This is a genomic window from Nocardia sp. NPDC052112 (assembly GCF_040680135.1).
Taxonomy (GTDB): Bacteria; Actinomycetota; Actinomycetes; order Mycobacteriales; family Mycobacteriaceae; genus Nocardia.
The window spans coordinates 86522-175283 of record NZ_JBFAWD010000009.1; the positions used below are offsets into that span (position 1 = coordinate 86522).

Here is an 88762-nt window from a genome sequence, read left to right on the forward strand (position 1 = left end):
ACACAGCAAAATCCATGTTGAGAATGCACTGAGTGTTTAGTTAGCGCAGGGGTTTCCGCGAATTAGCGACAATCCGACCGGCCGGAATCTTTCAGTTCCGGCCGGTCGACTCGAGCACAACTCAGGCAGGGGTCAAGGTCACCGGAACGCCATTGAAGACCGCATTTCCGGACGGTACATCCACCACCGAATCATCGGTCAACACATTGGCATTCACCCCGGCGTGGGCCCGAGCCACCGTCTGCGTGCTGTCGGTATGTCCCCAGCCGTGCGGCAGGCTGACCACCCCGGGCATGATCGCCTCGGTCGGCTCCAGCGGTACCGTCAGCGTTCCGGCGGCAGACTTCACCACGGCGGTATCGCCGAGGCCTAATCGCGCCACATCCGCCGGATTGATATGCAGCGTGCAGGTATTCGACCCGCTGACCAGCGTCGCGATATTGTGCATCCAACTGTTGTTGGATCGCAGTTGCCGCCGCCCGATCAACACCACATCCGGAGCGGCATCGGCGAGCCGGGCCCGCATGCGCGCGACATCGTCGAGCAGCGGCTGCGGCGCCAGCTCCACCCGCTTGGATGCCGTGCGCAGCACGCCGGGCAGGCGCGGCCGCAGCGGTCCGAGATCGACACCATGCGGATTGTCCAGCAGCACCTGCAGATTCAGCGTGCCATATTGATCACGGCGCTCCCGGGGGCCTTCGTGGTCACGCAAGCTACCGTCTCCAGACCCGTCGCTCGCGCCGGCGTTCCACTCGCCATACGGTCCGAGCCGCAACATCAGGTCGATGCGCTGTTCGGTGCTGTTCGAGCCGATGAGTTCGGGTCGCCGCTGCGGTATGCCCGCCTTGTGCAGCAGGCCCGCGATGATCAGTTCATCGACGCCGCTGAGTGCGTCCGGTCCGGCGGGCTGTCCGGTGAGCGCCGCCCCGAGTCTGGCCAGGATCTCCGACTCCGAAGGCCGATCGCCGAGCGGGACCAGCGGTCGCGAGTACCGCGCGTAATTGCGCACCGCGAACTGCAGCAACGCGAAATCGTAATGCGGTGACTGGGTCGACCGCGGCGGCGGCAGGATCACATCCGCATGCCGGGTGGTCTCGTTGAGGTACCGGTCCACACTGACCATGAAGTCCAACTGCGCGAAGGCCGTATCCAACCGCGGCCCGCTCGGTGCGGACAGCACCGGATTGCCCGCGACGGTCACCAGCGCGCGCACCTGCCCCGAGCCCGGCGTGGTGATCTCATCGGCCAGGGTGGCCACCGGCAGTTCCCCCATCGCCTCGGGCAGCCCGCGTACCCGGCTGGTCCAGCGCCCGGTGCGGAATGGCTTGGTGCGTGGGATGCCACCGGCCGCCGCATCGGCGAACATGGCACCGCCGGGCGAGTCGAGGTTGCCGGTGAGCACATTGACGACCTCGACCAACCACTGTGTCAGCGTGCCGAATTCGGCCGTGCAGGTGCCGATGCGCGCGTATACCGCCGCGGTCGGCGCCGCCGCCAACTCCTGCGCGATCCGGATAACTGTCGCAGCGGGAATTCCGGTCCGAGCCGAAACCACCTCCGGCGGGAAATCCGCGGCGGCCGCCCGTACTTCGTCCAGGCCCGCGACATCCACGCGAATATCGGTCAGCCCCTGTTCGAACAGTGTGTGCACGATCCCGAACAACAGATAGGCATCACTACCCGGCCGGATGAACAGATGCTCATCGGCCGACCTCGCGGTCCGGGTTTCCCGCGGGTCGACCACGACGAATTTGCCGCCGCGCTTGCGCAATGCCTTCAACCGGCCCGGGAAATCCGGTGCGGTGCACAGCGATCCGTTCGACTCCAGCGGATTGGCGCCCAACATCAGCAGATAATCGGTGCGATCCAGATCCGGCACCGGCACGGTCAGCGGATCACCGAACATCAACCCGCTCGCCACCTGTTTGGGCATTTGATCGGCGGTACTCGCCGAAAACAGATTTCTCGTGCCGAGCGCCCGGATCAGCACCGGTACATACAGCGCCCCGGCCACGGTATGCGCGTTCGGATTGCCGAGGTACAGCGCCGCCGACTGATTTCCATGCTCGGCCACGATCGCCGGAAAACGTGCGGCGATGAGATCGAATGCCTCGGTCCAAGATGCGGTACGCCAGGTATCGGTGGCCCGGTCCCGGATCATCGGTTCGGTCAGCCGGTCCGGATCCTCGTCGAGATGTCCGAAGCTGGCCCCCTTCGGGCAGATGAACCCCTTGCTGAAGGGATCGTCTCGATCCCCGCGAACCGAGGTCACATGGTCGTTCGAGTCGAGTGTGATCTCGAGTCCGCAGACCGCCTCGCACAGCGGGCAGGTCCGCAACAGCGTCCGGGAGTCATCAGTGAGCTGGGCCATAACCCTCATCATTGCGCGCGATGGATCTCCGCGCATGAGGAAACAAGAATGACCGGTATCCACGGATAGCGGATACCGGTCATCGGTGGGTCAGGGCAGTGCGGACCCCGCCCAGTAGATGCGTCAGCAGGCGACGACGGTGTTGTTGTCGACGGTCGCGCGACGCGAGAGCGCCGAGCGAACCGCCGCGCCGATCGCGACGACCGGCGGGATCCAGCGAGCCTCGCCCGGTGCCACGCCCCAGCAGGCCTCGCCGGTGGTGAGCTGGGTGGGGGGCAGCGGGATGCCGTCACCGTCGGTGTAGATGGTGGCGCCTGCCTCGCGCAGTGCCTCCAGTGCCCTCGCGGCCTTGCGCAGGCCGGTGACCAAGTGGACCTCGCGACGCTCGACGCCCGGAATCTCGATAACCGGACCGGTCAGGTTGTTCGCGCGCAGGAACCGGCGAACCTCGCCGGCCAGCTCACCGCTGATCTCGATACCCGACAGATCCTCATCCGTGATCAGGCAGATTCCGTTGGTCGTTTCAGCGATCGTCCACCCGCGCTGGATGTAGTCCTGCGCCGCGGCAGTCATATCTGCCGCCGATGCGGAAGTCGGAAACGTGGTGCGCACTGTCTTTCTCCATTCCCCGATAGATCTGGGTCCTGCATACGTGGGTGGTATCGGGGCGGGGTGGGGTGGGCGTTACGGGTTGTACAAAAGATCTTGGTGACTGTCGGATTCATCTCACCCGGTAGTAATCGGCTATCACTGAGACACATCCTTTTTAATGGGCCGCACGGCTGCTCCGAGGCGCGTCTGGACCCGCATCGTGGCGGCCCGCGCCGGTCGGTGTGAATCCACTCCTATTGGCGGGGCATCGGATTGGGGGAAGGATCGCCATATGAGTGAACACCGCGGTCGGGCGACAGGCGGATCCGATGCGTCCAATAGTGTCGGAGCACCGGATTCGACGGAATTCGAAACCGAATCACGCTGGATCGCCTGGAAAGAGACCGCGTCCAAGCGGTTCTCGCGCACCGCGGAGCCCGAACCGGCCGAACCATTCGAAAGTCCGCGGGCCTGGAGCGCCGATGCCGCCCGCGGCCTGCTCGACGTGCAATTCCACCGCCCGGCGACCAGGACGCTGCTGCCCCTCGCCTACATGCTCGGTCTGGCCTTCGCGATCGGCGTCCCGATCGCGCTGACGGTGCTGATGTGGCAGGTCTCCGCGGTCCTCGGGGTGCTCGCCGCCTTGATCGCGATACCGCTCGGCCTGACCATCGCGGCCGTCGTGCGCCTGCTGCTCGAGTTCCTGGAGAACGCGTCCAAGCTGGCGACAAAGGTCGAGCACATCGCCGATCTCGCCGACGATCTGTTCCAGGCGCTGTCCGATGTGGCCGAGCCGGTCAACCAGCTCTCCGAAGATGTTCGCGCCGTGCAGTTCTGGCGCTTCCGCAAGCGCGGCGCACGCAAGTAGAACTCGGTTGAATTGCCCGATCATCGCCCCCAGGAACCTGTTCGTCGTAGTTGCGCCTGTGGCGTACCTGGGACACCCATCGTGACCTGTGTCAGATTTACTGTGAAACAATGCTGTTCGGATATCCGGATACCGCTACGGACGTCTGAGATGAGGAGTGCCGGACCGGCGGACACGGGTGGTCATCCGGATGGATTCGGCGCATGGCGCGAGGGGGAAGCATGGCTTTACCGCAGGGCACGACCGGATCGACCATGCCGCGCCGGCAACTCGGCCGACATCTGCGTGATCTGCGCAATCGGGCCAGGATGACCACTCGGATGGCGGCCCAGCAGCTCGAATGGTCCGAGGCCAAGATCTGGCGAATCGAAACCGGCCAGACCTCACTGCGCAGCCTGGACGTCGAGGCCATGTGCAAGATCTACGGTGCGCCAACCGATCTCGTCGAACCGCTGACCGCACTGGCCAAGGAGACCAAGGCCAGGGGTTGGTGGACCGGCTACGGCGATGTGATCGCCGAGGGTTTCGAGGTATACATCGGTCTCGAGGAGGCCGCGCGTGCCCTGGCCACCTATGAGAACGAGCTGATTCCGGGACTGCTGCAGACCGAGGCGTATGCCCGCGCGCTGCTGCGGTCCGGGCGCCCGGAGGCCTCGGAGACCGAAATCGAACGTCGAGTGCAGCTGCGCACGGCCAGGCAGGCGTTGCTCACGCGCAAGGATTCGCCGCTGTCTCTGGATGTGGTGATCAGCGAGTCGGTGCTGTGGCGGCGGGTCGGCGGTGCCGAGGTGACCATCGAACAACTCGCGCACCTGCGGCGCATGTGTGACCTGCCGAATGTGCGAATCCAGCTGGTGCCCTCGGATTCCGGCTATCACGACGGCATGGATTCGGGTCCGTTCGTCCTTCTCGAATTCGCCGATACGACGCAGGTGGAGCTGCGGGAGCCGCCGGTGGTCTACGTCGAGGCGTTCACCGGTCCGGTGTACCTGGACAAGGAACACGAAATCGAGCGCTACCGAAAGGCTTTCGCGAACATCAAGGCAGTCGCCGTGGACGCGCGACCAGGCATAGCGGAAGCGCGCGATAGTGTTTGATTTGCTGTGTTGAATGGCGGCGGCGCCTTCGGCGCCGCGAACGGTCGCTCCGCAGTGCTCGGCAGGGTGGATCTGTTCGGCGCCTTATGTGTTCGGCCTACTTCAGCACTTCTGGCGACTACCCCAGGTCCGCTCGAGCACCTCGCGGTGCGTCGGCCGTGCCGACTCGTAGACCTCGCGACCCTTCTCGGTCAGGCATACGAAGATCGCGCGGCGATCCTCGGCGCACATACTGCGCGAAACCAGTCCGTCGCGCTCCAGCCGCGCTACCGCGCGCGAGAGTGCGCTCTGGCTCAGGTAGATGTCGTTGGCCAGATCGCTCATCCGATAGTCGCCACAAGCCGCGTCGACCAGCCGGTCCAGCGTCTCGAATTCGCTGAGGCCGATATCGTGCTTGCCCTGCAGTTCCTTCTCGAGCGCACAGCTCACGGCGGCGTGCCGGTCGAGCAGCTCACGCCACTCGGCGACCAACCCGGTGGGCGCCACATCGCGCCCCGGTAATTGTGTTGTCGACGGCTTCGACATGGCCCCATCCTAGTGCTCCTCGGGAGCCGATGCAAGTGCATTAAATGTGTTGGCATTTAATGTCGGCGCATGTAATGCTCTCACCCATGACTTCTGCAGCAACCCTTTCGGCCGCTACGGCGACCGATCCGATCAGATGGTCCCCCCGTCTCTGGGGCATGCTGATCACCCTCTGCATTGTGTTGTTCCTCGATGGTCTCGACGTCTCGATGATCGGTGTGGCGCTGCCATCCATCGGCGCCGAATTGGATCTGTCAACCTCGACCCTGCAGTGGCTGGTCAGCGGCTATGTGCTCGGCTACGGCGGGCTGTTGCTGCTGGGCGGCCGCACCGCCGATCTGCTCGGTCGGCGCAAGGTCTTCCTGATCGCACTGGCCGTCTTCGCGCTGGCCTCGCTGGCGGGCGGACTGGTGACCTCCGGCCCGCTGCTGATCCTGACCCGCTTCATCAAGGGCCTGGCCGCAGCGTTCACCGCCCCGACCGGTCTGTCGATCATTACAACCAACTTCGCCGAAGGCCCGGCCCGCAATAAGGCGCTGTCCATCTACACCGTGTTCGGCGCGGGCGGCTACTCCATGGGTCTGCTATTCGGCGGTCTGATGACCGGCATCGGCTGGCGCTGGACCTTCCTGCTTCCGGTGCCGATCGCGCTGGCCGCGCTGGCCGCGGCCTGGACACTGGTCCCCAAGGACGAGGCCGCGGAGGAGGGCGGACACGACATCCTCGGTGCCCTGCTGTCCACCGCGGGCATGCTGCTGCTGGTCTACACCGTGGTCTCCGCACCCGAGGCGGGCTGGGGTTCGGCGCGCACCATCGGTTCGTTCGTCGGCGCGGCGGTGCTGTTCGCCGGATTCGTCGCGGTGGAGAAGAAGGTGAGGTACCCGCTGATTCGCCTGGGCATCCTGCGCAAGGTGACGCTGGTCCGGGCCAGCCTCGCGATCATCGCGGTGGCGGGTTCGTATTTCAGCTGGCAGTTCATCGTGACCCTGTACCTGCAGGATGCACTCGGTTGGTCGCCGCTGAAGCTGGCCATGGCGCTGCTTCCGGTCGGTCTGCTGGTCGTCGCGTCGGCGTTCTTCTCCGATAAGCTCGTCGACCGGTTCGGCACCGGGCCGATCATCGCGATCACCATGGTCGTGATGGCCATCGGCTACCTGCTGTTCCTGCGGCTGGACACCACACCGTCGTATCCGACGATGATCCTGCCCGCGGTACTGCTGATCGGCATCGGCTGGGTCGGCTTCCCCGCCATCAATATTCAGGCGACCAACGGCATCGATGACGATGAGCAGGGTCTGGCGGCCGGGGTGCTGCAGACTTCCATGCAGGTCGGCGCGGCCATCGTGCTCGCGGTGAATACCGCGATCATCTCCTCCGGCAACCACGGCGCAAACACGCCGGCCGCGGTGCTCGACAACTTCCGGCCGGGACTGGAATTCGCCGCGGGCGTCGCCATAGTCGGCGCGCTGATCGCGCTCACCGCCTACCTGCCCAGACGTGCGAAGGCGCGGGCGCAGGAGCCGGAATTGGAGCTCGTCGGCTGAATCCCCTCCGCCGACGGTAAGCCGAACGTCACCGCTTCCTTCGCTCATCGGAGGCGGTGACGTTCGGTGTTTTACGAGAAAGGGGGAGCGGCAGCGTCTTTCGGGGATCGGATATACGTCAGCGGCTGACCGTCCAGACCGACCTGCGGCCATTCGATGCCGAGCTGCGGATCGAAGGCATCTATATCCCGGTCGAACTCGGGCGTGTACTCGATCGAACAGAGATAGGTGACCGTGGAGTGATCCGCCAGCGACAGGATCGCATGGCCGAGGCCTTCGGACAGGAACATCGAGCGCCGATCGACGTCATCGAGCACCACGCTGTCCCAGCGTCCGTAGGTGGGCGATCCGGGCCGCAGATCGACAACGACATCGAGGAACGCGCCGCGCACGCAGGTCACATACTTGGCCTGCCCCGGCGGATCCTCGGTGTAGTGGATGCCGCGCAGCACCCCGGCCGCCGAGACCGAGCAGTTGACCTGGCGCAGATCGAACGGTCGACCGGTCACCTTCTCGAATTCCGAGGCCTTGAACGATTCGCAGAACATGCCGCGCTCATCGCCGAATTGGCGTGGTGTGATCACCCATGCCCCCGGCACGGCGAGTTCACGGAACTCCATCGCTCACCAATCCCGTCCGCGCTCGAGCAGATCGAGCAGGTAAGTCCCGTAGCCGGAGCGAATCATCGGTTCGGCCAGTGTGCACAGCTGTTCGTCGTCGATGAAGCCCTGTCGCCACGCGACCTCTTCCGGCACACCGATTTTCAGGCCCTGCCGCTGTTCGATGGTGCGCACGTAGTTGGCGGCGTCCAGCAACGAATCGAAGGTTCCGGTATCCAGCCATGCGGTGCCGCGCGCGAGCACATCGACGCGCAGCCGATCCTGTTCCAGATAGGCGCGATTGATATCGGTGATCTCGTATTCGCCGCGCGCCGACGGTCGCAGCCCGCGCGCGATCTCCACGACATCGTTGTCATAGAAGTACAGCCCGGGGATAGCGTAGTTGGACCGCGGCACCTTGGGCTTCTCCTCGATCGAAACCGCTCGGCCTTCGGTGAATTCGACGACACCGTAGGCGGTCGGATCCGAGACCCAGTACGCGAAGACCGCGCCGCCGTCGATCCGGGCGAAGCGTTCGAGGCTGGTGCCGAGTCCCGGTCCGTGGAAAATATTGTCGCCGAGTACCAATGCGGCGGTCTCGCCGCCGATATGGTCGGCGCCGAGGACGAATGCCCTGGCGAGTCCGTCCGGTTCCGGTTGCACCACATAGGTGATGGAAATGCCGAACTGTGCGCCGTCGCCGAGCAGCCGGGCGAACGCGCCGGCGTCCTCCGGGGTGGTGATCACCAGGATGTCTTTGATACCCGCCAGCATGAGCGTCGACAGCGGGTAGTAGACCATCGGTTTGTCGTAGACCGGGACCAGCTGTTTGCTCACCCCGCGCGTGATCGGGTGCAACCGGGATCCGGTGCCACCGGCCAAGATGATTCCGCGCATGGTCCCCGAGTCTGCCAGGCGCATCGCACTCGGCTTCGGCGAGGTTCCGACTCGCCTACAAATTGATCACGAACGTTTGGTAACCCGGCGCGGCGGGCGATATGTGTTGCGTAGGTCACGTGCACATGGTGTTCTGAAACGCCTATGTGTGAGATGTCAGCGTCGACTCTCGCCTGGAGAACCGTTCGGTCGGATTCGGCGCGCCAGTTGTGAGGTAGGTGCGCGATGATGGCGATCGGCGGGAGTGAATTCGACGCGGGTGATCCGGGTCTGTTGATGAATCCGGATGGCCCGAGCGCATCGGCCCGATTGCTGCTGGCGACCTGCCTCGGTGCGGTGCGGCCGGTGCTGCGGATGTTTCCGGTGAGCCGGACAACCATTCCGATCGGTGCCGTGGCGATCGATGGGCTGGCCCGACTGCGGCCACAGCCGCGCGGTGTCGATCGGGAACAGGTGGTGCTGAACGGTTTTCGGATGGAGATCCTGCGTCCGTCGGGTGGCTCCCGCGCCCTGCGGCACGGCGCGGTGCTGTATATGCACGGCGGCGGTTTCGCCGTCTGCGGGCTCGGCACCCATCGCCCGATCGCGGCCAGCCTGGCCCGGCGCACCGGACTGCCGGTGGTGAATGTCGACTACCGTCAATTGCCCGGGAGCAATGTCGCCGCGGCTATCCAGGACTGCCTGACCGCCTACCGCTGGCTGCTGCGGCACGGTGCGGATCCGGCCAGGATCATGTTCGCGGGCGATTCGGCGGGCGGCTTTCTCGCCTTCGCCACCGCACTGCGCGCGATCGAGATCGGGCTGCCGTCGCCAGGTGGGCTGATCGGGCTGAGTCCACTGCTCGATCTGGACTACGCAGCCAAGCGGGACTACATGAATGTCGCGCGAGATCCCTATCTGCCGCTGTCCGCGCTGGAGGCGGTGGTGCGGATCGGCGCCGAGGTGGACGGGGTGCTGGATCCGCTGGCGTCGCCGGTCAACGGTGCCCTGGCGAGTCTGCCGCCGGTACTGCTGATTGCCGCCGAGGACGAAATGCTGCGCTATGACTGCGAACTCATGGCCCGCCGGCTGACCGCGGCCGGTGTGCCGAACGCGCTGGAGATCTGGCGCGGTCAGGTGCACGCCTTCATGGCGATCGCCCCGAATCTGCCCGAGAGCAGGATGGCACTGGCCCGGGTCTCCCGGTTCGTGCGCGCCCGCCTCGAGCAGTCCCAAAAGGCTCGGACGGCTTGACCTGGATCGGCCGGACGAGTCGCGAACCCCGCATCCGGACCTCGCCTTTCGGCGGTGGTCCGGGGCGGGGTTCTTTTTAAGGAAGCCGCGCTGAAAACTCCCCTCTGGAATTTGGAGAATTACATTCTGGATCCGTCTGAGGTCGCTATTCAGTTCAATTCGATTTACTTTCTGTTTACCTGGCGGATGGTTGAAATTACCGCACGCCGGTGCAGATCACGGCACTATCTCATGCCTGAATGCCGCAGGGTCGATCAGCCGAGCGGCAACTAGCAGCGGAAACCCCGCCCGATCGATGACCGGGCGGGGTTTCCTGGGCTCGTTTAGTTGTGCCGAGCCGTCGTTCGACTTACTTCGGTGCGACGAACGGCGCGTTCGTGGTGGCGAAGTACTGGATCGCCGCACCGATCGCGACCGGAGCCGTGATCAGGATCTGGCCGGCCAGGGTGCCGAGCGCGCCGATGGCGATGATGCCGCCGAGGCAGCCGATGGCCGCGGCCGGGATGAACGCACCGAACAGACCGACGATGGTGGCCGAGGCGACCGTGGCGCCGGCGATACCGCCGAGCACGCAGCCGATGGCGCCGCCGCCGAGGCCGCCGACCAGGGTGCCGATGGTGGCGCCCATGGCGATGGTGTCCTTCATACGGTTGAAGGCGGCCACCTCACGGTCGTATTCGGTCTTGAAGGGGGCCTTGTCCTCGAAAGGCAGTGCGACCGGCTTGTAGGTGGCCTTCGCCATGTCGAGCTGCGGGGTGAGGGTGGCGGTGTGGTCGGCGATGTCCGCGGCGATCGGGAATTCGAACTCGTCGACGCGGAAGGTGAGCGGAGTGCCCGCCACGGTGGTGCCGTTGGCGGCCTTGATCTTGAGCGCGTTGTCCTCGACGACCAGCGAGCCGGAGTCGATCGAGATGATCGACTGGGTGTCGGTGGAGTTGGCGGTGAAGTTGATCGGGGCGTCGGCGGACTCCGCCGGTGCCGCGTTGACGGTTCCCGCGGTGACGCCCATGGCGGCGATCAGCAGGGCCGAAGTCGCGGCGAATTTCCTCATCAGCATTTTGTTTTGGACCTCGATGTGAAGCGTTCGGAGGGGACTAGACGATGGAAATCTAGACCAGCTAACGAGTGGTGAACCCGTTGTGACCGTTAATTCAAATTTTGTTCACCATCGCGACTCGCGGCTTGGTGGGGTCTTTGAAATGTGCACGCTGACCGGGGCTTTTCACAAAGAACTGAACCATGCGCCTTTCCCTACGCTCGCTCAGCGTGATGAACATCACAGATTGGAACTCTGGTTGCGCAGGTGAATACAGCCGAACGGATCCGGCGGCAGCGGACCGCGCGGGCGACGTAAGGTCATGGGGTGCGACTGCTCGTAACCGGCGGGGCCGGGTTCATCGGTGCGAATTTCGTCCAACAGACCGTGGCCGAGCGTCCCGGCGCCACCGTAACCGTCCTTGACGCTTTGACCTACGCGGGTAACCGGGCCTCGCTCGAGCCGGTGGCCGACCGCGTCGACTTCGTGCACGGCGATATCGCCGATCTGGATCTGGTCGACGAGCTCGTCAGCGGTGTCGACGCCGTGGTCCACTTCGCCGCCGAATCGCACAACGACAACTCCCTCGCCGAACCGTGGCCGTTCGTGCAGACCAATATCGTCGGTACCTACTCGCTGCTGCAGGCGGTACGCCGCCACGACGTGCGCTACCACCATGTCTCCACCGACGAGGTCTACGGCGATCTCGCGCCGGACGGGGCCGCGTTCGACGAGAACACCCCCTACAACCCGTCCAGCCCCTACTCGGCCACGAAGGCCTCGAGTGATCTGCTGGTGCGTGCCTGGACCCGCTCGTTCGGCGTGCGCGCGACAATCTCCAACTGCAGCAACAACTATGGGCCGTATCAGCATGTGGAGAAGTTCATCCCGCGCCAGATCACCAACCTCATCGACGGTGTTCGGCCACGGCTCTACGGCGCCGGACATCAGGTGCGCGACTGGATCCACGTCGACGATCACAACCGCGCGGTGTGGGACGTCCTGGAGCGCGGGCGAATCGGCCAGACCTATCTGATCGGCGCGGACGGCGAACTCGACAACAAGTCCGTGGTGCGGATGATCCTCGCGGCCTTCGACCGCGATCCGGACGATTTCGATCACGTCACCGATCGCGCGGGTCACGATCAGCGCTACGCGATCGATGCGACGCTGCTGCGCACCGAACTCGGTTGGACGCCGACGTATTCGGATTTTCGTGCCGGGCTGGCCGCCACCATCCAGTGGTACCGCGATAACGAAAGCTGGTGGCGTCCGGCCAAAGCCAGCACCGAACGCGCGTATGCCGATGCGGGCGAGCGGACCATCAACGCCTGAGCTCCCCCGCCTTTGGCCGGCGGGGTTTGTCAGCCCCAGACGATCGAGTAGTACTTCCAGAGCGCGGCGATCAGGGCCACCAGCGTGGCCGCGATGATGGTGATCGCCGGACCCTTGGCCGGGGTCCGACCGCGGACGTCGGTGAGCCGCAATGGCATCCAGCGCAGCAGCACCGCCAGCGCCAGGATTGCCAGCGGCACGAAGTACCGGCCCTGGACGCCGTCGATGATGTAGTAGCCGACCGGCGTGAAGGACATGTACAGCGTCACGTAGATCATCGCGACGCTCGCGAGCATCGTCAGCGCGACGATCAGCGTGCGCCGGAAGCTGGCCGTCGCGGTATTCATCCGATCCGCGATGCCGATGCCGACCGCGAAGGCGAGCAGGCAGGCCAGCACCGTCAGCGCGGGGACGTCGATGTAGGCGAAGCCGAGTTCACCGAAGAACTGGGTGAACCACCGCTGGTCGCGCAGTGCGATGCTCTCGCCGAAGGTGTTCACGAAATTCACCGGGTCGGTGACGATGCCGTGCAGCTGATCGCTCGGCCGCACCGAATTCCATTGGTGCTGTGGGCGCATCAGGCCCATACCCTCGGTGGTGGGTCCCGCGATCTTCATCCAGACCGCGAATGCCAGCGCGCCCAACGCCGCGAAACCCCAGGGGATGAAGCGCTTCCAGCGGGACTCGCCGCCGAGGGCGAACCGGTTTGTCGGCACCAGCACCACGAGCATGGCGAGCAGCACATAGGTCGGCTTGCTGACCGGCAGCAGCACGGTCGCGGCCAGTAGCGCGGCCGTCTCGGTGCGGCCGAGACCGTCACCCAGGAACAGTGCCTTGACCAGCAGGGTCGAAACCAGAATGGCCAGTGCGTTGGTCAGCGTGTCGGCGGTGATGGTGCCCGCCTGGAAGACCGCGATCGGCAGCACGGCGACGGTGAAGGCCAGCCACTGCACCCGGTGCGCGCGCAGGGCCCACAGGCCGAATCCCACCAGCGCGAGATAGGTGGCCAGGCCCGCGAGGCGGGTCAGCAGCAGCATGGCGCCGACATTCAGTCCGAACAGCTCCGCGACCCGAATACCGATGGCCGCGGGGATATACGGCACCGGCGAGTAGGCGGCGGTGTTGGTGAACCAGACCGGTTCCTCGGCCTTGGACACCGCGGCGCCCTCCATCCGGGCATAGCTGCCGGGATCGGCGACCATCGGATCCGGTTCTTCCGGATTGGTGGTGTAGTCGTGCAGCGCGTAGCCCATCAGCCGGGTAATGCTGATCGGTACATCGCCGCCGTAGGCGATGCCGCGATCGTCATGGATCCGCTGCGGCTGGAAGCCACCGTGTGCGACCTGGTAGGCGCGGCCGAACTGGGTGATTTCATCGTGGCCCCAGAACGGCGGGGTGATCCAGGCGAACAGTGCGCCGAAGACCGTGGCGACGATGGCGAAGGCGACCGTCGCTGCGCCGAAGCGGGCCACGATCCGGCGTCCCGGATCGCGCGGCTTGCCGGCGCCCTTGTTCGCGGCCGGGTCGTCGCTGTCCGTGCTGCTCGAATCTCGTTCGGTGGCACCGGATTCGGCTGCATTCGCGGACAGTGCCGTCGAATTCCCAACGGCGACATCGTTATCCGTGGTCAGCGCCGGTTCCGGGTTCGATTCGGTCGCGGCCGTTGCGGTTCGATCCGCCGAGGTGGTCAACGTTCGGCTCCACCGGTCCGTGCGTCACCACCACGCGCGTCATCCGCGCCGACGGCCGAGTAGCGCAGATAGACCAGTCGGGCGGCCTCGTGCCGGGAACGCCGGATGCCGTCCAGGATCAGACCAGCGGTCCACGCCAGGCTGCCGAGCAGCAGCAGCGTGAAACCGAGGAACAGCGTCGGGAACCGGGGCACCTCATGGGTGTTGTAGAACTCGACGACGATCGGAATGGTCAGGATGATCGAGACCAGCCAGCTCAGCGTGCCGAACAATCCATAGAACGCGACCGGCCGCTCATGTCTGGCCAAGCCGATGATCAGCGCGAGGATCTTGAATCCGTCGTGGTAGGTGCGCAGCTTGCTCTCACTACCCGCGGGCCGATCGCGGAAGCCGACCGGAACCGCGGTCCGCGGCACCCGCAGATGCAGGGAATGCACGGTCAGCTCGGTTTCGATCTCGAATTCGCGCGAGACGGCCGGGAAGCTCTTCACGAATCGGCGCGAGAACACCCGGAATCCGCTGAGCATATCTTCGACGTTCTCGCCGAACACCTTTCCGACCACGCCGTTGAGCACCTTGTTACCGGTCTCGTGGCCCGAGCGGTAGGCCGACGCGCCCTCGTCCTGTTTGCGGACGCCGAGCACATGGTCATACGGACCATCGAGGAGCGTCTTGATCATCAGCGGTGCGGCCGACGCCTCGTAGGTGTCGTCGCCGTCGATCATCAGATAGATATCGGCCTCGATATCGGCGAAGGCGCGGCGCACCACATTGCCCTTGCCCTTGGTGTGTTCGTGGCGCACGATCGCACCGGCCGCGCGGGCCCGCTCGGCGGTCGCGTCGGTGCTGAGGTTGTCGTAGACGTAGATGACGATTCCCGGCACGGCGGCCTGCAGGTCGGCGACGACCTTGGCGACCGAAGCCTCCTCGTTGTGGCATGGCACCACTGCGGCAATTCGGAGCTCGGTGGAGTCCACCCGGTCAATCCTCGATGTCGGCGGTGAATGGGGAACACGGGGAGGGTACAGGGCTGCACCACTTGGTGCGCACTCGGTTCCGAGCCTACTGGGGTACCGTCGCCGGGTGTCTTATCCGGAGCAGCCCGTGTCATTCTCTGAACGATCCGGCTCACCGCAACTGACGCCCAGCCTTGACCAGGAACAACCGGTGGACGAACCGTTGACCGCGAAGGTGATCGCCGCACTGCGCCGCGGCGGCGCCTTCCTGGTGGTCGGCGCGATCGGCTTCCTCGTCGACGCGGGCACCTACAACCTGTTGGTGTTCTGGGGTGGCGAGGGCGTGCTGTACCACGCGCCGCTACCCGCCAAGATCATCGCGATCGCGGTGGCCACGGTGGTGACCTACTTCGGCAACAAGTGGTGGACCTTCGGACACAAGAAATCCGACAATCCGGGCCGCGAGTACCTGTTGTATGCCGTATTCAATGTGGTCGCTATCGGGCTGCAACTGGGTTGCCTCGGGTTCTCCCGCTATGTGCTCGACCTATCCTCACCGCTGTCGGACAACATTTCCGGCACGCTCATCGGCCAGATCATCGCGGTGGTATTCCGCTACTGGGCCTACGACAAATTCGTATTCGTCGGTTCTTCGGACATTTCGGCTAATAGCAAGCAATCATAACTAGCGGGACCGCCCCGGTTCCTGGACGGGCAGTTGCCGTGCCCGATTGGTATCCTCGCACCCGCCGCGAAGGCATCCAGGGGCGTGTCTGTCCCGTCGGCACCAAAACGATTTAGAGGACTTCATGGATCAGTCGGCTACCCAGGCCGTTACCGAGACAAATGACCGACCCTCGACGGCGCCCGCCTCGCTGCGCGTCGATCATCAGGCGCCCGATCGGTTGGTGCTGCAGCGCGGCATCTTCACCGGTCCGTCGGCAAAGGTGAGCGACGAGCTGTATGCCGTCGTCAAGGGTCGCGCCCATCGGGAACGCCTGGAGCTGAGACTGGAGAAGGGCGCGTCCGCGCATACCAACACCTACTTCGGGCGGTTCGCGGCCAGTTACTGGCAGCGCTGGACCACGGTCACCGAGGTGCGCGCGACCATGGTGCTCGATGTGACCGAGAAGGCCCGCGTCCGGGTGGTCGCCTCCGATATCGCCGGGCACCGCCGGATCATCGACACCGCCGAACTCACCGCGAGCGGCCCGCTGACCCTGACCGCACCGCTGGACCAATACGTCGACGGCGGCGCGCTGTGGCTCGAATTCGATGCCATCGGTGGTGAACTCGGCATCTCCGCGCTGACCTGGACCGCCACCGCACCCGATCGGATGCGCCCCGTCGCCATTGCGATCTGCACCTTCAACCGGGCGGCCGACTGCGCCGAGACGGTGGCCGCGCTGGCCTCCGACGCGCCGATTCTCGAGGCCATCGACGCGGTCTATGTGGTGGATCAGGGCACTGATCTGGTCGAGAACCAGGCGCGCTTCCAGGAGACGCTGCCGATCTTCGGCGGCAAGCTGCGCTACATCCGGCAGCCGAATCTCGGTGGTGCGGGTGGCTTCACCCGTGGCCTCTACGAGGTGTCCGCGGTCAACGAGCACGCCGACGTCATCCTGATGGACGACGACATCCTCTGCGAACCGGAAACGGTACTGCGGCTCAATGCCTTCGCCAATATGACCGTGACACCGACCCTGGTCGGCGCGCAGATGTTGTTCCTGCTCAATCCGGATTACCTGAATGTCGGCGCCGAGGAAGTGCATCTGCACGAACTCAAGCACGGCCAGAAGGCGCCGAAGGCGTTGCGCAATACCAGCATGCTGAAGAAGAACCAGGAGCGCCGCGTCGATGCCGGCTACAACGCCTGGTGGACCTGCCTGATCCCGGCCGAGGTGGTCGCCGAGATCGGGCTGCCGGTGCCGATCTTCTTCCAGTGGGACGATGTCGAATACGGCGTCCGGGCCCGCGAGCACGGGTTCGTCACGGTGACGCTGCCGAATGCCGCGGTGTGGCACGCGGACTTCTACTGGAAGGACTACGACGACTGGGCGCGCTACTTCAGCACGCGCAACTCGTTGATCGTCGGTTCGCTGCACACCGATCTCGATGGCAAGGCCATTACCCGCCAGCTGTTCCGGAATCTGGCCGAACATCTGGTCGCCATGCAGTACGGCCTCGTGCACACCACGCTGCAGGGCATCGAGGACTTCCTGCAGGGGCCGAAGGTGCTGCGCGACGGTGGAATTGCCGCGCTGGCCGCCGCTCGCACCAGCCGCGCCGATTACGCCGAGACCATCAAGCATCCCGCCGCGACCCCGTCGGTGCGCTCGGCCGATATCCAATTGCGCCGTGCCGGTGGCGAACCGAGCCGGGTCACGGCGGTGCTGATCAAGCGGGCCATCGCCCAGTGGACCGGGCGCACCCAGCACGGCCTGATCGGCGTCACCCGCGAGGACGCGCACTGGTGGCACGTTGCGCTCTTCGACCACGTCGTGGTCACCGACGCCTCACAGTCCGGTGTCCGGGTCCGCCAGCGCGACAAGCCCCGCGCTCGCGCCCTGCTCATCCGCACCATCCGCGTCCTGCGCCGCCTGCGCCGTGAACTCCCCACCCTCACCCGCCAATACCGCGCCGCAATGCCCGAGCTGACCAGCCGCGAAAACTGGGAGCGCCTCTACGGCATCACCCCCGAGTAGGTTCCCGCGCACCGATGCGAGCGCCGCGCCCGGCTATTTCGTGCGCGGCGCGCAAAAGCCTGCGCGAGGTCGGGGGCGTGCTCAGTGGAGGGCGGTTTCGAAGGCGGTGTGGGCGCGGGCGTCGAAGAGGACGAAGCGAGCTTCTTGTACGGATGTCTTTGTGTGGCGCACCGTTTCGGTAGCGATGCGGGCGCCGTCATCCATGGGCCAGCCGTAGATGCCGGTCGAGATGGCGGGAAAGGCGATTGTTCGCGCACCCAATTCGTCTGCTACCCGGAGGGATTCGCGGTAGCAGGAGGCGAGGAGGGCGGAGCGGTCTTCGGTCGCGGACCATACGGGTCCGACGGTGTGGATCACCCATCGGGCCCACAGGTCGCCCCCGGTGGTGGCCACCGCCTGACCGGTGGGCAGCCCTTTGCCGTAGTGCGATGCGCGCAGATCGCGGCAGGCGTCCAGAATCGCTGGCCCACCGGCGCGATGGATTGCGCCGTCGACGCCGCCACCGCCGAGCAGAGAAGAGTTGGCCGCATTGACGATCGCGTCGACCCGCTGCTCCGTGATATCACCCCGGCGAAGGGTGATCGTGGCGGTGCCGGGCGCGCCCGAGATCAGGTGCCTGGCGCGCCCTTCCAGTAACGGCATCAACGCCTGCCGCCAGGCATCGAGACTGACCATCCCGCTCGACATGCCGCCGTGCGCGAACTCCGGTCGGTGCACGCTGTCGGGTGCGCCTTTCGCGCCGAGACGCAACCCGACCACCTGCTCGAAGGTGTCGTGCAGCAGTGCGATCAACTCGGTCGAAGTCGAGGGCGGGTCGAGATCTGTGAGCCGACTCCGCATTTCCTGCCAGACATAGGGATCGCCGCGCAGCCCCCATCCTTCGGGCTCTGGTTCAAAGATCGCGGCCAAGGTTGGTTTACCGGTCACGATGGCGACGGTAGCGGGCTGACGGTCCGAAGGTGGCCGAGGGGCCACCTTCGGACCGGCGTCAGAGGAACAGGTCGGTGGTGAGTTCGGCGTCGCCGGGGACGACGCGGTATTTGTCCAGGTCGGTGATGCCGTGTGCGGCGAGGACTTCGTCATCGAGGAAGAAGTTGCCGGTGGTCTCCTTCGACGGTGAGGTGAGGACGAGGTAGGCGGCGTCGGCGTAGATATCGGGGGTGCGGGAGGTGGCGATCATTTCCTCGCCGCCGAGCAGGTTCTTGACCGCGGCGGTGGCGATGGTGGTGCGCGGCCACAGCGAGTTGACGGCGATACCGTCGCTCTTCAGCTCCTCGGCCAAACCCAGTGTGGTGAGCGACATTCCGTACTTGGCGATGGTGTAACCAAGTGCCATGCCCGCCCATTTCGGGTCCAGGTTGAGCGGCGGGGACAGGGTCAGGACATGCGGGTTGCGGCCCGCCGCGGCCGATTCGCGGAGCGCGGGAATGCTGAGCTTGGACAGCAGGAAGCTGCCGCGGCAGTTGATGTCCTGCATCAGGTCGTACTTCTTCATGGAGATGGCGTCGGTGGGCGAGAGGTCGATCGCCGATGCGTTGTTGACGACGATATCGATGCCGCCGAATCGCTCGACGGTCTGGCGCACGGCCTCGGCGACCGACTCATCGATGCGCACATCGCCGACGAAGGGCAGTACGGTACCGCCCGCCGCCTCGAGTTCCGCCGCGGCGGTATGGATGGTGCCGGGTAGCTTCGGATGCGGCTGGTCGGTCTTCGCGATCAGGGTGATATTCGCGCCGTCGGCGGCGGCTCGCCTGGCGATCTCCAGACCGATGCCACGGCTGCCGCCCGACATGATCATCGTCGCGCCCGCGAGCGGCTTCGAACCCGGTTCCGTCATGACCTGCTCCTGTCGTCTTGGCCGCGGGTGGGTGCGCCCGCGACCGCGCCTACCCGTTCGGGCGACCGGCGAGCGGGCGCCGACGGGTGTTGTGCACGTCAAGCGTAACTCAGCTTCCTATGCAACCAGTTGCATAGGGTGGCCGAAGAGAGGGCGCCGGAAACTCCGACGCCCTTTCGACGCTGTCAGATGCTGGCGGCTCCAGCGATCAACACGATGTTCAGCAGGATCATCAATGCCACGATGGCCCAGCTGATGTAGATGAAGATGGCGCCGGGCGTCTTCTGCGGCACCGGGCCGATCGCGCCGTTGAGGAAGATGACCGCGGGCGGCTTGTAGTAGAACCGCGCGCCCTGACCTTCCTGGATCGACGCGGTCGCATTCGCCGGGCCCATATCGAACAGCCAGGGCGTGACCACCTTTACGTGGTACTGCCCGGGACCGACCGGAATGTGGTTCTGACCCCACCGCGTATTCGGCACCCGCTGACCGTTGATCAGGATCTTCGGCTTGGTGATCGCCAACAGGAAGGCGAACCACTCGTAAGAGGCGTCGACGGTGATGCCCGGCGGGGCCGGTGCCTGCTGCGGACCCGGTTGCCCATAGGGCGCGGGTGGCTGTCCATACGGCTGCTGCCCATAGGGCTGGGCGGGCTGACCGTACGGCTGCGGTTGCGGCTGGCCGTACTGCGGTTGCGGAATATGCGGCTGACTGCCGTACGGCGGTTGCGGCACCTGCGGTTGGCTGACCGGTGGCTGCCCCGGGGGCGGCGCGTATTGCGGTGGCGCACCATAGGGATTCGGCGCGCCCTGCGGCACCGGCTGACCGTATGCGGGCTGTCCGGGCCATTGCCCTGGCTGGCCCTGTGGCGGATACCCGCCGGGGTAACTCATCGGAACCCTCCCGTTTATCGATTTGTGCGTGCCGACCCTACCGTGCTGGTGCGACGTACGCTTGCCCCTGATGGTTAGGCCTGCCGCATCCTGCCGAGGGGATGGGCCACATCAGCGCCGCGAACCTCGCTCCCGGTAGAACTGCCGCTGCTGCTTGTGGATATCGCGCCAGGCCTTGGCGCGTTCGGCCTGCAGTCGCTTATCCGATCGCGCTGCCATCCAGGCGTTTTCGCGCTCGAGTTTGCGGTAGCTGTCGAAACGGCGCTGGGTGAGTGCGCCGCTGTCGATGGCTTCCCGCACCGCGCAGCCGGGTTCGCCGTTGTGCGCGCAGTCGTCGAATCGGCAGTGTGCCGAGATGGATTCGATATCGCTGAAGGTTTTCTCGATGCCTTCGGCGGCATCCCAGAGTCCGATACCGCGCAGTCCGGGCGTATCGATCAGCGTGCCGCCACCGGGCAGCGGCCGCAGCTCCCGGTGCACGGTGGTATGCCTGCCTTTCTTGTCCACCGCGCGAACGCCGTTGGTGGCGAATACCTCCTGGCCCAGCAGGGCATTGGCGAGTGTCGATTTCCCGACGCCGGACGGACCGATCAGCGCTACGGTGCCATCGAGCATCGCGGTGAGCACATCGAGTCCGAATCCGGTATCCGCACTGACCGCGAGTGTGACCGCGCCGGGTGCGACGGCCCGCACCTCGTCGAGCGGAATATCCGATGCCGCATCGGCTTTGGTGAGTACCACGATCGGCCGTGCGCTGCTCTCCCAGGCCAGTGCGAGCATGCGCTCGATACGCCCGAGGCCGATATCGCCGTCGGCCGCGCTGCAGATCAGCACGGTATCGACATTCGCGGCGAGCACCTGACCCTGTGCGCGCCGGTCGGCGGCCGAGCGCGTGATCGCGCCGCGGCGCGGCAACAGCTGCCGCACATTCAGTTCGGCATCGATGCTCACCCAGTCGCCGGTGCACAGGCCGCTGATCTCGGAGGAGGCAGCTTGCGTAACCGCGGACGGCCCCCGCTCAGACCAATTCAAACGCGGGCAACGGGCGCGGGATAGTCCAGTGGGTGTCGCGATATCGCATTCGCTGCGGTCCATGCGGATCACCCTGGCGGGAACGCACCCATCGTCGATGAGCGAGTCGTATTCGTTGGCAACGGCTTCGGTCCAGCCGTAAGGGACGAGAAGGTCGTAGTCGACCATGTTGGAAGGAATCCTTCGTCGGGCGCCGAGCCCGAACCGGACTCAGCGAGAGGTATCTGAGGCGGAAATTCGTGCGACCGCGTGCGTTTGCACAGCTGATCCGGGCACGACAATCCGAACGGTCCGTGTCACGATCTCCACCTCCTCACTCTCGTCTCGACGTTGCCCGCCCACTTTGGCATGGCGGGAAGACCCGCGCAATCTATTTTTCGCCGGGAGCCTTCTCGCCCGGTGTCGGCTTGCCGAATTGTTCGTTGCGGCCCAGACTGCGCAGGTGGAACCATTCGCGCAGACCGGCCGGATCGCGGCGGGTGACGAGGAAGAACCAGGAAAAGCGGATCCACTCCTGGGGCAGCAGTTTGCGCATTCCCGGCTGGGACATGAGATAGCCGCGGTTGCGGTAGGTGAAGTAGCGCTTGACCGGGTCGTCCGGATACTGGGTGTGCATCCGGCCGCCGAGGATCGGCTTGAATTCGGCGGCGCCGTTGGGGTGCAGGTAGGCCGTCTGTAGGCAGGTGCCGAAGGGCAGACCGGAGCGGACCAGCCTGCGGTGCACCTCGACCTCGTCGCCGCGCACGAATAGCCGCAGGTCCGGAACTCCGATCAGATCGACCGCCTTGGCGGAGATCAGCGCGCCGTTGAAGAGCGAGGCGATGCCCGGCAGGAAGTCCTCATCGCCGAGTTCGGAACGCAGCCGCCGCCAGACCACGCCGCGGCGCAGCGGGAAGGCGAGACGATCGGGTTCGTCGATATCGCAGACCACCGGCGACACCTCGACCAAACCGTGTCGGTTCGCGCAATCGAGCAGGGTGGCAAGCACTTCCGAGCCGTCGGGGCGTCCGTCGTCGTCGGCCAGCCACACCCAGTCCGCGCCGAGGGTCAGCGCGTGCAACATGCCGAGGGCGAAACCGCCAGCGCCGCCGAGATTGTGCGCCGAACCGAGGTAGGTGGCCTCGACTGGTTGCTGGGCGACCAACTCCGCAACCTCGGGTTCATCGGCATTGTCGACCACGATCAGGTGATCGACCGGGCGGGTCTGGGAGACAAGGACTTTCAGCGATTCGGCGAGCAGTTCGCGGCGCTTGTGGGTGACGACCACGGCGACGATTTTGGCCTCGGGGCCAGTGCCCGCCGGGGTGCGGGCGGCCTCGATCTGTGCCGGTGAGGGGTCGACGGAGTCGTCGACCGGGTCGTCCGGGGTCGCCTGGGCGGCCGCGGGCGCAGGGCTCGCGTCCGGTGGTGCGGTGTCGTCCGCGGGCGCAGGGCTCGCGGCTTGCGGCGCTGTGTTGTCGGCGGGCCGCGGTGCTGCGTCGTCTGGCGTGGGATGGTTCGCCGGGGCGCTCGAGTTCGGTGCTTCGGAATCCGGCACAGAGTCGATCGGGGTCTCGCGCCCCGCGGCGATCGGGGCGTTCTGCCCGGTCGGCTCACTCATGCCTGATTCCGCTCCAATTCTCGCTCGGTACCCATTTTGCGTTCCGCTTCCATTTCGCGCAGCACGGTGGCGACGTGATTGCCCGCATCCGGGCCCTCATAGGCACGCACCACTTCTTCGATACCACCGCGCAAACGGATCTGCCCGTGGTCGACCCACATGGCGGTATCACAGAGCTGGGCGAGAAATTCGTTGGAATGGCTGGCGAACACCAGGATGCCCGAGCGGGCCACCAGTGATTGCAACCGGATCCGAGCCTTTTTCATGAATTCGGCATCCACCGCGCCGATACCCTCGTCGAGCAGCAGGATCTCCGGGTCGATGGAGGTCACCACGCCCATCGCGAGGCGCACCCGCATGCCGGTGGAATAGGTGCGCAGCGGCATCGACAGATATTCGCCGAGTTCGGTGAATTCGGCGATCTCATCGATCTTCGACAGCATCTGCTTGCGCGTCTGTCCGAGGAAAAGCCCGCGAATGATGATGTTTTCGAAGCCGGAGATCTCCGGATCCATACCGACGCCGAGGTCGAATACCGGTGCGACTCGGCCGCGGATGCGGGCACTGCCGCGCGAGGGTTCGTAGATTCCCGAAAGCAGGCGCAGCAGTGTCGATTTGCCCGCGCCGTTATGCCCGACCAGGCCGACCCGGTCGCCCTCTTTCAGCGAGAGGGTGATGTCGCGCAGCGCCTCGACTACCACCACATCGGACTGATTGCGGCCGATCGCACCGCCTGCCTTGCCGAGGAATGCCTTTTTCAGTGACCGCGATTTGGCGTCGAAGATCGGGAACTCGACCCACGCCTGGCGGGTTTCGATACTCACATGGTCGGTCATCGGCCCGATCTCCTATACCCAGTACGGCACGCGCGAACGGTACTGCTTCATGGCGAAGATCGCCACGATCCAGCCGACCACGGTGATGGCACCGACGATCACCCAGTGATACAGGTGCTGGTCATCGCCGAGCAGCGGCGCGCGGACGATCTCCAGATAGTGGAAGGTCGGCACGATTTCGGCCAGCTTCGCGCGCTCGCTCACCTGACCACCCTGGGATTCCAGGCTTTTCGTATTCCACATGACCGGCGTGAGCACGAACAGCATCAGCGTGAGGCTGCCGAGGATCGGCGCGATATCACGGTAGCGGGTGCTGAAGATGCCGAAAACGATCGAGACCCACATCGAGTTGAGGAACACCAGCCCGAGTGCCGGAATCGCGAGAATAGCGGTCCAGTGCAGTTTTTCCCAGACGCCGAATGCGACCAGCACCACCAGATAGATCAGCATGTTGTGCGCGAAGAACAGCAGCTGCCGCCAGACCAGGCGATAGACATGCACGCTCAGTGCCGACGGCAGCTGTTTGATCAGCCCCTCATTGGCGATGAACACATCCGAGCCCTCGAGGATGCTGGCCTGGATCACATTCCAGACGATGATGCCGACGGCCACATACGGCAGATAGGACTTGATCGATTGGCCGAGCAGCGCGGAGTACAGAATGCCGATCGCGGCGGCCTGCACACCGGTCGCGATGGTGATCCAGAACGGGCCGAGCACCGAGCGTCGATAGCGCTGCTTGATGTCCTGCCAGCCCAGCGACAGCCACAGCTCGCGCTGTGCGAAGCCGACGCGGAAATCCTTGAACGCGCGGCCGAAGGTCTGCGAATCCGAGATGAGCGGGGTCACCGACGCGGCAGCCTCGTCCGACGAGGGCTTTTCCGGGTCGGCGCTCACCGAATTCTCCGGGGTGATGTCTTCTTCGGGAGGAACGGAGGTCTCATCGGAACTCTCGTCAATACGCGCTTGGCTGGTATCTGAACGCACTGAACCCTCTTCAGGACGATCGGAGCTCTCATCGGGACGCGCCGTATTCACATCGGAGACCGAGTCGGGGCGGGCGGCGGCGGACGGCACGGTGCACGACACTACCCTCGCGAATCGCCGCGGCGTGAGCGGCAGGGCCCGGAGGCGGTAGCGGGGCGTGCCGGCGTAGGGCTCGCGATCGCCGCAAATCGGACACCGCCGCCCCGGCTGGTACTCGACTCGGATCTATTCAGAGATATTGTCCGGATCCGCCGGTCGCCGGATTCGACTGGATCCCGTGCGGGTCGGTCGCGTGGATGCCGGGCGGCAGCGCCCCCTGCCGCATCTGTTCCAGCTGCGCCCGTGCCGCCATCTGCTGGGCGAACAGTGCCGTCTGGATGCCGTGGAAAAGGCCTTCCAACCAGCCGACGAGCTGGGCCTGAGCAATGCGGAGTTCGGCATCGGACGGCACCGCGTCATCGGTGAACGGCAGCGTGAGCCGCTCCAGTTCCTCGCGCAATTCCGGTGCCAGACCCTGTTCGAGTTCGCGTACCGAGGATTTGTGGATCTCGCGCAGCCGGGTCCGGCTCGCATCATCCAACGGGGCCGCGCGAACCTCCTCGAGCAATTGTTTGATCATGGTCCCGATGCGCATGACCTTCGCGGGCTGCTCGACCATATCGGCGAGCGATTCCTCGGCGTCGTCCTTATTGTCCGCATTGTCGGATTTTTCATTGCCGTCGGAAACGACCTGCGCGGTGAAGGGCGTGTCCGAGCCGGACTCGACGGGAATGGCCAGCGGCCTACCGTCGGGCCCGATCACGACAATGGATTCGGGTGCTCCATCCGATTGCGTCATGGTCCCCATCATGTCGTGTCCGCCGCGAACGCGCTAAGTCGGTCGCCCTCGATCAGGTCACCGGGTCGGTGCCGCGGCGCAGAGGTGGCGTCTATTCTGTTCGGGTCGTGTGGTTCGGATTTGTTGAAAGTCGGTTGCCATGCTGAGTCCCAGTTCACTGCACCCCCGCCTGCCGGTGAGGGGGAACGCGGTTACCCAGGCTCGCCCGCTGCCCTTAGAGTGGCCAACATGACTTACGACGTCGCGAGGGTTCGGGGCCTGATACCGTCCCTCGGCGACGGTTGGATCCATCTCGACCCCCAGGGCGGGATGCTGGTTCCGGATTCGGTATCTCGTGCCGTATCAACAGGTTTCCGAACCTCTTCGTTTTCCCATATCGGCCGCAATGGTGCCGCCGTTCGCAGTGCCGCGATTCTGGACGCGGCGCGCGAGGCCGTCGCGGATCTCGTCGGCGGTGATCCGGCGGGCGTGGTCCTCGGACCGGACCGTGCGGTGCTGTTGGCCTGGTTGGCGGAGTCGCTGAGTTCGCGGCTCGGCCTCGGCACCGGGATAGTGCTGTCGCGATTGGATGATGAGGCGAATGTCGCGCCGTGGTTGCGGATCGCGAATCGCTACGGTGCCCATGTGCGCTGGGCCGAGGTCGAGATCGAGACCTGCGAGATGCCGTCGTGGCAGTTCGAGGAATTGATCGGCCCGACCGCCCGCTTGGTCGCGCTGACCGCCGCATCGCCGATCGTCGGTTCGGCGCCCGCGGTGCGGGTCGCGGCGGATCGGGTGCACGAGGTGGGTGGTCTGCTGGTCGCCGATTGCTTCGGTGCCGCGCCCTATGCCCTCATCGATATCGACGAATTGAATGCGGATGTGGTCGCATTGAGCGCGCCCGCGTGGGGTGGCCCGCAGATCGGCGCGCTGGTTTTCCGCGATCCGGCCTTCCTGGATCGGATCCCGTCGATGTCGTTGAACCCCTATGCCAAGGGCGCCGAACGGCTCGAGGTCGGTGGTCATCAATACGCCCTGCTCGCCGGGCTGACCACCTCCATCGACTTCCTCGCGGGCCTGGACGAGCGTGCCCGCGGCACCCGCCGCGAGCGCTTGGAAATCTCCATCACCTCGCTGCAGGACTACCACGATCAACTCTTCGAGCACCTGATGGATGTCCTCGACAAGATCTCCAACCTGACCGTCATCGGCCGCGCTTCCACCCGCATCCCCACCGTCAGCTTCACCATGGCGGGCATGCAGGCCGAAAAGGTAGCCGCCAAACTCGCCGACGCTCGCATCGGCACCATCAGCGGCGTCCACGGCGGCAGCCGTCTCTTGGACGCCCTCGGCGTCAACGACGAAGGCGGGGCCGTCACCGTCGGTTTGGCCCCGTACACAACGAAATTCGAGATCGATCAACTCGGTCGGGCGCTGGTCGCACTGGAGTGACTGCCGCGCCGAGGTGGGTGCGCCCCTGGTCAGTAACGCTTCGGCTGACCCCACTGATTGCTCGGCCGCTCCGGCATCGTGTCGGCGACCTCTCGGGGCGCGACCGCGTCGGCCGGTGCGATGAAGTCCAGGTAGATCCACTGCCCATTGGTCTCGACCGGCACCTCGATACTGGCAACCCAACGCCCGTCCACGAGTCGATGCCACGCCCGCTGCCTGGCCGCCATCCGACCGGACAAGACCAGACCGTACTTCTTGACCCGTGCGGACACCTCGCGCGTCGGCGATCCATCCGGCGGAAGCACACGATCGATGTCGACATAGATCGGCCGAAGCGGTGAATACGGCCGCCAAATATCCCGACGTCGATTATCGAACATACATTCGAGTATGACATCGATGATATGTCACGCAACAACCGCTTCGTGGGCCGCCCTGCGATTCCAGTGTTGCCTCAGCGCCGTTGAGATAGCCGGGCACCCTTCGTCGCGGCTGGGCACCCGCTACAAGGGGTGCCCGGCTGTGACGAGGGGTGCCCGGTGGTTTTCGAACCGATTGCGTCCGGGCAGCTGATATGAAGGACCGGAGGGGTGAACTGGCGGAGGGGAGTAGATGGCTTTCGAATCTTTCCGCTGAGACCAAGCGACTGCTAGGTCTCCAGCGCCCGGAGCACCGAGTCGCAGACGAAGATTCGGTCGTACCGGCCCTCGACCCGCTGACGCAGGATACCCAGTTCGACCAGCTTCTTGATGCCCTCATTTGCCGCCTGGTAGGACACACCGTGAAGCTCTGCCGCGAGGGTGGCGGTCAGCATCGGATAACCGATCAGTTCCTGCGCGATGGCCACCCCGACGCTGTCTCGGCGGAGGTGGGCGACTTTCGCCCGAAACTCCTCACGAAGTTCCGCCAACCGCAGCGCACGCGCCGCAGTCTCGAGTGATTCTGCATGTACGGCAGCGGAGATGAAAGCGACCCAGTCATCCCACCGACCAGTCAACGATACGTTGAGCAGTCCGTTCTGATACTCCTCGCGATTCGTCTCCAACCAGGACGAGATGTTGAGGATTGGGAATCGCAACTCGCCCCTCACGACGAGTTGCAGGAGAGCGATCAGACGCCCTAGGCGACCGTTGCCATCTGTGAACGGATGAAGTGCCTCGAACTGGTAGTGCGCAAGAGCCACCCCCACCAGAGAGGGTATCTCCGACGGCTCCCGTACCCATCGTTCCCACTCGATGAGCCCATCTCGAAGCAGATCACCAGCTGGAGGCGGCACAAACCGGGCATGCTCGACCCGCCCACGCCCTACTCCGATGAAGACCTGAGTCTTGCGAACGCTTCCCGCGTCCGGTCCGTCGCTCCGCGTTCCGCGTACAAGGATCGCCTGCAGGTCCTCGAGAAGGCGCACCGTGATCGGCCGCCCTTCCGCTACCCATTGATACGCGCTCTCGGCAGCGCGCACGTAGTTCTGAACTTCGCTGACACTGCCCGACAGTTGGTTGGCCTCCAAGAAGTCGGCTTCCAGCACATCTGTGAGCGCCGCGTAGGTTCCTTCTATTGCGGACGTGCTGACAGCTTCTTGCCGCGTCGTCGGTCGCACCAGCAGCGACGGATTCGGTAGCTTGGCCGCTGCCTCATCCGCACGGGCCATTGCCGCTGTTGCGTCGACAACGAGCGACCACGTTTGCATCGTCAACTGCAACGACGACGGCAGCGGGTCGGGCACGTAGGCCGAGCATGAGAACTCCTCGTCGAACCGTCGATCGAAGCCGGTCGTAGGCACAAGCCGTCCGATCGGACTTCTTCGCATGGCGTCGGCGTCCACAAGGCTTAAGGATACAGGGTTAAGCTTGAGTTCGAGCCAGGTCTTTTCAAGCTAGTTTAGATAACCTTGAGAATGGGGGAGGGATTTTCAAGGTTAGACCCGAACCTGCAGCAGTCGACAACCCGGTCCAGCGGACGCTTGGCGGAGGGGAGCCGCTAGCTTCCGGAGAACTCCCCATCAGGGACCACGCGATTGCTGGATGCCGCTTGACCTCGACATCTAGATCAGCAGTTATCGTCTGGATCGTTCAGATCGACATTACTCTCGAACGCGCTGTCAATGAGATCGCAGAGATCGTCTTCGGCCTTGTCTGCCACGCGCTGCATCAGACATCGGGCCGCCATCTCCTTCGCCCTGGTATGCAGTTCGGCCTCGGTATAGCAGCCGAGGCGGATCATGTGGCCGAGCTCGACAAGATCGTGAACGAAAATGTTGTACCCGTGCGACCTGACCCATCTCAATGCGTCGAGTTCATCCACGCCGCCTCCTCGTCTGGTCCGCCCAGCCTGATGGCCAGTGCTGACCAGATCATCTGCCGTTGACAGGGCCATCGATCCCGCTCGAAACGTCGAAGTGGCGCGCTTCAGCAAACGACCACAGGCGGGGTCCGGGGGCGGGGTCCGGGCGTTGCACCCCACAAGAAATGGCGAAACGAGGCCCGGTTCACGTTTTTTGTGAGCATGGGTAGGAGACGAGTGCAGCGGAGACGGAGGGATTTGAACCCCCGGTCGCTCTCGCGACGCTCGCTTTCAAGGCGAGTGCATTCGGCCACTCTGCCACGTCTCCAGGCCAACGAGAGTACCCGGCGCCGTGCGCCCGCTGCCGAGGGGTCAGTCGGTATTGCCTATCTCATCGTCGACTCGGGCGAAGACATCGCCGACGATCTCGAGTTGTTCTGGGGCAAGCAGGTCGATGAAGTTGCGGCGGACCGCCTCGACGTGGCCGGGGGCGGCGGCCTCCAGCCGACGCATACCTTCATCGGTGAGTTCGGCGAGGACGCCGCGGCCGTCCTCGAGGCAGGTATTGCGGCGGACCATCCGCTGGGTCTCCAGGCGGCGGATCTGATGGGTGAGCCGACTGCGGGAGGACAGCACGCCGTCGGCCAACTCGCTCATGCGCAGTGAGCGGTCGGGGGCCTCGGAGAGCAGGACGAGGATCCGGTATTCGGCGAGGGTGAGGTCGGAATCGCGTTGCAGTTGGCGGTTGAGCGCCGTCGCCAAGCGCTGGTTACCGTCCATATAGGCCCGCCAGGCACGCTGCTCCGACGAAGAAAGCCATCTCGGCTCGACGGGCGCGTAACTGTTCGGTTCGGGTTGCACAGCTCTATTCTAAGCGCGCCTGAACAGGGCAAACGCAAACCCTAGCGGTCCGCGAAAGACCTGGACAGACGATCAATCAACCGGGAACCGATGCCGAGCGACCGCCGCGATCGTCGCAATGCCAACCCGTGCAAGTTCCGACACCGGTACCCGAGATTCAGTGGGTTGTCGCGGTTGGTGACCAGAGCGGTGCTGGATTCGGCGCGGCCAGATGCGCGTGCGGATCGGCGCCGTGGTGTAGTGCGGATTCGTGCGGGTTGAGGTCGGTACGTGGGATTCAGTGGGTTGTCGCGGTTGGTGACCAGAGCTGTCTCGCACCGGATTCGGCATACTCCGCGCACTGGATTCGGCGTGCGGCCAGACGGCGCGGCCGGGATGCAGCCCCGACGTCCGAGCCCGTTGTAGCGCGGACGTGTGCAAGTTCCGAGGCCGGTAGGCAAGACTCAGCGGGTGGTCGCGATCAGTGAGCGGTCGAGCTCGGCCGGGTTCGCGCATCCGGACAGTCCCATGACGGAGTCGAAGTCCGCGAGCAGGACGCGTAGTGCGTGGCGCGTGCCCGCTCGGCCTGCGATGCCGAGACCGTAGGCCCACGGGCGGCCGTAGAGCACCGCCTTCGCGCCGAGTGCCAGTGCGGTGAGCATGTCCGAGCCGGTGCGGATGCCGGAGTCGAACAGTACGTCCGCGCGGTCGCCGATGGTGGCGACCACGGCGGGGAGGGCGTCGAGTGCGGCGATGGCGCCGTCCACCTGGCGACCGCCGTGGTTGCTGACGACCACCGCGTCGGCGCCCGCGTCGACCATGTTGCGCGCGTCGTCCGGATGCAGAACCCCCTTGACCGCGATCGGCAGATCGGTCCACTCCCGAAGGTGGGCGAGGTCCGCGGGGCGCAGGGCATGGTTGCCGAACAGGCCGCTCCAGGTGAGGATCGCGGCCCGCAACGCATCCTCGCTCTCTTCGGGTGGCGTCGAAAGCTTCGCGCGGAACACCGGATCCGACAGGTAGTTGGCAATGCCCTTGCCCCGCAGGAACGGCAGATGCGCGAGCTCCAGATCACGGGGTCGCCAGCCGAGGCTCGGAGTGTCGACGGTGACGACGATCGCCGACGCCCCCGCCCGTTCCGCGCGCCCGACGAACGATCTGGCCAGCTCGTTATCGGCGGGCCAGTACAGCTGATACCACCAGCTACCGGCCACCGCCCCGACATCCTCGATGGTCGACGATGCCGCCGTCGAGAGCACGGTACCGATGCCGAGTTCCTTCGCAACCTCCGCGACGATCACCTCGCCGCCCTCGTGCAGCAACTCCAGTACCCCGATCGGCGCGGTCAGCACCGGCGCGGCCAGCCGCGTCCCGAGCACCTCCACCGACAGATCGCGCGCTCCCGGCCCGGAAGTCCCGCGCAGCATGCGCGGCACAATCCGGTACCGGTCGAATGCGGATCGATTGGCCGCCGCAGTCCGTTCCCCCGAAGCACTCCCCGCCACATACGCGAAGGCTGCACTATCCAGCACCTCGCGCGCCCGCTCTTCCAAACCCGCAGCCGTCAATGGCAATTCGGGCACCGCACCACCCAGTCCACCCAGGTAGATCTCGTTCTGGAAGTCGACAAAGCTGCTCACGCCCGGAACGCTAGTCCCAGACCCCCATCTCCGCAGGCAGCTCGCCATATTGCCGCCGCCGAGGCAGGATGGGGCGGTGCGCGCTATCGAGCTGAACGGGTTCGGGGGACCCGAGGTGATGGAGTGGGGCGAGGCGACGGATCCGGTGCCGGGGCACGGGGAAGTGCTGATCGAGGTCGCCGCGGCGGGGGTGAATCGCGCGGATCTGCTCCAGCGGCGGGGGTTCTATCCGCCGCCGCCAGGGGCCAGTGCGGTCATGGGGCTGGAGTGTTCGGGGGTCATCGCCGAGGTCGGTGCCGGGGTGCGGGATTGGCACGTCGGCGATCGGGTGTGTGCGCTGCTATCGGGGGGTGGGTATGCGGAGAAGGTTGTGGTCGCGGCGACCCAGGTGCTGCCGGTGCCCGACGGGCTGGACCTGGGTGCGGCGGCCGCGCTGCCCGAGGCGGCCGCGACGGTCTGGTCGAATCTCGCGATGACCGCCGGACTGGACGCGGGCCAGTTGGTGCTGATCCATGGCGGTGGCAGCGGAATCGGTACGCACGCCATTCAGGTCGCGGTGAGCCAGGGCGCGCGTGTGGCGGTGACGGCGGGCTCGGCGCAGAAGCTGAAGCGGTGCCGCGAGCTGGGCGCGAGCGTGCTGATCAACTACCGCGAGGACGACTTCGTTGCCGCGATCCGCGCCGAGGACGGCGCGGGCGGTCCCGGCGCCGACATCATTCTCGACATCATGGGCGCCGCCTACCTGTCGCGAAACGTCGAGGCGCTGGCGCCGCACGGCCGCCTCGTGGTGATCGGCATGCAGGGCGGTGTCAGCGCCGAACTGAATCTCGGTGCACTGCTGTCCAAATGGGGCACGGTCCACGCCAATAACGTCCGCAACCGCCCCGCCACCGGCCCCAACAGCAAGGCCACCATCATCGCCGAACTGAACCGTCACATCTGGCCGCTGATCGCCGACGGCACCATCGCCCCGATCGTCCACGCCGAACTCCCCATCACCGAAGCCGCCGAGGCCCACCGCCTCCTGGACTCCTCCGAAACCTTCGGCAAGCTAGTCCTCAACATTCACGACGCCTGACGCGAGTAGCTGGCGCCGTTGAGTGTTGCGGCCATTGTCGCCGCGCTTCGCGACAAGTGGTCGCCGATGAAGGGCGCTGTACCGGACGCGGGCCGCAGAGCGTGGCCGTTGAGCCGATCGACATCCGCCGAAACGGCACGGCGGAACTGTTCACGAATCGGGCTGTGGCAGCTCAGAATCGAGGCATGACCGAGCTTGCGCTGTCGACGGGCCGCAAAGACGAACTGGCTGCGTTGCTCGGTGATGAGCAGCGGCTTCGGGCCGATTATCCGAAGGTGTCCGAGTATCTGGACACGGCTTCGATGCTGGCGGGAACGGGGGACGATCGGGCCGACGCGGCGTTCGATCTGCGGTTCGTGCATTACCTGACCGGCGGCCGGTCGGTGAGCGCGAATCCGTACTGGGCGATCGTTGCGCCATCGGTGTCCGAGCACGAAGGGCGTCGCGTGGTGAACGGCGGACGGGCGAAGGGCAGTGCGCGTCTGGGGTTCGCGCAGACAATTTTGCAGGCCGCCTATGCGTACGCCATCCCGTCAACCGAGACGATCGAGTGGCTGACTCGGTTCGCCGACGGCCGCAAGGTGGTCGAACCGGGAGCCGGTCGCGGGTATTGGGCGGCGCAGCTGGCCGGGGCGGGAGTGGGCGTCGACGCGTATGACTCCGAACCCCCGGACAAGACGGAGAATATGTCGTTCCTCCGAGCAGCCGGGCTACCGGATGTGTGGCACGCGGTTGGGAACCTCGACGAGTTGACAGCGCGTCCCAGTGGCGGCCCGAATGATGTGCTGCTCCTCTGCTGGCCACCCGGCTGGGGCAGCACAATGGCGTCCGACGCCCTTGCGGCATTCGAGGCCGGAGGTGGCGAACGACTGGTCTACATCGGAGAGCCGAAGGGCGGAAAAACCGGTGATGACGCGTTCTTCGACGCGCTCGCCAACCGCTGGAAGCTGAAATCCGAAGATGCGCAGTTTGTTTCGTGGTGGAATCTGCCCGACCGCGCTCAGGGTTGGGTCCGGCGCTGACGTCTGCCTGACCTGACCGGATGAAGTTGCGGGATTCGGGGCCGTGCATTGCCGCCGAGCGTGGCTGTCGTCCTGGGGCGATAAGCGGATTGCCCGAATCTGTTGCGGTTCAGAGCATGTTGTCGGCGGGATCGCGTAGGGCGGGAGCATCTCCGGCCGAGGGGTGCCGGACTTGGTCGCCCAGGAGGGAGGTGGGCATAATAGGGACGCTCGCGCACCTGAAGGGCTGCTTGCTGCTGCCCCTGCGTGCGGGAGCTTTCTTTATTGCACATCTCGAGGGGAAACCATGACCAAGTCGTTGTCCTTCGCCGCGGCGCTCGCTGTGGCTGCTGCCGCTCCGCTCTTGCTTCCAGCCACGCCCGCGTACGCCCAATCCCCCAGTTGCGCCAAGGCCATCGAGCTGATCAACATCGCAATCGACAACGGCGGCGGCACCATGGACCAGGCGACGGCGACAGCCCTTTCCGAGAGGTTGACCGGTCTGGGCGATTTCGCCCAAGGGGCCGAAAAGGATGCCATCACGGCCTACGCTCGAGCGCTGATCGATGATGGCGTCGCAGAGCTCGACCCCTACACCGACGAACTGAATCGCGTCTGCGCCTGACCCGTGCTCAGCAGCAGAGGCCGCACACTTTTCGGCGGCCGCTCGGTGCCACGGCGTGCCTGCTGCGATATCCATCAGTTGTGGTTCGAACTACAGCCGGACTACCGCGATCGTCTTGTCGTCGTGGCATTTGGTCGTGGGCTGCTGCTGTTCGTTGGGGTCGGTGTCCGACTCCCAGCGGCAGCAGCGGGTCAGCAGGTTGGCAAGTTCGTCGACACCAAGGCATGCGACCTCGGGCCATGAGACTTCATGGCGGAACAAGAAGGGGCGGCTGCTCCATCCGTGGCGAGCACCGCCCAATGCACGGCACGGTGGGCATATCGGGTGACGACAGCGTGATCGGCGGCGTCGGGGTCGGTCTCGGCAATCCCGTAGCCGCCGTGGATGTTTCGGCACGAGTGTTCGCGCCGCTGTAGCTCGTCGAGTCGGGCATGGTGCTCGCCGTCGTAGCCAGTAGCCGAGTGCGGTCGCGGGCGGAAGAGCATTGACTCGGGCAGACCGAGTCGGCTCGGCCGGTCATCGGTGATCGCGTCGTCCGAACATTCCGGAGGCGAACACGCTCGGGTTCACCTCCCGTCGAGGGACTCCGCTGGAACCGCGCAACCGCACCCGGGCATTCGAGGCTCTGGTGAACAAGGCGGGTGTCCCGCTGATCCGGCTGCGTGACCTCCGGCACTCGTGCGCGCCGCTGTTGTTCACAATGGGCGTGGACGGTGCAGCGGATCTTGCGCCACAGCTCGATCAACGTGACCACGGGCATCTACGTCGACGAGGTGCAGCGGGATGCGGTCAACGGCATGGACAGCCTCTTCGAGTGACCATTGTCGTCAAAGATGCCAGAAGGCCCCGTCCGATGTCCTGGAAGGGGCCTTCTACCTGTGTGCGCCCGAAGGGATTCGAACCCCTAACCTTCTGATCCGTAGTCAGATGCGGAGGGCCGAACAAGCGTGATGCTCAGCGGTTTTCGTCCGTCTTGGGCGGCGTAGATGTCGTCGGTGTCGTCGCCGTTGTCGTCAGGTCTGTCGTCTGCTCTGGAGGCAGATCTGTACCGGACTTCTGGGTATCACGTGGCTGCGGACGAGTGGAGTGCCCGGAGTAACGTCATAGCGTTCTGAAGTGGGTGAGGGGAGTGCCATGCAGTTGTCGGAGTTGAGCCGCCCTTGGGTCGTCCAGGCCATCGAGTTGTGCAGGGAGACTGGGAGAACGAGATTTCTTGAGGATCACGGTTTCGAGCCTGCTCGCGAGTACTTCGTCCTATATGAAGGTTCCGCCTACGACTCGAAAGCTGTCGTCGGGGTCGCCTACGGGCTGATGAGTGGCGAGCGCTACTCGTCCGGGCACTTCACCGGGGGTCGGGGGGTAACGCGGCGTCTTGAGCAGCTGGGATTTGAGGTCACGGGGAAGTTGTCTTGGAAGCTCGAAGAACAGATCCTCGCCGCTGACCTCCTGGATCGCAACGATTGGCAACGCATCCCGGAACGGGATCAAAGAACTGTCGACCTCTCCGCACTACTGCGAGCACAGTGGGTGTACGCGCCCAGCATCCCCGAGTACCGGAGCACGGACAGCGTTCTCCACAAGTTCGAGGATCTTCGTACCGCGCACCCGAACTACCGCGGCAAGCGGACCCGCGGCGGCAATCTCTCCCTGAAGGTGGCAGCTGCGTTCGCCCAGGACCGGGAACGGATGCGTGAGCTCGCGGCGCAGCTCCGGGAACGGGGCCAACTAGACTTGGTGCTCGACCTCGGTGAGGATGACGACGTCGAAGCAGATGTCAGTACGTCCGCGGTCGAGTTCGTTGCCGCGATTGAGGGCAGAACTCGGGAACGGCTGAGCAGGGTCTACGAGCGAGACCCGAAGCTTCGCAGAGACAAGATCAGGCAGTCCCGAAAAGAACGAGACTGCATCGCCTGCGAAGTGTGCGGATTCGATTTCGAGTCGAGCTATCCCGGCGTCGGCGAAGGCTACGTCCAAGTCCATCATGTCGTCCCGTTGCACGTGAGCGGGCCGGTCAGGAACTCGCTGGGCGACTTGATACTGCTCTGTGCGAACTGCCACCAGATGATTCATCGGCCGAGGCAGTGGCTGACGCCGGATGAGCTGCGAGCAGTACTTGGATCAGCAGCCTCCTTATTGGTGTAGCGGTCGGAAGTGTCGTCAGCTGGTTGCGGTTCCACAAACTTGACCCCCAGGTCGGGTCGAGTGATGAAGATGCAGGTCAGGACGGTATTTTCATCATGCCTACACGCTCTAGATGTGCTGGTCGGCCACCAGCGTTTATAGCGTGTGGTCCCGTTCTGGTCCCGCCCAAACGGTGCGTCTACACCTCCGTGATCCGATTGCTCAACGTGACGTGATGCGTGGGTCGTCGCGTCATGGGCTTGCCGTCGGGATTTGGGCCGCTACGGGTGATGACGAGAGTATGACCTTTATCCCGTGGTGGACCATCGTCTCTACAGTTCAACGTGAACTCGGCCGACGATACTCGCACCTCCCCGTCCTCCGGGAAGATCGAGATCAGTAGGTCGGTGCCCTCGACTGTGAGGCGGATGCTGTTCCTCATTGAACCAGTATCCTGCCGATTCATCCGGCCATCTGCCAATGTCCACGACCGTCCGTCGATCACACTGTGCCACAACATATCTCAGCATTGCTTGTCGGTGGAACTACGTGGTTGTCTCGCAAGAACGGTAACCGGCGGGTCGACCAACACCTCAGTCCAGCGGAAAAGGTCGTGCAATGTGTCGGGGCCTGCATGTACCGTCCTCGCCAGCAGATCGGGCCGAACTGGTTTCGCACGGGCAGGACCACAGATGGGACGTAACAGATCGAGGCAGACACAATTGTCTGATCAAGAGACAGTGGAGATGTTCGTCTTGCGAGCCCGCCGTATCACTGAGCACTCGCTATTCAAGGACCGCGAGCTGTTCAGAAATACGCGTCGTGGGAACGTCCACATCAAGCCAAACCCTGATACCGATCCCGACGCGGCGCCGCATCTATTCGTGCAGGAGTTACCGGCCGAGGAGCTATTGGAGTCTCTCGCTGCGCGCATCCGGCCGTTGCTTCTTGATAGTGAAAGTCTCTTCTACGCCAAAGTTCTGAACGCGCTTGGCAGGCTGGTAGCCGCGAGCGACATCGCGGAGGTGGCCGAGCCGATTTCATGGTGGAAAAAGGAGTGGCGCAAGCACTACTCACCCAACGGCGAATCGGGGATGGCGTACTCGGTCATCACCGAGCAAGGGCCAGTCACGGATCGGAAACTGATGGAGCTGTGGCTCTATGGAGACCTGATCCACAGCGATGACATTGCAGGGGATGCGCTCGGTTTGGGGATTGAGTTGCGCTACCAGGCAGCGGCGGGCATCGTTGTGCGGATCGCGGAACTTGTGGAGCGAACACTGCATTTGATTCTGATCCTGGTTGACGACGGCGCTCTGACGGTGAATCCAGAAGTGTTCACTCAGCGGGTGCATGTCGGCACGACGGTTATCGAGAGGCCGATTTTAGCCCGGTTCGCCGAGACAGGAACGGTGGCGCCGATGTCATTGGAGAACCTGGACCCAGCCGTGTGGCGTGAAGTCTCAGAACTCCCGGAGGCGCTGGCAGGAGACTCGCCCTCCACCAGTTGAGCGGAGGGGTCGCAGGATCAAATCCTGTCGCCCTGACACAGATTCGATTCTGATCAGAGGCCCGTGTGGAAACATCCACAAATCGGTCGCATCGCTTCTCGGTGCCGGGATTACCGCCTTCCGCCGCTTTGACTTGTCCAGGTGACTTCCCGCCCCCTGCTTCCTCATACTGGCCATCCTGAGCTGAGGGAGGTCGTGTCAAGGGCGCTCTTTCCCTTGACACGACCGAGTGAGGTCAGACAATCGGGCCATGAGGAGGCAGGGGTTACGCAATTGTGCGGTCCGCCCCCACCACCCACCAAGGCCACGCGACCGAAGGCTATTTGCGTATCCGGCTGATCTATTCGCGGCCCTGCTGATCATTCATGATTTTGAAGCCTTCCGCCGCGTTCCACTGATCCTGATGCAGTTCGGGAAATGGCAGATGACGGCGATCGAACAGCGGAACCACAGGCTTGTTCCAGAAGTTGGCCCCGAGATCCGCCGCGTTGACAAACCATCCGAACAACACCCCGACGGGGCCGTCCTGAACTTCGGCGGTGAAGTACAGCAAACTTCCGTCGTTCGGGTTCTCAGGCCTGAAATCCTTATTCGCCACCGGAAAGTGCGGCTCGATCCCGGCGCGTGTGAACTGGTCGTGCACCGAGTAGTCATGGAACAGCGTCATGTTCACGTGGGGCATTGTGGGTGCCCCGTCCATGAAGTCGATCAACTCTGCGGGCACCTCGAACCCAACTTCCGCTATCCGGCACCCGATGTTCTTCACGTAGTAACGAGCGAGCTTTTCCGGGCCGTCGGGATCGGTCGGGAAGATCTCCCTCATGTCAACCTGAACCTTGTTCCGAAAGTACTCAGGGTCGTCCCAAGCGACTTGAACGAAAGTGTCATACGCCCTATCGAAAGACTGACTTCTGTTGTTGTTGCAATTCCTACAGAGGTTCGGGGGAAATAGGGCTGCCTTAGACCCGACTCCGTTGAGGCGAGTTGGCCTTCCTCTTCCTGTCAACATGAGATGGTCATTGCCAGCAAACGACCGCTTGAGCTGCGACGCTTTGACACGGTGCTCCCGCGAGTCGGCTAGATTGCCGCACCACCAGCATGGCGGCAACGGAGCGGACGGGCTCATGCCTTGAAGGATATGCGTGCGTTGGTGTGTCGAGAAGGTGCCGGACGATGCGCAGCTGTTGTCGATGACGGAACCACAGCCAGGCCCCACGAACGGATGCCGGCCGATTCGTCGGCGGGTTGCGGGAGAGCAAGTCGGGGACGGCTGGCGTCGTGCCCAGCACTGCCCGGTGAACGAGAAAGCGGTCAGAGTCGAACAGTCCGCGTGCTACCCCGTCGCCAAAGCGGATGCCAGAACATGCGAACAGGACCAGAATGCGCCCCGGCGGCCGGTGTGCCGCCGACGCGCCGACGCGCCGCGGTGACCGCCGTTCAGGGAACCGCGCTGCGCGTCGCCGCGCGGCGGCGGCGCGCAGCGCCGCCGGGGCGCCTTGATTCTGTATGGCGGAATTCGGCAATGACTTTGGTACGTGCCGCGCGTCGGAAGCCAGCCTCGGGCGTATTTCACGGAGCCGGTTGCGAAGTGCCTGGTGATCTTGCCCTGGTCGCGCAAATCGATGGTTGCGTTCCAACGATTCGGCTGAAGTGTTCGCGAATCGAGCTGTGCCCGGCCAGAATCGACGACATGGCTGAGCTTGCGCTGACGGCGGACCGTCGTGATGAACTAGCCGCGTTGCTGGGTGATGAGCAGCGTCTTCGTGCCGAGTATCCGCAGGTGGCGGAGTACCTGGATACTGCGCCGATGTTGCCGGGGACCGGGAACGATCAGGCGGACGCCGCGTTCGATCTGCGGTTCGTGCACTACATGACCGGAGGTCGTTCGGACAGCTCGAATCCGTACTGGGACATCGTTGCGCCGTCGGTAGGCGAGCACGAAGGTCGTCGGGTAGTGAACGGTGGCCGTGCCAACGGTAGTGCGCGACTTGGCTTTGCACAGACAATCTTGCAGGCGGCCTACGCGTATGCGATTCCGTCGCCGGAGACGATCGACTGGATGTCTCGGTTCTGCGATGGCCGCACGGTGGTCGAACTAGGAGCCGGTCGGGGATATTGGGCGGCGCAACTGGTGAGTGCGGGTCTGAATGTCGAGGCGTACGACTCGGAGCCTCCGGACCGGACCGAGAACGTCTCGTTCGTGCGGGCAGCGGGGCAAACCAATGTGTGGCACGGCGTCGGTGATCTTGATGAATTCACCGCCCGATCGAGTAGCGGGGCGGGTGATGTGCTGTTCCTCTGCTGGCCGCCGGGGTGGGGCAACACGATGGCGTCGGAGGCACTTGCCGCGTTCGAGGCCGCGGGTGGTGAACGGGTGGTCTACATCGGGGAGCCGAAAGGCGGGAAGACCGGTGATGACGCGTTCTTCGATGCGCTGCTGGCTGGCTGGGAGCTGAAATCTGAAGACGGGCAGTATGTTTCGTGGTGGAATCTTGCGGATCGGGCGGAGGGCTGGGTTCGGCGCTGATGTTTGCCAACCTGACCGGGTGGCGAGGGGTCAGGTTGGCGGCCCACGGGATTGTCTTCTATGCCTCGGTGCTGGTGCCTGTTGCCGGATTCAACGCCATCCGAAAGACGAACGCGTCATAGCGGTCTCGCGGATAGGAAACATCCGACACCATGATCACGCGACCTTCCGTAGTGATAAACCGCTGGTGAACGGTCTTCACGAGATCTCCAGGGGTTGTTCGCAACCAGACGGCATGAGATTGCGTCGGGAGCTGATCCGAGACGGTCTCCTCGAGCACAGACGCGCTGGATGCGTCGATGACATCAATAGGCTGAAAGGTGTCGGATACGGAGATCGGCCGACCGTCGTCACTGGCGCGGGTGAAGATGTGGGTGACCTCTTGACCGGCGGAGATGCCGAAGGTTTCGGCAAGTTCTTCGGTGGCAGGGACACGTTCGGTTGTCCGAGTGATTCGGATGTCGCTGTCGGACTCGTTTCCGAAGGTCACTTCGGGATCCTCCATCTGCCGTTCCGGCGATATCCGGATGAGGTTCGGGCGGTCGGCTACGAAGACGCCGCGCCGCCGAACAGATCGAACGAGGCCCTGGCTCTGAAGCAACTCGAGCGCCTTTCGAACGACAATGTCCGAGACGTTGTTGAGTGCGGCAATTTCGGCATAGCTAGGAAGTTGCGTTTTGGGGGGTAGCTCGCCGCTGCGGATTCGCCGCGCGTATTCGCCCGCGATGGAGACATAGGCAGGTTCCGCCATTGAGCACAATCCCTTCGATCCGTGTCACCTGACCAGTGACCAGCACATTTCCAGTATACCGAGCTTCGTATACGTAAAGCTGGATCTGTCCAGGTCAGACGCAATCTACCGACCTTGATCAATCGTCGTTCGGTTCATCCCTTTGCGGCCGGCGGAGGCTTACTTCGCATCGTGCTCGTCGTCTTCGGTCTGCTTGCGAGTTGACTGCTCTGTTCGATCTTTCGGTGTCCGTTGTGGCCAGTACGCCACGGTGGGGTACACGATCACCGAAAGGATGATGGCCGCGAGGAGGAGACGAAGCGTCTCCCAGCCACTCATACGAGCCTCGTCGCGGGGTGCACGGTAGCCCAGCGGGCGAACGACATTCGCGGAACGATGCTTTCCACGTCGGTGATGCCCATGAGGGTGTGCAGTACGAGCGGGTCCAGATAGCCCAGCGATGGCACGATCACCGCGTCCACGTCCGCCGCGCGCACCTGGTCGACCAGCGGCACTAGCGATATGTCCGGCGGCCAGATGAGGGCGTACCCCAATCGTCTTGCCATTCGGCAAGTCTGGGCGCGGTCCCACTCTGGTGCGGGGCTGACACCGAGGTCTATCCATGCGAATGCGGTTGGACGGAATCTCATCGCGTACTCCTGATCCGTGCTCCGGTCGCCCCGCCGCTCGGACTCCTTGAGACGTACCGCATAAGCCTGGCGGCTGGCCGTGGTTTACGTCACATCGTATACGTAGGTGCGTATACGTACAACACGGTCAGATCTGTTGGCGTCGAGCGATCCGACATGGCCTCCAACCTGGCATTTCGCCGCTCTCTCAATCTTTCGTATACGTAAATCCTTGTGCGTATACGATGCTACGTATACGGTGAGATTGTCGCCGCACCGGACGGTCGGCGAGATCAGAAACATCGACGGAGAGACAAGGGAGTTCAAGCACATGGCGATTAAGAGGGGTTATCAGTTCCCGATCCAGTTGGCTGCGGCGTTTCCGCAGAAGCTGCTGCTGCTGGGCGATATCGCGCGGATGACGAAGTACAACCCGGACCCGCGCGCGACTGCCGAGCCGATGTTCGACATCGACCCGAAGACGGGGGAGGGGACCGGCAAGGCGTTGTGGAAGGCCACGGTCACCGACCCACACGAGGGTCAGGACGGCAAGGCCAAGCGGGCCTCGTTCGAGGTCATCTTCATCTCGGACGTGCAGCCGATCCCAGTGGGCGACGAGATCGTTCCTGGCACCGGGATGCGGATGATCGAGCTGGAGGGCCTGACCGCTGAGCCAAAGGTGATGGGGCAGGGCGAGTTCAAGTACCTGGGTTACCAGTACCGGGCTACCGGCATCGTGGGGGACACCTCGGGAGCCAAACTCCCCGCGGCTGATCCGGGTGCGGCCCGTCCTTCCGGCGCTAAGGCGGCGTGATGGCTACGGCGGACCAGTCGGCGGGGACCTCCGGCACTCGTGCGCGACGCTGTTGTTCACGATGGGTGTGGACGCGGCGACGGTGCAGCGGATCTTGCGCCATAGCTCGATCACCGTGACCACGGGCATCTACATCGACGTGATCGACGAGGTGCAGCAGGACGCGGTCAATGGCATGGACAGCCTTTTCGAGTGACCATTGTCGTCAAATGGTGTCGTCAAAGATGCCAGAAAACCCCTTCCGATACCGTGGAAGGGGCCTTCTACCTGTGTGCGCCCGAAGGGATTCGAACCCCTAACCTTCTGATCCGTAGTCAGATGCTCTATCCGTTGAGCTACGGGCGCATGCCTGTGTTCAGTTATCACCCCGGTGAACCGGGGTGTGGCGGAGGCGAGAGGATTTGAACCTCCGGTCCCCGTGAAGGGACAACTCATTAGCAGTGAGTCCCATTCGGCCGCTCTGGCACGCCTCCTGGAGCCTTCTCTTCGAGGGCACCGGTCCTTTCGAACCGCCGAACAGGAAGGTTACAGTAGCCTACGTCCAGATCGCAAAACGCCAGGTAATCACCGAAGATTGCTGTCGAACCAGTCGAAAATCCGGCTCTGGGAATCGATGAGATCGAAGTCTTCGTCGCCGCCGGATCGGTCGGCGCGGTGGTGCAGGCCGGGATAGGTCACCACGAGGCTGGCGACCGCGGCGCGGGCGGTGGCGTCGCGGAGTTGGTCCACCTGGGCGGGCGGGGTGTCCGGGTCGTCGGCGCCGAAGAGCCCGAGCCATGGTGCCTGCAGATTCGGGGCCGCGCGAATGAGGGCGTCGGCTTCGTCGGTGAGTGGTTCGACGATGCCGGATGCGGCGACACTGACCGCGGCGCCGACGGGGCGATTGGTCGCCACCAGGAAGGCGGCGGTGCCCGCATGGTCGAAGCCGAGCACGCCGATGCAGTCCGGGAAGACACCGCGGCGGGTGAGCCAGTCGAAGCAGGCGTCGAAATCGTCGAAGAGCTCGTCGCCGAATACCTCGCGCGCGGGCTCGCCGTTGATGCGATGGAACAGATTGGGCGCGACCACCGTCCAGCCCTCGGTCGCCAGGGCTTTCATGAGTTCCAGCAATGACCCGGTGAACTCCCGGGCTTCGTGCAGCATCACAATGCCGCCGCGCGCATTGCCCTCCGGCTCGGCCACCGTGATGGGCACCTGAATATCGGCGGTCCGAGTCCGATCGTCGGTCGATGATTGTGGGTCCGAACCGGAAATGATGTCGTCGCGACTACGTAGCGGCGCAATATCGTCGTAAATGCCCGACATGGAACCAGGGTAGGTGGATCTGCTGATCTTCGCGAGAAATTGCACGTGAGCGGCCCTGACGGCCAGTTTTTCCGGCACCCGGCATATGGTTGAACTGTGACAGCGCATATCCGGCCGGACCTCGATTCGATCCCGGCGTACGTCCCCGGCCGCAACCATCCTGGCGCGGTCAAGCTCGCCAGCAACGAGACCACCTTCGGTCCGCTCCCGGCCGCCGCCAAGGCCATTGCCGAGGCCGCGGAACTGGCGAACCGCTACCCGGACAATCAGGTCACCGAGTTGCGCGCGGCCATTGCGGACTTCCTCGGCGTCTCCTCGGCGAACGTCGCGGTCGGCTGTGGTAGCGTCGCGCTGTGTCAGGAACTGGTGCAGATCACCTGTGACGCACCGACCGATGAGGTGCTGTTCGCCTGGCGCTCTTTCGAGGCGTATCCGATCGTCACCCAGGTCGGCAATGCCACCGCCGTGCGGGTGCCGCTCACCTCCGACCATGTGCACGATCTGGCTGCTATGGCCGCCGCGGTCACCGAGCGCACCAAGCTGATCTTCGTCTGCAATCCGAACAACCCGACCGGCACCGCGGTCGGTGCGGCCGAACTGGTCCGCTTCCTGGACGCGATTCCGGAGCATGTGCTGATCGTGCTGGACGAGGCCTATTTCGAATATCTGCGGCTCACCCCCGAGCAGCGTCCGAACGGTGTCGAGCTGGGGCGCAATCGGCCCAATGTCGTAGTGCTGCGTACCTTCTCCAAGGCGTACGGTCTGGCGGGACTGCGCGCCGGTTATGCGGTCGGGGATCCGGCGGTGATCACCGCGCTGATGAAGGTGCACATTCCGTTCAGCGTGAACCGGGTCGCCCAGGCCGCCGCGATCGCCTCGCTGGAGGCGCGGCACGAACTGTTGGATCGCACCGACACCCTCGTCGTCGAGCGCGATCGGGTGCGCGAGGCACTGCTCGTCGCGGGCTACCGGGTGCCGCCGAGCGAGTCGAACTTCCTGTGGCTGCCGCTGGGCGAGCGCAGCGCCGAATACGGCGAGGCGAGCGCGGAGGCCGGGGTGCTGCTGCGACCGTACGGTACCGACGGTGTGCGGGTGACCATCGGTGATCCGCACGAGAACGACCAGTTCTTGCGGTTCGCGACCGATCCGGATGTGTTGGCGCGCTTCGGAATCGGCTAGACGCCCAGCGCCCGCGAGATTGTCGGCCAGGACAGACCCAACTCATCGGCCCAGTACGGCCATGAATGGGTACCGGTCGCCCGGAAATTCGCGGTCACCGGAATCCCGAGTGCGGTGAGCCGATCGGCCAGCCTGCGGGTGCAGAGATTGGTCGCGGCCTCGAGCGGACCGCCGAATCCGATGGCGCTGACCAGATCCGGGTTGTTCGGGGTGTCGTATTTGCCGGGCAGTCCGCTGCCGACCGACAGATAGATCGCCTTGCCGCGCAACGCTTCCGCGTGCAGCAGCACGTCATGGTCCAGCCAGGCGGGATCGTGTTGATCGCCGAACATATTGTCCGGTCCGCCGCGGTAGGTCGCGATCACCGCGCGGGCCTGCGCCTGCCCGAGATCGGTTCCCATGGAGAAGCATCCGCTGTGCGCGGCGATCGCCGCGTACAGCTTCGGCTGCCGGAAGGCCAGCATCATCGCGGCCTCGGCGCCCATGGAGACGCCCATGACGGCATTGCGTCCGTTGCCGTTGAATTTCGCGTCGATGAGTGGCGGCAGTTCCTTCGTCAGGAAGGTCTCCCACATATTGGTGCCGAGTACCGGATCCGGGTGCTGCCAGTCGGTGTAGAAGCTGGCCGGTCCGCCGACCGTCAGCACCACGTTGACGTCCTTATCTTCGAAGAACTTGTCCGCGTGGCCGAGCTCGGTCCAGTTATTGCTGTCCGACTCGGCACTGCGCCCGTCGAGCATGTAGACGGTCGGTCGCGGATGGTCCTGTACCCGCGGCAGCAACACCTGCACCTCGACGGCGCGACTCATCGCGGGTGAATTCACCCACACCCGCAGCCACCGGTCGTTGACGGGCACGATCCGATCGATCGAAGCGCGCGTCACGTAGGGGACGGTCGGCTCCGCGGGCGAGGGACCATCCGCCGAGCCGGTATTCGGGCGGGGCAGATCGCCCGGCGCGGCTAGCACCCGGGGTGGGCCGAACACCGCCGCACCGGCAATCAGTGCGACGCTAACCAGGACGCTGGACACCCAGCGCCGCACCTCGCGCCGAGACAGCATGCCGCCCATCCTGCCAGAAATGCGAAGGCGGGCACGCCAGCGATGAACACGCTGGTCGGCATCTGATGTGCGGCACTTTGTCTGGCTATTTCGCGGCAAGATCACCTTGCCGGCGGCGTTGCACTCCACGCAGTGCCGAATCGCCGCCGCGATGAACCACGTTGCCGCGAACGGACACACCACGATGTCGGCGAGATCGCCAGGTTCGGGTTCGACGATCCAGGCGACGATCCCGGCTTCGATGTCGAGCCGTCGGCGCGGATCCTGTCCGCCGACGAGTAGCGCCACCGCCGCCGGTGATCACCGGCCGCATCCGGCGGAAGATGCGCCAAATGCCGAGCAGCGAGGCCGGATTCAGCGGTCCGCAGATTCCGAACAGGCATTATGTCGAATTCAGGCACACGGCCAGCACACCGGTCTTACCCTTCTATGCGGGCGTTTTCAGGCGTCGATTGGGACGAGCATGATCGTGGACAGCAAACGGCAGCGGCCAGGTCATGCTGCTGTGTGCGCGCTCGGCAACTCGACAGCCTGCACGATTTCGCTGCCGAAACGGTCTGCCGCATCCGGGGTTCCCGCAATGCGAGGGCTATCGCGCGGACCTCCGATGTAGCCCGGTGTCAGCCGCGCGCCGCGCGCGAATTTCTCTGCTCGATCAATGCCTGTCTGTTTAGCCGCAGTACCTGATGCCCGACCGGAGAACACCGTGAATCAAGCGTTACCCGTCATGTCGCTCGAAAGCACCGCTGACACAAACCCTTTCGGCCTCGATCTGAAAAGGCGGATGCGGGAGTGCGATGAGTTCTTCCGATTGCCCGAACTCGCGCATCTGTCCGCGCACCGCCGCCGCACCGCATTGGAGCAACTACAGCAAACCGGCAGCTACGTGCAGACCGCCGAGGAAATCCTCATCGGCGCCAAGCTCGCCTGGCGCAACCACGCCCGCTGCGTCGGGCGAAAACACTGGCGATCACTGAAATTGCTCGACGCACGGCGGGTGCGCTCGGCCCGCGATCTGGCCGAGGTCTGCTGGCAGCACCTGCATATGGCGACCAACGGCGGCGCCATCCAATCGATGATCACCGTCGGCCCACCGCGCCAGGCCGACGGCCGCGAATTCCGGATCGTCAGTCCGCAGCTCATCCGGTATGCCGGTTATCGCAATGGCGACGGCACCGTCACCGGCGACCCGTCCAACATCGCGATCACCGAATTCGCCATGAAGCTCGGGTGGCGCGGCGCGCGCACGCCCTTCGACATCCTGCCGGTGCTCATCAGCACCCCGGACGAGCCGATCCGCTGGTTCGACGTCCCGCCCGAACTGGCCCGGGAGGTCGAACTCGAACATCCCGAATTCGACTGGTTCGCCGGACTCGGCCTGAGATGGCATGCGCTGCCCGCCGTTTCGAATATGAACCTGGAGGTCGGCGGTATCACCTACCCGTTCGCGCCGTTCAACGGCTGGTATATGGGCGCCGAAATCGGCGCACGCAATCTCAGCGATACCACCCGGTACAACATGTTGCCGCTCATCGCCGAAATGATGTGCCTGGATACCAGGCACGAACGTTCGCTGTGGCGCGATCAGGCCCTGGTCGAATTGAATCGTGCTGTGCTGCACAGCTTTCGAAAGGCCGGGGTGTACATCGTCGACCATCACACGGTCGCCAAACAGTTCTGCGACCACGTCAATCGGGAGCAGGCCGCGGGCCGCAAATGCCCGACCGACTGGAGCTGGGTCAACCCGCCGATCTCGTCGGGCGTGACCCCGACCTTCCACCGCTACTACGACGATCCCGAACCAGACCTGCGCCCGAATTTCGTGCGGCGGGACTTCGGCGACGAGGGTGAAATCTGATCTTCGTTCGGCAGCGGTAGTGCGGTCGATGGACAAGAATGAGTCCATGGCACGGCGCTCCATGGACTCGAAATGGGAAGAATTCGGCGCGCATCTCGAAGGTGCGCCGGGGCGGCTGCCGGTGGAGGTGCGGCGGTCGATCCGGGCACGTGCCTCGGGTGTGGAAGATGCGGCCGGGGTCCCCGACGATCTCGCCGATTTTGTCGAGCTGGTCGCCGAGCGCTCGTATCGGATCACCGAAAAGAACATCACGACACTGGCCGAGGCCGGCCGCAGCGACGACGAAATCTTCGAGGCCGCCGCCATCGCGGCCTACGGCGCCGCCGACCGACGGCTGCGTGCCGCCCGCCGCTCCTGGGAGGGGCGATAGAAAATGTGGCTCGACGCAATGGAATCCGGGCAAGAACTCCCGGCCCGCATCATGTTCGCGACCATGCAACGGTTGGGCGGCACCGAGGTGCCCGCGGTTATGAAGGTCATCTGCTACCGGCACCGCTACTTCGGCACTCCGCTGTCCGACCTCATCCAGGACGCTATGCGAGGGCCGTCCTTCTGGACCGTCGCCGAACGCGAAATCTTCGCGACCAGGGCCTCCCAGTCCAATGAATGCCCGTTCTGTCAGTCCGCCCACCGCGGCATCGCGGGTGCGTATATCGCCGTCGATCTGGTCGACGAGGCCCTGGCCGACGGCGATAGCTCACCTCTGCGCACCGAAGCCCGCGCCATGCTCGAATTCGTCGGCAAAATGGTCCGCGACCCCGACGGTCTGACGCCCGGCGACGCCGACCAGGTACGTCAGGCCGGTGTCACCGCCGAGGCCTTCGATGAAGCCGTCTGGGTGGCAACCCTCTTCAACGTCATCAACCGAGTAATGAATACCGTGGGCGCCGAAGCCCTCGAAGCCGGCCAGGCCCGAGTCGGCGCTCGCTTCATCAAGGCCTTCGGTTACCGAACACCGCCTCCGGTGCGTTTCCTTTCCCGCGGCGCTCGAGTCGCTCGATAAAGGCGAATCCCGGCACACTTGGGCCTGACCTGCACGAAGGCATGATCCGGGCCAGCCGCCACCACATCGGCCTTGGCGGCGGGTAATTCACCTGGGCTGCAGCGTATTACGGGTTTGCGTGCGGAGCGGATGCGCCGCTGCGGGCGGCGCATCGACGACGACGTGTCGGCGCAAATCCGGCGGGCCGGCGTCAGAGTCGGGTGCCGTTGACCATCAGTGCCACGTCGATATTGCCTCGCGTGGCGTTGGAGTACGGGCAGACCTGGTGGGCCGTTTCGACAAGCTCGATCGCCTGTTCGTCGGTGACCGAGGGCAGCGTGATGCGCAGTTCGACACCGAGCGCGAAGCGACCGCCGTCGATCGGGACCAGTGCTACCGACGAGTCGATGCGCGCGTCGCTGGCCTCGAGCTCGGCTCGCCGCCCGATCAGAGCGAGTGTCGTGCCGAAACAAGCGGCGTACCCGATCGCGAAGAGCTGCTCAGGATTTGCGCCCTCCCCATCTCCGCCCAGTTCTTTGGGCTGGCGCAGATCCAGATCCAATCGCCCATCGGATGTGCGCCCGTGACCGTCCCTGCCTCCGGTGACGTGCGCCTCGGCCGTGTACAGCGCGGTGGTCATCCTCGAACTCCCTTCGTAGGTAACGGAATAGAACATTTGCACTTCAAAAACAGGAAGTCAATAGTTTAGTATCTGGTACCGCCACGAACTGCGATATCGGTCCAGCGGAATCTGCTGATCGGGTTCTGCCATGCTGCGCAAGGAGATTCACCAATGACCACGTTCGTTCTCGTGCACGGCGCCTGGCACGGCCCCTGGGCCTGGGACCGCGTCGTCCCGCTACTGCGCGCCGATGGGGCGCGCACGCTCACCCCGGACCTCGACACCGGTGGCGACCAGGGACTCCACGACCATGCGGCCGCGGTGATCGCGGCACTCGACACCCTTCCCCGGGACGATGAGCTGATCCTGGTCGGGCACAGTTACGCGGGCCTGGTGGTCCGGGAGGCGGCGGACGCGCGACCCGACATCGTCGACCACATCGTTCTCGTGAACGGATGGTTCGGGGGCGACGGTGCCAGCATGTTCAGTTTGGCTCCCGACTCCTTCGTCGAAGCGATGCGCAAGGCGGCCGAGACGACCGGTGACGGATTGCAGATTCCGGCGCCGCCCGCCAGTGCCTTCGGCATCACCGACACCGATACCGCGGCCTGGCTCACCGCACGTCTGCTCCCACACCCGCTGCGCACGTTCACCGAGCCCACGCGTTTGACCGGAGCCGTCGACCGGATTGCCGGAACCGCTATCTGCTCCCGACCCCAGACCTACCCCTTCGACCGGTTCGCCGCGGCTGCGGGGTACCGGACCAACGCATTGAACGGCTCGCACGATGTCATGCTGTCCGAACCAGAGGCACTCGCCGAAATGCTCCTGACCTCGTGCTCGTTCAAAAATGAGAAGCGCAAAGTCTAAAGTGATGAAGTGGAACAGCGATCGTACAACCAGTACTGCGCGACCGCGCGCACCCTCGATCTCGTCGGTGAGCGCTGGACGCTGCTGCTGATCCGCGAACTGCTGACCGGCCCCAAACGGTTCAGCGACCTGCAGGCCAGCCTTCGTGGTCTCGGCACCGGTCTGCTCGCGACACGCCTGAAACATCTGGAACGCGAGGGACTGGCAGAAAAGATCACGCTCCCGCCACCCGCCCGTACCCCCGCATACGCCCTCACCGAGGCCGGTGCGGAACTCGAGACCGCGATCCTCGCATTGGCCCGATGGGGTCTGAAGTGGGCGATGAGCGAACCGCGTCCCACCGAGACATTCCACCCCGGCTGGGCTGTCCTCGGCCTACGAGCCTGCTTCAATGCCGAGGCCGCCGCCGGACTCCGCGCGGTGTACGAGTTCCGCATCGACGACGAGGTCTTCCACGCCCGCATCGATGACGCGACGATCGAGACGCTGCACGGACCCGCTCAACACCCCGACGCGATCATCGCTATCAGTGAGTCGGAGTTCCGCCGCCTGACCAGTCAAGGCCAAACGTTCGCCGAGGCGATTGAAACCGGCGTCGCATCCGCGACCGGTGACGACCAAGCCCTGCGCCGGATCAAAGGCCTGTTCAGCCTGCCGCCACCATCGGCCCGAAAGTCGGATCGGCCGTAGCGTGTTCGGGGATCGTGACGAAAGTCTGACGGTGTGGCCCGGTTGCGGCAATTGTCGCCGCGTTGGCAGCAGAATCGGGGCATGACCTCGGATAACGATGGAGTGTGCAGCGGACACCGGCACCTGGGGTGGTGGTGATATGCGGGTGCTGCTGACCGGGGCGGCCGGATTTATCGGCGCACGGGTGCATCAGGAGTTGATCGGTGCCGGACATGAGGTGGTGGCGATCGATGTGATGTTGCCTGCGGCGCATGGGGTAGGCGCGGCTGTTCCGGAGCACGTGCGGCTGGTTGATGTGCGGGATGTGGCTGCGCTGGATTCGGTATTGCCGGGAATCGATGTGGTTTGTCATCAGGCCGCGGTCGTGGGTGCGGGGGTGAGTGCGCAGGATGCGCCCGCTTATGCGAGTCATAACGACTTGGGGACCGCGATCCTATTGGCGGCGATGGACCGGGCGGGGTGTCGACGGTTGGTATTGGCTTCCTCGATGGTGGTTTATGGGGAGGGGCGGTATCGCGGGGTTCGGGCCGGGGCGGTCGAGGTCGGGGTGCGCCGGCGCGGGGATCTCGAGCATGGGATGTTCGAGCATCGCGATCCGGATTCGGATGAGGTCTTGAGTTGGGCGGCGGTGCCGGAGAATGCGCCGTTGCGGCCGCGGAGTCTTTATGCGGCGGCGAAGGTGGCGCAGGAGCACTATGCGGCCGCGTGGGCGGCGGTAACCGAATCCGGGGTCACCGCATTGCGCTATCACAATGTCTATGGCCCCGATATGCCAAGGGATACACCGTATTCCGGCGTCGCCGCGATCTTCCGATCGGCGCTGGAGGCGGGTAACCCGCCGCAGGTTTTCGAAGATGGCGGGCAGGCGCGGGATTTCGTGCACGTCAGCGATATCGCGGCGGCGAATCTCGCGGCGGTCGAACACGCGCACACCGGTTTCGTGCCGCTGAATATCGCCTCGGGACATCCGATCACCATCGGCGCGGTTGCCGGCACCCTGGCCGCGGCGCGGGGTGGTCCCGAACCGGTGATCACCGGACGCTATCGCCCCGGCGATGTGCGCCATATCGTTGCGAGCCCAGAACAGGCGCAGCGCATGCTGGGATTCACCGCGCGGGTGGATCCGCTCGACGGCCTGGCCGAATTCGCCTTCGCACCGTTGCGCGCGGTCGCGGGGGCGGGTGCACCGGTGGCTTAACTCAATTGCCGTTGAGGGGTAGTCGAACTTCGAAGCGGCAGCCCTGCTCTCGATTCTCGGCGGTGATATCGCCGTGGTGGGCTTCGACCAGACCGGCCGCTATCGCGAGACCCATACCGCTCCCGGAGGACACGCCATCGGAGGCGACGGGGGAGCGGGCGGCGGTGCCGCGATAGGCGACCTCGAATATGCGTGGCAGATCGGCCTCGCAGATGCCCGGACCGGTGTCGTCGACGCGCGCCCAAGCCTGCCCGTCGGAGGTGCCCGCGGATATCGCGACCTGGCCGCCGGGCGGAGTGTGGGCGATCGCATTGGAGACCAGATTGGTCAGCACCCGGCCGAGGGCACGATCGCTCGCCGCGACCACGATTTCGGAGTCGGGTTGTTCCGCGCGCAGCAGAACCTTCGCGCGCTCGGCATTCGGGCGGTTGGCGGCCAGCACCTCATCGATCAACTCACGCAGATCGACCGGCTCCAGTTCCAAACGCAATGCACCCGCGTTGATCTTCGACATCTCGAACAGGTCGTCGACCATGACCGACAGCCGATCCGTTTCGCGCACAATCTGTTCCGCGTAGCGCGCCACGTCGGCGGTACCGGTCACCACGCCGTCGGAAAGTCCCTCGGCCATCGCGCGGATACCGGCCAACGGGGTCCGCAGGTCGTGGCTGACCCAGGCGACCAGCTCACGGCGGGAGCGCTCCGCCATTCGCTCCTGTTCGCGGATCTGCTTCTCCCAGACCGTCTTTCGGGCCTGTTCGCGCCCGAGCAGCAGCGCGGCGGGTACGGTGACCGCCGCGACCACCGCCAGCACCACCGCCGTGCGCTCGAGTTCATCGGTGAACATCAACCCGCTGACCCCGATAATGCCCGCGAGCGTGGACAGCGTCGGGATCAGCACCAGCACCGCCATGCTCGCGGTCATGGAGCGATTGCTGGTAGCGCGCAGAATCGCGGCGCCGATGGCGACGATCGGAAGCGAACAGGCCAGCGCGTAGCCGATCAATTGGAGGGTGTTCTCAGGCACTGGATTCTCCATTCCGGCCCCAGATATAGCCGCGGCCCCACACCGTCTCGATCCGGTGCCGGTCCCCGAGTTTCGCCCGCAGCCGCTTGATATGGACGGTGACGGTGGACAAGTCGCCGAAATCCCAACCCCACACCTTGGCCAGCAGTTCCTCCCGGCTGAACACCTGGTGCGGGTGACGCAGCAGGAAGACGAGCAGATCGTATTCGCGCGCGGTCAGATCGACCGGCCTGCCATCCACCAGCGCCGACTGCGAATCCGGCCGCACCTCGACCGCACCGTCGCGCAGCACCTCCGTGCTCGGCTGCCGGGTCGCCTGCGAACGCCGCAGCACCGAGGCGACACGCAATGCGAGCTCGCGGGCGCTGAACGGCTTGGTGACGTAGTCGTCGGCGCCGGCCTCCAGACCGAGTACGCGATCGTCCTCGTCGCCGAGCGCGGTGAGCAGGATGATCGGGGTGTCCGGGCGCGGGCCGGAACGAACCGCACGGCAGATTTCGATACCGTCAGGCGCGGGCATCATCACGTCGAGGACGGCCAGCTCCACCGGGTCGCCGGTGGGTTCGGTGAGTTGGGCCAGGGTCGATGCGCCGTCCGCGGTTTCCACGACGGTCAGCCCGTCGCGTTCGAGGTAGCGCCGCACCACGTCACGGACCAGCGGGTCGTCGTCGGCGATCAGAATGCACATGGATTACCAATTCGTCAGGATCGTGTGGGCGAGTACGAGGGTGCCGAGCGCTTGTAGGAAGAGCCAGGCTCGGGCGGTGGACCGCGGCAGAAACGCGGTCGCGGCGAGCAGCCAGACGTCGAACGGCAGCCAGATGCGCTCGGTCTCCGCCTTGCTCAGGCCACTGAGGTCTGCCACCAATATCGCGCACATTGCCGCCGCTACCAAGAGCGCGGTCGCATCGAATGGTCGGCGCAGGTGCGCGAGTGCGCCCGGTAAGCCGGCGGCCGTGGCCAGGCCGACGGCGCAGACGGTGGCGGCGAGATTCGCCCACACCCAGTACGCGTAGGGGCGCTCGGCGGCGATGCCCTGGTAGTAGCGCTCGACCACCAGGTGGTAGCCGTCCAGCCACCAGAAACCGGCCAGCGTAACGGCCGCCACGACCAGCAGCGCGCCGAATACGGCAGGCAGCAGCGGCCGGACGGTTCGGCCCGCGATCAGGACCGCGACGGCGGGGACGGCCATGACCACGAGACCGTAGCTGAGGTACATGCCGAGCCCGAACAGCACACCGGCGGCGATCGCGACTCGTGGCCGCCGGATCGCGATCGCGAGCAGCGCCACCGCCCATGCCGTGACACCCGCGAAGATGGCGTCCGCCGAAACCGCGATCCACACGGCGGCGGGCGCCATCGTCAAGAATGGCAATGCTTTTCGGGCTCGATCCGCGGCATCGAGTGCGCGCAGTGCGACCGCGACCGCGACGATGGCACTCGATCCGATCAGCAGACATGCAAGTCCCGCCCAACCTCCGCCGCGCAGGCCGATGCGATCGAGCAGGACGAAGAACAGCAGTGCGCCGGGTGGATGTCCGGAGACGTGGGTCGTCCAGGAATCCGGTTGGAAATCCAGGATGCGGCCGGAGAATCCGCGCAGCATGGCCGCGATATCGCGGACGCCGGGGACTTCGTGCAGATATTCGTGGGAGTCGGTGAGTCGTCCGGCGAATCCGCGCTGCCAGCCGTCGATCATGGCCAAGGCGAAAGCCCAGGCCAGAGCGGTCACCCAGGAGACGACGAGCAGCCGTCGCCAGGGCAATAGCTCGGCCGCCGTTGGGCCGTATCGGATGACCAGCACCGCGACCGTGATGGCCGGTACCGAACCCCAGCCGACGTGCGGCAACCAGTTGCCGAAGATCGGGGCGGCACCCGCGTAGAGCTTGCTGCGCCACTGTTCGCTGGCAATTCGCGGAACCAGGAATGCTGCCAGCGTGAGTGCGGCGGCGATACCTACGCCCGGAAACTCGCGGGGTATCGGGGCGCGCGGCCGTGTCACGGCCTCCGTCACGTCATGCACGAACCTCACGATAGGGCCGCGGTGCGTGGAAATCCGTGCTCGAGCGGTTGTGAATGCGGATGTCACTGTTTCGTCACCAGTTTCGCGGCGGTGATTCGGCCGGGCTGGCCTAGCGTCGACAAGGTGACCGAGACCCTCCACAATTCGGGCGGCGTGACCGTGATCATCCCGTGCCGAGACGAAGCTGAGGCGTTGCCAGATGTACTCGCGGCCATCCCGGCCGGTTTCGATGCGCTGGTCGTGGACAATGGCTCGACCGATGCGACGGCCGAGGTGGCCCGCCGGTGCGGTGCCGCGGTCGTATCCGAGGCGCGGCCCGGGTACGGGGCCGCGGTGCAAGCCGGGATTGCTTCGGCCAGTACCGATTTGGTCGCCTTTCTCGATGGTGACGGATCGATGGATCCGGCGGAATTGCCGCCGCTGGTCGAATTGGTGCGTGCGGGTGCCGATTTGGCGGTCGGTCGGCGCAAGCCGGTGCATCGGGGTGTGTGGCCGTGGCATGCGCGGGTCGGCAACCTGGTCGTTGCCGGGCGACTGCGTCGCCGATACGGGCTGCCGGTGCACGATATCGGTGCCATGCGGGTGGCCCGCCGCGCCGCGCTGCTCTCCCTCGGACCGCTGCACACCCGCTCCGGCTATCCACTGCAACTGTTGATCGGTGCGGCGGGGGCGGGGTGGCGCGTGGTCGAGCGGGATATCGCGTATCGGCCACGGGCGGGCGGTGTTTCGAAGGTGTCGGGATCTTGGCTCGGCACCCTGCGCGCCACCCGCGACTTCCTGGCGGTACTGCGATGAACTACTTTCGCCCCTCGCCGGTGGCCGCGACACTGCTTGTGCTGGCCAAGGCTCCGATTGCCGGACTCGCCAAAACACGTCTGACACCGCCGCTTTCGCCGACGGAAGCGGCTCAGGTCGCGGCGGCGTCGCTGCTGGATACCTTGGCATCGATGTCGCGCAGTCCGGTTGCGCACCACATCGTGGCATTCACCGGGGAGCTCGCCGACGCGGAGTGCGCGGATGAAGTAGCGAGGGCGCTGACTGGTTTCGAAGTCATACCGCAGCGTGGCGCATCGTTCGGTGAGCGTCTGGCCAATGCGCACGCCGATGCCGCGCGGCACGGGTTGCCGGTATTACAGATCGGCATGGATACTCCGCAGATCGGCCCGGAGGTGCTGACCTGGGCCGCCCGTGAGCTCGTACTGCGCGCGGATACACTGCTCGGCCCCGCCGACGACGGCGGGTGGTGGGCGCTCGGGCTGCCGACACCGCAGGCCGCGCGCACACTCGTCGACGTTCCCATGTCGACCGATCGAACCGGCGAACTCACCCGAGATGCCATGCAGTGCTGCGGCCTTCGCGTGCGCTCGCTACCGCGCTACAACGATGTCGACACCTTCGCCGACGCACTCGAGGTCGCGCGTGATTCCGACGGTCGGTTCGCGCGCTTGATCCACCAGTTGCACGACACCCTGCTGGCACACCGATGAGCGATATCGACATCTTCGACCTCGCGCTGGCGGGGCAGGACTGCTGGGTGCGTGATGCGGACGGACGGCGTCATCCCCTGCGCACCCGGCGCTGGTTGGGTTTCGACGCCGCCGACCGTCCGGCCGATGCGGCGCTGACCTGCTGTTGCGATGGACCGACGCTCGATCTGGGATGTGGGCCGGGACGGCTGGTCGAGGCACTGCTGCGGCGCGGGATCATCGCATTGGGTGTCGACATCTCGCCGATGGCCGTGGCCACCACCAGATTTCGTGGTGCACCCGCATTGCGTCGGGACCTGTTCGGGCCGCTGCCGGGTTCGGGTCGTTGGTCCTACGCGATCCTGGCGGACGGCAATATCGGGATCGGTGGCGATCCGGTCCGCCTGCTGACCCGTGCGGGTGAACTCCTGGCCCGCAATGGCATCGCGGTGGTCGAATTCGCTCATCCCGGTGTGGGGGTGGTGTCGAATCCGATTCGGCTGGAGACCAGACACCGGACAGGGGAATGGTTTCCGTGGGCGCGGGTGGGGATCGATCGCGCGGAAGAGCTTGCCGCGGCGGCCGGGTTCCGCATGCTGACGGCCGTAGAGGTGTCCGGTCGGCATATCGCCTGGTTGCGATGGGACGGGCCCGCATCGAGCAGTCGGTGGTCGTCGTGATGCGGGTGACAACCGCACGCGGACCCGCGGTCGCGAGTCGCGTGGGAATCGCGCTGGGCAGCGCGATATTGCTCTGCTTCAGCACCGGTCTGCTCAGCCACTGGATTCAGCATCCACCGAGCTGGTTCTGGTGGCCCGCCCATCCCGTGTGGCTGTATCGGATAACCCAAGGCACCCATGTGATCTCGGGTGTCGTCGCGATCCCGCTGCTGCTGGTGAAGCTCTGGGCGGTGTACCCCAGACTATTTCAGCGCCCGATCATCGGTTCGGCACTGCGAATCATCGAACGCGGTTTTATCGCGATCCTGGTCGGTGCGACGATCTTCCAGCTCTCGACCGGGCTCCTCAATATCGCCCAGTACTACCCATGGAAGTTCTTCTTCCCCACCGCGCACTACGCCATGGCCTACGTCGCTGTCGGCGCGCTGGCGGTGCATTTGGCCGTCAAATTGCCCGTCATCCGTGACGCGCTGCGACGCCCGCTGGCCGAAACCGAATCGCGGCCGCATATTTCGCGGCGTGCGGTGCTGACGGGTACCGGTGTCGCGGCGGCCGCGGCGGGCTTGGCCGTCGCCGGGCAGACGATTCCGTTCCTGCGCTGGGCTGCGGTGCTCGCGCCGCGCAGTGGGCACGGGCCGCAAGGGGTTCCGGTCAATCGATCGGCCGCGGCGGCGGGGGTCGGTGCGCGTGCGAGTGACCCCGGGTACCGGCTGACGGTCACGCTAGGTGCTCGGATGCGCCGATTCACCAGAGACGAACTGCTGTCCCTGCCGCAGACTCGGGCCAGTTTGCCGATCGCCTGCGTCGAGGGATGGAGCGCGGGAGCCGACTGGTCCGGGGTGCGCCTGCTGGATCTGCTGGCGGCGGTCGGGGACTATTCCGGTGGCGATATCCGATTCCGGTCGCTGGAGCAAAGCGGCATCTACGGGAGTTCGATTCTCCCGCAACGTCATGCGGTCGACGACTGCACACTGGTCGCCCTGACCGTCAATGGCGAAATCCTCGACCTCGACCACGGCTACCCGTGCCGCCTCATCGCACCCGACCGGCCCGGCGTCCTGCAAACGAAATGGCTGTCCGAAATCGAGGTGCTGCCATGACCGCGGCTCGCATGCTGCTGCTCCTCGTCGGCGGCTGGCTCGGCTGGTACGGCATCAGCGCGTTATTCGATTTGCCGCCAACCGATCTCGACTCCGTAGCGATCTGGTTCGCGGGCGGGATCCTGCTGCACGATGCGCTCTTCGCTCCGATCTGCGCCGCACTCGGACTCACCGCCCGCCACCTCCTGCCACCCACCTGGTGGGCCGTCACCGCCTGCGGTGCTGTCTGCTCGGTCGCACTGGCGCTGATCGCGCTCCCGGTCCTCGGCCGGCACAATGCCATGCCGAGCAACCCGACGGTCCTGGACCGCAACTATCCCCTCGGGCTGGCAATCGCCCTGATCCTCATATGGTCGCTGGTCTTCATCGCCCACGCCGTCACGATTCGACGGCACGCGCGCGACCGGAAACCGCCGGCTCGTCAGGCGGAGGTCGGACGTCGCACCACACCGTAGCCAGCTACTCCGGTGGTCCCTGAAATGTCACTTCCACGCGGGCAGAGTGGGCAGCTGGCCACTCAGCTGTGTGCCTTCGCTACGACCGAGCAGCCACGCGAGCAGCGCGGATGCGGGCCCGCTGATGACATGGTCGGCAGATCGGGTCCCGACCGTCGCGGTGAAGCCGGTGTCAGTGGTCCGCACCTCGAACGCGGCCGCGGGATCGGCCGCAGCGGCATAAGCCTTCGTCAAATCAGCGGCAGCCCGTGGAAGCAGCCGAGTAACGAACTCCATCGGCCAGTCGCCGGGCTGGTATCCGGCCGCCAAATCGACATGATGGATCTCCACTTCCTGCAGCCGCATCCAGATGACCTCGGTCGCCGGAATGGGCCTGCCCTGCCTGGTCCGGACGGTCGCCGTCCAGGCCTCCTCGGGAGCGGTCCGCGCAAGCGCAAGCCAGCGATCCGCCGCGGCTTCGTTATCGGCCAACTGCTCGGCGAGCGGTCGCGGGGCACCGGCCTCGATATCGGCATCCCGGATGAACATGCTCGCGTACTGCGGTGTTTCGATCCCGGTCCGCGCCCAGAGCAACAAATTGACCAGGCTGTCGGCATTGCGTGCGAGGTGCGCGAGCAGATGCCCCCGCGTCCACCCCGGCAGCAGCGACGGGACGGTCACATCGTCGTCGAGCCCACGAATGGTGTCGAGCAGACGGTTCGTCGCCTCGGCGACGGTTTCGAGCTGAACGGTGGTCTCCGGTGCCTCGCTGGTCACAGCACCGAGACTAGCGATCCGGGCGCGGCACTGTCGCGCAAACTCCTATCCGTCGATGATCGCGTCGGCCTCGATCTCGACCAGCAGCGCGGGCGTGATCAGCGCCTTGATCTCGTACATCGACGCGGCCGGGCGGATATCGCCGAATACCTCGGCGTGCGCCTTCGCGATCTCGGGCCAGCGCGCGATATCGGTGACGAAGATGCGCGTCCGAACGACATCGCCCAGGCCCGCACCCGCCTCGGTGAGCGCGGTGCCGATGCGGCGCAGCACTTCTCGGGTCTGCTCGCCGATATCGTCACCGCCGACCGCGTCGCCGCCGGGCAGCGCGGCCGTGGTGCCGCTGACGGCGACGGTATTGCCGACGCGAACGGCCCGCGAGTAGCCGACGATATCCTCGAACTCCGAACCCGACGCGATATTCATCCGATCACCCATGGCGACAGCATGACACCAACTGGTCATGTGGCCGTAGGGCTTTTGTCGGGTGTCTGCGGTAAGCAGACACGGTGAAAGCGCACCCTCGTATCACCGCGGTCGCCGTCCTCTGCGTGGGCGTGTTGGCGGCAGGCTGCTCGTCCTCGGACCACAAGACCGACTTCACCGTAGCCAAGGACCAGCCGCTGGTGATCTCCCTGGACGAGCTGCTGGCCGCCACCGGTGGCACCGCAGCCGTGACGATCGCCGATCCGGAGCACGGCGCGCTGACCCGCCGCCTCGACGGCGCACTGGTCTACCAGCCGAAGCCGGGCTACACCGGCACCGACGAGCTGAAGGTCACCACCACCGACGCGGTTCGCCTGTACACCACCGATATTCCGCCGCTCGGCGAATTCGGCGGCACCACCGTGCAGGCCAGCGGCTACGGCTCCGCATGGACTCCGGTGCCGGGCGCACCGGGCGAGTTCTACGGACTCACCGATCGCGGCCCCAATGTGGACGGCCCCGGCAAGAACGAGAAGCTCACCCCGACACCGGGTTTCGTGCCCGAGATCGGTCGATTCAAGCTGGTCGGCAATCGTGCGGTCCTGCAATCCACCATCGAACTGCACACCGCGAACGGCACTGCGTTCAACGGTCAGGTCGACATCGCCGCGAGCACCGGCGAGACCATCAAGGATCTCGCCGGAAATGTGCTGCCGCCCACCGATCACGGTCTCGATCCGGAGGGTCTGGTCGCCCTGCCGGACGGCACCTTCTGGGTCTCCGACGAATACGGCCCGTTCCTGGTCCATTTCGACGCCAAGGGCACCGAACTGGAGCGATTCGGCCCGGGATCCGGTCTGCCCAGGGAACTCGCGCTGCGCACCCCGAACCAGGGCATGGAGGGGCTGACCAGCACACCCGACGGCGCCACTCTCGTCGGTGTCGTACAGAGCGGCCTGAATACCCCCGGCCTCGGCGGTTCGGCCAAGGACGTGCCGATGACCCGCATCGTCACCATCGACCTGAAAACCAAGACGGTCAAGGAATTCGTACTCCCGCTGCAGGATCCGAAGACCACCAAGGTCGCCGACTCCGAGATCACCGCGCTGAGCGCCACCACTTTCCTGGTCGACGAACGCGACGGCAGCCTGCCTCCGAAGGCCGATAAGAAACTGTGGACCATCGATATCTCCGGTGCCACCGACATCGGCCCGGACTCGAAGGTCCCCGGCGCGCAATACGATCCGGAACGCGGTGGCCTCCAGCTCGCGGGTAAGCCGCTGGAAACCCTGGTCGGCACCGTCTCGACGAATGACGCGATCGCGACACTGAAGAACGCGGGTATCACCCCCGCCGCCAAGACCGCGAACCTGGATTTCGCCGCTCTGATCACCAGCCTGAACGTCGACGGAAAATTCTTCGGTCACGACAAGATCGAGGGTGTCGCCACGCCGGACGGCGGAAAGACCCTCTACATCGCCAACGACAGCGATTTCGGCCTCGCCGCCAGCAGGGGCGACCAGCCGCCCTTCGGCCTGAAGCCCAAGACGCTGCCCAACGGCTTGCAGGACACCGGGGAAATCCTCGAGGTCGACACCACCAAATTGCCCGCGAAACTCGAGACCCACACGGTCGAGCTCGAGGTCGGCTAACCCGAATCACTCTCGACCCACTCGCGGCCTTCCAGAATCACCGCGGCCGCCAAGGTGATCAGCCACAGCGACATCGATCCGACCTGGATCCGCTGGGCGATCCCGAGCGCGTAGTTGCCGGTCAGGTTGTCGGCGACCAACATCCACACGGTCGCCGCCGATCCGATCACCAGCACCACCACACCGGCCTCGCGCAGGATCCGCCAGCGGTGATAGCGGAAGGCGGCCACGCTGAAGGCGAAGGTCGCGATGGCGATCGCGGTGACCGCGATGGTGCTGGTCAGCGCGTGCGGCTGATGCAATTGCGGAAACAGTTCGCTGCCACCACCACCGCATTCGGCGTTGTCCTGCGGAGTGCAATCACGCAGTGGGAGCAGTACGTCACCGATGGTCGCGGCGCCGAAGCAGAACAGCGCGACCCAGCCGATGGTGGTGAATCTGCGGCGCGGAAACAGCAGCAGCCCGGCGAGCGCGGCGGGCATCAGTAAGGCACCGACGATCTTGTCGGCGGTCGCGAACAACTCGCGATGCGGTTTGCCCTCGGCATCGAGTTCACTGAGGAACGAATTGACCGGATCGACGTCGATCTTCAGCACGAACTCCAGCAACCACGACGAATAGCAGAGTCCGGCGATCGCGATCGCCGCCGCGATGAGCCCGCAGGCCACCCGGATGTGTCGTTCGGCGATCCTCGGACGATCAATCACTGGACCATTCTCCGCCTCCTCGTTGGTCCGGTGATCAACAGTAGGTCCGTGTGTCCGGACCGACAGGTCTTTCACACACCTCATTACCAACCCGAACACAGGGTTCTGCCAGATCCGTCGGCGATGGTTGGTACAACTGAGGAGGTCCCATGATCGCAATCACAACGGCCATCGCCGGCATGCTGGTGCTGACGGTAATGGCGGTGTCGGGTTATCTGGCCGCGCACGCGCCGCGCTCGCTGGTTCGGGTGCGGGAACGACGCTGACTGCTGGCGGGTCGCTCGAACGGGTCGGCTAGCGACGTTCGGCCAATACGGCCTGGATACGGTCTGCCGCCACCACGGCGTCCTCGTGTTCCCACACCCGGATCACCAGCCACCCCGCAGCCGCCAGCGCCGCATCGGTGGCCCGGTCACGGGCCACATTTCCGGTCAGCTTGTCCGCCCACCACTGCGCATTATTCTTCGGATCGGTCGCGTGCTGCGGGCATCGATGCCAGAAGCATCCGTCCACATACACCGCGACGTGCAGCCGAGGAAACACCAGATCCGCCCGCCGACGCTGCCCGCGCAAGGGCGCGCGATCGACGAAATAGCGTAGGCCGCGCCGATGCAATTCCCGGCGCAGCGCGAGTTCGGGCCGGGTTCCGGTCCGCCGCTGGCGGGCCATCCGCGCGCTGGTCGCGGCGTCGGTGCGCGGACGCGGAGCCGGGTTCATGTCGCACCGAACCTCATGCCGCCCAGCCGCCCATGCGGTCGAGATGACTCTCCACGTCGGCCAGAAATCCGGGCGGGAACCGTAGATTGCCCTTTCCGGTGCGCCGCAGGAACCCGGCGGTCGCACGGGCCGAGAGCAGTCGCGAACCGGTGAGGAAATGCTGCAGATCCTCATACGGTTCGTGCACCGGCCAGGTCGAAACCGGCACCCGGTAGGCGCTGCCCGTGCGGCCCCAGGCGGCGACCGGCCATGGCCGTCCCGGCGGCAACGGTGCATCGCCCGGAATCGGGTCCAGCGGTTCGGCCAGTCGGGAGCCGACCCAGGACGCCATCCGCACACTCACCGCATTCCCGATCAGCTTCCACCGGTGCCCGTGCCGAATTCCGGGCACCGTGGTCGCCGGTTCGGTCCAGTCGGCGTCGAAGCCCTGTAGCCGCTCGCCGTCGATGATGCCCGGCGTGACGATCTCGCCCGATGGCAACCGCACCGCGGGTGGACTCGCGATGCCGAGCGCCGAACCGCCTTTGAGTGTCGGGATGGCATTGACCGCCCAGCCGAGCCCGCGCACACCCTCGGTCCAGTAGAAGCCGCACGGATCCTGTTCCGGGTCACCGAGATCGAGCGATCCGGCATCGTCGGCGAACAGCACCCGGCGCGGATCCTCGGTGCGCGAGGCCAGCATCAGCACCCGCTGGCGGCGCTGTGGCAGCCCGAACGCGCGCGCATCCACCACCCGGTATGCCCAGGTGTAGCCGAGCTCCTCCAGCGCGCCGGTGATATGCCGCATGGCGGCCCCGCGACCCAACTGCAGCATGAACGGCACATTCTCGATCAGCAGCCAGCGCGGTCCACGCTGACGGCGCACCAGCCGGAACACCTCGTCCACCAGACCGGAGCGCTTACCGGTGATGCCCGCGGTGCGTCCGGCCTGTGACAGGTCCTGGCACGGAAATCCGGCGGCGACGAGTTCGGTACCGGCCGGCAGGGCTCGTAGCCGAGTGATGTCCCCTTGCAACGGAATACCGGGAAAGCGCGCGGCGAGCACCGCCTGCGCACCGGGATCGATCTCGCACAGCAGCTCGGTATGCCAGCCGTGGTGGCCAAGGCCGAGCTCCAGTCCGCCGATACCGGCGAACAGCCCGACCATCCGCCCGCCCGTCACAGTCATCCCTTCTCGCGGTTGCTCGCGGATCGCTCGGAACCACCAGCGCTGCGTATCCGTTCAGCAGGTTACTCGAGCATTGGATGCGACGACCAGCGACGGCCACGGTAGTGTGTCGAGCACCAGATCCGACCGTATGCCTCCAATAATGGCCGCGGTCGAATAGCGGTTTGCTCGATTTGCTCGGTCGTTCGAAGACCTTCCGGCGCTGCAGCGTCGACGCGCAGTTCCCGGTTTATCCCAAGAGTGACGCCAGGAAAGTGAGCGAAATGCAGATTCCGTTTACCGAGAACGGGAACTATCCCGACGTTGTCGTGACCAGTCTGGCGGCGACCACTTCGATCGCCGGTGATGTCGACTCCACTTGGAAGGGCCTGCTCAACGGGGATAGCGGTATCGATGTCCTCGAGGACAGCTTTGTCGAGAAGTTCGAGCTACCGGTGCGCATCGGCGGACATCTGAAGGTCAAGCCGTCGGATTGCCTCACCAGGCCGGAGGCGCACCACCTGTCCTATGTGGAGCAGATGGCCGTCGTGCTGGCCCGCGAGGTCTGGCGCAATGCGGGCAGTCCGGAGGTGGACAAGAACCGCCTCGCCGTCTCCGTCGGCACCGGTCTCGGTGGCGGCGAATACATCACGGCCGCTCGCGACCGGCTGCAGAACGGCGGCTACCGCAAGGTGTCGCCGCTGACCGTGCAGCGCATCATGCCCAATGGCTCGGCCGCCTGCGTCGGCATGGAGCTCGGTGCGAAAGCCGGTGTGGTGACGCCGGTTTCGGCGTGCTCTTCGGGCTCGGAGGCGATTGCCAATGCGTGGCAGATGATCGTGATGGGCGATGCCGACATGGTGGTCACCGGCGGTGTCGAGGGTTCTATCCAGGCCTTGCCGATCGCGGCGTTCACCATGATGCGCGCGATGAGCACCCGCAACGAGGATCCGAGGGCCGCCTCGCGACCGTTCGACTCCGATCGCGACGGATTCGTCTTCGGTGAGGCGGGCGCGATGATGGTCATCGAAACCGAGGAGCACGCCAAGGCGCGCGGTGCGACGATTCACGCGCGGCTGATGGGTGCCGGGATCACCTCCGACGCCTTCCATTTGGTCGCACCCGATATCGAGGGCAAGGGCGCCGCGCGCGCAATGACCAGGGCCATCCAGAAGGCCGGTATCACCAAAAGCGATGTCAGCCACGTCAATGCGCACGCGACCGCGACCCCGATCGGCGATACCGCGGAGGCGCAGGCCATCAATGCCGCGGTGGGCGATCATGTTTCGGTCTACGCGCCGAAATCCGCACTGGGGCATTCGATCGGCGCGGTCGGCGCCCTCGAATCGGTACTGACGGTGCTCTCGGTGCGTGACGCCATCATTCCGCCGACGCTGAATCTGGACAATCAGGATCCGGAAATCCAGCTCGACGTGGTCAAGGGCCAGGCCCGACCCGGACGAATCGACTACGCCGTGAACAACTCGTTCGGTTTCGGCGGACACAATGTCGCGCTCGCCTTCGGGCGGTACTGAACAGTTCTGGAAGGTGCACCTGCTAGCCTTCCCGAACTTCGTTATCGACCTGTGTTCGGTGTAATCGCACGGCCTGAGTGCCTGCGTTGGCAAAAGGATAAGGCGATGATCGACGAGACCTTCGACGACTATTTGGACGATCAGGGCAACATCAAGATCCGTGGCGACAAGACCCTGATCGACTTCGTCGACAAGCACAGCGCGGAGAACGGCGACGACCTCGCCTACCGCTATATCGACTACTCGCGCGAGCGCGACGGCGAGTACATCGAATTGACCTGGCACCAATTCGGTATTCGGCTGCGTGCCGTCGCGGCCCGGCTACAGCAGGTGACCCGGCCGGGTGATCGGGTGGCGGTGCTGGCCCCGCAGGGGCTGGACTACGTCGTCTCGATTTTCGCTGCGGTCTACGCGGGCAATATCGCGGTCCCGCTGTTCGATCCGGATGAGCAGGGCCATACCGATCGCCTGCACGCGGTGCTCAACGACTGCACGCCGGCGGCGATTCTGACCGTCGGTTCGGCCGCGGCGGGAGTGCGGAACTTTTTCCGGCACCTCCCGGCGGCTCGGCGTCCGCGTATTATCGCCGTGGACGCGATTCCGGACAGCGTCGGCTCGACCTGGGTGCGACCGGAAATCAATATCGACAGCGTCGCCTACCTGCAGTACACCTCGGGTTCCACGAGAACCCCGGCCGGTGTCGAGATCACCCACCGCGCGGTCGGCACCAATCTGCTGCAGATGATCGATGCCATTGGTGTACAAGAGAATTCGCGCGGCGTCACCTGGTTGCCGCTATTCCACGATATGGGCCTGCTGTGTGTGATCCTGCCGACCATCGGCGGCGGCTTCATCACGATCATGTCGCCGAGCGCATTCGTGCGGCGGCCGTATCGCTGGATCAAGGAACTGGCCGCGGCCTCCGATGGGGCCGGAACCTTCGCGGCCGCACCGAATTTCGCGTATGAGCACGCCGCAGCTCGCGGTAAGCCGAAAGCCGGTGCGGAACTGGATCTTTCGAATGTGATCGGGCTGATCAACGGCAGCGAGCCGGTTTCGGTGTCGTCGATGCAGAAATTCAACGAGGCGTTCGCGCCGTACGGTCTGCCGAAAACGGCGCTGAAGCCGTGCTACGGCATGGCCGAGGCGACGCTGTTCGTATCCGCGACCAAAGCCGCGGACGAGGCAAAAGTCGTCTACGTCGATCGCAATGAGCTCAATGCGGGTCGGATGGTGGAAGTGCCGAAGGGCACGGAGAATTCGATCGCGCAGGTGTCCTGCGGTTATGTGGCGCTATCGCAATGGGCGGTGATCGTCGATCCGGTAACGGGTATCGAACGCCGCAACGGCGAGGTCGGCGAAATCTGGCTGCACGGCGACAATATGGGCATCGGCTACTGGGGTCGGCCGGATGAGACGGTCGCGACTTTCCACAACACGTTGACCGAGCGACTACCGGAGGGCAGTCGAGCCCAGGGCACCGATCCGGACGCGAAGTGGATGCGCACCGGTGATTTCGGCGTCTACTTGGACGGCGAGTTGTATATCACCGGCCGGGTGAAGGATCTGGTGATCGTCGACGGGCGCAACCACTATCCGCAGGATCTGGAATTCTCGGCACAGGAATCCAGCACCGCATTGCGGCCCGGGTTCGTCGCGGCATTCTCGGTGCCCGCGAATCAATTGCCCGCATCGGTATTCGAACAGGGCAGCCATTCCGGACTCGCCTTCGATGCCGATGACACCTCGGAGCAGTTGGTCATCGTGGCCGAGCGCGGCGGTGGTGCGGCGAAGCTGGATGCCGAGCCGATCGCCGATATCGTGCGCGGCGCGATCGCGCAGCGCCACGGCGTCATGGTGCGTGATCTGCTGCTGGTTCCGGCGGGTTCGATTCCGCGTACGTCCAGCGGCAAGATCGCTCGGAAGGCGTGCCGCGCTGCGTATCTGGCGGGCACACTGCGCGGCGGCTATCAGCAGCAGGACTTCCCGGACGCGCCGGTGGAACAGGAGCATATGACCGTCTGAGCTCGGGTTTTCACTGCGCTACGACGGTATGATCGAAGCAACGGACATCGGCGCCCGGAAGCTGGGCGCCGATGTCGTAGGCGGGTCGGTGGCTCGTATCGATCGGGGGTGTTGCGGGGGTCTTGACCTCGAGGTTACTCGAGGTTGTTGGCTGTGGGCGTGGCGGAAAATCGGTTGGCCGAACCCGGGACTGATGCCACGCTGAAATGTCGGACCCCGATGCGAACATCACCGGGGATCCGTTCGCGACACAGCCGATCTGCGCCGATCACGAGGGGGAGCTTTGTCCGTCACGCTCGATACGCCGTCGGCCGACATGGAGGTCGACAGACCGGAGCGGCCCGCCGCCGCGGCGCCGGGCCGCCTGTATTCGCTCCGTCGGTTCTGGCCGTATCTGCGGCCGCATCGGGCCGCGCTGCTCGGCGCGACCACGCTCGCGGTGCTCGCCACCCTGACCGCGATCATGATCCCGCTGGTCATCGCGCGCATTATCGATGGCCCGATCCAACGGCACGATTTCGGCGGCGTCGTAGTTCCGGTGCTGCTTGTGCTGTCGCTCGGTCTGCTGGAGGCGTTCGGCGTCTGGGGGCGGCGGTGGCTGATCTCGAAGCCCGCGGCCCAGTTCGAGATCGATATGCGCGCGAAGATCTTCCGCAAGTTGCAGACGCTGTCGATCGGACGTCACGACGCCTGGGAGTCCGGCCAGCTGCTCTCGCGCGCGGTCGATGATATGGGCACCATGAAGCGGTTCGTCGCCTTCGCGGGGCCGTTCCTGATCATCCACTTCATCGTGATCCCGATCGGTCTGCTGGTGCTGTTCGCGCTGAGCTGGCGGATCGGACTCACCTTCGCGGTCATCGCCCTGCCGGTGTCCTACGTCTGCCTGCGGTTCGAACGGCGCTACGGCGTGGCCTCGCGGCGTTCCCAAGATCAGGCCGGTGACCTGGCCACCACCGCCGAGGAGTCCGCGCAGGGTATCCGGGTACTGAAGGCCTTCGGTCGCGGCGCGTTCTTCGGTGGGCGGTTCACCGCGCAGGCGCGGGAATTGCAGCAGACCGAACTGCTCAAGGTGCGGCTGGACGCCACGCTGTGGTCGGCAATGGTGTGCCTGCCGCAGCTGGCCATCGCCTTCGCGCTCGGCTATGGCGGTTACGCCGTCGCGCACGACGATATGACGCTCGGCACCCTGGTCGCGAGCATCACGTTGGCGACCTTCCTGCAGTGGCCGATCATCTGGACCGGCTTCCTGCTCGCCGAGTGGAACGATGCGCGCACGGCGGCGGACCGGTTCTGGGAGATCATCGACACCCCGGTCGAAATCACCGATCCCGCGGATCCGGTGACACTGCCGGAGCGGATTGTCGGCGAACTGACCATGCACGGGGTGCGTTTCGCCTTTCCGGACGCGAAGGGTGAAGTACTGCGGGCTATTTCGCTGAAGGTGCGACCGGGTGAGACCGTTGCGCTGGTGGGCGCGACCGGTAGCGGCAAGACGGCGCTGCTCAACCTGATTCCGCGGCTCTACGACGTGACCGAGGGCGCCATCACCATCGACGGCATCGATATCGCATCGATGCGGGTATCCGATCTGCGTGCGCTGGTTTCGGTGGCATTCGAGGAGCCGGTGCTGTTCTCGGCGAGTGTGCGGGAGAACGTCGCGCTCGGCGATCCGGAGGCCACCGACAACGATGTGTGGCGGGCCTTGGATGTCGCCCAGGCCACCGATTTCGTGAAAGATCTGCCGTGGGCATTGGATACCCGCATCGGCGAGCAGGGGCTGAGCCTGTCGGGGGGCCAGCGCCAGCGGCTCGCACTGGCCCGCGCGGTGCTCGCGCGCGAAAGTGCGGGGGAGCGGACTCGGATCATGGTGCTCGACGATCCGCTGTCCGCACTCGATGTGGAGACCGAGGAGCGCGTGCAGGAACGGCTGCGCACGGTGCTGGCCGGTGCCACCACATTGCTCGTGGCGCACCGGCCTTCGACCGCGGCACTGGCCGACCGAGTGGCGCTGCTCGCCGACGGCCGCATTGTCGCCGAGGGTGCGCACGATCAACTACTCAAAACCAGCAGTCGCTACCGCGAACTGATGGGAGGTGAATCATGACCACAACCGAAACCACCGTCCCCGCCGACGATTCGGCCGACCGTGACGAGGTCGCCGACTGGCGCGGCATCGCCAACGAGGACAAGGCGGTCACCGAGACCGGGAATCTGGTGCTGGCCGGTCGATCTCGGCGTTTGTTGCTGAGCCTGGTCCGGCCGTATCGCAAGCTCGCGGTCTTCGCCCTGCTGCTGATCGTGCTCGACAATGCCGCGATGGTGTCGGCGCCGCTGTTCGTCGCGCACGGTCTCGACATCGGCATTGCCGAGGGCGTCGCGGGGAACTGGGCACCCCTGGCGCGCACCGTCGCCGGGTACCTCGGTGCGGTCGGCGTCGGCGTTTTCACCACCTTCGTCTTCCTGCGGATCTCCGGAAGGCTCAGCCAGAGTGTCCTTTTCGATCTGCGGGTCCGGCTGTTCGCGCATATGCAGCGGCTGAGCGTCGCGTTCCACGAGCAGTACACCTCCGGCAAGGTGGTCGCGCGACTCACCGGTGATATCGAGACGCTGCAGCAGCTGCTGGAGAGTGCGCTGAATCAGGCGCTGAGCGCGATCCTTTCGGTGCTCACCATCGCCGTGCTGCTGATCTACCTCGATCAGACGCTGGCCGCCATCGTGTTGCTCGGATTCGTGCCATTGGCGCTGGTCACCCGCTGGGCGCAGCGCAGGCAGCGGGCTGGCTACCGGCGCACCCGCGGCGCGATCGCGAAAGTGGTGGTGCAGTTCGTGGAGTCGATGGGCGGCATGCGCGCGGTGCAGACATTCCGTCGCGAGGCCCGCAACGAATCGGTGCTGGCCGCCGAGGATGCCGAATACCTGCAGGCGACCACCGCCGCGATGCGCGGTATGGGCGATTACGCCGGTCTCACTCGGCTGCTCGGCAATCTCACCACGGTGGTCGTCATTGTGGTCGGCGCCTGGCAGGTGATCGAGGGCAACCTCGCGGTCGGTGTCCTCGCGGCATACCTGTTGTACCTCAACGAGTTCTACGGTCCACTCGACGAACTCGCCCAGGTATTCAACGCCTACCAGTCCGCGGCCGCGGCCCTGGAGAAGATCTCCGGCGTACTGGAGGAGGAGCCCTCGGTCCGGGAATCGGAGGAGCCGATCGCCTTGGCGAAGGCGACCGGTGCCGTGCGCATGGACGGGGTGTGGTTCGGCTACGGATCTGCCGCCCCGGCGTCTGCCGGGGTGGCGCAATCCGAGGAGCGGGGGCGAACACGCCCAGTGCTACCGCAGTTCTCGTTGGAGATTCCGGCCGGACAGGTGATCGCGTTGGTCGGAGCGACTGGTGCGGGCAAGTCCACCCTGGCCAAACTGTTGACGCGGTTCTATGACCCCTCGGGCGGCACGGTGACCTTGGACGGCATCGATCTGCGGCGGTTGTCCGACGCGGATCTGCGGCGCAATGTCGTGATGGTCACCCAGGAGTCGTATCTGTTCTCCGGGTCGGTGGCCGATAATATTCGGCTCGGTCGCCCGCAAGCCGGTGATGCGGAGGTGTTCGCGGCGGCGCGCGCGGTCGGACTGTACGACTTCGTCACCGCGCTGCCCGAGGGCTTCGATACCGATGTGCGCAAACGCGGTGGCCGATTGTCGGCGGGGCAGCGTCAGTTGGTCGCATTCGCCAGGGTGTTCCTCGCGGATCCCGCGGTGATTGTGCTGGACGAGGCGACCTCGAGCCTGGATATTCCGGGCGAGCGGCTCATCCAGCGGGCATTGGAGACGGTGCTGCGCGACCGCACCGCGGTGATCATCGCCCACCGGCTCTCCACGGTCGCCATCGCCGACCGCGTGCTGGTGCTGGAATCGGGTCGGATCGTCGAGGACGGCGCGCCGAGCGAGCTCATCGCGGGCACCGGCCGGTTCGCCAGCCTGCACGCGGCATGGCGGGAGTCGCTGGTGTGATGCGGGTGCGTTGCCCGCGTCGCTTACGGTAGATACGTGACGAACCCAGACCTCGGTCCCGACAGCCAACCGGCGACATCGCGGTGGCCGGCGATCCTCACGTGGCGTGCGCACAACGCGTCGCGGATGGAGTCCGTCCGCGTGACGCTCAATGGCAACCGCATCCGCGCCGCCGGTCGCATGATCGGCGGCGATTGCGCGGACCATCCGGCGTTCAGCGCGTCCTATGACCTGGTCACCGACGAGAACGGCGTCACCAAGCGCCTATCGCTGCGCAGCACGACCGCCGCCGGGGAACGCCAGGCCTCGATCGCCAGGGACGAGGAGAACTACTGGCTCGTCGACGCCGGCGGCGGGCACGTCCGCTCCACCTTCGCGGGCGCCCTCGATGTCGACGTCGTACTCAGCCCGTTCTTCAACACCCTCCCCATCCGCCGCTTCGGCCTCCAGAACGCCGTCGACGACATCCAGGTCCCCGTCGTCTACGTTCGCCTCCCCGACCTCCTGGTCCAGGAAGCCAGCCTCACCTACAGCAGCGGCGTCACCGGCATCAGCGTCCTGTCCCCCGTCTCCAGCGCCACCGTCACCGTCGACGGTGACGGCTTCCTCCTGGACTACCCGGGTCTCGCCGAGCGCATCTGACCCGGTGCCATGCACACTTTCGTGCGCCACGCGGCAATTCGCCTGGTGAATCCGTGCGTGGCGCGCAAAAGTGTGCGCAGCTCGCCCCAGCTCGGTAACCTCGCCGCCGCAAACGCTCGTGTGCGAGGCGGATCGGTGATTCCCAGCGCCGCGTAGTTCGCGAGTGGCGCGATGACGCGGTTTCCGCGGGGGCCGGCCGCCGCCGCGGTCAGTTCAGTTGGCCTGTGCCTCCTGCGTCGTGCGGAGTGTCGGCGGCTGGATCAGACGAGTTCGGTGATTACTCGCGCGGGCCTCGCGCAGCGTCTCTCACCAATGGTGGTCGCCAGGGCGACCGGTGATTTCTCAGCGCCGCGAGGTTCGTGGCGTTCGCGTGTGTGGTGTCGGCCTCCATAGGATCGCCTCCCGCGTCGTGCGGAGTGTCGACCACTGTGATCAGACGAGTTCGGTGAGCACTCCTCCGCGTCGGCCTGCCTCGTGCAGTGCCTCGAGCCAGTTGTGGTCGCCGGGGCGGATACCGGTGATTTCCCAGCGTTGTGCGGTTTCGTAGCGTTCGCGGCCGTCGTGCCCGGCCTCGACGAGGTCGACCAGGGTGCCTTCGTCGCGGAGGGATTCGCGGGCCGCGCTCAGCACGGTGAGTGTCTCCTCCAGCACGTCCAGCAGGGCGGTGGCATTCGGTTCGCAGATGGCGCGGACCAGGTCGGGGGCGGTGGCGGCGACGCGGGTGCCGTCGCGGAACGAGCCCGCGGCCAGTCCGAGCGCCAGCTCGCCGCCCGCCGCACCGGCCACGGCCAGCGCCTCGGCCAGGACATGCGGCAGATGTGAGATCCGGGCCACCGCCCGGTCGTGCTCGTCCGCGATCACCGGGGTGACCACCGCACCGCAGGCCAGCGCCAGCCGCACCACTCGATGCCACGGTTCGGGATGGGTGCCGGCATCCACGCCGACCGCCCACACCGCATCCCGGAACAGGCCGGGATCGGTAGCTGCCCAACCGGATTCGGAGGTACCGGCCATCGGGTGCCCGCCGACATAGCGGGCCGCGAGCCCGTGCCTGCGCACCGCAGCGGCCACCGGCGCCTTGACGCTCACCACATCGGTGAGCGAGCAGCGTGGCGCGAAGCCGGCCACCTCGGCGAGGATGTGGTCCACCGCGGGCATCGGCACCGCGACCACGATCAGCGCATCGGTATCGGCGGCCCGGGTCAGCACCCCGAGCAGATCACCGGTGACATCGAATCCGTCCGCCCGCGCGGCCTGCGAACCCGCCTCTGACCTGTTGTAACCCCACGCGTCGTAGCCCGCGCCGACGGCGGCGCGCAGCAGTGAACCGCCGATCAAGCCCGTCCCGAGGACACACACCGGTGCTTTCTGGTCAGGAGTCATCGGAACAGATTCGCATACGACTTCAACATTTCGGCTCGAGCCGACTACCGTTGCGGCCATGGCAGCACAGCGCTCGGGCACGAACAAGGCTGCGTCGGATGATTTCGACGACGTGGAAGGGTTCGCAGTGGCGGTTGTCCGCGAAGAAGGAAAATGGCGGTGCAGTCCGCTGAGTCAGGCGGCGCTCACCGATTTGTCCGCGGCGGAAACAGAACTCAAGGCATTGCGCAGTTCCGGTGCGGTGTTCGGATTGCTGGATATCGATGACGAGTTCTTCATCGTGCTCCGGCCCGCGCCGAGCGGCACCCGGATGCTGGTCTCGGATGCGACGGCCGCGATCGACTACGACATCGCCGCCGACGTCCTCGAGGCCCTCAATGTCGAAATCCCCGATATCGATCCGGACGAACTCGACGATATCGAGCCATGGGAGGAGGGCGACCTCGGCGTTCTCGCCGACCTCGGCCTGCCCGAACCCGTGCTCAGCGTCATCCTCGCCGAGACCGATCTCTATCCGGACGAACAGCTCGGCATGATCGCCCAGCGACTCGGCTTCGCCAACGAACTCTCGGCGGTGCTGGACAAGCTGCCCCGCTGACGTGGGTCCGCACACCGACGACACCGACATGGTTCGTGCCGCGATCGCAGCGGCCGCCGATGCGGGCGATCGCGATGTGCCGGTCGGTGCGGTCGTCTTCGATGCCGACGGTCGCGAGCTCGCGCGCGCGGCCAATGCCAGGGAGGCGCTCGGCGACCCGACGGCGCACGCCGAGATCCTCGCCCTGCGCCGGGCCGCCGCGGTCGTCGGCGATGGCTGGCGTCTGGAAGGCACCACACTCGCGGTAACTCTGGAGCCGTGCACCATGTGTGCGGGCGCACTGGTACTCGCCCGCGTCGGCCGCTTGGTCTTCGGTGCCTGGGAACCGAAAACCGGTGCTGTCGGCTCCCTTTGGGACGTGGTCCGTGACCGCCGTCTCAATCACCGCCCACAGGTCCGTGGTGGCATTCTGGAAGCCGAATGCGCCGCCCTCCTCGACAACTTCTTCCGCACCCAACGCTGACCGGAAACCGGCCCCGCACATCCCCGCTACCGCCGATTTAGCGATCCGACACCGGTCCGGTATGGTTGTCGGCGGTGGCGTGTCCGAGCGGCCTAAGGAGCACGCCTCGAAAGCGTGTGAGGGGTAACCCCCCTCCGAGGGTTCAAATCCCTCCGCCACCGCCAAAGCCCCTCACCTGTTAACCCAGGTGAGGGGCCTTTTTCTTTTGTTGTCGGTGTCGCTACCTTCGAGCTCGGGTATGAATCCGGCCAGGGCCCGATCGCCCGCGCGGAACATTCAAATTTGAACTGCAGCGATTGCTCCGCATGAAAGGACTCGCGCGATGACCAGTTCCCCCGCCGACCTCATGCAACGCAATCTGCTCGACGTATTCAACGAACCCGATCCGACCCGCCGGGCTGCGGCCATCGCCGAGACCTATAGCGACGATGTGGTGTGGCACGAGTCGGACCGAACTGTGCACAGGCGCAAGGACCTCGAACGCCGCGCCGACGAGTTGCGTGCCGAAAATCCGGACTGGGTCTTCCAACCAGCGGGCCCGGCGTCGGCGCTCGATGACATCGGCCACCTCGGCTTCCGGTGCGGCCCGGCCGACCAGCCGCCGGTGGTCAGCGACATGGACATCGCTCGTACCAGAGACGGCGTCATCATCGAGCTCTACACCATCGTCACCGAGATCCGTCGGCCCGCGTAGTTCGAGGACGAAATCGCCACTGCCGCAACTGGTTCAGCGCTGGGCGCACAGGTTCCCCTACGGGCCCGGCGCACCCTTTCCGGCCAGGTCCGCCTGGATCGGTCGCTGCTAGTCCACGTCCGGGAAAGCCTGGCGCACACCGATGGTGATCGCCTCGGCTTCGGACAACCGGCGGCCTCGTATGCGCTCCAGCGCTTCCAGGACGCTCGCGGTCCGATTATCGCTGTGCGCATCGATGAACGCGGCCACTTCCTTTGGACGTCGGACGGCAATCCGGATCCTCATACCACCCATACCACGATGGTATGCACCTGACTCCAGAGATGCTCACCCGATTTCGTCCGGCCGATCACTGATCGAGCAACCGGGTTCGGTCCACACCATTTTCACGCTGTGGCCGCCCGCGACGAGCGGGAACTCCGCCAGCCGTTCGGTGCGCGGCACGGCCACCCCACGATGGTGACGGGTGTGCGGCGAGAACCGCCGGGATTACCGCTCGGGATCCTGCCGACGCAGGACAACAGCTTGCCGGTCCAGGTCCACGCCGACCTGTGGGGGAGCGCCTTGGGCTTCTTCGTCGCGCAGCATCGACACCGAATCACGGTGGTCCAGTTCCATGCGCTTGGTCCCGTAGAACATGGCGGTGAACTCGTCGGTGAAGGTGCCGGAGACCGGGGTGCGGCGTTTGCGGCGTTTCCGGGTCAGGGCCTCATAGAGGGCGACCGCCATCAGCAGCAGCACCCAGCCAGGGATGGTCCAGCCGAGCAGATTTGCCATATCGCGCCAACGACTCCGCGAGCTGAGGAGTTCCTGGGTAAGTGGGCAGCGGGCGGGTATACGGCGATTAGGTAAGCGCGGGGATGGTGCGCTGCGACCGATGTGGTGCAGTACGAGTCGCGCGGGATTGATGCGCGAGAGTTGGATGAGAGAGCCCTATTTCCGATTCGGCAGTGTGCTGGTGCTGATCTGGCTGGTGATCGGCGTCGTCGCCGCAGGGCAGCGGCACTATTTCGACAGTGGTCCGGTCAACTGCGCCGGCTTCGGCACGATTGCGGTGACGGTGATCGCCGGTCCGCTCAACTACATGGGCGTGAACCCGAAGATCGCCGATTGCAAGGTGCCACAACCCAGTTCGTAATGCCCGAGGGCTGAGCTCCGAGGATTCGGCCATCCTCGGCGCTCAGAGCGTGCTCTGCCGGGCGGCGACATGCCGTGCGGTCGGGCGCGCCCGCCCGCGCATGCGATATATGCCGAATGCCGGAGTGCGGGCCGGATGCGATGCGATAATTCGCCGAACCACCAACCGCGATTGCGCGATCCGCGGGAGAGATATGAGCGAGATGAAACTTGGCAGCGTGCTGATCGTGATCTGGTTGGTCGTCGGCGTTGTCGCGGCGGGGCAGCGCAACTATTTCGACAGCGGTCCGATCAACTGTGCGGGCTTCGGTACGATCGCCCTGACCGTTCTCGCCGGCCCGCTCAACTACATGGGCGTGAACCCGAAGATCGCCGACTGCAACGTCCCGCAACCGAGTCCTTAGATCGGCACCGGCTCCAGATCCCGCTGTGGTTCAGCAGCTTTCGGTGAACCACTGCCGGAAGCGCCCGCCGAGGCGAGGATGACGAGGCCGATACCGGCACACTGGACGAGCGCGAGATCTTCGCCGAGCAATAGCAGTCCCGCCGCGGCCGCCGGTTCCAGGCTCATCAGCACACCGAAGGTCGCGGCTGAAATCCGGCGCAGCGCTTCGAGTTCGATGGCGTGCGGTACCAGCGACGAGAGGACCGCGACACCGGCGAGCGCCAGGAGCACCAGCGGATCGAACAGTGCCGGACTGGCATTCACGAAGGCGACGGGCACCACCAGCAAACCGCCGAATGCCATCGCGAGCGCCAAACCGTCGTGCCCTGAGGTGTACCGCCCGACCACCTCGCTACATGCGATGTAGGTACCCCATCCCGCACCAGCGGCCATCGCGAACAGCACACCGGTCCATGACACGGGACCATCGGTTTTCATCAGCAGCACGCCGAGCCCGGCCGCCAGCGTCCACACCAGATCGCGCGGACGACGCGAGGCGATGACCGCGACGGTGAGCGGTCCGAGGAAGTCCAGGGTGACCGCCATACCGAGCGGTATGCGTTCGAGGGCGGCGTAGAAACACAGATTCATTCCGGCGACGGCGGCACCGAGTCCGATGATGCCGGGCAATGCCGCGCGATCGACGCGCGGCGAGGGCCGCCACAGCAGCAATGCGATGGCGCCGGCGAAGGCCAGCCGCAGGCTCGCCGCGGTACTGGCGCCGATGATGTCGAACAGGTACTTGGCCGAGCCCGCACCCAGTTGGATACTGACCATAGCGGCGAGGATGAGGATGGGCGCGGGCACCGCGCGAGCCGCGCGTGGCTGAACCTTCACAGCCCGAAAGCTAGGTGTCCTAAGTAAATGACAATGGACCGGTCGGTTTCTCGAAAGCGGTGCTTATCTTGCCGATCGATGCCCGATATGCGGTGATCGGCGCAAGCGCTCATCGGCCGGGAGTGTTCGTCTCGTGTTCGGGTATCCGGAGTGGTACGCGAGTGCGAAAGGAAGCGATGACGATGCGCGAGCGTGTGACCGACCGGAGACCAGCGCCTTCCGCTGGGACTCAACTGTTAGGACTGCTCCTGCTGATCTGGCTGGCCATCGGCGTTGTCGCCGCGGGGCAGCGTCACTACTTCGACAGCGCCCCGATCAACTGTGCTGGTTTCGGCACCATCGCCGTGACGGCGCTGGCCGGACCGCTCAACTACATGGGTATGAACCCGAAGGTCGATGAATGTAACCTGCCGCAGCCCAGTCGGTAATGCCGAGGCGCCCGCTGGAATTCGGATTCACATAGGCGAATTCCAGTGGGAGCGTTTCGAATTCGAAGCTCAGCCGCCCCGCACCGGCTGCCGTATCGCGTCGGGTACCGGCTGCCCGCGCAGTTCGTGCAACTTGGCCCCCTCTACATCGATATCGAGCACGATCTTGTCGAGCCATGCGGGCATCCGCCATGCCCATTTGCCCAGCAGCACCAAAAGCGATGGGATCAGGATCATTCGGACGATGAACGCGTCCAGCAGCACGCCCGCGGCCAAGGCGAAACCCATCGACTTCGCGGTCACATCGGATTCGAGCAGGAGGGAACCGAACACCGAAATCATGATGATCGCGGCGGCGGTGACCACTCGGGCCCCGTGGTGATATCCGAGCACCATCGCTTCCTTCGGCGGCTGTCCGTGCACGTAATCCTCGCGCATCCGGGTCACCAGGAAGACCTGGTAATCCATCGCCAGACCGAAGACCAAGCCGATCAGCATGATCGGCAGGAAGCTCACGATCGGATGCGGATCGGAGATCAGCCCCAGCTTGCCCTCCTGCAAGATCAAGACCGTCGCACCGAAGGTGGCGGCCATGGAGAGCAGGAAGCCGAGCGCCGCGGTCAGCGGGACCAGCACCGACCGGAACACCCCGATCAGCAAGAGGAATGCCGCACCGGCCACGATTACCAGATACGGCACGATCTTGCTCAGCAGCACATGGTCGATATCCGCGTAAATCGCTGTGATGCCGGTGATTCCGTACTTCATCCCGAACTCGGAATTCAACTGTGTCTCGGCCGCGCGCGGCACGGACCAGATCCTTGGTCGTGCCGAGACCAGCGGATGCCACGAACTGCCACACCGACCGCATGCGTCGGCGCGATACCGAGCTGAAGAGTCGAACAGCTCCGAGTCTGCTGCGCACCGCGCACAAGATCAAGACGCGGTCTTCGGCCGTCGGAAAAAACGCGGTCGCCCCGAAACGCATTCGGCCCCGCACCCGCATGCGGGTGCGGGGCCGACCCGCAGGTTCCTATCCGCGCGATCAGCTCACGCCGACCGGCACCCGCACCGTCTCCGCGGATCGCTGCTGCAGTTCACGCAGCTTCGCGCCCTCGACATCGATATCCGGCAGGATCCGATCCAGCCACTTCGGAATCCACCAGGACCACTTGCCCATCAGCACCAACAGCGATGGGATCACGATCATGCGGACGATGAACGCGTCGATCAGCACACCCGCCGCCAGCGCGAAGCCGAACGACTTCGCCGTGACATCGGTTTCCAGCAGGAAGGAGCCGAACACCGAGATCATGATGACCGCGGCCGAGGTGACGACCCGTGCGCCGTGGTGATAACCGGCGACCATCGCATCCTTCGGCGACTTGCCGTTGACGAACTCCTCGCGCATCCGGGTCACCAGGAACACCTGGTAATCCATCGCCAGTCCGAACACCAGGCCGATCAGCATGATCGGCAGGAAGCTGACCAGCGGATGCGGATCCTCGATCAGCCCGAGCTTGCCCTCCTGGAAGATCAGCACCGTCGCACCGAAGGTGGCCGCCATGGAGAGCAGGAAGCCGAGCGCCGCGGTCAGCGGCACCAGGATCGAGCGGAACACCAGGATCAGCAGCAGGAATGCGGCACCGGCCACGATCGCCAGGTACGGCACGATCTTGCTCAGCAGCACATGGTCGACATCGGCAAAGATCGCCGTGGTGCCGGTGATGCCGTATTCGATGCCGTACTCGGACTGCATCTGTGCTTCGGCGTCGCGGGCGTCGCTGACCAGATCCTTGGTGGCCTGGTTGTTCGGACCCGACTTCGGCACGCCGTCGAGCAGCGCGCCCGCCTTGTCCGCACCGCTCCACTTGGGCTCGGTCACGTAATCCATGCCCGAGTAGGACGCGAGCTTGGACCGCAGCGCGGTCACCGCGGCCTCGCGCCGGTCGGCGGGCACCTTGGTGAGATCGACCGCGACATTGAGCACACCGTTGCTGCCCTCGCCGAAGCCCTCGGTGCGCAGCTCGTAGGCCTTGCGGATGGTCGAGGTCTTGGGCTGGCTGTCATCGCCGGGCAGGCCGAGGTTCAGACCGGCGGCGGGTGCGGCGAGTAGACCGAGCACGACCACGCTGAGCAGCAGCGTCACCGCGGGCGCCTTGCCGATCAACCGGCCGACACGCATGCCATTGGTGACCGACTTGTCGTCCTCGGGATCGTGCTTGGCCACGATCGGCAGCTTCGGCTTGAACAGGAACCGGCCGAACGCACCGAGCAGCGCGGGCATCAGCGTGATGGCGGTGAGCACCGCGAACGCCGCGGCGATCGCACCGCCCAGACCCATGAACGTCATGAACTGCACGCCGACGATGCTGAGTCCGCCGAGCGCGATGATGACGGTCAGACCGGCGAACACCACTGCGGAGCCCGCCGTACCGAGGGCGGTACCGGCCGCCTCCTCCGGCGAATCCTGCACTGCCAGTTCGTGTTTGTAGCGCGACACGATGAACAACGCGTAGTCGATCGACAGGGCGATGCCGATCATGGACGCGAGGAAGGTCGTGAAGCTGGGCACTTCGATGATCGAGGTACCGAGGAAGATCAGCGAGGTGGCCGCGCCGAGGCCGACGATCGCGGTGATGATCGGTACGAAGGCGGCGACGATGGCACCGAAGGCGATGATCATGACGACCAGCGCGATGCCCATACCGATCTGTTCGGACTTACCGCTCGGGCCCTCGTTCTTCTGCGCGATGGAGCCGCTCATCTCCACCTGCAGCCCGGCATTGCGGGCATCGCTGGCGACATCGTAGGCCGCCTGGCGCTGCGCGTCGGTCACGTCGGTGAACTTCTTGATGGTGAACGGGACGCTGAAGAAGGCGACCGAATCGGGAGCCGTCTTGCTGAGCACGTTCAGCGGTGCGCCACTGCACTTGGACGGATCCGGATCGGCGATGCAGCCCGACTTCTCGGCGGCCTCGACCGGATCCATCACCGGCTTGCTGTGGTCGACGATGTCGAGTGTGCCGAGTTTGGCGATGAAGGCCTCCAGCGCCGCCCGGTTTGCCGGGTCGGTCAGCTTCTGCCCTTCGGGTGCGGCAATGACATAGGTGCCGGTGACGGCGTCGAATTTGAAGGCGTCGGAGGCGCCGGGGAAGTGCTTGTCGAGAATGTCGTTGGCACGTGCGGACGGCAACTCCGGCATGCTGAAGTCATTGGTCATCGGCTCCTTCAGCTGCGCGCCGAGGCCGCCGAGCAGCAGGAACAGGACAAGCCAGACCGGAAGCACTATCCATTTCCTGCGGAAAGCGAACTTTCCCCATCTATACAGATAAACGGACACGAGAGGGTTCTCCTAGCGGGTGGCTGGTTACGTGCTGGTTCGCGGCACGTAGACAAGCACTCGCGGGGATTGCCCTGCCGACCCCCGCCTCCAATTGACGCTTTCTGCCTACCGTGCGGTAGGTAGACTACCCAGGGGCTAAGCGGAGGTACAACCTCAATTCTGATGGCAAGGTTAGCTCAGCGCAGCAGTGATGAGAGGATCATCCCATGACCGTTCGTGACGCGGGCGACACCGTTGTCGCAGGTGGCGGCACAAAAATTGCAATTCGCGACGCCGCGGTGAAGCTGTTCGGGGCCAAAGGATTCGAACAGACGAGCCTGCGCGAGGTCGCGGATGCGGTAGGAATCACAAAGGCTTCCCTCTACTATCACTACGCTTCGAAGCTCGATCTGCTGCTGGCGATCGTCGATCCGATCGTCGATCACCTGCGCTCGGTGATCGAGGATATCGATGCGGTTCCGCACGATGCCGAGGGCATTCGGGCCATCCTGCGTGCCTATCTGCGCGGCATGATCCGCCATCGCGACGCCGGTGCGCTGTGTGTCCGCGACACCGTCGCGATTATCAATGTCATGGCCGACCGGTATCCGGACATGCTGGATTCGACTCGGGTGCTGCGCGAATGGCTCGCCGGACCCGGCGCCGACGATGTCGCCAAGCTGCGCGCGAGTGCGGCGCTGGAGGTGCTCGGGGTCGCGCTGTTGTCCACCGAACTCGTGCCCGGCGTCGAGGATTCCGTGGTGGAACGCACACTGCTGGACGCGGCCACCTGTGTTCTGACCGGCTGCCATACCGCGTAGATTCGTTCGAACACCGAAGAGGCCAGGGAGTAGCCGCCGTGCACATCACCGCGAGGGTCGATTACGCGGTGCGGACTCTATTGGAGATCGCCCGCGCACCGCAGACCTACGGTGCACCGGATGGGGCCGCCGTGCAGGTCGCACCGGTGGTGAAGGCCGAGGCGATTTCGACCGCGCAGCACATCCCGCCGAAGGTGCTCGAGACCGTACTCGCCGAGTTGCGCAGAGCTGATCTGGTGACCAGTAGGCGCGGCCCGGAGGGTGGCTATTGGCTGGCCCGCCCGGCCGCGCAGATCTCCATCGCCGATGTGATTCGTGCGATCGAGGGCCCGCTGGCCTCGGTGCGCGGTGAGCGTCCGGAGGATGTGCGATATCCGGGTGCCGGCCAACCATTGCAGCGGGTGTGGATCGCGCTGCGGGTGAATATTCGTGCGGTGCTGGAGAACGTTTCCATCGACGACATCGCACAGGATCGGTTGCCCGGATTCATCGGCGCGCTCATCGAGGATCCCGGTGCCTGGGCACGGCGATAACTCCCGTCGAGTCATGCGGGCCGAAAACCGCGCGTGCCAACGTCACTGCTGGTCAGCAATGTTCGCGACGTGCCGCACGGAATGACGGTAGCCTCCTTTTCATTATGCTGATCAGACTGCTTCGCACTCATCTGGCCCCGTACCGGGCCCAATTGGCGGGCGTCGTCGGCCTACAACTCATCTCGGTCATCGCGATGCTGTATCTGCCGACTTTGAACGCCGACCTGATCGATAACGGCGTCACCAAGGGCGATATCGGCTACATCTGGACCACCGGACTGTGGATGCTCGCGGTCACCGGCGTGCAGATCATCGCATCGGCCTGTTCGGTCTATCTCGGCGCGCAGGCCGCGATGGGTGCGGGGCGGGACCTGCGCGGTGCGCTGCTGCATCGGGTCGGCACCTTCTCCGCGCGCGAGGTCGGCCTGTTCGGCGCGCCCTCGCTGATCACCCGAAACACCAACGATATTCAACAGGTTCAGCTGCTGATCGTGATGTCGGCGACCATCCTGGTGATGGCGCCGATCATGTGTATCGGCGGCATCTTCATGGCGCTGCGCGAAGATCTCGGGCTGTCCTGGCTGCTGCTCATCGCGGTACCCGCACTGGCCGTCTCGATGGGCGTCATCGTGGCGAAGATGGTGCCCGGCTTCCGCGATATGCAAGCCCGCATCGATGAGGTCAACCGGGTGCTGCGCGAGCAGATCACCGGCATCCGAGTGGTGCGTGCCTTCGTGCGCGAACGACAGGAGACCTGGCGCTTCGGGCTGGCCAATACCGAGCTCACCGAATCCTCGCTGCGGGTCGGGCGGCTGATGGCGCTGATGTTCCCGCTGGTGATGCTGATCAGCAATGTCACCGCCGTCGCGGTGATCTGGTTCGGCGGACATCTGATCAACGACGACAAGATGCAGATCGGCTCGCTCACCGCGATGCTGTCCTACATCATGCAGATCCTGATGGCCGTCATGATGGCCTCGTTCCTGGCCATGATGGCGCCGCGCGCGGCCGTCTCGGCCGATCGGATCGGTGAGGTACTCGATACCGAGACCTCGGTGCTGCCACCACGGCTGCCGCAGCCGTTCAAGAGCGATCCGGCGCAGGTCGATCTGCAATTCGCCGAATTCGCCTTTCCCGGCGCGGAGAAGCCGGTCCTCTCGGCGATCCGGTTCCAGGTCGAGCCGGGGACGACCACGGCGATCGTCGGCTCCACCGGTGCGGGCAAGACGACACTGCTCAATCTGATTCCACGACTCATCGATGTGACCGATGGCGCGGTCTACGTCGGCGGCACCGATGTCCGCCATATCGACCTCGAAGTGCTGCGCGGGCAGATCGGGCTGGTGCCGCAGAAGGCATATCTGTTCTCCGGCACCATCGCCAGCAATCTGCGCTACGGCAATCCGGACGCCACCGACGAGGAACTGTGGCGCTGTCTGGAAATCGCGCAGGCCGCCGACTTCGTGCGTGATATGCCGCAGGGCTTGGCTACGCCGGTCGCACAGGGCGGCACCACCGTTTCGGGCGGACAGCGTCAGCGGTTGGCCATTGCGCGGTCGCTCGTGAAGCAGCCGCGGGTCTACCTGTTCGACGATTCGTTCTCCGCACTGGATGTCGCCACCGATGCCCGACTGCGCGAGGCATTGCGGCCGGAGACCAGGGACGCCTCGGTAATCATTGTGGCGCAACGGGTTACCACCATCCGCGACGCCGATCAGATCGTCGTGCTCGAGGACGGCGTAATGGCCGGTATCGGCACCCATGAGCAGTTGATGCGCGATTGCGCGGAATACCAGGAGATCGTCGCCTCGCAGCTCGGCGCCGATGAGGCCGTCGTCCTGGCCAAGCGCAATGGATCGCCGCCCGATGTGAGCGGTGACGGGCATCGGCCCCGGCGGGAGGAGATCCGATGAGACCCGGAGCGGTGAATCCCGGTGCGCCGGATGCGAAGGCGAAATCGTTCGGTCCGTCGCTGAAGCGGCTCTTGCGCAGGTTGGCGCCCGAGCGCAGGTACGTCGGCGTGATCGTCGGTCTCGCGATCGTCTCGGTGGTGCTGAATACGCTCGGGCCATACATTCTCGGCAAGGCCACCAATGTGGTCTTCGACGGTGTGGTCGGCCGCCGGTTGCCCAGTGGCGACACCAAGGAAGAGGCGATCCAGCAACTGCGGGCCGCGGGCAACAACACCTTCGCCGACATGCTCGGCGCGATGGATGTCACCCCGGGGGTCGGTGTGGATTTCGGCGCCGTCGGCCGGGTGCTGATGCTGGTATTGCTGCTCTACATCGGCGCGGCGGTATTCAGCTGGCTGCAGTCCTACCTGCTCAATATCGTCATCAACCGCACGGTGAAGCGGCTGCGCAGCGAGGTCGAGGACAAGATCCATCGACTTCCGTTGCGCTACTTCGATTCCACACCGCGCGGTGATCTGCTCAGCCGCGTCACCAATGACGTCGACAATGTGTCCCAGACCCTGCAGCAGACCATGAGCCAGCTGATCCTTTCGCTGTTCTCGGTGATCGGCATCCTGATCATGATGTTCTGGATCTCGCCGCTGCTCGCGTTGATCGCGCTGCTCACCGTGCCCGCCGCAGTCGTGGTCACCACGCAGATCGCCAAACGCTCCAAACCGCACTTCGTCAACCAGTGGAAGTACACCGGCATGGTGAACGCGCAGGTCGAGGAGGCCTTCACCGGGCATGAGGTGGTCACCGCGTTCGGCCGCAACCGCGAGGTCGGCCAGGAATTCGACAAGCGCAACAACGACCTCTACGAGTCGAGTTTCAAGGCGCAGTTCATCTCCGGGCTCATCATGCCCTCGATCATGTTCCTCGGGAATGTGAACTTCGTGCTGGTGGCGCTGGTCGGCGGTCTGCGGGTGGCGACCGGCAATCTGTCGCTCGGTGAGGTGCAGGCCTTCATCCAGTACTCCCGGCAGTTCAGCCAGCCGCTGACCCAGATCGGCGCGATGGCCAACCTGCTGCAATCCGGGGTCGCCTCGGCCGAGCGGATCTTCGAAATCCTCGACGCCGAGGAGCAGTCGCCGGATCCGGTCATGGAGAACACCCGTCCGGTCGATCGCGGCCGGGTCGAATTCGAGGCGGTGTCGTTCCGCTACGAACCCGAGACGCCGGTCATCGAGCGGCTGTCGCTGGTCGCCGAGCCCGGACATGTGGTCGCCATTGTCGGCCCGACCGGCGCCGGCAAGACCACCCTGGTGAATCTGCTGCTGCGGTTCTACGAACTCGATGCGGGCACCATCACCATCGACGGCGTCGATATCACCGAAATCACGCGCGATCACCTGCGCTCCAGGATCGGCATGGTGCTGCAGGACACCTGGCTGTTCAAGGGCACCATCCGGGAGAACATCGCCTACGGCAATCCGAATGCGAGCGAGGCGGATATCCTCGAGGCCGCGCGCGCCGCCTATGTCGACCGCTTCGTCCACGCGCTGCCACACGGTTACGACACGGTCATCGATGAGGAGGGTTCGGGCGTCAGCGCTGGTGAGAAGCAGCTGATCACCATTGCCCGCGCCTTCCTGGCCAAGCCGTCCATCCTGGTCCTGGACGAGGCGACCAGTTCGGTCGATACCCGCACCGAGGCGCTGGTCCAGCACGCGACCGCGGCCCTGCGCCGAGACCGCACCAGCTTCGTCATCGCCCACCGCCTCTCCACCATCCGCGACGCCGATCTGATCGTCGTCATGGAGGCGGGCCGCATCGTCGAACACGGCAACCACGAGCGCCTGCTCGAAGAACGCGGTGCCTACTATCGCCTCTACAACGCCCAGTTCGCCGCGGCCGCCGCCGAGGCCTGACCGGCACCTCGGCCGGGTGCCTGGTGGGTCCGGCCGATTGTGGTCCTGGGAGGATATTCGCGTGTCTGATCCCGAAAACTTCTCGTTCACCGTCGGTACCCGTCTTCCGGGACGACACGGTCGATCGGGCGTGATCAGCACACCGCACGGTGATATCGCGACGCCGGCGTTCATTCCGGTCGGCACCAAGGCGACGGTGAAGGCGGTGCTGCCGGAGACCATGCGGGAACTCGGTGCGCAGGCGCTGCTGGCGAATGCCTACCACCTGTACCTGCAGCCCGGACCGGACATCGTGGACGAGGCGGGTGGGTTGAGCAAGTTCATGAACTGGTCCGGCCCGACCTTCACCGACAGCGGCGGCTTCCAGGTGATGTCGCTGGGTGTCGGCTTCAAGAAGGTGCTGGCCATGGAGGCAGTCGACGTCCGAAGCGATGACGTGATCGCCGCGGGCAAAGAGCGCCTGGCCACCGTCGACGATGACGGCGTCACCTTCCGCTCGCATCTCGACGGCTCGAAACACCGCTTCACACCTGAGGTTTCGATGGGGATCCAGCATCGGCTCGGCGCGGACATCATGTTCGCTTTCGACGAGCTGACCACGCTGCTGAATACCCGTGCCTACCAGGAGAAGTCGCTGCAGCGCACGCACGAATGGGCACAGCGCTGCATCGACGAGCACGAACGGCTGACCGCCGCGCGCACCCATCTCCCATATCAGGCGCTGTTCGCGGTGATCCAGGGCGCGCAATACGAAGATTTGCGCCGCAAGGCCTGTCGGGAACTGGAATCGCTGCGCGGCAGCGCCGGAACGGGTTTCGACGGCTACGGCATCGGCGGTGCGTTGGAGAAGCACAACCTCGGCACCATCGTCGGCTGGTGTTGCGACGAGCTGCCCGACGACAAACCGCGGCATATGCTCGGTATCAGCGAACCCGAGGACATCTTCGTCGCGGTGGAGAACGGCGCGGACACCTTCGACTGTGTGAACCCGTCGCGGGTCGCGCGCAATGCCGCGATCTATGTCGCCGAAGGCAGGTTCAATATCAATACCGCCCGATTCCGCCGCGACTTCACCCCGATCGACGACACCTGCGACTGCTACACCTGCGCGAATTACACCCGGGCCTATATCCATCACCTGTTCAAGGCCAAGGAGATGCTGGCCTCGACCCTGTGCACAATTCACAACGAGCGCTTCACGATTCGGCTCGTCGACCGGATTCGCGAGAGCATCGAGGGCGGCTATTTCGACGAGTACAAGGCCGAAACATTAGGCCGCTGGAAAGGTCGTGTCTAATTGGCAGCGCCTTCGGCGCTGCGTGTTCGCGGCCCCCTGCTGTCTCGCGTCCGAGCCGTCGAGACTCGCGCCTGCGGCGCATGCGCTTCGACGACTCGGACGCGAGACGGGCCGCGAACGGGCGCGCGTAATTAACGCTCGAT

General features: G+C 65.2%; 88 protein-coding genes, 5 tRNA genes and 1 pseudogene. 47 read left to right on the forward strand and 47 right to left on the reverse strand.

Annotated elements, in window-relative coordinates; genetic code table 11:
• Window positions 1-121: 121 nt before the first annotated feature.
• The gene (locus tag AB0L58_RS19270; protein ID WP_364388416.1) at window positions 122-2371 is read right to left on the reverse strand and encodes a molybdopterin-dependent oxidoreductase; all 2250 of its coding nucleotides are present in this window, start codon (window positions 2369-2371) and stop codon (window positions 122-124) included.
• A 123-nt stretch (window positions 2372-2494) separates the two neighbouring features.
• A complete protein-coding gene (locus AB0L58_RS19275; protein WP_364388419.1) occupies window positions 2495-2983 on the reverse strand; it encodes a hypothetical protein in 489 nt (162 codons plus the stop codon).
• A gap of 271 nt (window positions 2984-3254) precedes the next feature.
• Here AB0L58_RS19275 and AB0L58_RS19280 point away from each other — a divergent pair, with 271 nt between their 5' ends.
• Both AB0L58_RS19280 and AB0L58_RS19285 read left to right on the forward strand, forming a co-directional pair.
• Window positions 3255-3830, forward strand: a complete 576-nt coding sequence (locus AB0L58_RS19280) for a DUF4282 domain-containing protein (RefSeq protein WP_364388421.1) — start codon at window positions 3255-3257, stop codon at window positions 3828-3830.
• 221 nt (window positions 3831-4051) lie between these two features.
• Entirely contained in the window at window positions 4052-4927 is an 876-nt protein-coding gene (locus tag AB0L58_RS19285) for a helix-turn-helix transcriptional regulator (RefSeq protein WP_364388423.1), read from the forward strand.
• Window positions 4928-5029: 102 nt separating this feature from the next.
• On the opposite strand, the gene AB0L58_RS19290 is transcribed toward AB0L58_RS19285, so the two are convergent.
• Window positions 5030-5452, reverse strand: coding sequence for a MarR family transcriptional regulator (locus AB0L58_RS19290; protein WP_364388425.1), 423 nt, complete (start codon window positions 5450-5452; stop codon window positions 5030-5032).
• An 86-nt stretch (window positions 5453-5538) separates the two neighbouring features.
• On the opposite strand from AB0L58_RS19290, the gene AB0L58_RS19295 reads away from it, so the two are divergent.
• Window positions 5539-6996, forward strand: coding sequence for an MFS transporter (locus AB0L58_RS19295; protein WP_364388427.1), 1458 nt, complete (start codon window positions 5539-5541; stop codon window positions 6994-6996).
• A gap of 71 nt (window positions 6997-7067) precedes the next feature.
• On the opposite strand, the gene rfbC is transcribed toward AB0L58_RS19295, so the two are convergent.
• Complete coding sequence (rfbC, locus tag AB0L58_RS19300) at window positions 7068-7616, reverse strand: dTDP-4-dehydrorhamnose 3,5-epimerase (protein WP_364388429.1); 549 nt, start codon at window positions 7614-7616, stop codon at window positions 7068-7070.
• Between the two features lie 3 nt (window positions 7617-7619).
• Window positions 7620-8492 (reverse strand): glucose-1-phosphate thymidylyltransferase RfbA, encoded by an 873-nt coding sequence (gene rfbA, locus AB0L58_RS19305; RefSeq protein WP_364388431.1) that lies wholly within the window; start codon window positions 8490-8492, stop codon window positions 7620-7622.
• Window positions 8493-8717: 225 nt separating this feature from the next.
• Between rfbA and AB0L58_RS19310 the strand changes: the two genes are divergently transcribed.
• Complete coding sequence (locus AB0L58_RS19310) at window positions 8718-9725, forward strand: alpha/beta hydrolase (protein WP_364388433.1); 1008 nt, start codon at window positions 8718-8720, stop codon at window positions 9723-9725.
• A gap of 349 nt (window positions 9726-10074) precedes the next feature.
• Here the strand turns inward: AB0L58_RS19310 and AB0L58_RS19315 are convergent, their stop codons facing one another.
• Complete coding sequence (locus AB0L58_RS19315) at window positions 10075-10782, reverse strand: hypothetical protein (protein ID WP_364388435.1); 708 nt, start codon at window positions 10780-10782, stop codon at window positions 10075-10077.
• A 306-nt stretch (window positions 10783-11088) separates the two neighbouring features.
• Here AB0L58_RS19315 and rfbB point away from each other — a divergent pair, with 306 nt between their 5' ends.
• Complete coding sequence (rfbB, locus tag AB0L58_RS19320; protein WP_364388437.1) at window positions 11089-12096, forward strand: dTDP-glucose 4,6-dehydratase; 1008 nt, start codon at window positions 11089-11091, stop codon at window positions 12094-12096.
• 29 nt (window positions 12097-12125) lie between these two features.
• Here rfbB and AB0L58_RS19325 read toward each other — a convergent pair whose 3' ends face one another.
• A complete protein-coding gene (locus AB0L58_RS19325; protein WP_364388439.1) occupies window positions 12126-13787 on the reverse strand; it encodes a DUF2142 domain-containing protein in 1662 nt (553 codons plus the stop codon).
• Entirely contained in the window at window positions 13784-14764 is a 981-nt protein-coding gene (locus tag AB0L58_RS19330; protein WP_364388441.1) for a glycosyltransferase, read from the reverse strand. The genes AB0L58_RS19325 and AB0L58_RS19330 overlap by 4 nt, the downstream gene beginning before the upstream one ends.
• Before the next feature lie 190 nt (window positions 14765-14954).
• Here AB0L58_RS19330 and AB0L58_RS19335 point away from each other — a divergent pair, with 190 nt between their 5' ends.
• Both AB0L58_RS19335 and AB0L58_RS19340 read left to right on the forward strand, forming a co-directional pair.
• Window positions 14955-15428, forward strand: coding sequence for a GtrA family protein (locus AB0L58_RS19335; protein ID WP_364388443.1), 474 nt, complete (start codon window positions 14955-14957; stop codon window positions 15426-15428).
• Between the two features lie 124 nt (window positions 15429-15552).
• Window positions 15553-17448, forward strand: coding sequence for a glycosyltransferase (locus AB0L58_RS19340; protein ID WP_364388446.1), 1896 nt, complete (start codon window positions 15553-15555; stop codon window positions 17446-17448).
• Between the two features lie 81 nt (window positions 17449-17529).
• Here AB0L58_RS19340 and AB0L58_RS19345 read toward each other — a convergent pair whose 3' ends face one another.
• The 8 genes from AB0L58_RS19345 to AB0L58_RS19380 form a co-directional block, all read right to left on the reverse strand.
• Window positions 17530-18090, reverse strand: a complete 561-nt coding sequence (locus AB0L58_RS19345; protein ID WP_364388831.1) for an O-acetyl-ADP-ribose deacetylase — start codon at window positions 18088-18090, stop codon at window positions 17530-17532.
• A 346-nt stretch (window positions 18091-18436) separates the two neighbouring features.
• Entirely contained in the window at window positions 18437-19288 is an 852-nt protein-coding gene (locus AB0L58_RS19350; RefSeq protein WP_364388449.1) for an NAD(P)-dependent oxidoreductase, read from the reverse strand.
• Window positions 19289-19473: 185 nt separating this feature from the next.
• Window positions 19474-20181 carry a hypothetical protein gene (locus AB0L58_RS19355; RefSeq protein WP_364388451.1) on the reverse strand — a complete coding sequence of 236 codons (708 nt, stop codon included), beginning with the start codon at window positions 20179-20181 and terminating at the stop codon, window positions 19474-19476.
• Between the two features lie 111 nt (window positions 20182-20292).
• A complete protein-coding gene (rsgA, locus tag AB0L58_RS19360) occupies window positions 20293-21381 on the reverse strand; it encodes a ribosome small subunit-dependent GTPase A (RefSeq protein WP_364388454.1) in 1089 nt (362 codons plus the stop codon).
• 202 nt (window positions 21382-21583) lie between these two features.
• Window positions 21584-22534 carry a glycosyltransferase family 2 protein gene (locus tag AB0L58_RS19365; protein WP_364388833.1) on the reverse strand — a complete coding sequence of 317 codons (951 nt, stop codon included), beginning with the start codon at window positions 22532-22534 and terminating at the stop codon, window positions 21584-21586.
• A gap of 275 nt (window positions 22535-22809) precedes the next feature.
• Window positions 22810-23649 (reverse strand): ABC transporter ATP-binding protein, encoded by an 840-nt coding sequence (locus tag AB0L58_RS19370; protein ID WP_364388457.1) that lies wholly within the window; start codon window positions 23647-23649, stop codon window positions 22810-22812.
• Between the two features lie 12 nt (window positions 23650-23661).
• Window positions 23662-24498, reverse strand: coding sequence for an ABC transporter permease (locus tag AB0L58_RS19375; protein ID WP_364388835.1), 837 nt, complete (start codon window positions 24496-24498; stop codon window positions 23662-23664).
• A gap of 367 nt (window positions 24499-24865) precedes the next feature.
• Window positions 24866-25474, reverse strand: a complete 609-nt coding sequence (locus tag AB0L58_RS19380) for a bacterial proteasome activator family protein (RefSeq protein ID WP_364388459.1) — start codon at window positions 25472-25474, stop codon at window positions 24866-24868.
• A 228-nt stretch (window positions 25475-25702) separates the two neighbouring features.
• Here AB0L58_RS19380 and AB0L58_RS19385 point away from each other — a divergent pair, with 228 nt between their 5' ends.
• Window positions 25703-26905, forward strand: coding sequence for a cysteine desulfurase-like protein (locus AB0L58_RS19385; RefSeq protein WP_364388462.1), 1203 nt, complete (start codon window positions 25703-25705; stop codon window positions 26903-26905).
• Between the two features lie 29 nt (window positions 26906-26934).
• Here the strand turns inward: AB0L58_RS19385 and AB0L58_RS19390 are convergent, their stop codons facing one another.
• The 6 genes from AB0L58_RS19390 to AB0L58_RS19415 form a co-directional block, all read right to left on the reverse strand.
• Entirely contained in the window at window positions 26935-27285 is a 351-nt protein-coding gene (locus AB0L58_RS19390; RefSeq protein WP_364388464.1) for a hypothetical protein, read from the reverse strand.
• Between the two features lie 269 nt (window positions 27286-27554).
• Window positions 27555-28730 (reverse strand): Fic/DOC family N-terminal domain-containing protein, encoded by a 1176-nt coding sequence (locus tag AB0L58_RS19395; RefSeq protein ID WP_364388466.1) that lies wholly within the window; start codon window positions 28728-28730, stop codon window positions 27555-27557.
• A 224-nt stretch (window positions 28731-28954) separates the two neighbouring features.
• Window positions 28955-29209 carry a hypothetical protein gene (locus AB0L58_RS19400; RefSeq protein WP_364388468.1) on the reverse strand — a complete coding sequence of 85 codons (255 nt, stop codon included), beginning with the start codon at window positions 29207-29209 and terminating at the stop codon, window positions 28955-28957.
• A 222-nt stretch (window positions 29210-29431) separates the two neighbouring features.
• Window positions 29432-29516, reverse strand: a tRNA-Ser gene (locus AB0L58_RS19405).
• A gap of 44 nt (window positions 29517-29560) precedes the next feature.
• Window positions 29561-29968 (reverse strand): MarR family transcriptional regulator, encoded by a 408-nt coding sequence (locus tag AB0L58_RS19410; protein ID WP_364388837.1) that lies wholly within the window; start codon window positions 29966-29968, stop codon window positions 29561-29563.
• Between the two features lie 524 nt (window positions 29969-30492).
• Complete coding sequence (locus AB0L58_RS19415; RefSeq protein WP_364388471.1) at window positions 30493-31668, reverse strand: lactate 2-monooxygenase; 1176 nt, start codon at window positions 31666-31668, stop codon at window positions 30493-30495.
• A gap of 76 nt (window positions 31669-31744) precedes the next feature.
• Between AB0L58_RS19415 and AB0L58_RS19420 the strand changes: the two genes are divergently transcribed.
• The 3 genes from AB0L58_RS19420 (at window position 31745) to AB0L58_RS19430 (ending at window position 34372) form a co-directional block, all read left to right on the forward strand.
• A complete protein-coding gene (locus AB0L58_RS19420) occupies window positions 31745-32746 on the forward strand; it encodes an NAD(P)H-quinone oxidoreductase (RefSeq protein WP_364388473.1) in 1002 nt (333 codons plus the stop codon).
• 185 nt (window positions 32747-32931) lie between these two features.
• Window positions 32932-33768, forward strand: coding sequence for a hypothetical protein (locus AB0L58_RS19425; protein WP_364388475.1), 837 nt, complete (start codon window positions 32932-32934; stop codon window positions 33766-33768).
• Between the two features lie 286 nt (window positions 33769-34054).
• On the forward strand, window positions 34055-34372 hold the full coding sequence (locus tag AB0L58_RS19430; protein WP_364388477.1) for a hypothetical protein: 318 nt from the start codon (window positions 34055-34057) through the stop codon (window positions 34370-34372).
• 90 nt (window positions 34373-34462) lie between these two features.
• Here AB0L58_RS19430 and AB0L58_RS19435 read toward each other — a convergent pair whose 3' ends face one another.
• The gene (locus tag AB0L58_RS19435) at window positions 34463-34633 is read right to left on the reverse strand and encodes a hypothetical protein (protein WP_364388479.1); all 171 of its coding nucleotides are present in this window, start codon (window positions 34631-34633) and stop codon (window positions 34463-34465) included.
• 620 nt (window positions 34634-35253) lie between these two features.
• Window positions 35254-35320, reverse strand: a tRNA-OTHER gene (locus tag AB0L58_RS19440).
• A 186-nt stretch (window positions 35321-35506) separates the two neighbouring features.
• Between AB0L58_RS19440 and AB0L58_RS19445 the strand changes: the two genes are divergently transcribed.
• Together AB0L58_RS19445 and AB0L58_RS19450 are read left to right on the forward strand one after the other, a co-directional pair.
• Window positions 35507-36514, forward strand: coding sequence for an HNH endonuclease (locus AB0L58_RS19445; protein WP_364388481.1), 1008 nt, complete (start codon window positions 35507-35509; stop codon window positions 36512-36514).
• Between the two features lie 719 nt (window positions 36515-37233).
• A complete protein-coding gene (locus AB0L58_RS19450; protein WP_364388483.1) occupies window positions 37234-38004 on the forward strand; it encodes a hypothetical protein in 771 nt (256 codons plus the stop codon).
• Window positions 38005-38344: 340 nt separating this feature from the next.
• Here the strand turns inward: AB0L58_RS19450 and AB0L58_RS19455 are convergent, their stop codons facing one another.
• A complete protein-coding gene (locus AB0L58_RS19455) occupies window positions 38345-38827 on the reverse strand; it encodes a hypothetical protein (RefSeq protein ID WP_364388486.1) in 483 nt (160 codons plus the stop codon).
• 867 nt (window positions 38828-39694) lie between these two features.
• Here AB0L58_RS19455 and AB0L58_RS19460 point away from each other — a divergent pair.
• The gene (locus AB0L58_RS19460) at window positions 39695-40531 is read left to right on the forward strand and encodes a hypothetical protein (RefSeq protein WP_364388488.1); all 837 of its coding nucleotides are present in this window, start codon (window positions 39695-39697) and stop codon (window positions 40529-40531) included.
• A gap of 58 nt (window positions 40532-40589) precedes the next feature.
• Here the strand turns inward: AB0L58_RS19460 and AB0L58_RS19465 are convergent, their stop codons facing one another.
• Both AB0L58_RS19465 and AB0L58_RS19470 read right to left on the reverse strand, forming a co-directional pair.
• Window positions 40590-41282 carry a GntR family transcriptional regulator gene (locus tag AB0L58_RS19465; protein ID WP_364388490.1) on the reverse strand — a complete coding sequence of 231 codons (693 nt, stop codon included), beginning with the start codon at window positions 41280-41282 and terminating at the stop codon, window positions 40590-40592.
• Window positions 41283-41596: 314 nt separating this feature from the next.
• Window positions 41597-41827, reverse strand: a complete 231-nt coding sequence (locus AB0L58_RS19470) for a hypothetical protein (RefSeq protein WP_364388492.1) — start codon at window positions 41825-41827, stop codon at window positions 41597-41599.
• Between the two features lie 322 nt (window positions 41828-42149).
• Between AB0L58_RS19470 and AB0L58_RS19475 the strand changes: the two genes are divergently transcribed.
• Window positions 42150-42704: a hypothetical protein gene (locus AB0L58_RS19475; RefSeq protein WP_364388494.1), complete on the forward strand. Its 555-nt coding sequence runs from the start codon at window positions 42150-42152 to the stop codon at window positions 42702-42704.
• Window positions 42670-42900 (forward strand): tyrosine-type recombinase/integrase, encoded by a 231-nt coding sequence (locus tag AB0L58_RS19480; protein WP_364388496.1) that lies wholly within the window; start codon window positions 42670-42672, stop codon window positions 42898-42900. Before AB0L58_RS19475 ends, AB0L58_RS19480 begins: the two co-directional genes overlap by 35 nt.
• A gap of 76 nt (window positions 42901-42976) precedes the next feature.
• Here the strand turns inward: AB0L58_RS19480 and AB0L58_RS19485 are convergent.
• The 3 genes from AB0L58_RS19485 to AB0L58_RS19495 all read right to left on the reverse strand — a co-directional run bounded on the left by AB0L58_RS19485 (window position 42977) and on the right by AB0L58_RS19495 (window position 44009).
• Window positions 42977-43049: transfer RNA gene (locus AB0L58_RS19485), tRNA-Arg, on the reverse strand.
• A gap of 38 nt (window positions 43050-43087) precedes the next feature.
• A tRNA-Ser gene (locus tag AB0L58_RS19490) sits at window positions 43088-43177 on the reverse strand.
• 91 nt (window positions 43178-43268) lie between these two features.
• Window positions 43269-44009: a dienelactone hydrolase family protein gene (locus AB0L58_RS19495; RefSeq protein ID WP_364388498.1), complete on the reverse strand. Its 741-nt coding sequence runs from the start codon at window positions 44007-44009 to the stop codon at window positions 43269-43271.
• A gap of 96 nt (window positions 44010-44105) precedes the next feature.
• Between AB0L58_RS19495 and hisC the strand changes: the two genes are divergently transcribed.
• Entirely contained in the window at window positions 44106-45188 is a 1083-nt protein-coding gene (gene hisC, locus AB0L58_RS19500; RefSeq protein WP_364388500.1) for a histidinol-phosphate transaminase, read from the forward strand.
• Here the strand turns inward: hisC and AB0L58_RS19505 are convergent.
• Window positions 45185-46249 (reverse strand): alpha/beta hydrolase family protein, encoded by a 1065-nt coding sequence (locus AB0L58_RS19505; protein WP_364388502.1) that lies wholly within the window; start codon window positions 46247-46249, stop codon window positions 45185-45187. The genes hisC and AB0L58_RS19505 overlap by 4 nt on opposite strands.
• Before the next feature lie 132 nt (window positions 46250-46381).
• Here AB0L58_RS19505 and AB0L58_RS19510 point away from each other — a divergent pair, with 132 nt between their 5' ends.
• From AB0L58_RS19510 to AB0L58_RS19525, 4 genes are all read left to right on the forward strand, one after another.
• Entirely contained in the window at window positions 46382-46531 is a 150-nt protein-coding gene (locus AB0L58_RS19510) for a hypothetical protein (RefSeq protein WP_364388504.1), read from the forward strand.
• Between the two features lie 445 nt (window positions 46532-46976).
• The gene (locus AB0L58_RS19515; RefSeq protein ID WP_364388506.1) at window positions 46977-48107 is read left to right on the forward strand and encodes a nitric oxide synthase oxygenase; all 1131 of its coding nucleotides are present in this window, start codon (window positions 46977-46979) and stop codon (window positions 48105-48107) included.
• 46 nt (window positions 48108-48153) lie between these two features.
• Window positions 48154-48477 carry a hypothetical protein gene (locus tag AB0L58_RS19520; protein WP_364388509.1) on the forward strand — a complete coding sequence of 108 codons (324 nt, stop codon included), beginning with the start codon at window positions 48154-48156 and terminating at the stop codon, window positions 48475-48477.
• Window positions 48478-48480: 3 nt separating this feature from the next.
• On the forward strand, window positions 48481-49110 hold the full coding sequence (locus AB0L58_RS19525; RefSeq protein WP_364388511.1) for a hypothetical protein: 630 nt from the start codon (window positions 48481-48483) through the stop codon (window positions 49108-49110).
• Between the two features lie 190 nt (window positions 49111-49300).
• Here AB0L58_RS19525 and AB0L58_RS19530 read toward each other — a convergent pair whose 3' ends face one another.
• The gene (locus AB0L58_RS19530) at window positions 49301-49729 is read right to left on the reverse strand and encodes an organic hydroperoxide resistance protein (RefSeq protein WP_364388513.1); all 429 of its coding nucleotides are present in this window, start codon (window positions 49727-49729) and stop codon (window positions 49301-49303) included.
• 153 nt (window positions 49730-49882) lie between these two features.
• Between AB0L58_RS19530 and AB0L58_RS19535 the strand changes: the two genes are divergently transcribed.
• The 3 genes from AB0L58_RS19535 to AB0L58_RS19545 all read left to right on the forward strand — a co-directional run bounded on the left by AB0L58_RS19535 (window position 49883) and on the right by AB0L58_RS19545 (window position 52469).
• Entirely contained in the window at window positions 49883-50581 is a 699-nt protein-coding gene (locus tag AB0L58_RS19535) for an alpha/beta hydrolase family protein (protein WP_364388515.1), read from the forward strand.
• A gap of 9 nt (window positions 50582-50590) precedes the next feature.
• Entirely contained in the window at window positions 50591-51271 is a 681-nt protein-coding gene (locus tag AB0L58_RS19540; protein WP_364388517.1) for a winged helix-turn-helix transcriptional regulator, read from the forward strand.
• 139 nt (window positions 51272-51410) lie between these two features.
• Entirely contained in the window at window positions 51411-52469 is a 1059-nt protein-coding gene (locus AB0L58_RS19545) for an NAD-dependent epimerase/dehydratase family protein (protein ID WP_364388839.1), read from the forward strand.
• Window position 52470: 1 nt separating this feature from the next.
• Here the strand turns inward: AB0L58_RS19545 and AB0L58_RS19550 are convergent, their stop codons facing one another.
• Genes AB0L58_RS19550 through AB0L58_RS19560 form a run of 3 tightly spaced genes read right to left on the reverse strand, consistent with a single transcriptional unit; the run spans window position 52471 to window position 55510 of the window.
• A complete protein-coding gene (locus tag AB0L58_RS19550) occupies window positions 52471-53496 on the reverse strand; it encodes a HAMP domain-containing sensor histidine kinase (protein WP_364388519.1) in 1026 nt (341 codons plus the stop codon).
• Window positions 53489-54184: a response regulator transcription factor gene (locus AB0L58_RS19555; RefSeq protein WP_364388521.1), complete on the reverse strand. Its 696-nt coding sequence runs from the start codon at window positions 54182-54184 to the stop codon at window positions 53489-53491. Before AB0L58_RS19555 ends, AB0L58_RS19550 begins: the two co-directional genes overlap by 8 nt.
• Before the next feature lie 3 nt (window positions 54185-54187).
• Window positions 54188-55510: a hypothetical protein gene (locus AB0L58_RS19560; protein ID WP_364388841.1), complete on the reverse strand. Its 1323-nt coding sequence runs from the start codon at window positions 55508-55510 to the stop codon at window positions 54188-54190.
• A 132-nt stretch (window positions 55511-55642) separates the two neighbouring features.
• Here AB0L58_RS19560 and AB0L58_RS19565 point away from each other — a divergent pair, with 132 nt between their 5' ends.
• The 5 genes from AB0L58_RS19565 to AB0L58_RS19585 are packed head-to-tail and all read left to right on the forward strand — an operon-like array spanning window position 55643 to window position 59220.
• Window positions 55643-56314, forward strand: coding sequence for a glycosyltransferase family 2 protein (locus tag AB0L58_RS19565; RefSeq protein WP_364388523.1), 672 nt, complete (start codon window positions 55643-55645; stop codon window positions 56312-56314).
• Window positions 56311-57006 carry a DUF2064 domain-containing protein gene (locus AB0L58_RS19570; protein ID WP_364388525.1) on the forward strand — a complete coding sequence of 232 codons (696 nt, stop codon included), beginning with the start codon at window positions 56311-56313 and terminating at the stop codon, window positions 57004-57006. The genes AB0L58_RS19565 and AB0L58_RS19570 overlap by 4 nt, the downstream gene beginning before the upstream one ends.
• Complete coding sequence (locus AB0L58_RS19575; RefSeq protein ID WP_364388527.1) at window positions 57003-57665, forward strand: class I SAM-dependent methyltransferase; 663 nt, start codon at window positions 57003-57005, stop codon at window positions 57663-57665. The genes AB0L58_RS19570 and AB0L58_RS19575 overlap by 4 nt, the downstream gene beginning before the upstream one ends.
• Complete coding sequence (locus AB0L58_RS19580) at window positions 57626-58765, forward strand: molybdopterin-dependent oxidoreductase (protein ID WP_364388529.1); 1140 nt, start codon at window positions 57626-57628, stop codon at window positions 58763-58765. Before AB0L58_RS19575 ends, AB0L58_RS19580 begins: the two co-directional genes overlap by 40 nt.
• Entirely contained in the window at window positions 58762-59220 is a 459-nt protein-coding gene (locus tag AB0L58_RS19585; RefSeq protein ID WP_364388531.1) for a hypothetical protein, read from the forward strand. The genes AB0L58_RS19580 and AB0L58_RS19585 overlap by 4 nt, the downstream gene beginning before the upstream one ends.
• A gap of 27 nt (window positions 59221-59247) precedes the next feature.
• Here AB0L58_RS19585 and AB0L58_RS19590 read toward each other — a convergent pair whose 3' ends face one another.
• Both AB0L58_RS19590 and AB0L58_RS19595 read right to left on the reverse strand, forming a co-directional pair.
• Window positions 59248-59976, reverse strand: coding sequence for a maleylpyruvate isomerase family mycothiol-dependent enzyme (locus AB0L58_RS19590; protein WP_364388533.1), 729 nt, complete (start codon window positions 59974-59976; stop codon window positions 59248-59250).
• 45 nt (window positions 59977-60021) lie between these two features.
• The gene (locus AB0L58_RS19595; protein WP_364388535.1) at window positions 60022-60414 is read right to left on the reverse strand and encodes a RidA family protein; all 393 of its coding nucleotides are present in this window, start codon (window positions 60412-60414) and stop codon (window positions 60022-60024) included.
• A gap of 71 nt (window positions 60415-60485) precedes the next feature.
• Here AB0L58_RS19595 and AB0L58_RS19600 point away from each other — a divergent pair, with 71 nt between their 5' ends.
• The gene (locus AB0L58_RS19600) at window positions 60486-62054 is read left to right on the forward strand and encodes an esterase-like activity of phytase family protein (protein WP_364388538.1); all 1569 of its coding nucleotides are present in this window, start codon (window positions 60486-60488) and stop codon (window positions 62052-62054) included.
• On the opposite strand, the gene AB0L58_RS19605 is transcribed toward AB0L58_RS19600, so the two are convergent.
• The 3 genes from AB0L58_RS19605 to dcm all read right to left on the reverse strand — a co-directional run bounded on the left by AB0L58_RS19605 (window position 62051) and on the right by dcm (window position 64646).
• Window positions 62051-62758, reverse strand: a complete 708-nt coding sequence (locus AB0L58_RS19605; protein ID WP_364388843.1) for a DUF998 domain-containing protein — start codon at window positions 62756-62758, stop codon at window positions 62051-62053. The two genes, AB0L58_RS19600 and AB0L58_RS19605, sit on opposite strands and share 4 nt — an antisense overlap.
• A gap of 297 nt (window positions 62759-63055) precedes the next feature.
• A complete protein-coding gene (locus AB0L58_RS19610; RefSeq protein WP_364388540.1) occupies window positions 63056-63478 on the reverse strand; it encodes a very short patch repair endonuclease in 423 nt (140 codons plus the stop codon).
• Window positions 63479-63491: 13 nt separating this feature from the next.
• Window positions 63492-64646 (reverse strand): DNA (cytosine-5-)-methyltransferase, encoded by a 1155-nt coding sequence (gene dcm / locus AB0L58_RS19615; protein ID WP_364388542.1) that lies wholly within the window; start codon window positions 64644-64646, stop codon window positions 63492-63494.
• A 263-nt stretch (window positions 64647-64909) separates the two neighbouring features.
• On the opposite strand from dcm, the gene AB0L58_RS19620 reads away from it, so the two are divergent.
• The 5 genes from AB0L58_RS19620 (at window position 64910) to AB0L58_RS19640 (ending at window position 72835) form a co-directional block, all read left to right on the forward strand.
• Window positions 64910-66160: a KasA/KasB family beta-ketoacyl-ACP synthase gene (locus AB0L58_RS19620; protein ID WP_364388545.1), complete on the forward strand. Its 1251-nt coding sequence runs from the start codon at window positions 64910-64912 to the stop codon at window positions 66158-66160.
• Window positions 66161-66268: 108 nt separating this feature from the next.
• Window positions 66269-68185: a long-chain-fatty-acid--AMP ligase FadD32 gene (gene fadD32, locus AB0L58_RS19625; protein ID WP_364388845.1), complete on the forward strand. Its 1917-nt coding sequence runs from the start codon at window positions 66269-66271 to the stop codon at window positions 68183-68185.
• A gap of 283 nt (window positions 68186-68468) precedes the next feature.
• Complete coding sequence (locus tag AB0L58_RS19630) at window positions 68469-70289, forward strand: ABC transporter ATP-binding protein (RefSeq protein WP_364388547.1); 1821 nt, start codon at window positions 68469-68471, stop codon at window positions 70287-70289.
• Window positions 70286-72193: an ABC transporter ATP-binding protein gene (locus AB0L58_RS19635; RefSeq protein ID WP_364388549.1), complete on the forward strand. Its 1908-nt coding sequence runs from the start codon at window positions 70286-70288 to the stop codon at window positions 72191-72193. Before AB0L58_RS19630 ends, AB0L58_RS19635 begins: the two co-directional genes overlap by 4 nt.
• A gap of 36 nt (window positions 72194-72229) precedes the next feature.
• Window positions 72230-72835, forward strand: coding sequence for a putative glycolipid-binding domain-containing protein (locus AB0L58_RS19640; protein WP_364388551.1), 606 nt, complete (start codon window positions 72230-72232; stop codon window positions 72833-72835).
• Between the two features lie 432 nt (window positions 72836-73267).
• Here the strand turns inward: AB0L58_RS19640 and AB0L58_RS19645 are convergent, their stop codons facing one another.
• Window positions 73268-74218: a prephenate dehydrogenase gene (locus tag AB0L58_RS19645; protein ID WP_364388554.1), complete on the reverse strand. Its 951-nt coding sequence runs from the start codon at window positions 74216-74218 to the stop codon at window positions 73268-73270.
• A 58-nt stretch (window positions 74219-74276) separates the two neighbouring features.
• On the opposite strand from AB0L58_RS19645, the gene AB0L58_RS19650 reads away from it, so the two are divergent.
• The 4 genes from AB0L58_RS19650 (at window position 74277) to AB0L58_RS19665 (ending at window position 75973) form a co-directional block, all read left to right on the forward strand.
• Window positions 74277-74816, forward strand: coding sequence for a tRNA adenosine deaminase-associated protein (locus AB0L58_RS19650; protein WP_364388556.1), 540 nt, complete (start codon window positions 74277-74279; stop codon window positions 74814-74816).
• A gap of 28 nt (window positions 74817-74844) precedes the next feature.
• Complete coding sequence (locus AB0L58_RS19655) at window positions 74845-75279, forward strand: nucleoside deaminase (protein WP_364388847.1); 435 nt, start codon at window positions 74845-74847, stop codon at window positions 75277-75279.
• A gap of 73 nt (window positions 75280-75352) precedes the next feature.
• Window positions 75353-75443 (forward strand) — tRNA-Ser (locus AB0L58_RS19660).
• A gap of 158 nt (window positions 75444-75601) precedes the next feature.
• Entirely contained in the window at window positions 75602-75973 is a 372-nt protein-coding gene (locus AB0L58_RS19665) for a nuclear transport factor 2 family protein (RefSeq protein WP_364388558.1), read from the forward strand.
• A gap of 108 nt (window positions 75974-76081) precedes the next feature.
• On the opposite strand, the gene AB0L58_RS19670 is transcribed toward AB0L58_RS19665, so the two are convergent.
• The 3 genes from AB0L58_RS19670 to AB0L58_RS19680 are packed head-to-tail and all read right to left on the reverse strand — an operon-like array spanning window position 76082 to window position 76750.
• Window positions 76082-76267, reverse strand: coding sequence for a hypothetical protein (locus tag AB0L58_RS19670; protein WP_364388560.1), 186 nt, complete (start codon window positions 76265-76267; stop codon window positions 76082-76084).
• A gap of 33 nt (window positions 76268-76300) precedes the next feature.
• Entirely contained in the window at window positions 76301-76423 is a 123-nt protein-coding gene (locus AB0L58_RS19675) for a hypothetical protein (protein WP_364388562.1), read from the reverse strand.
• Between the two features lie 39 nt (window positions 76424-76462).
• A complete protein-coding gene (locus AB0L58_RS19680; protein ID WP_364388564.1) occupies window positions 76463-76750 on the reverse strand; it encodes a DUF6191 domain-containing protein in 288 nt (95 codons plus the stop codon).
• Between the two features lie 145 nt (window positions 76751-76895).
• Between AB0L58_RS19680 and AB0L58_RS19685 the strand changes: the two genes are divergently transcribed.
• Window positions 76896-77111, forward strand: a complete 216-nt coding sequence (locus tag AB0L58_RS19685) for a hypothetical protein (protein ID WP_364388566.1) — start codon at window positions 76896-76898, stop codon at window positions 77109-77111.
• 202 nt (window positions 77112-77313) lie between these two features.
• The gene (locus tag AB0L58_RS19690; protein ID WP_364388849.1) at window positions 77314-77514 is read left to right on the forward strand and encodes a hypothetical protein; all 201 of its coding nucleotides are present in this window, start codon (window positions 77314-77316) and stop codon (window positions 77512-77514) included.
• Here the strand turns inward: AB0L58_RS19690 and AB0L58_RS19695 are convergent.
• Entirely contained in the window at window positions 77511-78392 is an 882-nt protein-coding gene (locus AB0L58_RS19695; protein WP_364388568.1) for an EamA family transporter, read from the reverse strand. The two genes, AB0L58_RS19690 and AB0L58_RS19695, sit on opposite strands and share 4 nt — an antisense overlap.
• A gap of 182 nt (window positions 78393-78574) precedes the next feature.
• On the opposite strand from AB0L58_RS19695, the gene AB0L58_RS19700 reads away from it, so the two are divergent.
• On the forward strand, window positions 78575-78820 hold the full coding sequence (locus AB0L58_RS19700) for a hypothetical protein (RefSeq protein WP_364388570.1): 246 nt from the start codon (window positions 78575-78577) through the stop codon (window positions 78818-78820).
• A 69-nt stretch (window positions 78821-78889) separates the two neighbouring features.
• Here AB0L58_RS19700 and AB0L58_RS19705 read toward each other — a convergent pair whose 3' ends face one another.
• Window positions 78890-79630: an MMPL family transporter gene (locus tag AB0L58_RS19705; RefSeq protein ID WP_364388572.1), complete on the reverse strand. Its 741-nt coding sequence runs from the start codon at window positions 79628-79630 to the stop codon at window positions 78890-78892.
• 235 nt (window positions 79631-79865) lie between these two features.
• On the reverse strand, window positions 79866-82163 hold the full coding sequence (locus AB0L58_RS19710) for an MMPL family transporter (protein ID WP_364388574.1): 2298 nt from the start codon (window positions 82161-82163) through the stop codon (window positions 79866-79868).
• Between the two features lie 209 nt (window positions 82164-82372).
• On the opposite strand from AB0L58_RS19710, the gene AB0L58_RS19715 reads away from it, so the two are divergent.
• The 5 genes and pseudogenes from AB0L58_RS19715 to tgt all read left to right on the forward strand — a co-directional run bounded on the left by AB0L58_RS19715 (window position 82373) and on the right by tgt (window position 88619).
• Complete coding sequence (locus tag AB0L58_RS19715; RefSeq protein ID WP_364388576.1) at window positions 82373-82966, forward strand: TetR/AcrR family transcriptional regulator; 594 nt, start codon at window positions 82373-82375, stop codon at window positions 82964-82966.
• A 38-nt stretch (window positions 82967-83004) separates the two neighbouring features.
• Window positions 83005-83499, forward strand: a complete 495-nt coding sequence (locus AB0L58_RS19720) for an Rrf2 family transcriptional regulator (RefSeq protein ID WP_364388578.1) — start codon at window positions 83005-83007, stop codon at window positions 83497-83499.
• Window positions 83500-83603: 104 nt separating this feature from the next.
• Window positions 83604-85316, forward strand: a pseudogene (locus tag AB0L58_RS19725) (ABC transporter ATP-binding protein); the annotation flags it as partial.
• A gap of 92 nt (window positions 85317-85408) precedes the next feature.
• Complete coding sequence (locus tag AB0L58_RS19730; protein ID WP_364388580.1) at window positions 85409-87322, forward strand: ABC transporter ATP-binding protein; 1914 nt, start codon at window positions 85409-85411, stop codon at window positions 87320-87322.
• A 61-nt stretch (window positions 87323-87383) separates the two neighbouring features.
• A complete protein-coding gene (gene tgt / locus AB0L58_RS19735) occupies window positions 87384-88619 on the forward strand; it encodes a tRNA guanosine(34) transglycosylase Tgt (protein WP_364388582.1) in 1236 nt (411 codons plus the stop codon).
• The last annotated feature ends 143 nt before the right edge of the window (window positions 88620-88762 follow it).

Excerpts from the sequence above, each read along its gene's own strand:
- AB0L58_RS19270 (WP_364388416.1), bottom strand. The coding sequence starts at position 2,371 with ATGGCCCAGCTCACTGATGACTCCCGGACGCTGTTGCGGACCTGCCCG.
- AB0L58_RS19280 (WP_364388421.1), top strand. The coding sequence starts at position 3,255 with ATGAGTGAACACCGCGGTCGGGCGACAGGCGGATCCGATGCGTCCAAT.
- AB0L58_RS19285 (WP_364388423.1), top strand. The coding sequence starts at position 4,052 with ATGGCTTTACCGCAGGGCACGACCGGATCGACCATGCCGCGCCGGCAA.
- AB0L58_RS19290 (WP_364388425.1), bottom strand. The coding sequence starts at position 5,452 with ATGTCGAAGCCGTCGACAACACAATTACCGGGGCGCGATGTGGCGCCC.
- AB0L58_RS19295 (WP_364388427.1), top strand. The coding sequence starts at position 5,539 with ATGACTTCTGCAGCAACCCTTTCGGCCGCTACGGCGACCGATCCGATC.
- rfbC (WP_364388429.1), bottom strand. The coding sequence starts at position 7,616 with ATGGAGTTCCGTGAACTCGCCGTGCCGGGGGCATGGGTGATCACACCA.
- rfbA (WP_364388431.1), bottom strand. The coding sequence starts at position 8,492 with ATGCGCGGAATCATCTTGGCCGGTGGCACCGGATCCCGGTTGCACCCG.
- AB0L58_RS19310 (WP_364388433.1), top strand. The coding sequence starts at position 8,718 with ATGATGGCGATCGGCGGGAGTGAATTCGACGCGGGTGATCCGGGTCTG.
- AB0L58_RS19315 (WP_364388435.1), bottom strand. The coding sequence starts at position 10,782 with ATGCTGATGAGGAAATTCGCCGCGACTTCGGCCCTGCTGATCGCCGCC.
- AB0L58_RS19340 (WP_364388446.1), top strand. The coding sequence starts at position 15,553 with ATGGATCAGTCGGCTACCCAGGCCGTTACCGAGACAAATGACCGACCC.
- AB0L58_RS19345 (WP_364388831.1), bottom strand. The coding sequence starts at position 18,090 with ATGCCGTTACTGGAAGGGCGCGCCAGGCACCTGATCTCGGGCGCGCCC.
- AB0L58_RS19350 (WP_364388449.1), bottom strand. The coding sequence starts at position 19,288 with ATGACGGAACCGGGTTCGAAGCCGCTCGCGGGCGCGACGATGATCATG.
- AB0L58_RS19355 (WP_364388451.1), bottom strand. The coding sequence starts at position 20,181 with ATGAGTTACCCCGGCGGGTATCCGCCACAGGGCCAGCCAGGGCAATGG.
- rsgA (WP_364388454.1), bottom strand. The coding sequence starts at position 21,381 with ATGGTCGACTACGACCTTCTCGTCCCTTACGGCTGGACCGAAGCCGTT.
- AB0L58_RS19370 (WP_364388457.1), bottom strand. The coding sequence starts at position 23,649 with ATGACCGACCATGTGAGTATCGAAACCCGCCAGGCGTGGGTCGAGTTC.
- AB0L58_RS19380 (WP_364388459.1), bottom strand. The coding sequence starts at position 25,474 with ATGACGCAATCGGATGGAGCACCCGAATCCATTGTCGTGATCGGGCCC.
- AB0L58_RS19385 (WP_364388462.1), top strand. The coding sequence starts at position 25,703 with ATGACTTACGACGTCGCGAGGGTTCGGGGCCTGATACCGTCCCTCGGC.
- AB0L58_RS19390 (WP_364388464.1), bottom strand. The coding sequence starts at position 27,285 with ATGTTCGATAATCGACGTCGGGATATTTGGCGGCCGTATTCACCGCTT.
- AB0L58_RS19410 (WP_364388837.1), bottom strand. The coding sequence starts at position 29,968 with ATGGACGGTAACCAGCGCTTGGCGACGGCGCTCAACCGCCAACTGCAA.
- AB0L58_RS19425 (WP_364388475.1), top strand. The coding sequence starts at position 32,932 with ATGACCGAGCTTGCGCTGTCGACGGGCCGCAAAGACGAACTGGCTGCG.
- AB0L58_RS19430 (WP_364388477.1), top strand. The coding sequence starts at position 34,055 with ATGACCAAGTCGTTGTCCTTCGCCGCGGCGCTCGCTGTGGCTGCTGCC.
- AB0L58_RS19445 (WP_364388481.1), top strand. The coding sequence starts at position 35,507 with ATGCAGTTGTCGGAGTTGAGCCGCCCTTGGGTCGTCCAGGCCATCGAG.
- AB0L58_RS19455 (WP_364388486.1), bottom strand. The coding sequence starts at position 38,827 with ATGAGGGAGATCTTCCCGACCGATCCCGACGGCCCGGAAAAGCTCGCT.
- AB0L58_RS19460 (WP_364388488.1), top strand. The coding sequence starts at position 39,695 with ATGGCTGAGCTTGCGCTGACGGCGGACCGTCGTGATGAACTAGCCGCG.
- AB0L58_RS19465 (WP_364388490.1), bottom strand. The coding sequence starts at position 41,282 with ATGGCGGAACCTGCCTATGTCTCCATCGCGGGCGAATACGCGCGGCGA.
- AB0L58_RS19470 (WP_364388492.1), bottom strand. The coding sequence starts at position 41,827 with ATGGCAAGACGATTGGGGTACGCCCTCATCTGGCCGCCGGACATATCG.
- AB0L58_RS19495 (WP_364388498.1), bottom strand. The coding sequence starts at position 44,009 with ATGTCGGGCATTTACGACGATATTGCGCCGCTACGTAGTCGCGACGAC.
- AB0L58_RS19505 (WP_364388502.1), bottom strand. The coding sequence starts at position 46,249 with ATGCTGTCTCGGCGCGAGGTGCGGCGCTGGGTGTCCAGCGTCCTGGTT.
- AB0L58_RS19515 (WP_364388506.1), top strand. The coding sequence starts at position 46,977 with ATGTCGCTCGAAAGCACCGCTGACACAAACCCTTTCGGCCTCGATCTG.
- AB0L58_RS19520 (WP_364388509.1), top strand. The coding sequence starts at position 48,154 with ATGGCACGGCGCTCCATGGACTCGAAATGGGAAGAATTCGGCGCGCAT.
- AB0L58_RS19525 (WP_364388511.1), top strand. The coding sequence starts at position 48,481 with ATGTGGCTCGACGCAATGGAATCCGGGCAAGAACTCCCGGCCCGCATC.
- AB0L58_RS19530 (WP_364388513.1), bottom strand. The coding sequence starts at position 49,729 with ATGACCACCGCGCTGTACACGGCCGAGGCGCACGTCACCGGAGGCAGG.
- AB0L58_RS19535 (WP_364388515.1), top strand. The coding sequence starts at position 49,883 with ATGACCACGTTCGTTCTCGTGCACGGCGCCTGGCACGGCCCCTGGGCC.
- AB0L58_RS19545 (WP_364388839.1), top strand. The coding sequence starts at position 51,411 with ATGCGGGTGCTGCTGACCGGGGCGGCCGGATTTATCGGCGCACGGGTG.
- AB0L58_RS19555 (WP_364388521.1), bottom strand. The coding sequence starts at position 54,184 with ATGTGCATTCTGATCGCCGACGACGACCCGCTGGTCCGTGACGTGGTG.
- AB0L58_RS19570 (WP_364388525.1), top strand. The coding sequence starts at position 56,311 with ATGAACTACTTTCGCCCCTCGCCGGTGGCCGCGACACTGCTTGTGCTG.
- AB0L58_RS19575 (WP_364388527.1), top strand. The coding sequence starts at position 57,003 with ATGAGCGATATCGACATCTTCGACCTCGCGCTGGCGGGGCAGGACTGC.
- AB0L58_RS19580 (WP_364388529.1), top strand. The coding sequence starts at position 57,626 with ATGGGACGGGCCCGCATCGAGCAGTCGGTGGTCGTCGTGATGCGGGTG.
- AB0L58_RS19585 (WP_364388531.1), top strand. The coding sequence starts at position 58,762 with ATGACCGCGGCTCGCATGCTGCTGCTCCTCGTCGGCGGCTGGCTCGGC.
- AB0L58_RS19595 (WP_364388535.1), bottom strand. The coding sequence starts at position 60,414 with ATGGGTGATCGGATGAATATCGCGTCGGGTTCGGAGTTCGAGGATATC.
- AB0L58_RS19610 (WP_364388540.1), bottom strand. The coding sequence starts at position 63,478 with ATGAACCCGGCTCCGCGTCCGCGCACCGACGCCGCGACCAGCGCGCGG.
- dcm (WP_364388542.1), bottom strand. The coding sequence starts at position 64,646 with ATGACTGTGACGGGCGGGCGGATGGTCGGGCTGTTCGCCGGTATCGGC.
- AB0L58_RS19620 (WP_364388545.1), top strand. The coding sequence starts at position 64,910 with ATGCAGATTCCGTTTACCGAGAACGGGAACTATCCCGACGTTGTCGTG.
- AB0L58_RS19635 (WP_364388549.1), top strand. The coding sequence starts at position 70,286 with ATGACCACAACCGAAACCACCGTCCCCGCCGACGATTCGGCCGACCGT.
- AB0L58_RS19645 (WP_364388554.1), bottom strand. The coding sequence starts at position 74,218 with ATGACTCCTGACCAGAAAGCACCGGTGTGTGTCCTCGGGACGGGCTTG.
- AB0L58_RS19650 (WP_364388556.1), top strand. The coding sequence starts at position 74,277 with ATGGCAGCACAGCGCTCGGGCACGAACAAGGCTGCGTCGGATGATTTC.
- AB0L58_RS19655 (WP_364388847.1), top strand. The coding sequence starts at position 74,845 with ATGGTTCGTGCCGCGATCGCAGCGGCCGCCGATGCGGGCGATCGCGAT.
- AB0L58_RS19665 (WP_364388558.1), top strand. The coding sequence starts at position 75,602 with ATGACCAGTTCCCCCGCCGACCTCATGCAACGCAATCTGCTCGACGTA.
- AB0L58_RS19670 (WP_364388560.1), bottom strand. The coding sequence starts at position 76,267 with ATGGGTGGTATGAGGATCCGGATTGCCGTCCGACGTCCAAAGGAAGTG.
- AB0L58_RS19680 (WP_364388564.1), bottom strand. The coding sequence starts at position 76,750 with ATGGCAAATCTGCTCGGCTGGACCATCCCTGGCTGGGTGCTGCTGCTG.
- AB0L58_RS19685 (WP_364388566.1), top strand. The coding sequence starts at position 76,896 with ATGAGAGAGCCCTATTTCCGATTCGGCAGTGTGCTGGTGCTGATCTGG.
- AB0L58_RS19690 (WP_364388849.1), top strand. The coding sequence starts at position 77,314 with ATGAAACTTGGCAGCGTGCTGATCGTGATCTGGTTGGTCGTCGGCGTT.
- AB0L58_RS19700 (WP_364388570.1), top strand. The coding sequence starts at position 78,575 with ATGCGCGAGCGTGTGACCGACCGGAGACCAGCGCCTTCCGCTGGGACT.
- AB0L58_RS19715 (WP_364388576.1), top strand. The coding sequence starts at position 82,373 with ATGACCGTTCGTGACGCGGGCGACACCGTTGTCGCAGGTGGCGGCACA.
- AB0L58_RS19730 (WP_364388580.1), top strand. The coding sequence starts at position 85,409 with ATGAGACCCGGAGCGGTGAATCCCGGTGCGCCGGATGCGAAGGCGAAA.